The 115,343-nt window shown below is 39.2% G+C and carries 104 protein-coding genes (1 of these 104 running past the window's edge); 53 read left to right on the top strand and 51 right to left on the bottom strand.

Annotated elements, in window-relative coordinates; genetic code table 11:
• The 4 genes from ACXAG7_RS12420 to gcvP form a co-directional block, all read right to left on the bottom strand.
• Positions 1 to 337, bottom strand: the 5' portion of a protein-coding gene (locus tag ACXAG7_RS12420; RefSeq protein WP_476666968.1) for an outer membrane beta-barrel protein. It extends 293 nt beyond the left edge of the window; 337 of the gene's 630 nt are visible here — the first part of the coding sequence; the start codon lies at positions 335 to 337; its stop codon lies off the left edge, out of view.
• A gap of 102 nt (positions 338 to 439) precedes the next feature.
• Positions 440 to 1,369 carry a sterol desaturase family protein gene (locus tag ACXAG7_RS12415; protein ID WP_476666967.1) on the bottom strand — a complete coding sequence of 310 codons (930 nt, stop codon included), beginning with the start codon at positions 1,367 to 1,369 and terminating at the stop codon, positions 440 to 442.
• Between the two features lie 20 nt (positions 1,370 to 1,389).
• Positions 1,390 to 2,304: a sterol desaturase family protein gene (locus ACXAG7_RS12410; RefSeq protein ID WP_476666966.1), complete on the bottom strand. Its 915-nt coding sequence runs from the start codon at positions 2,302 to 2,304 to the stop codon at positions 1,390 to 1,392.
• A 173-nt stretch (positions 2,305 to 2,477) separates the two neighbouring features.
• On the bottom strand, positions 2,478 to 5,333 hold the full coding sequence (gcvP, locus tag ACXAG7_RS12405) for an aminomethyl-transferring glycine dehydrogenase (RefSeq protein ID WP_476666965.1): 2,856 nt from the start codon (positions 5,331 to 5,333) through the stop codon (positions 2,478 to 2,480).
• Positions 5,334 to 5,461: 128 nt separating this feature from the next.
• Here gcvP and ACXAG7_RS12400 point away from each other — a divergent pair, with 128 nt between their 5' ends.
• Both ACXAG7_RS12400 and serA read left to right on the top strand, forming a co-directional pair.
• Complete coding sequence (locus ACXAG7_RS12400; RefSeq protein ID WP_476666964.1) at positions 5,462 to 6,286, top strand: UbiA prenyltransferase family protein; 825 nt, start codon at positions 5,462 to 5,464, stop codon at positions 6,284 to 6,286.
• A 113-nt stretch (positions 6,287 to 6,399) separates the two neighbouring features.
• Positions 6,400 to 8,301, top strand: coding sequence for a phosphoglycerate dehydrogenase (serA, locus tag ACXAG7_RS12395; protein WP_408043025.1), 1,902 nt, complete (start codon positions 6,400 to 6,402; stop codon positions 8,299 to 8,301).
• 41 nt (positions 8,302 to 8,342) lie between these two features.
• Here serA and ACXAG7_RS12390 read toward each other — a convergent pair whose 3' ends face one another.
• The 3 genes from ACXAG7_RS12390 to ACXAG7_RS12380 form a co-directional block, all read right to left on the bottom strand.
• A complete protein-coding gene (locus ACXAG7_RS12390; protein WP_476666963.1) occupies positions 8,343 to 9,344 on the bottom strand; it encodes a hypothetical protein in 1,002 nt (333 codons plus the stop codon).
• 46 nt (positions 9,345 to 9,390) lie between these two features.
• On the bottom strand, positions 9,391 to 10,827 hold the full coding sequence (locus ACXAG7_RS12385; protein WP_476666962.1) for a hypothetical protein: 1,437 nt from the start codon (positions 10,825 to 10,827) through the stop codon (positions 9,391 to 9,393).
• Between the two features lie 165 nt (positions 10,828 to 10,992).
• On the bottom strand, positions 10,993 to 11,772 hold the full coding sequence (locus tag ACXAG7_RS12380) for an IclR family transcriptional regulator (RefSeq protein WP_476666961.1): 780 nt from the start codon (positions 11,770 to 11,772) through the stop codon (positions 10,993 to 10,995).
• Between the two features lie 147 nt (positions 11,773 to 11,919).
• On the opposite strand from ACXAG7_RS12380, the gene kynU reads away from it, so the two are divergent.
• The 13 genes from kynU to ACXAG7_RS12315 all read left to right on the top strand — a co-directional run bounded on the left by kynU (position 11,920) and on the right by ACXAG7_RS12315 (position 24,368).
• Positions 11,920 to 13,179: a kynureninase gene (gene kynU / locus ACXAG7_RS12375; RefSeq protein WP_476666960.1), complete on the top strand. Its 1,260-nt coding sequence runs from the start codon at positions 11,920 to 11,922 to the stop codon at positions 13,177 to 13,179.
• A 21-nt stretch (positions 13,180 to 13,200) separates the two neighbouring features.
• Positions 13,201 to 14,625, top strand: a complete 1,425-nt coding sequence (locus ACXAG7_RS12370) for an FAD-dependent oxidoreductase (RefSeq protein ID WP_408043030.1) — start codon at positions 13,201 to 13,203, stop codon at positions 14,623 to 14,625.
• Positions 14,625 to 15,152, top strand: a complete 528-nt coding sequence (locus ACXAG7_RS12365) for a DUF1697 domain-containing protein (RefSeq protein ID WP_476666959.1) — start codon at positions 14,625 to 14,627, stop codon at positions 15,150 to 15,152. The genes ACXAG7_RS12370 and ACXAG7_RS12365 overlap by 1 nt, the downstream gene beginning before the upstream one ends.
• A gap of 3 nt (positions 15,153 to 15,155) precedes the next feature.
• Positions 15,156 to 15,566: a RidA family protein gene (locus tag ACXAG7_RS12360; RefSeq protein ID WP_408043032.1), complete on the top strand. Its 411-nt coding sequence runs from the start codon at positions 15,156 to 15,158 to the stop codon at positions 15,564 to 15,566.
• A gap of 2 nt (positions 15,567 to 15,568) precedes the next feature.
• Entirely contained in the window at positions 15,569 to 16,261 is a 693-nt protein-coding gene (locus tag ACXAG7_RS12355; protein ID WP_476666958.1) for a phytanoyl-CoA dioxygenase family protein, read from the top strand.
• A gap of 21 nt (positions 16,262 to 16,282) precedes the next feature.
• The gene (locus ACXAG7_RS12350; RefSeq protein ID WP_476666957.1) at positions 16,283 to 17,731 is read left to right on the top strand and encodes an aldehyde dehydrogenase; all 1,449 of its coding nucleotides are present in this window, start codon (positions 16,283 to 16,285) and stop codon (positions 17,729 to 17,731) included.
• A 25-nt stretch (positions 17,732 to 17,756) separates the two neighbouring features.
• Positions 17,757 to 18,533 carry an SDR family oxidoreductase gene (locus ACXAG7_RS12345; protein WP_476666956.1) on the top strand — a complete coding sequence of 259 codons (777 nt, stop codon included), beginning with the start codon at positions 17,757 to 17,759 and terminating at the stop codon, positions 18,531 to 18,533.
• 29 nt (positions 18,534 to 18,562) lie between these two features.
• Positions 18,563 to 19,090, top strand: coding sequence for a 3-hydroxyanthranilate 3,4-dioxygenase (locus tag ACXAG7_RS12340; RefSeq protein ID WP_408043036.1), 528 nt, complete (start codon positions 18,563 to 18,565; stop codon positions 19,088 to 19,090).
• Between the two features lie 7 nt (positions 19,091 to 19,097).
• Complete coding sequence (locus tag ACXAG7_RS12335) at positions 19,098 to 19,499, top strand: PaaI family thioesterase (RefSeq protein ID WP_476666955.1); 402 nt, start codon at positions 19,098 to 19,100, stop codon at positions 19,497 to 19,499.
• 34 nt (positions 19,500 to 19,533) lie between these two features.
• Positions 19,534 to 20,622: an amidohydrolase family protein gene (locus ACXAG7_RS12330; protein ID WP_408043038.1), complete on the top strand. Its 1,089-nt coding sequence runs from the start codon at positions 19,534 to 19,536 to the stop codon at positions 20,620 to 20,622.
• Between the two features lie 86 nt (positions 20,623 to 20,708).
• A complete protein-coding gene (locus ACXAG7_RS12325) occupies positions 20,709 to 21,818 on the top strand; it encodes a hypothetical protein (protein ID WP_476666954.1) in 1,110 nt (369 codons plus the stop codon).
• A gap of 130 nt (positions 21,819 to 21,948) precedes the next feature.
• Entirely contained in the window at positions 21,949 to 23,496 is a 1,548-nt protein-coding gene (locus ACXAG7_RS12320; RefSeq protein WP_476666953.1) for a peptide MFS transporter, read from the top strand.
• Between the two features lie 65 nt (positions 23,497 to 23,561).
• Positions 23,562 to 24,368 (top strand): class I SAM-dependent methyltransferase, encoded by an 807-nt coding sequence (locus tag ACXAG7_RS12315; RefSeq protein ID WP_476666952.1) that lies wholly within the window; start codon positions 23,562 to 23,564, stop codon positions 24,366 to 24,368.
• Between the two features lie 33 nt (positions 24,369 to 24,401).
• Here the strand turns inward: ACXAG7_RS12315 and ACXAG7_RS12310 are convergent, their stop codons facing one another.
• The 6 genes from ACXAG7_RS12310 to rsfS all read right to left on the bottom strand — a co-directional run bounded on the left by ACXAG7_RS12310 (position 24,402) and on the right by rsfS (position 29,152).
• Positions 24,402 to 25,025: a YceI family protein gene (locus tag ACXAG7_RS12310; RefSeq protein WP_476666951.1), complete on the bottom strand. Its 624-nt coding sequence runs from the start codon at positions 25,023 to 25,025 to the stop codon at positions 24,402 to 24,404.
• Positions 25,026 to 25,123: 98 nt separating this feature from the next.
• On the bottom strand, positions 25,124 to 25,393 hold the full coding sequence (locus ACXAG7_RS12305; RefSeq protein WP_408043043.1) for an acyl-CoA-binding protein: 270 nt from the start codon (positions 25,391 to 25,393) through the stop codon (positions 25,124 to 25,126).
• Between the two features lie 27 nt (positions 25,394 to 25,420).
• Complete coding sequence (locus ACXAG7_RS12300; RefSeq protein ID WP_408043044.1) at positions 25,421 to 26,215, bottom strand: phosphatidate cytidylyltransferase; 795 nt, start codon at positions 26,213 to 26,215, stop codon at positions 25,421 to 25,423.
• A 3-nt stretch (positions 26,216 to 26,218) separates the two neighbouring features.
• Positions 26,219 to 26,806, bottom strand: coding sequence for a hypothetical protein (locus ACXAG7_RS12295; protein WP_408043045.1), 588 nt, complete (start codon positions 26,804 to 26,806; stop codon positions 26,219 to 26,221).
• 17 nt (positions 26,807 to 26,823) lie between these two features.
• A complete protein-coding gene (gene ftsH, locus ACXAG7_RS12290; protein WP_476666950.1) occupies positions 26,824 to 28,758 on the bottom strand; it encodes an ATP-dependent zinc metalloprotease FtsH in 1,935 nt (644 codons plus the stop codon).
• A 25-nt stretch (positions 28,759 to 28,783) separates the two neighbouring features.
• A complete protein-coding gene (gene rsfS / locus ACXAG7_RS12285; protein WP_408043047.1) occupies positions 28,784 to 29,152 on the bottom strand; it encodes a ribosome silencing factor in 369 nt (122 codons plus the stop codon).
• Positions 29,153 to 29,238: 86 nt separating this feature from the next.
• On the opposite strand from rsfS, the gene ACXAG7_RS12280 reads away from it, so the two are divergent.
• Positions 29,239 to 29,970: a biotin--[acetyl-CoA-carboxylase] ligase gene (locus ACXAG7_RS12280; protein ID WP_408043048.1), complete on the top strand. Its 732-nt coding sequence runs from the start codon at positions 29,239 to 29,241 to the stop codon at positions 29,968 to 29,970.
• Between the two features lie 10 nt (positions 29,971 to 29,980).
• Here the strand turns inward: ACXAG7_RS12280 and ACXAG7_RS12275 are convergent, their stop codons facing one another.
• The gene (locus ACXAG7_RS12275; protein ID WP_408043049.1) at positions 29,981 to 30,370 is read right to left on the bottom strand and encodes an SRPBCC family protein; all 390 of its coding nucleotides are present in this window, start codon (positions 30,368 to 30,370) and stop codon (positions 29,981 to 29,983) included.
• 17 nt (positions 30,371 to 30,387) lie between these two features.
• Positions 30,388 to 31,035 (bottom strand): orotate phosphoribosyltransferase, encoded by a 648-nt coding sequence (gene pyrE, locus ACXAG7_RS12270; protein ID WP_408043050.1) that lies wholly within the window; start codon positions 31,033 to 31,035, stop codon positions 30,388 to 30,390.
• A 7-nt stretch (positions 31,036 to 31,042) separates the two neighbouring features.
• Between pyrE and ACXAG7_RS12265 the strand changes: the two genes are divergently transcribed.
• From ACXAG7_RS12265 to ACXAG7_RS12235, 7 genes are all read left to right on the top strand, one after another.
• Positions 31,043 to 31,651, top strand: a complete 609-nt coding sequence (locus tag ACXAG7_RS12265; RefSeq protein WP_476666949.1) for an NUDIX hydrolase — start codon at positions 31,043 to 31,045, stop codon at positions 31,649 to 31,651.
• 129 nt (positions 31,652 to 31,780) lie between these two features.
• Complete coding sequence (dnaK, locus tag ACXAG7_RS12260) at positions 31,781 to 33,685, top strand: molecular chaperone DnaK (protein ID WP_408043052.1); 1,905 nt, start codon at positions 31,781 to 31,783, stop codon at positions 33,683 to 33,685.
• A gap of 95 nt (positions 33,686 to 33,780) precedes the next feature.
• Positions 33,781 to 34,338: a hypothetical protein gene (locus tag ACXAG7_RS12255; protein WP_476666948.1), complete on the top strand. Its 558-nt coding sequence runs from the start codon at positions 33,781 to 33,783 to the stop codon at positions 34,336 to 34,338.
• 99 nt (positions 34,339 to 34,437) lie between these two features.
• Entirely contained in the window at positions 34,438 to 37,356 is a 2,919-nt protein-coding gene (locus ACXAG7_RS12250) for a sensor histidine kinase (protein WP_476666947.1), read from the top strand.
• Positions 37,357 to 38,106, top strand: a complete 750-nt coding sequence (locus ACXAG7_RS12245; protein ID WP_408043055.1) for a LytR/AlgR family response regulator transcription factor — start codon at positions 37,357 to 37,359, stop codon at positions 38,104 to 38,106.
• Between the two features lie 287 nt (positions 38,107 to 38,393).
• Positions 38,394 to 39,749, top strand: a complete 1,356-nt coding sequence (locus ACXAG7_RS12240) for a hypothetical protein (protein ID WP_476666946.1) — start codon at positions 38,394 to 38,396, stop codon at positions 39,747 to 39,749.
• Positions 39,750 to 39,765: 16 nt separating this feature from the next.
• Complete coding sequence (locus ACXAG7_RS12235; RefSeq protein ID WP_476666945.1) at positions 39,766 to 40,968, top strand: hypothetical protein; 1,203 nt, start codon at positions 39,766 to 39,768, stop codon at positions 40,966 to 40,968.
• Between the two features lie 56 nt (positions 40,969 to 41,024).
• Here the strand turns inward: ACXAG7_RS12235 and ACXAG7_RS12230 are convergent, their stop codons facing one another.
• The 3 genes from ACXAG7_RS12230 to ACXAG7_RS12220 form a co-directional block, all read right to left on the bottom strand.
• Positions 41,025 to 42,338, bottom strand: coding sequence for an amidohydrolase family protein (locus ACXAG7_RS12230; protein ID WP_408043058.1), 1,314 nt, complete (start codon positions 42,336 to 42,338; stop codon positions 41,025 to 41,027).
• A gap of 4 nt (positions 42,339 to 42,342) precedes the next feature.
• Positions 42,343 to 45,288 carry an amidohydrolase family protein gene (locus ACXAG7_RS12225; protein ID WP_476666944.1) on the bottom strand — a complete coding sequence of 982 codons (2,946 nt, stop codon included), beginning with the start codon at positions 45,286 to 45,288 and terminating at the stop codon, positions 42,343 to 42,345.
• Positions 45,289 to 45,418: 130 nt separating this feature from the next.
• A complete protein-coding gene (locus ACXAG7_RS12220) occupies positions 45,419 to 46,465 on the bottom strand; it encodes a WD40/YVTN/BNR-like repeat-containing protein (protein ID WP_476666943.1) in 1,047 nt (348 codons plus the stop codon).
• Between the two features lie 38 nt (positions 46,466 to 46,503).
• On the opposite strand from ACXAG7_RS12220, the gene ACXAG7_RS12215 reads away from it, so the two are divergent.
• Positions 46,504 to 47,427 carry a patatin-like phospholipase family protein gene (locus tag ACXAG7_RS12215; RefSeq protein WP_476666942.1) on the top strand — a complete coding sequence of 308 codons (924 nt, stop codon included), beginning with the start codon at positions 46,504 to 46,506 and terminating at the stop codon, positions 47,425 to 47,427.
• Positions 47,427 to 48,323: a DUF72 domain-containing protein gene (locus tag ACXAG7_RS12210; protein ID WP_476666941.1), complete on the top strand. Its 897-nt coding sequence runs from the start codon at positions 47,427 to 47,429 to the stop codon at positions 48,321 to 48,323. The genes ACXAG7_RS12215 and ACXAG7_RS12210 overlap by 1 nt, the downstream gene beginning before the upstream one ends.
• A 50-nt stretch (positions 48,324 to 48,373) precedes the next feature.
• Here ACXAG7_RS12210 and ACXAG7_RS12205 read toward each other — a convergent pair whose 3' ends face one another.
• On the bottom strand, positions 48,374 to 49,783 hold the full coding sequence (locus tag ACXAG7_RS12205) for a S41 family peptidase (RefSeq protein ID WP_476666940.1): 1,410 nt from the start codon (positions 49,781 to 49,783) through the stop codon (positions 48,374 to 48,376).
• A 153-nt stretch (positions 49,784 to 49,936) separates the two neighbouring features.
• On the opposite strand from ACXAG7_RS12205, the gene ACXAG7_RS12200 reads away from it, so the two are divergent.
• The 6 genes from ACXAG7_RS12200 to ACXAG7_RS12175 all read left to right on the top strand — a co-directional run bounded on the left by ACXAG7_RS12200 (position 49,937) and on the right by ACXAG7_RS12175 (position 55,975).
• Positions 49,937 to 50,446 (top strand): RNA polymerase sigma factor, encoded by a 510-nt coding sequence (locus tag ACXAG7_RS12200; protein WP_408043064.1) that lies wholly within the window; start codon positions 49,937 to 49,939, stop codon positions 50,444 to 50,446.
• On the top strand, positions 50,433 to 50,912 hold the full coding sequence (locus tag ACXAG7_RS12195) for a hypothetical protein (protein WP_408043065.1): 480 nt from the start codon (positions 50,433 to 50,435) through the stop codon (positions 50,910 to 50,912). Before ACXAG7_RS12200 ends, ACXAG7_RS12195 begins: the two co-directional genes overlap by 14 nt.
• Positions 50,913 to 50,963: 51 nt before the next feature.
• Complete coding sequence (locus ACXAG7_RS12190) at positions 50,964 to 51,458, top strand: DUF4252 domain-containing protein (RefSeq protein WP_408043066.1); 495 nt, start codon at positions 50,964 to 50,966, stop codon at positions 51,456 to 51,458.
• Positions 51,459 to 51,508: 50 nt separating this feature from the next.
• Complete coding sequence (locus ACXAG7_RS12185) at positions 51,509 to 52,045, top strand: DUF4252 domain-containing protein (protein WP_476666939.1); 537 nt, start codon at positions 51,509 to 51,511, stop codon at positions 52,043 to 52,045.
• Between the two features lie 83 nt (positions 52,046 to 52,128).
• Positions 52,129 to 52,551, top strand: coding sequence for a secondary thiamine-phosphate synthase enzyme YjbQ (locus ACXAG7_RS12180; RefSeq protein ID WP_408043068.1), 423 nt, complete (start codon positions 52,129 to 52,131; stop codon positions 52,549 to 52,551).
• Positions 52,552 to 52,726: 175 nt separating this feature from the next.
• Positions 52,727 to 55,975 (top strand): M36 family metallopeptidase, encoded by a 3,249-nt coding sequence (locus ACXAG7_RS12175; protein ID WP_476666938.1) that lies wholly within the window; start codon positions 52,727 to 52,729, stop codon positions 55,973 to 55,975.
• A 35-nt stretch (positions 55,976 to 56,010) separates the two neighbouring features.
• Here the strand turns inward: ACXAG7_RS12175 and ACXAG7_RS12170 are convergent, their stop codons facing one another.
• The 9 genes from ACXAG7_RS12170 to ACXAG7_RS12130 form a co-directional block, all read right to left on the bottom strand.
• A complete protein-coding gene (locus tag ACXAG7_RS12170) occupies positions 56,011 to 56,967 on the bottom strand; it encodes an MBL fold metallo-hydrolase (RefSeq protein ID WP_476666937.1) in 957 nt (318 codons plus the stop codon).
• On the bottom strand, positions 56,964 to 57,476 hold the full coding sequence (locus ACXAG7_RS12165; RefSeq protein WP_476666936.1) for an endonuclease V: 513 nt from the start codon (positions 57,474 to 57,476) through the stop codon (positions 56,964 to 56,966). Before ACXAG7_RS12165 ends, ACXAG7_RS12170 begins: the two co-directional genes overlap by 4 nt.
• Positions 57,477 to 57,516: 40 nt before the next feature.
• Positions 57,517 to 57,732: a TPM domain-containing protein gene (locus ACXAG7_RS12160; RefSeq protein ID WP_476666935.1), complete on the bottom strand. Its 216-nt coding sequence runs from the start codon at positions 57,730 to 57,732 to the stop codon at positions 57,517 to 57,519.
• Positions 57,722 to 58,039 (bottom strand): TPM domain-containing protein, encoded by a 318-nt coding sequence (locus ACXAG7_RS12155; RefSeq protein WP_476666934.1) that lies wholly within the window; start codon positions 58,037 to 58,039, stop codon positions 57,722 to 57,724. Before ACXAG7_RS12155 ends, ACXAG7_RS12160 begins: the two co-directional genes overlap by 11 nt.
• Complete coding sequence (locus ACXAG7_RS12150) at positions 58,036 to 62,892, bottom strand: DNA repair ATPase (protein WP_476666933.1); 4,857 nt, start codon at positions 62,890 to 62,892, stop codon at positions 58,036 to 58,038. Before ACXAG7_RS12150 ends, ACXAG7_RS12155 begins: the two co-directional genes overlap by 4 nt.
• Positions 62,893 to 63,021: 129 nt before the next feature.
• Entirely contained in the window at positions 63,022 to 65,160 is a 2,139-nt protein-coding gene (locus ACXAG7_RS12145) for a flotillin family protein (protein WP_476667093.1), read from the bottom strand.
• Positions 65,161 to 65,188: 28 nt separating this feature from the next.
• Positions 65,189 to 65,911 carry a hypothetical protein gene (locus ACXAG7_RS12140; protein ID WP_476666932.1) on the bottom strand — a complete coding sequence of 241 codons (723 nt, stop codon included), beginning with the start codon at positions 65,909 to 65,911 and terminating at the stop codon, positions 65,189 to 65,191.
• 11 nt (positions 65,912 to 65,922) lie between these two features.
• Positions 65,923 to 66,633, bottom strand: a complete 711-nt coding sequence (locus ACXAG7_RS12135; RefSeq protein WP_476666931.1) for a PspA/IM30 family protein — start codon at positions 66,631 to 66,633, stop codon at positions 65,923 to 65,925.
• Between the two features lie 10 nt (positions 66,634 to 66,643).
• The gene (locus ACXAG7_RS12130; protein ID WP_476666930.1) at positions 66,644 to 67,039 is read right to left on the bottom strand and encodes a type III secretion system chaperone family protein; all 396 of its coding nucleotides are present in this window, start codon (positions 67,037 to 67,039) and stop codon (positions 66,644 to 66,646) included.
• A gap of 227 nt (positions 67,040 to 67,266) precedes the next feature.
• Here ACXAG7_RS12130 and ACXAG7_RS12125 point away from each other — a divergent pair, with 227 nt between their 5' ends.
• The 5 genes from ACXAG7_RS12125 to ACXAG7_RS12105 all read left to right on the top strand — a co-directional run bounded on the left by ACXAG7_RS12125 (position 67,267) and on the right by ACXAG7_RS12105 (position 70,946).
• Complete coding sequence (locus tag ACXAG7_RS12125; RefSeq protein WP_476666929.1) at positions 67,267 to 68,028, top strand: helix-turn-helix domain-containing protein; 762 nt, start codon at positions 67,267 to 67,269, stop codon at positions 68,026 to 68,028.
• A gap of 40 nt (positions 68,029 to 68,068) precedes the next feature.
• Positions 68,069 to 69,373, top strand: coding sequence for an NAD(P)/FAD-dependent oxidoreductase (locus ACXAG7_RS12120; protein ID WP_408043078.1), 1,305 nt, complete (start codon positions 68,069 to 68,071; stop codon positions 69,371 to 69,373).
• A 118-nt stretch (positions 69,374 to 69,491) separates the two neighbouring features.
• Positions 69,492 to 69,677 (top strand): hypothetical protein, encoded by a 186-nt coding sequence (locus ACXAG7_RS12115; RefSeq protein ID WP_476666928.1) that lies wholly within the window; start codon positions 69,492 to 69,494, stop codon positions 69,675 to 69,677.
• Between the two features lie 5 nt (positions 69,678 to 69,682).
• Entirely contained in the window at positions 69,683 to 70,075 is a 393-nt protein-coding gene (locus ACXAG7_RS12110; RefSeq protein WP_476666927.1) for a hypothetical protein, read from the top strand.
• Positions 70,035 to 70,946 carry an AraC family transcriptional regulator gene (locus tag ACXAG7_RS12105; RefSeq protein ID WP_476666926.1) on the top strand — a complete coding sequence of 304 codons (912 nt, stop codon included), beginning with the start codon at positions 70,035 to 70,037 and terminating at the stop codon, positions 70,944 to 70,946. Before ACXAG7_RS12110 ends, ACXAG7_RS12105 begins: the two co-directional genes overlap by 41 nt.
• A 39-nt stretch (positions 70,947 to 70,985) precedes the next feature.
• Here ACXAG7_RS12105 and ACXAG7_RS12100 read toward each other — a convergent pair whose 3' ends face one another.
• The 4 genes from ACXAG7_RS12100 to ACXAG7_RS12085 form a co-directional block, all read right to left on the bottom strand.
• Positions 70,986 to 71,453 (bottom strand): DUF6428 family protein, encoded by a 468-nt coding sequence (locus ACXAG7_RS12100; protein WP_408043082.1) that lies wholly within the window; start codon positions 71,451 to 71,453, stop codon positions 70,986 to 70,988.
• Positions 71,454 to 71,456: 3 nt separating this feature from the next.
• Positions 71,457 to 72,059, bottom strand: a complete 603-nt coding sequence (locus tag ACXAG7_RS12095; RefSeq protein ID WP_408043083.1) for a low molecular weight phosphatase family protein — start codon at positions 72,057 to 72,059, stop codon at positions 71,457 to 71,459.
• A 49-nt stretch (positions 72,060 to 72,108) separates the two neighbouring features.
• Positions 72,109 to 72,438, bottom strand: a complete 330-nt coding sequence (locus ACXAG7_RS12090; protein WP_476666925.1) for an ArsR/SmtB family transcription factor — start codon at positions 72,436 to 72,438, stop codon at positions 72,109 to 72,111.
• A 262-nt stretch (positions 72,439 to 72,700) separates the two neighbouring features.
• Positions 72,701 to 73,210, bottom strand: a complete 510-nt coding sequence (locus tag ACXAG7_RS12085; protein WP_476666924.1) for a flavodoxin family protein — start codon at positions 73,208 to 73,210, stop codon at positions 72,701 to 72,703.
• Positions 73,211 to 73,356: 146 nt separating this feature from the next.
• Here ACXAG7_RS12085 and ACXAG7_RS12080 point away from each other — a divergent pair, with 146 nt between their 5' ends.
• Genes ACXAG7_RS12080 through ACXAG7_RS12065 form a run of 4 tightly spaced genes read left to right on the top strand, consistent with a single transcriptional unit; the run spans position 73,357 to position 78,548 of the window.
• On the top strand, positions 73,357 to 74,211 hold the full coding sequence (locus ACXAG7_RS12080; RefSeq protein ID WP_476666923.1) for a PPK2 family polyphosphate kinase: 855 nt from the start codon (positions 73,357 to 73,359) through the stop codon (positions 74,209 to 74,211).
• Positions 74,212 to 74,252: 41 nt separating this feature from the next.
• Positions 74,253 to 75,080 (top strand): exonuclease domain-containing protein, encoded by an 828-nt coding sequence (locus ACXAG7_RS12075; RefSeq protein WP_408043087.1) that lies wholly within the window; start codon positions 74,253 to 74,255, stop codon positions 75,078 to 75,080.
• A gap of 20 nt (positions 75,081 to 75,100) precedes the next feature.
• Entirely contained in the window at positions 75,101 to 75,586 is a 486-nt protein-coding gene (locus tag ACXAG7_RS12070; protein WP_476666922.1) for an ABC transporter ATPase, read from the top strand.
• A gap of 19 nt (positions 75,587 to 75,605) precedes the next feature.
• Positions 75,606 to 78,548: a glycoside hydrolase family 3 N-terminal domain-containing protein gene (locus tag ACXAG7_RS12065; protein ID WP_476666921.1), complete on the top strand. Its 2,943-nt coding sequence runs from the start codon at positions 75,606 to 75,608 to the stop codon at positions 78,546 to 78,548.
• Here ACXAG7_RS12065 and ACXAG7_RS12060 read toward each other — a convergent pair.
• From ACXAG7_RS12060 to ACXAG7_RS12030, 7 genes are all read right to left on the bottom strand, one after another.
• Positions 78,517 to 79,560, bottom strand: coding sequence for a lysophospholipid acyltransferase family protein (locus tag ACXAG7_RS12060; protein WP_408043090.1), 1,044 nt, complete (start codon positions 79,558 to 79,560; stop codon positions 78,517 to 78,519). The genes ACXAG7_RS12065 and ACXAG7_RS12060 overlap by 32 nt on opposite strands.
• 3 nt (positions 79,561 to 79,563) lie before the next feature.
• A complete protein-coding gene (locus tag ACXAG7_RS12055; protein WP_408043091.1) occupies positions 79,564 to 80,466 on the bottom strand; it encodes a bile acid:sodium symporter family protein in 903 nt (300 codons plus the stop codon).
• Entirely contained in the window at positions 80,450 to 81,091 is a 642-nt protein-coding gene (locus ACXAG7_RS12050; RefSeq protein WP_476666920.1) for a DUF4159 domain-containing protein, read from the bottom strand. The genes ACXAG7_RS12055 and ACXAG7_RS12050 overlap by 17 nt, the downstream gene beginning before the upstream one ends.
• Before the next feature lie 483 nt (positions 81,092 to 81,574).
• Entirely contained in the window at positions 81,575 to 82,765 is a 1,191-nt protein-coding gene (locus ACXAG7_RS12045; protein WP_408043093.1) for a helix-turn-helix domain-containing protein, read from the bottom strand.
• A gap of 43 nt (positions 82,766 to 82,808) precedes the next feature.
• The gene (locus ACXAG7_RS12040; RefSeq protein ID WP_408043094.1) at positions 82,809 to 83,519 is read right to left on the bottom strand and encodes a 16S rRNA (uracil(1498)-N(3))-methyltransferase; all 711 of its coding nucleotides are present in this window, start codon (positions 83,517 to 83,519) and stop codon (positions 82,809 to 82,811) included.
• Positions 83,519 to 84,637 carry a GTP cyclohydrolase gene (locus ACXAG7_RS12035; protein ID WP_408043095.1) on the bottom strand — a complete coding sequence of 373 codons (1,119 nt, stop codon included), beginning with the start codon at positions 84,635 to 84,637 and terminating at the stop codon, positions 83,519 to 83,521. The genes ACXAG7_RS12040 and ACXAG7_RS12035 overlap by 1 nt, the downstream gene beginning before the upstream one ends.
• A 25-nt stretch (positions 84,638 to 84,662) precedes the next feature.
• Positions 84,663 to 86,051 (bottom strand): transporter, encoded by a 1,389-nt coding sequence (locus tag ACXAG7_RS12030; protein WP_476666919.1) that lies wholly within the window; start codon positions 86,049 to 86,051, stop codon positions 84,663 to 84,665.
• Between the two features lie 137 nt (positions 86,052 to 86,188).
• Between ACXAG7_RS12030 and ACXAG7_RS12025 the strand changes: the two genes are divergently transcribed.
• Positions 86,189 to 86,470 carry a DUF4834 family protein gene (locus tag ACXAG7_RS12025; protein WP_408043097.1) on the top strand — a complete coding sequence of 94 codons (282 nt, stop codon included), beginning with the start codon at positions 86,189 to 86,191 and terminating at the stop codon, positions 86,468 to 86,470.
• 2 nt (positions 86,471 to 86,472) lie between these two features.
• On the top strand, positions 86,473 to 88,881 hold the full coding sequence (locus ACXAG7_RS12020) for a YfhO family protein (protein WP_476666918.1): 2,409 nt from the start codon (positions 86,473 to 86,475) through the stop codon (positions 88,879 to 88,881).
• A 293-nt stretch (positions 88,882 to 89,174) separates the two neighbouring features.
• Here the strand turns inward: ACXAG7_RS12020 and ACXAG7_RS12015 are convergent, their stop codons facing one another.
• Together ACXAG7_RS12015 and ACXAG7_RS12010 are read right to left on the bottom strand one after the other, a co-directional pair.
• Positions 89,175 to 90,911 carry a helix-turn-helix domain-containing protein gene (locus tag ACXAG7_RS12015; protein WP_476666917.1) on the bottom strand — a complete coding sequence of 579 codons (1,737 nt, stop codon included), beginning with the start codon at positions 90,909 to 90,911 and terminating at the stop codon, positions 89,175 to 89,177.
• A gap of 13 nt (positions 90,912 to 90,924) precedes the next feature.
• Complete coding sequence (locus tag ACXAG7_RS12010; RefSeq protein ID WP_476666916.1) at positions 90,925 to 92,568, bottom strand: helix-turn-helix domain-containing protein; 1,644 nt, start codon at positions 92,566 to 92,568, stop codon at positions 90,925 to 90,927.
• Between the two features lie 78 nt (positions 92,569 to 92,646).
• Here ACXAG7_RS12010 and ACXAG7_RS12005 point away from each other — a divergent pair, with 78 nt between their 5' ends.
• The 4 genes from ACXAG7_RS12005 to ACXAG7_RS11990 are packed head-to-tail and all read left to right on the top strand — an operon-like array spanning position 92,647 to position 97,137.
• Complete coding sequence (locus tag ACXAG7_RS12005) at positions 92,647 to 93,168, top strand: class I SAM-dependent methyltransferase (RefSeq protein ID WP_476666915.1); 522 nt, start codon at positions 92,647 to 92,649, stop codon at positions 93,166 to 93,168.
• A 3-nt stretch (positions 93,169 to 93,171) separates the two neighbouring features.
• On the top strand, positions 93,172 to 94,353 hold the full coding sequence (locus tag ACXAG7_RS12000) for a glycosyltransferase family 4 protein (protein WP_476666914.1): 1,182 nt from the start codon (positions 93,172 to 93,174) through the stop codon (positions 94,351 to 94,353).
• A complete protein-coding gene (locus ACXAG7_RS11995) occupies positions 94,350 to 95,636 on the top strand; it encodes a glycosyltransferase family 4 protein (protein WP_476666913.1) in 1,287 nt (428 codons plus the stop codon). Before ACXAG7_RS12000 ends, ACXAG7_RS11995 begins: the two co-directional genes overlap by 4 nt.
• Before the next feature lie 10 nt (positions 95,637 to 95,646).
• Complete coding sequence (locus ACXAG7_RS11990) at positions 95,647 to 97,137, top strand: lipopolysaccharide biosynthesis protein (RefSeq protein ID WP_476666912.1); 1,491 nt, start codon at positions 95,647 to 95,649, stop codon at positions 97,135 to 97,137.
• 145 nt (positions 97,138 to 97,282) lie between these two features.
• Here the strand turns inward: ACXAG7_RS11990 and ACXAG7_RS11985 are convergent, their stop codons facing one another.
• From ACXAG7_RS11985 to ACXAG7_RS11955, 7 genes are all read right to left on the bottom strand, one after another.
• Positions 97,283 to 97,864 (bottom strand): Crp/Fnr family transcriptional regulator, encoded by a 582-nt coding sequence (locus ACXAG7_RS11985; RefSeq protein WP_408043105.1) that lies wholly within the window; start codon positions 97,862 to 97,864, stop codon positions 97,283 to 97,285.
• 105 nt (positions 97,865 to 97,969) lie between these two features.
• Positions 97,970 to 98,593, bottom strand: a complete 624-nt coding sequence (locus ACXAG7_RS11980; protein ID WP_408043106.1) for a WbqC family protein — start codon at positions 98,591 to 98,593, stop codon at positions 97,970 to 97,972.
• Positions 98,594 to 98,595: 2 nt separating this feature from the next.
• A complete protein-coding gene (gene lepB / locus ACXAG7_RS11975) occupies positions 98,596 to 100,164 on the bottom strand; it encodes a signal peptidase I (RefSeq protein ID WP_408043107.1) in 1,569 nt (522 codons plus the stop codon).
• Positions 100,165 to 100,228: 64 nt separating this feature from the next.
• A complete protein-coding gene (dapB, locus tag ACXAG7_RS11970; RefSeq protein ID WP_476666911.1) occupies positions 100,229 to 100,930 on the bottom strand; it encodes a 4-hydroxy-tetrahydrodipicolinate reductase in 702 nt (233 codons plus the stop codon).
• 1 nt (position 100,931) lies between these two features.
• Positions 100,932 to 101,504 (bottom strand): DUF5683 domain-containing protein, encoded by a 573-nt coding sequence (locus ACXAG7_RS11965; protein WP_408043109.1) that lies wholly within the window; start codon positions 101,502 to 101,504, stop codon positions 100,932 to 100,934.
• Positions 101,505 to 102,392: a ParB/RepB/Spo0J family partition protein gene (locus ACXAG7_RS11960; protein ID WP_408043110.1), complete on the bottom strand. Its 888-nt coding sequence runs from the start codon at positions 102,390 to 102,392 to the stop codon at positions 101,505 to 101,507.
• 7 nt (positions 102,393 to 102,399) lie between these two features.
• Positions 102,400 to 103,164 carry a ParA family protein gene (locus tag ACXAG7_RS11955; RefSeq protein ID WP_408043111.1) on the bottom strand — a complete coding sequence of 255 codons (765 nt, stop codon included), beginning with the start codon at positions 103,162 to 103,164 and terminating at the stop codon, positions 102,400 to 102,402.
• A 363-nt stretch (positions 103,165 to 103,527) separates the two neighbouring features.
• On the opposite strand from ACXAG7_RS11955, the gene ACXAG7_RS11950 reads away from it, so the two are divergent.
• On the top strand, positions 103,528 to 104,238 hold the full coding sequence (locus ACXAG7_RS11950; protein WP_476666910.1) for a hypothetical protein: 711 nt from the start codon (positions 103,528 to 103,530) through the stop codon (positions 104,236 to 104,238).
• Positions 104,239 to 104,245: 7 nt separating this feature from the next.
• A complete protein-coding gene (locus ACXAG7_RS11945) occupies positions 104,246 to 105,616 on the top strand; it encodes a S8 family peptidase (protein WP_476666909.1) in 1,371 nt (456 codons plus the stop codon).
• A gap of 50 nt (positions 105,617 to 105,666) precedes the next feature.
• Here ACXAG7_RS11945 and dnaN read toward each other — a convergent pair whose 3' ends face one another.
• Both dnaN and ACXAG7_RS11935 read right to left on the bottom strand, forming a co-directional pair.
• Positions 105,667 to 106,785, bottom strand: coding sequence for a DNA polymerase III subunit beta (dnaN, locus tag ACXAG7_RS11940; protein WP_408043114.1), 1,119 nt, complete (start codon positions 106,783 to 106,785; stop codon positions 105,667 to 105,669).
• Between the two features lie 69 nt (positions 106,786 to 106,854).
• Positions 106,855 to 107,802, bottom strand: a complete 948-nt coding sequence (locus ACXAG7_RS11935; protein ID WP_476666908.1) for a lipid A deacylase LpxR family protein — start codon at positions 107,800 to 107,802, stop codon at positions 106,855 to 106,857.
• A gap of 66 nt (positions 107,803 to 107,868) precedes the next feature.
• Between ACXAG7_RS11935 and ppk2 (ACXAG7_RS11930) the strand changes: the two genes are divergently transcribed.
• Positions 107,869 to 108,726: a polyphosphate kinase 2 gene (ppk2, locus tag ACXAG7_RS11930; RefSeq protein ID WP_476666907.1), complete on the top strand. Its 858-nt coding sequence runs from the start codon at positions 107,869 to 107,871 to the stop codon at positions 108,724 to 108,726.
• A gap of 2 nt (positions 108,727 to 108,728) precedes the next feature.
• Positions 108,729 to 109,511 (top strand): polyphosphate kinase 2, encoded by a 783-nt coding sequence (gene ppk2 / locus ACXAG7_RS11925; protein ID WP_408043117.1) that lies wholly within the window; start codon positions 108,729 to 108,731, stop codon positions 109,509 to 109,511.
• Here the strand turns inward: ppk2 (ACXAG7_RS11925) and ACXAG7_RS11920 are convergent.
• Positions 109,508 to 110,161, bottom strand: coding sequence for a low molecular weight phosphatase family protein (locus tag ACXAG7_RS11920; RefSeq protein WP_408043118.1), 654 nt, complete (start codon positions 110,159 to 110,161; stop codon positions 109,508 to 109,510). The genes ppk2 (ACXAG7_RS11925) and ACXAG7_RS11920 overlap by 4 nt on opposite strands.
• Positions 110,162 to 110,243: 82 nt before the next feature.
• Here ACXAG7_RS11920 and ACXAG7_RS11915 point away from each other — a divergent pair, with 82 nt between their 5' ends.
• From ACXAG7_RS11915 to ACXAG7_RS11905, 3 genes are all read left to right on the top strand, one after another.
• Positions 110,244 to 110,789, top strand: coding sequence for a Smr/MutS family protein (locus ACXAG7_RS11915; RefSeq protein WP_476666906.1), 546 nt, complete (start codon positions 110,244 to 110,246; stop codon positions 110,787 to 110,789).
• 14 nt (positions 110,790 to 110,803) lie between these two features.
• Complete coding sequence (locus ACXAG7_RS11910; RefSeq protein ID WP_476666905.1) at positions 110,804 to 111,931, top strand: cysteine desulfurase family protein; 1,128 nt, start codon at positions 110,804 to 110,806, stop codon at positions 111,929 to 111,931.
• Between the two features lie 495 nt (positions 111,932 to 112,426).
• The coding region (locus ACXAG7_RS11905) for a proprotein convertase P-domain-containing protein (protein ID WP_476666904.1) at positions 112,427 to 115,343 on the top strand (2,917 nt) is incomplete at its 3' end.

Raw genomic sequence — 115,343 nt, 5'->3', positions numbered from 1 at the left:
TGAAAACATACTTCTTGATATAGGCGTTAATTGTAAAGTCTCGACGTGTGATTTCATTGGTATTGGTAAGGAGTTTGTTTTTTGTGGTGTTGGTATTGTAACCTGCTCCTAATCCAATTTCAAGGTTTTTGGAAACTGCGTATCCAAACGTGGCGTTTAAACCAAAATTACTGTTGCTTACTTCTGCTTGATTATTTTTTTGATTGGAAGAAAAGAAGTTCAGGTTAGCTTGTGTGTTCCAAGTACCCGATTGGATAGCGGTTGTAGTGGATGATTTTTCTTGAGCTTTTGCACCAATGGCAAAAATAGTCATGGCTATGATAGCTAATTTTTTCATAACAAGATGTTTAACAATTTTTGACTAATTTACGGGTAAAAGCTAAGATAAACCGGTAAAATTTTGTTAAAATTCGACCGGTTTATGAATAGAAGGGCACATCTAATCATTTATTGTTGTGGGGTTTAAACTCCGAGAGTTCCAAGCTTCTGACCTGTATACTTCCGCTAGTTTACCGCCATCTATATGATTCCATCCAGGAGGTTGGATGAGGTAGTTAATTTTATCCTTAAACGTGGGAGCATTTTTGACATCCGTCCAAAGTTCTTTCCAAAGTAAAAATTGAACGTCCCAAATACTCGTGCTATCTAATTGATCATGCATAATTCCGTAATCGATTTTTACATCGGGCAATTGGGTCTGAAAGGTTTTAAAAATGCGGTCCCAAATGCTAAAGGTTTCACCGTAGTTTCTATCGAGGTAAATAGGGTTTTTGGCATGATGCACTCTGTGCACCGAAGGGGTGATGAATAGCTTTTCTAGCCATTTATGCTTACCTACAAAACGTTCACTTAGGTGAGAATAGGTGGCGTATAAACGGGCTACGGGTTCAATACAGAATATCATTAGAGGGTGAAAGCCCAATATGGGGAGCCAGGTAAAGTTATGAGGAGTGAAAAAGAAATCGAATATTGAGCCTCTTGCGACTACGGTCAGGTTCATTTCTTCAGCCGTGTGATGTACACCGTGAATGCACCATAAGAAGCGAACGCGGTGTCCCATATAGTGAATAAAAAAGACCATAAAATCATACACCAGATAGGCGATAACCCAAATATACCAGGCAAAACTGAGATCGAAGATACGGTGACTGTAAAGCCAATACATGGTGCCTACGATCATGAGCTTTGAAAGTAAAAAATACGGAATACTCTGTATGAGATAAGATGCAATACTGACCATACCTTCTTTTTTCTCTTCTACTACATTGATGGCAATAAGTACTATCCATTCCACGATCATAAGTACCAATACCAGTACGCTAGTGTGTTGAGCACTTTCAGCAAAGAACTCTACGGAAGTTAAATTCATGATTAGTTTAAATTAAGGGTTTATTGATTGTTTGATGTTTTTAATTTTTCAAGAGCTTCAGCTCTGAATTCCTCCGCGAATTTACCGCCATCTACATGGTTCCATCCGGGAGGTTTGATAAGGTAATTGAGTTTGTCTTTGAAGCTAGGAGCGGTTTTTACATCATGCCATAGCTCTTTCCACAATATGGTTTGTACCTGCCATAGATTTGTACCGTCAATTTTGTCGTCCATCATACCATAGGTTGGGGGTTCTTGTTCCAGCTCTTTTTGGAAAGTACCAAACAAATGATCCCAAAAGGAAAAGGTTTCTCCGTAATTGCGGTCCAGATACACGTGGTTTTTAGAATGGTGCACACGATGCGCTGAGGGAGTGATAAATAATTTTTCAATCCATCCACCTTTGGCACTGATAAAATGTTCGTTAACGTGCTCAAACAGTCCGTATATTTTCGCAATACCGTCTACAATTAATACCATAAAAGGATCAAAGCCAAGTAGGGGCAGCCATAAGGTGTTGTGGGGAGTTAATAAAAATCCAAAGAAAGAGCCTCGTACAGCAACGGTTAATTTCATTTCTTCTGCGGTGTGATGCACCCCGTGAATACACCAAAAAAAGCGAACGCGATGTCCTAAGTAATGTATGATGTAGAACAACAAGTCGTATAAGAGGTAACAAAGTATCCAGATGTACCAAGCATTGCCTAAATCAAACAGGCGGTAATGGTAAAACCAGACCATCAGACCAAAAAAGAAAACATCCAATACAAAGTATGGAAGTAATTCAACAAAATAGGAGAGGAGGTTAACGAGGCCTCCTTTATTGCTGTTTATTTTGTGATTTATGACAAGGACTAGCCACTCGATGACGACAGAAAAAAGGAAGATGAATGCAAATTTTCCTTGCATTTCTTCAAATAGTAGGGTTAAGTTCATTTTTATTCAGTCTAAATAAATGCAAATATAGATTTATTTGACTACCGAGCTGCGAAATTGTAAGGGATAAACTGTTAAAATTTCTCTGATTATACTAAAGAATTGAAAACGAGAAGCATAAAAAAGCCCCGTTACTAACGGGGCTTCATTGTATTAGTGTTCAACTGTAAACCTTAGGCTTCAGCTTCGATATAATCTTCAATAGGATTACATGAACAAACGAGGTTTCGATCACCAAAGGCATCGTCTACACGGCGCACAGATGGCCAAAACTTGTTGTCAGCAATGTAGTCAAGAGGGAAAGCAGCTTCTTTTCTTGAATACGGTAAATCCCATTCATCTGCAGTTAGCATTTCCTGCGTATGAGGAGCATTTTTCAACATATTGTTAGCGTCGTCTTTGCTTGCGTTATCAATTTCTTTACGAATAGAAATTAAGGCATCACAAAAACGATCAAGCTCGGCTAAGTTTTCACTTTCCGTTGGTTCTATCATAATAGTTCCTGCTACTGGGAAGGAAACTGTAGGAGCGTGGAATCCGTAATCCATGAGTCGCTTAGCGATATCAACTACCTCAATTCCGTTTTGTTTAAAGGCTCTACAATCTACGATCATTTCGTGGGCAGCACGTCCCATTTCTCCGGTATATAGGGTGTCGAAATGTCCTTGTAAACGCTCTTTCATATAATTGGCGTTTAAAATGGCATTTTTGGTAGCATTGGTAAGTCCGTCTGCCCCTAACATAGTAATATATCCATACGAAATTAAGCAGGCTAAGGCAGATCCCCAAGGGGCCGCACTAATAGCTGTGATAGCTTGCTCTCCACCGGTAGTAATTACAGGATTCGTAGGTAAATAAGGTACGAGTTGAGGAGCTACACAGATAGGTCCAACACCTGGTCCACCACCTCCGTGAGGAATCGCAAAAGTTTTGTGCAAGTTCAAGTGACAAACATCTGCTCCAATGGTTGCTGGATTCGTTAGGCCAACCTGAGCATTCATATTGGCACCGTCCATATATACTTGTCCTCCGTTGTCGTGAATAATTTGAGTAATTTCTCTAATCGCCTTTTCGTAAACACCGTGAGTTGATGGGTAGGTTACCATTAAGGCTGCGAGGTTGTCTTTGTGTTGTTCAGCTTTCTGACGAAGATCGGCAACATCGATGTTTCCTTTGTCATCTGTTTTGGTTACAACCACTTTCATTCCGGCCATAACAGCAGAGGCAGGGTTGGTTCCGTGAGCAGATGCAGGGATGATACAGATGTTTCTGTGGTGATCCCCGTTAGCTTGATGATAAGCTCTGATAACCATCAATCCAGCAAACTCTCCTTGAGCTCCCGAGTTGGGTTGTAGTGAAGTACCGGCAAAACCAGTAACCACGTTCAGTTGCTCTTCTAAATTTTTGAGCATTTCTTGATATCCTGCCGCTTGATCAATTGGAGCAAACGGATGGATATTTCCCCATTGTGGGTTGCTCAATGGCAACATCTCTGATGCAGCATTTAATTTCATAGTACATGATCCTAACGAGATCATTGAATGATTTAATGCGAGATCTTTGCGCTCCAATTTTTTAATATAACGCATCATTTCTGTTTCAGAATGATACGTGTTGAAAACCTCGTGGTTTAAGAAATCAGTGGTTCTAACCAATTGACTATCTATTGCGGTAGTGGCCACTAATTCTGTGATTTCGATATCTTGAACGTTAAATGCTTGTTCAAAACAATCTACGATAGCATTTAATTCTTTGAGGCTTACCGTTTCGTTTAATGAAATTGAAACGTGGTTCGCATCGATATAGTTAAAGTTGATGTGCTTACTTTCTGCAACCGTGCGCAATTGCTGTGCTTCTACTTCGATGAGTAAGGTGTCGAAGTAATTTGAGTTTAGCTGTTTAAATCCTAATTTATTTAATGCAGCAGCTAGGGTTACAGCGTGTTGGTGAACGCGGTTAGCGATATAGGTTAATCCGTCTTTACCGTGGTACACGGCATACATTCCTGCCATTACAGCTAATAATACCTGAGCTGTACAGATATTAGAGGTTGCACGTTCTCTTTTAATGTGCTGCTCACGAGTTTGCAAAGCCATTCTAAGAGCTCTTCCACCATCTCTGTCTTTAGTAACCCCGATAATACGACCTGGAATGCTTCGTTTATATGCCTCTTTGGTAGCAAAGTACCCTGCGTGAGGACCTCCGTATCCTAATGGAATACCAAAACGTTGGGTAGTACCTACAACCACATCAACACCGAATTCTCCTGGTGCTTGAAGTGCTACTAACGATAAAATATCCGCGGCAACAGCCACTTTTATTTGCTGTTCGTTTGCTTTACTTACAAAGTCAGCGTAGTCGTGTACTTCTCCGTGCTTTCCTGGGTATTGTAAAATTGCTCCGTAAAAGTCTTCGGCAAAGTCAAAATCCTTGTGGTTTCCAATAACGAGTTCAACGCCAATTGGAATAGCTCGTGTTTTAAGTACCGAAAGGGTTTGTGGTAAAATCTCTTCCGAAACAAAAAACTTATTGGCTTTTGCCTTTTTCTTAGCACGTTCTCTTACATCTAAAAGCAATGCCATTGCCTCTGCAGCAGCAGTCCCTTCATCGAGTAAAGAAGCATTAGCCAATTCCATTCCAGTAAGATCGCAAACCATAGTTTGGTAGTTGAGTAAGGCCTCGAGTCTACCTTGAGCGATTTCTGCCTGGTAAGGTGTGTAAGCAGTATACCATCCTGGGTTTTCCAAGATGTTGCGTTGAATTACACTAGGAAGTATCGCTTCGTGATAACCAAGCCCAATGTAACTTTTAAAAACTTTGTTCTTCGCAGCTAACTCGTTGATATGATTGAGGTATTCGTACTCACTCATAGCTGGAGCTAAATCGAGCTCTTGGTTCAATCGAATATCGTCTGGAATTGTTTCGTAAATTAATTGGTCTAATGTTGTTACCCCCACAGTTTTCAACATCGTTTCGCGGTCTTTTTGATTAGGACCTATATGTCTTAATTGAAATGAATTTGTGTTCATTTGTGCTGTTTGTTTTAAGTGGCTCAAAAATAATCAAAATTGCTGATTTTAAACCTATCTTTTTTACCGTAAATTGTTAATTTATTAACTTAAGTGTGTGGAAAGGATTCTTGTCTTACCTTTGCCTTATGAAGCTTTTATTATGGTTGTTTAATTTTTATATCAATGCGAGTATACACGTTGCATTAGCCGTGTACGCCTTGGTAAGAATTACAGAGAAATACCTCGGGTTACCCTATAATGAACCCGTTGCTTATACCGCTTTTTACGGAACGATTACGGCGTATAACTTTGTGAAATACGCGAGTTTAGCAAAATTCAAACACGCGAGTTTGACCGTGAATCTTCGATATATACAGGTTTTTTCATTGCTGTGCTTTGGCTGTTGGGTGTATTACGTAGGGCAATTGCCAGCGCGTATATTGTGGTGTTTAGTGCCTTTTGGCCTTTTGACTTTGTTGTACACGATCCCTTTTTATAAAGGCTTCAAAAAAAATCTCAGAAGTGAAGGAGTGGTAAAAGTGTTGATTGTCGCTACCGTTTGGGTGGGGGTAACCGTTATGCTTCCGGTATTGCAGTGCGAACAGTATTCGTATACGAATGTCCTAATGCTAGGAGCGCAGCGATTTTTGTTAGTAGTGGTTTGGGTACTACCCTTTGACATTAGAGATATGAATCGTGACGAACTGAGTTTGCGCACCCTTCCCAAACGGTTGGGCGTGGCTCAAACGAAAAAATTAGGAATCTTATTACTGGCAATTTGTCTGATTCTTGAATTTAACATCATGGCACCAGCATTGTATCACCGTGTGTTTTTAGCGCTTTTTGGACTGACCGCCATTTTACTAATGCGAGCTACTCCGCAACAACATCGTTATTATAGTTCTTTCTGGGTCGAAGCACTACCGATATTTTGGTTGATTTTACTAATAGTTTTTGTAAATTTCTTATAAATATGTTTGCAATTTAAACTAAATGGCTTCGGATTTGAAAATGTTATCGTTTTGTGATACTTTTTTAGCAGAAGCTTTGTACTTTGCGACCAACAATACAACAACACAATACAATGAACACAGTTGGTACACAAAAAAGAAATTTTATTTTCGACTTTGATAGTACGCTTACTAAAGTTGAAGCGCTAGACGTACTCGCAGAAATTACGCTGGCAAACAATCCCGATAAAAAAGAAATTATCGAAGGCATTGTTAATATTACGAATTTGGGAATTGATGGAGAAATATCCTTTCCTGAATCATTAGGGAGAAGAATCAAAATGTTACAAGCTAACAAAGCTGATTTGGATGTTTTGATAAAAGAACTAAGACAAAAAGTCTCCCGTTCTATAGAACGTAACAAGGAGTTTTTTGAGAACTTTTCAGAGGACATTTATGTGATATCGGCCGGTTTCAAGGAATTTATTGATCCTATAGTTGCTGATTATAACATCCCTTCAGAACGCGTATTTGCCAATACGTTTGTCTTTGATGAAAATGATGTTATTGTCGGGTTTGACGATCAAAATGTTTTGGCCTCTCACAATGGAAAAATTGCCTGTTTAAAGGCGTTGGACTTGGAGGGAGAAATCCAAGTAATAGGAGATGGTTACAGTGATTACGTGACCAGAGAAGCAGGAGTAGCGGATAAGTTTTTTGCGTATACAGAAAATGTGTCACGCGCAAAAACAGTAGAAAACGCTGATTATATCACTCCGAATTTAGATGAATTTTTATACGTAAACGATTTGCCGAGAAATATATCATACCCAAAGCACAGAATTAAAATACTACTTTTAGAGAACATCCACCCAGATGCTGAAAAAAAATTGTCTGAAGACGGTTTTACAGTCGAAACTGTAAGTAGAAGTTTGTCGGAAGAGGAACTTATTGAGAAGTTAAAAGATGTACATGTCCTCGGAATTCGATCGAAAACTCAGGTGACGAAGAAAGTAGTCGAGGCGGCAGACAAGCTCATGGTAGTGGCAGCCTTTTGTATCGGAACCAAACAAATTGATTTGGATACTTGTAAGGTGCATGGTGTAACCGTATTTAATGCGCCATATAGCAATACGAGATCCGTTGTAGAATTGGCTATCGGTGAAATTATTATGTTGATGCGAAGCGTATTTCAACGAAGTAGTGAATTGCACAATGGTCAATGGAATAAAACTGCTCAAGGATCTCGCGAAGTCCGTGGAAAAAAACTGGGAATTGTCGGATATGGAAATATTGGAAAGCAGTTGTCAGTATTGGCAGAAGCATTGGGAATGGATGTCTATTACTACGATGTAGAAGATAAGTTGGCTCTCGGAAATGCTACCAAAGTAACCACACTAAAGGAACTACTTGGGATTTCAGATGTCATTACTTTACACATTGATGATAATGCTGCCAACAAGAATTTTATCGGAGAAGAAGAAATTAAACAAATGAAAGACGGTGCTTATCTGGTAAATCTTTCACGAGGATTTGTGGTAGATATACAAGCCTTGGTAGCCGGATTAAAGTCTGGTAAAATAGCGGGAGCAGCTGTTGATGTTTATCCGGAAGAGCCTAGAAAGAACGGTGACTTTATCACGGAGTTAAAAGGATTGGATAACGTAATTCTTACCCCGCACGTTGGAGGAAGTACAGAAGAAGCTCAACGAGATATTGCTGATTTTGTGCCCGGTAAAATTATGGATTACATCAATTCAGGAAATACTGTTGACGCAGTGAACTTCCCGAATATTCGATTACCAAAACACCGAAATGCACACCGTTTTTTACATATACATCAAAATGTACCAGGTGTTATGGCTCAAATCAATAAGGTCTTAGCAGAGTTTGAGTTAAATATTACAGGGCAATACTTATCTACAGATGACAAAGTAGGTTACGTAATTACAGATGTTGATAAAGTATACAATCAAGAAGTGATTGCGGCCCTTAAGAAAATTGAAGGAACCACGAAATTTAGAGTGCTGTACTAACAGTTATAGAGCGTGTTGTATACGTATACAGCACGCTTTTTTTAAGAGCTTTGCATACGCGGAGCTAAAGGGATCAATTGGCTCACGTATCCCATTAGGTAAACAGCATTGGCATTGAGTTGTTGTTTATCACCATTAGTCATTAAATTTTCTACAGGGAATTGGGCCACACTAACTTCTTTGTTGGCCTGTAATTGTGAGTGAATGAAATTCGTGTCATTCGCTTTTAAACTTCCAGTAATTTCTATTTGAGTTCCTAGTAAGACACCAGTAATCATCAGCGGGAAAACGCCGTCATTGTTGGTCGTTGAACCAGAACTGTAATAGCCAATAGGTTGCCCGGATAGGTACCAATCATTCATAGTAAATAGTTCAGTATTGAGCCACGATCGCTCAACCTGTACCATGAGGTAACGGAATGAAATAGTTTCGAGGCTACTGTCGGTACTTAATGAAATGTGCTTGCTATCTTGTTGACCGGGAGTTCTGGACTGAAGTTTAACAGCGTTTTTGGAAGGGAGTAAGGTTTGATATTGATCGTCAAAAAGTGTTGGCAGTTTTTGTAAATCGAGGTGTATCTTAGGTAAACTTTTTGGGGTGGTAAGTAGGTCTGTCCAATTGTATGGTATGGCATTGGCCAATTGCCAGGAGGTAGGGCTTTGAGAAAGTCCTGACATTTTGGACACTGAGAATTTTTGTTGTGCCTCGTAAAAAGCCTGCGATACAAATTTAGAATCTTCTACAATACTGGCGCCTTGAATGAGATTTTGATAAGATTGCTCCACGGTATTTGCACTTGTAGTGAAGAATTTTGTCAAATCGGGAATTGCGTTCACCAAATCGCGAAAGCGAAAGGCGTGCAGGTAATTCCCTTCGGGGTTAGCAGGGCTGTAGGCATTATTGTATGCGTCTAAGGCTATTGGAAAAGGAAATTCATTAAGTTGAAAAACAGGTTTTTCAACGGTTGCTTGACTACGGGCCTTGGGGTGGTTTTCTTCAAGGGCATGTGCAACTATTTTTTCGAAGTCTAAAAGTAAGCTCATAATAAAATATGGGGTTTCCCGTTTTGAAAAACCCCGTTATTTAGAATTAATTGGTAGCGAGTCCTGCCTTTTTTGTGGCGTTTTCCTTCACCTCAGGAGCGCTTAATGGCGCAGATGGAGGTGTGATTTCGCTGGCAAAGGCTATGATTTGGATACCCGGTACTTTTATGGTACTACCGTCGAAGGTAGAATGAAATGTGTCTTTTGAGCTACTGTGGGTGTAGGATCCAGAAAGTTTAAAGGGGCCCCAACCTACAGAGGTAGTTCCGGAAATAGATTTTTCAATGTGGGATTTATCTTCAGTACTGAAATCACCCGAAATTTCGATGTCTCTAGCAACGATAAATGATGTCGGAATTAGCGGTAGAAGATTGTCTTGGTTCCCTGCTAGTTTACCATTCGAGATTCCGTGTTTAGGACGTCCATCAATAAACCAATTGTCCATTCTGAATAGGAATTCATGCATCCAAGGTCTAAATACTCTGACAACGCCTATTTTGGCAGAAAGACTAAAGTTTTGAGCCTGCATGTGATAGTTTGTCTCTTCGGTATGTCCGCTGGTACCACCTCCAATACTCCAAAGGCCGAGGTTCCATGATGCGCCACCTTTCCATTCATTGAATGTACTGTTCGTTTCTTTGTCTAAGTATTTGCTCGTTAAACTAAGTTCAGAAAAGTTAATCGCTGCCTCTTTTTGCATCCAATTTGAAGGCATCGCATAGCTCAATAACCAGTTTTGTCCGCCTGGTAAGTTTGAGGCCATTTGATGTTGAGCAGAAACGGCTTCTCTCGCTGCTGCTATGGCATTTTGTACCGATGAGTTGATACTCGAAGCTAAGGCTGCCAATGCTTGTTCTACTTGGTCAGCACCTTGAGCTCTCCAGGTGTCGTACGAAGCGGTAACAGCATTCATTAATAAAGGTTGCCTAGCTTGCCATTCACGCTGGTCGTGAACGTCATCCATGTTGTAACCCAGGTAGGCCGTTCTGTATCCGCTAACAGCGGCAATGTACGCTTGTTGGTTTTGTAAATAGGTTTGGTAAATCGGTGACTTGTTGGTTTGAGTCGTTTCTTTACCCGTAAAATCTTTGATGGTGGTTTCTACATTTAAGTAGTTGTAAGCTTCCTCGTAGATTTTTTTCTGAGCAGGATCCACAACTGAATGTGTTTTCGCACCGTTGACAATGGTTTTGTAAACTTCTGATACTTGATTTGCTGTCGCTTGAAAATCAGCGGCAATGGCAGGTATAGGATCAACAAATAAAGAGAAGGTCTCCGCTGAATTTAGGTTACCCGTTGGATTTGCAGGTGATGCCGCATTTTCAAAATCCGAAGGGTTAATGGCCATATTCTTGGCAAGTTGGATAAAAGTTGTTTGTGGATTAAATGGTGCCTGAGCGCCGCTCTCTGGTGTTACTGTAATTGCTTCGAATAATCGGGTGTACAAAGTACTGAGTACATTCTGTTCCGTTTTTTGGTCCATGATTTTTTAAGTTTTAAGTTATGTTTAGTAGTACGTAGCAAGCTTAGTTGTTATAACTAGCTACTTAAAATTAAAAAGTCAAGGTTATTTTATTAGGGGTTGTGTGTTAAGTGTTTGTAAATCAGTTGTGAGAGTGGGTAAGGAGAGTATGTGTGTAGCTGTGTACTAAAGTTGTTCAAAATGCAATAAATTACGCTCAATATTTGAAACTCCTTTTTTGAGTATGTTGAGGTAATTCGAAACATTTTCCATTTTGAAACGACTGAGAGGGCCGGAGGCACTCAGAGCAGCAATGGTTTTATGGTCTTTATTTTTAACCGGAATAGCTATACATACCAGTCCTGGTTCAAATTCTTCGATGTCCAAAGCGAATCCTTTTTCTTGAATTTCTGAAAATTGCTTCGTTAAACCAGTAGCGGTAGTAATCGTATGCTTGGTGTAGGATTCGAGCGCAGCTTGATTTAAAAAATGCTGCTGTTCTGCTACAGAACTGTAGGCCAATAGCAGTTTTCCTGACGCTGTAGCATGCAGGGGTTGATAAGAGCCGATACTCGTATTGATTTTTAAGCCATGCATACTGTCAGCTTTGTTAATGTGAAAGAGTTGGTCTTCTTTAAGTATGCTTAGTAATACGGTTTCCTGAATTTCTAAAGCAACCATTTTGATGGCGTTGTTGGTTAGGTTTTTCAGCGTTTTGTATATCGAAACGCGATTGCCTAGTTCGAACAATTTGCTTCCCAAGCTGTATTTGTCGTTTTGATTTTGCTGTACCAAATTCATAGAACTCAAGGTGTACAGTAATCGGTACACTGTGCTTTTGTTATAACCCGTTTTTACGGCGAGCTCTCGAACTCCCCAAACAGGGTGGTCGGTGGTGAAGGCCTCTAATAGTGTAAAGGCTTTGATGATGGACTGATTTATTTTTTTATCGTCTAAAAGGGACATAAAGAAGTGTTCTTTTTAAGCTTGTTATTGCTAATATACATAAAAATGTTTAACTTTATAAAACACCGTTTTGAATAGTGAAACGGAACGAAATGAAATAACCAAAAAACGGCAGCGAGTAATGCCGTAAAAATAAAAGGAGCTTTTATGTATTCATCATCATTAGCGTACGCGATTCAGCAAGATAAAGAAGACGCGCTGGCACCTCTGCGTGAAGCGTTTCATATTCCAAAAACTAAGGAAGGAAAAGAGTGGTTGTATTTTACGGGGAATTCTCTGGGATTACAACCCAAGTTGACAGAAAAATACATCCAACAAGAACTCAATGATTGGGCAAACTACGGAGTAGAGGGCCACTTTGAGGGCGATACCCCTTGGTTACCTTACCATGAATTTTTAACCGAAAAGATGGCAGCTATCGTCGGAGCAAAGCCTTTAGAGGTAGTGGTAATGAATACATTGACAACCAATTTACACCTGTTGATGGTGTCGTTTTATCAACCGACAAAGAAGAAGTTTAAAATAGTCATAGAGAGCGATGCGTTCCCTTCCGATAGGTATGCGGTGGAATCACAGTTAAGATTCCACGGTTTTGATTCTGAAGAAGGATTGGTGGAATGGCGCCCGCGAGCAGGAGAAGAATTACTGAGAATAGAAGACTTAGAAAGTATTATGCAAGAACAAGGCGATGAAATTGCGTTGTTGTTGATCGGCGGAGTAAACTACTATACCGGACAGTATTTGAACCTAAAAGCAATTGCAGATATAGGACACCAACACGGTTGTATGGTAGGAATAGATTTGGCGCATGGAGCTGGGAATATCAGTCCCGAGTTGCATGAGAGTGGAGTCGATTTTGCTGCTTGGTGTACTTATAAGTATTTGAACTCAGGCCCAGGAAGTTTAGCGGGGTTGTTTGTGCATGAACGACATGCTCACAACCGTGACTTACCGCGCTTTTCAGGGTGGTGGAATCACAACAAAGCTACTCGATTTAATATGCGACAACCTTTTGATGTTATGCCTGGAGCAGAAGGTTGGCAACTGAGTAATCCTCCTATTTTGTCCATGGCGGCTATTAGAGCTTCATTGGAAGTTTTTGATCAAGTAGGAATGGCTGCATTGCGAGAAAAATCAGAGAAACTTACAGGGTATTTTGAGTATTTGATTAACCAAATAGATACCGACAGAATAAAGATTATTACACCGAGTGATCCCCGACAAAGAGGATGTCAATTGTCAATACAAGTAAAAGATGCAGATAAGAGTTTGCACAATGCCTTAATGGAACATCACGTGATAACCGATTGGAGAGAGCCCGATGTAATTCGCTGTGCTCCGGTACCGTTGTACAACAGTTTTCAAGATGTGTACCATATGGTTGAAATTTTAAGAAAATTACTCTAAGATCTAGAAATACTAAAGAATATGAAGAGTGCTCAAGTACATAAAAAAGAAGTAGTTATTATCGGTGCAGGACTGTGTGGAAGTTTGCTAGCACTGCGATTGGCTCAAAGAGGCTATAAAGTAGACGTCTATGAAAGCCGACCTGACTTAAGGAAAGTGGATATTTCTGCAGGACGTTCTATCAACTTGGCCTTGTCAGACAGAGGGTTTAAGGCCTTGGAAATGGCAGGAGTGGCAACCAAAGCACGTGAAATTTGTATACCGATGTACGGTAGACTTGTACATGATAAACAAGGAAATACCTTCGCGTCAAATTATTCAGGGAGATCCGGAGAGTACATTAATTCGATTTCTCGAGGAGATCTCAATGCTATCTTGTTAGACGAAGCTGAGGCAGCTCCAAATGTAAACTTACATTTTAATGTGAAGTGTACACGTGTCGATATTGAGGCCAAACGAGCATATTTTAGCTCCTATGAAAATGACGACAGTTTTGAAGTGGAAGGAGCCGTGATTTTCGGAGCGGATGGTGCTGGTTCAGTTTTACGTAAGAGTTATTATTTGGAAAAGAAATTTTTGTTCAGTTACAGCCAAGAGTATTTGACACACGGCTATAAAGAACTTGAAATTCCGGCAGATGCCCTTGGGAACCATCAAATCAGTAAAGACCATTTGCATATTTGGCCTAGAGGTGCCTATATGCTAATCGCACTTCCTAATATGGATGGAAGTTTTACTGTAACCCTATTTTTGGGGCATGAAGAAGGAGCATATCATTTTAAAGGACTCGATTCTGAAGCGGCAATTACAGCGTTTTTTAAGGAAGAGTTTCCCGATGCTTTGGCCTTGATTCCAAATATCCTTGAAGAGTTTGAAAACAATCCGACGGGTGCCTTGGGAACCGTGAAGTGCGCACCTTGGTATTACAAAGGGAATACGCTGCTGATTGGTGATGCCGCTCATGCAATTGTGCCGTTCTACGGTCAAGGGATGAATGCTTCTTTTGAAGATGTCTTGGTGTTAGATGAGGTATTGGATACCTGTGAGGGCGATTGGGAACTCGTATTTAAAACCTATCAAAAACGCCGTAAAAAGGATGCAGATGCCATTGGTGATTTGGCAGTTGAGAATTACTACGAAATGAGAGATCACGTAGCAAATCCACTCTTTAAAGAAAAGAGAAGATTGGAAATGCTATTAGAAAAAGAATATCCAGAAGCCTACTTTTCTAAGTATTCTATGGTGACCTTTAATGAGGATATCGGATATCACGAAGCAATGATAAAAGGACGCGCCCAAGATAAAGCCCTGTTAAACATGATTGCTGATGGTACCGTAGCTACAAATTTACCTGACGAAGACTTAGACCTTGCGGCCATTTTTAAGAAAGTTCAGGAGGAAACGCAGGAGGTGATGGACGAAGATAAAATAGCAGGACTCAAGTAATGAATACGCATATAATTATTCTTCGAGGGGTCAATGTTTCCGGAAAGAACAAGCTTCCTATGAAGCCTTTTCAGTCCGAACTCTTGAATAGGGGGTTGCAGAATGTACAAACCTATATACAGAGCGGAAACATCGTTTTACAATCAGAGAAAACGACCTCTGAAATCCAGGAGGTGATCGAGAAGGTGCTCCGTGACAATTTTGAAATAGAAGTTCCGGTGCAGGTATGGAGTGTACGAGCTTGGAAAGAGGTAATTTTTGCAAACCCGTATGCTGAGATGCCCGAAAAACAACAGTATTTTACCTTTCTAAACAGTGAAAGTGAGGTGAAAACTATTGATGTGGATGCCAAAGAAGACGGTTTCGAATTGACTGCGCATTGCGTATATGTAAATGCTGTGGGAGGGTATGGTAAGACTAAATTGACGAATAATTTTTTTGAAAAGAAGTTAAAAGTGCAGGCGACGACAAGAAACTTAAAAACAACAATCACGTTATTGTCGTTAGCTGAAAATCTAACAAAATAATTTATGGATAGTAAAGTAATCAAAGGAAAGGCAACGCCTAGAGGGAAGTTTCCTCATGTAAAACAGGTAGGAGATTTTATTTATGTTTCTGGTACTAGTTCGAGAAGACCAGATAATAGCTTTGAAGGTGTGGAAGTAGATGAGTTTGGTACCACTAACTTAGATATCAGAAAACAAACCCGCGCGGTTATCGAGAATATTCGAGACATTCTTCAGGAAGTAGGAGCTGATTTAAGTGATGTGGTCGACGTGACTTCGTTTTTGGTTAATATGAACGATTTTGGAGGTTATAACGAAGAGTATGCTAAATTCTTTGACTATAATGGACCGACGAGAACGACGGTAGCAGTGCATCAATTACCACATCCACATTTATTGATAGAAATTAAGGTCGTGGCTTATAAAAAACAGTAATCATGCAGTTGACAAAGGATCAAATAAGACAGTTCGAAAAACAGGGGTTTTTAATAATTCCTGAGGTGTTTACCTTGTCTGAAGTTCTAGAGTTAAAGCAAGTTTTGGGTGTGAATTCCGATGTACATGCCGTGCGACAACTCTTTAAAAAGTGTCCTGATGTATGGTTGCGACTGTGCCAGCACAATGCATTTAACGAGTTGTTACAACCCCTGATGAAAGACCGATTTGTTGCAAAGAGTATTTATTTTAACAAACCTAAACAAGCGAACTGGTTTGTGTCGTATCACCAAGATGTAAGTATTGGTGTGGAACAGAAAATAGAAGCCGATGGTTTTGCGCAATGGACTTCCAAACAGGGACAATTGGGAGTTGTACCTCCCAAAGAAATTTTGGAAGAATTGATTACGTGCAGAATTCACTTGGATGATACCGATGAAAATAACGGAGCTTTACGCGTAATTCCGGGTTCACATCAGCACGGAATACTGCGTTTGAACGAGGCATCCACCACAGTGGATTGGTCGAGTGAAGTTTGCTGTACGGTGCCGAAGGGAGGTATCATGTTGATGAAACCTTTGCTCCTTCACGCCTCGAATAAATCCGTTTCATCAGTGGAGAGAGCTGTGGTTCATATAGAATTCGCCGCAAGTGAGATTCCAATGGGGTGGTTAGAAAAGTATAAAATGAATTAAAATAGTGTAAAAAGCTGGGAAATGAGAATACAAAATTACATAGCTGGTGAATTTACAGATCCAATATCAGCGCAATGGCTGGATAACTACAATCCATCAGAGGGAGTAGTGTACGGGCAAATACCGAACTCAAACCAAGCCGATGTCGAAGCAGCGTACAAGGCTGCAGAGCGTGCTTTTCCTAGCTGGTCTAGAAGCGCTTTAGAAGAGAGGAGTCGTATTTTATCGGAAATTTCGCGAGGAATTCAAGAGCGATTAGACGCGTTGGCAACTGCCGAAGCAAAAGATAACGGGAAGCCTTTGACCTTGGCAAAACAAATTGACATTCCTAGGGCTGCGGCTAATTTTCAATTTTTTGCGAATGCAGCCACACAGTTTTCATCAGAGTCACACGAAACGGTAGGACGAAATGCCGTTAATTTTACCTTGAGAAAACCAATAGGGGTAGTGGGCTGTATTTCACCTTGGAACTTACCGTTATACTTGTTTACATGGAAGATTGCTCCGGCTTTGGCGGCTGGAAATTGCGTAGTTGCTAAGCCTAGTGAAGTAACCCCGATGACTGCTTATTTATTAGGAGAAATTTGTAATGAAGCAGGATTGCCTAAAGGAGTATTAAATATCGTTCACGGACTCGGAAGCACCGCAGGGCAGGCGATCATTAGTCACCCCAATATTAAGGCTATTTCCTTTACAGGAGGAACTGCCACTGGTGCTCATATTGCCAGAACGGCGGCACCGATGTTTAAAAAATTGTCGTTGGAGTTGGGGGGCAAAAATCCGAATATCATTTTTGCTGATGCGGATTATGACAAAATGTTAGCAACAACACTGAGGTCTTCCTTTGCGAATCAGGGACAAATTTGTTTATGTGGTAGTCGAATTTTTGTGGAAGCGAGTATTTACGAACGTTTCAAAACTGATTTTATCGCGAAAGTAAAAGAACTCAAAGTAGGAGATCCTTTTAGCGATACTTCAAACTTGGGGGCCTTGGTAAGTGAGGAACACCGTAACAAGGTACTCTCTTATGTAGCTTTAGCTGGGCAAGAGTCAGGGATGAAGCTGTTAACCGGAGGAAATAAAGTAGTCGTTAAAGGAAAAGAAGGAGGCTATTATATGGAGCCTACTGTAATTGAGGTTACATCTAACAAATGTACCTTGAATCAAGAAGAAATTTTTGGACCGGTAGTTACTTTGATGCCATTCACCTCTGAAGAGGAAGTATTGGAAATGGCAAATGATGTACCCTATGGCTTGTCAGCGACTTTGTGGACGAGTAATCTTTCAAGAACTATGCGCATGAGTCAGTACTTACAAGCCGGAATAATTTGGGTAAACACTTGGTTACTTCGGGACTTGCGTACCCCTTTTGGCGGAATGAAAGCTAGTGGTGTGGGACGTGAAGGAGGTTTGGAAGCGCTTCGTTTTTTTACGGAACCAAAAAATGTATGCATACAATACGATGAATAGTGAATTAAAAAAATAAACAGAGATCATGAATTTAGGATTGATAAATAAAAATGCCTTGGTATGTGGTAGTACGCAAGGAATAGGTAAAGCAACTGCGATGCTACTCGCATCAGAAGGAGCTGCTGTGACTTTGATGGCTAGAAATGAAGAAAAATTAAAAGCAGTACTTGAAGAGTTGCCTAATGAAGGTCAAAAGCACAGCTATATAGTTGCGGATTTTTCAAATCCAGCACAGTTAAAAGAGCAATTGGAAGCGAGTCCTTTAACATATCACATTTTGGTAAATAATACAGGAGGACCTGCAGGAGGACCTGTGTTTACAGCGGAAATAGCTGCATTTGAAAAAGCGTTTACCCAACACCTAAAATGCAATCACGTGTTAGCACAAGCTGTAGTTCCGTTTATGAAAGAGGTGGGCTATGGTAGAATTATTAATATCATATCGACTTCAGTAAAGCAACCACTCGACGGATTGGGAGTTTCCAATACGATTCGAGGAGCCGTAGCGAATTGGTCAAAAACACTAGCAAATGAGTTAGGAGCGCATAAAATTACGGTAAATAATGTATTGCCTGGAGCCACAGCTACAGAGCGCTTGACTGAAATTATTAAAAACAAAGCAGCCAAAACAGGAAAGTCACTTGAAGAGGTTGCAGAGATAATGAAAAACGCGTCGCCAGCGAAAAGGTTTGCCGCTCCTGAAGAGGTAGCCAATGCCGTTGTGTTTTTAGCAAGTGAAAAAGCGAGTTTTATCAATGGTATCAACGTACCGGTAGACGGTGGACGTACCAAGAGTTTATAAGTAAACAGCAACCCATAACACACAAAAATATGAGCAAGTTAGTACAACCTTTGAATTTTAAGAAGTGGATTGATGAACATCGTCATTTACTCAAACCACCCGTAGGAAATAAGCAGGTATGGAAAGATGGAGAGTATATCGTAATGGTAGTGGGAGGCCCAAATAACCGTAAGGATTACCACTATAATGAAACTCCTGAGTTCTTTTATCAAGTAGAGGGAGATATGGTATTGAAAATCATTGATGATTCCGGAAAAATGATCGATGTAGAAATCAAGGAAGGGGATATTTATCTCTTGCCTGGAAAAGTACCACATTCACCACAGAGGAAAGCGGATACCGTAGGTTTGGTAATTGAGTATCCACGTGCCGAGGGAATGATGGATGCCCTGGAGTGGTATTGTGAAAATTGCGGGCATCAATTGTACCGAGAGGAGTTTGCTCTGGATAATATAGAAACGGATATGCCGATCATTTTTGATAGGTATTATTCGGATAAGCAAAAGTGTACTTGTGATAATTGTGGTACCGTGATGGAAGCACCGAACAAAGCCTAGGTTAGGTATGGAAGAGCGCGTAAAAAGTAGCTTTGAGCAACAACAGTTTATGACCACGCTCGGCGCAAAATTGGCTTTAGTAACGGAGGGACAGGTAGTAATAACCTGTCAAAAGCGACCTGAGTTAACACAACAAAACGGTTTTGTCCACGCTGGGGTCCTAACTAGTTTGATGGATGTGGCCTGTGGATATGCTGCATTGACCGTTATGCCAGCGGATGCCGACGTACTTTCGGTGGAGTTTAAAACTAATTTATTGCGCCCCGCGGTAGCTAGCGAGCTAAAGGCGATAGGAACCGTGGTAAAAGCTGGAAAAACGCTCGTTTTTTGTGAAGCTAAACTCATAGGGAATGACGATGCGTTGATTGCGACCATGCAAGCGACCATGTTTTGTGTCAAAAATGAATAAACAAATTAATCAGAAATAGTTATTGATAACTCTTATGGAAAAAAGGAAACTTCGAATTAATGGACATTCGCATTTACTGCCTTATCCAGAAGAAATCCCGAGCTTTATGAAGGACAAAGGGATTTTCTGGGTAGATAAGGACAAAAAGTTTATGCTGCAAAAGAACTGGAAGCGTCCTGTGACGGATTCGAGCTTCTTTTTAAATGAAAAGCTCGCGTGGATGGAGCATTTTAAAATCGATCACGCAGTGGTATTAAATTTGTCGCAGTTGTACGGGAATGGTTTGCGTTTGGAAGAAATGAAACAGGCCTTGCGATTCCAAAATGACTTCAATGCAAAAGTACAACAGGACCACCCCGATAAGTTTACCTGTGGCTTTGTTGTGCATCCCGGTTTTGTAAGAGGCGCCTGCTGGGAAATTGAGCGCTGTGTAGAGCAGTTGGGAATGCGCTTGTTGTGTTTGCCTACTCACTACATGGATACTATAGGAACTTGGAGGTGTATTTTTGACGAAGAAAATGAACCTATTTTTGAACTGGCGAACAAGTATAATTTAGCGGTAGAAATACATCCCTATGACGGCGAAAAATTTATCAAATTAGAAAATACTAGTTGGCGTTTTCACCTTATTTGGATGCTGGCCCAATGTGCCGATGCCTATCATTTTTTGAGTTTAAACGGCTATTATGATAAATATCCTAACATGCGTATCTGTTTTGCTCACGGTGGACAGTTGGCACAGATGAATTTAGGAAGGCGTATACAGGGCTTTGATGGAAGACCCGATTTGTTTGAAGGGAAACAACATCCGCGTAAAGCCGTAGGGCATAAAAATATCTTTTTTGATACCCTGGTTCACGATACGGGGTCACTTGATTTATTGATAAAGAATCAAGGAGCCCAACAAGTACTTATTGGATTAGATGACCCTTATCCGCTCGGTGAGATGGAAAGCGATAAGCAATCTTCTTATCCTGGGAAAATTCTGGACTTAGCGATCGATCGCGAAATTATTACCGAAACCCAACGCGATGACATGTGGGAAAACAATGTGTTGCAATGGTTGTATGGCGATGATCAGCAAGCCAAGGATGACTTGGTAAAACGTATTCTACAAAATTAAAAAACCGTATTAAATTGGATTTGCAGAGAATAACCTAGGGATTATCCTTATTTTTAAACCGAAAAAATTGTAAATCCAAGGTTTTTATGTCAGAAGTAACACAGTTCCATAATTTATCTCATATTTTTATTTCATTGATTGGGGCAGTGTTGCTTTTGGCAATTTACTACAATATTAGAAAGCGCTTTCGAGTTGTACTCGAAGAAGGGAACTCGTTTAAACGCGTTGATAGAGGCTTACTTTTTTTCAGTTGTGGTATGCTCGTTTGGGTACTTTCCGGACTTTGGGCATTTACCGCCTATACTTTCGGATTTGAGCGTGGCTTAGGCTATCAATTTGGTGTAAACCTGCTCTCGACACTTAATAATCTATTTTGGTTGCTCGCACTGTACTACGTATATGATGCTCCACATTTTATTTATCGAAATGAAAAGAATGTCCGAATTATAAGTTTGATTATTGTCGCTGTAGCTTCGTTGACAGGAATACTTTCCATCTTCTTAGGCAATACGGTCTATGCGGGAGTCAAACTCATGGCCATTCCCGATTTTCTGTTAACCAGTTTTTTGTGTTATTTAATGGGTGTTTCTTTTTTTAACACCTTTATGCATCGCGATTTGAAGTTGGTGGCAGGTATTTCCGTGCTGGTGGTCGTTCTTCTGTTTGTTTCACAGTGGTCTGATGTGTTTGTTTGGATGCACAATGATTTTGTGAATCACCTAATTCGAATAGTGACCAAAACCTCTTTAGTAGCGGTGTTTTTAGTCTTGGCGACCAGTTGGGTTATTCAGTTGGCCAATACACCTAAGCCCGATGAAATGAAAATTCGTTTTCTCGATTGGTCTTTAATCGAATTGACTATCCCTTCCAAAGGAATTGTAGGAAGAAAGGTAGATTTTGGAGCCAAAACTACCCAGTACAAAAACCTGTTGCTTTTCGGTATTAGGAGGTTGAAGTCGGCTCCAGAAGAACAATGTATCGAAGTCCGATATGGAGGCGAAATCAACAGTCAAACCTATGTTACGCGAATTATTGATAATATCAATGCAATATTACAGCTGTCGGGGGAAGATAAATTGGAAAGAAAGGACCTTATTACTTTTATAGGAGAAAGTAAATATAGACTGCGAATTTTACCAGAAAATATTTTTATTGACAAGGCTTTGAAATTGGAATTCTCTGAGGAGAGGTCTTAATTTGTTTTTAGGGTTAACTGTATGATTAATAGGGTTACAAATAAATACAGAGACTTATTTTTGCTCACAATTAGCTACAACATTTTTGCTTAGATGAGGTGAAAGATACTTTCGTGAAAACTAATTTTTTATGAAGAATTTCACATCGACAACGGATGTTATGGGACATCCTCGAGGATTATTGTACTTATTTTTTGCAGAATTGTGGGAGCGCTTTTCTTTTTATGGAATGCGTGCCTTACTGGTACTTTACATGACCAAGCACTTGCTGTACAGCGACCGTATGGCCTTTGGGGTTTATGCGGCATACATGTCTTTGGTTTACGTTACTCCTATGATTGGCGGGGTACTTGCTGATCGAATCTTGGGATTTAGAAAAGCAATCATACTAGGAGGTGTTTTAATGGCATTAGGACACTTTTTCTTAACTTTTGAATATGATGTGTTCTTTTATGGCTCTTTGGCCTTAATCATCGTTGGAAATGGTTTTTTTAAGCCAAATATATCTTCTTTGGTAGGATCTTTATACGAATCAGGGGATTCTCGTCGTGATTCTGGCTTTACCATTTTTTATATGGGAGTTAATATCGGAGGTGCTGTCGCGCCACTACTCTGTGCTTGGTTGGCTGAACACTACGGATGGCATGTGGGCTTTGTGTTAGCAGGAATTGGTATGCTCATAGGCTTGATCGTATTTCGAGGCGGTTTGGTACGCAACGTGTTTGACGATCGAGGGAAAGTTCCGAATGTTTCACGTTATAACGAGAAATTTCTGGGCATAGCCAATGGTAACTGGGTAGTAATTACAGCGTTTTTATCAGTACCTATTTTTGCAGCAATCGTATACTTTTATGAGTTTGAGCACTATTTAGTTTGGTTGGTGTCTGCGTGTTTATTGGTCTTTATAATGTCGGTATTGCAAAAAATAGACAAGCCCGCTCGAAAAAAACTCTTAGTAGCGGTTTATTTTACGGTTTTGTATACACTGTTTTCGGCCATTTTTGAGCAGGCAGGCAGTTCGTTGACCTTGTTTGCTGATAGAAATGTGAACTTGATAGCTATGAATGCGGCGCAGACCAACAGTATTAATTCGGGCTTTATCATACTATTAGCAATTCCTTTTTCTGTGCTGTGGACCTATCTGCACAGGTTGAAAATGAATCCGAATTCTGTGGTGAAATTTGGTTTGGGGTTATTTTTCCTAGGCTTGGGATTTGTCATTTTTGGGATGTCTGCCAGAGCGGTTAATGAATGGGCACAAACTCCGATGAGCTATTTACTTATTGGGTATTTGGTGTTGACCATGGGGGAGTTGTTTTTATCACCTATTGGCTTGTCTAAAATTACAGAGTTGTCTCCTGTGAAATACACCGCTTTTATTATGGGAGTATGGTTCTCAGCTAATTTTTTTGGACATTATTTCGCGGGGAAAATAGCTGAGCTTACAACGGTAGCAACCGGTGATTTGGGGGTGTTTTCAAAAGGTGTTTTGGGGTCACTAACTGAGCTCATAACAGGAATGTCAGTTTCAGAGACCTTAGCAAGTGCCGAGAATTTGCAACAGTTGTATTCCTACGTGAGCGTATATGCTTGTTTTGGTGTACTGGCCATGAGTATTGGGGTATTGGTCATTGTCAGTTTTAGGTTCGTAAAAAAGGCGATGGGGTCGGTTCACTAACGGAGAGCCCAGAGGTGGTTTACTTTGGTATAAATGTAGTATCTTGTTCAAAAGAAAATCGTGATATGGAAACTAATGAACACTATTTTAAGGTCAATAAAGAAACCTGGAATAAAAAAGTAGCTGTACATGCAGGGAGTGATATGTATGCTATGGAAGCTTTTAAAGCAGGAGCTTGCTCACTACAGCACTACGAAGTGGAAGCTCTTGGAGATGTAACAGGAAAATCCTTACTGCATTTGCAATGTCATTTCGGACAAGATACCTTGAGTTGGAGTAGAAGAGGAGCGAAGTGTACGGGTATTGATTTATCAGATGAGGGAATTGCCTTAGCGCAAACGCTGAATGCAGAATTGAATTTAGATGCAGCATTTGTATGCTGTAATGTTTATGATGTACCTAAGGTGGTATCAGAAACATTTGATATCGTGTTCACGAGTTATGGAACCATCGGTTGGTTACCTGATTTAGATCGTTGGGCAGCAGTCATAGCAGCGAAATTAAAGTGCGGTGGTGTATTTTACATGGCGGAGTTTCACCCGATAGTTTGGATGTTTGATTATCAAAAACAACCGGCGAGTATGGTGTATGGCTACAATCAATCAGAAGTTATTTACGAAGAGTACAGCGGTACCTATGCTGATGAATCTGATGCGATTGTAAGTAAAGAATACGGTTGGAATCACGGTTTAGGAGCTGTGGTTACGGCCTTAACTAAGCAAGGACTGCACATAGAGTATTTGGAGGAATACGACGAATCGCCGTATAATGTGTTTCCCGACTTGATAGCTACTGGTGAGGGGACTTACGTAACCAAAGACCGACTCTATCCATTGATTTTTACCCTAAAAGCAACAAAGCCTGAGTACTAGTACTCAGGCTTTGATTTTGTATTTGTGTAGCGATTAAAATTGTGTATTAATTTCAATGGCAACTTCATCCCATGTTTTTGAAACTCCGTCTGCACCTTTGTGCAAATCGTGACACACTTTGTTTAAAGAATCGAGTGCTGATTCTGCTTTCCACGCTGCTAACTTCATCGTTCCTTTTAATTGGAAATTTTTGTCGTTTAACGTATAAGTAAAAGGAAGTTTTTTAGTAACTCCATTCATGGTAATATCACTGTATCCTGTAGAATCGGTTTCAATAACAAGCTTACCTGAAAGTAAGTTCGTATTATCCATGACACCGAAAAAGAACTTCTTAATTTTGAAATCTCTTCCAGAATCTGCGGTAAAAATACTTGAAACAGGAATGGCAAAGGCAGCATTATTGATAGCTTCCTTAGCAGTGTTTCCTTCTCCACCAGCAGTGATATTTACTTTTTTAAATTGTCCTTTTACAGGTACTTTGTCAGTGGTCTTATAAGCAACCCACTTAATTTCATTTTTTGCGTTTTGAAGCGAGAAAGCGGCTTGTTTTTTAACTTCCTCAGTTGGGGTAGTGGTTTCCTTTTTTACTTCTTTCTTGCAAGCTGTCATACTGATAAGAGCTAAGCAGAGTACTAAGGAGTAGCGTAGTTTTTTCATAAGAGTATATTTACGTCTGTTAAAGATTTTACGAGTGATGTAGATCACAGTGTAAAGGTACACAGCGAAAATCAATTTTCAAATGGAAAATGATTGTTTTAATCTATTAGGCTATGTACGAGTTTTATGTATTCGGTTTTGGCGACATCAGCAGTCATCCCTCTTAATTGTAACCAAGCATTGAGCTTAAAGGCACTGCGAAGCCCTTTGGCTTGCGGATATGCATTGATGGCAAACTGATCTCCTTTGACTGCCTGTTTGTAATAGGCATAAAGCTTTAGCATGGTATCTGGAGGGAGTTTCTTCTCCATTTTTGAAGCTAATTCAAAGGCCTCCTGAAACCGTATGTCGAGGTCACGCATAGTCATGGTGGTAAGAATAAGTTAAGCGAAGGCTTACATCACAAAATGTATGTACAAATATACGAAAGGAGCGAGAAAAAATAAACTGTCTAATCTGTCTAATAAACCTCCGTGTCCAGGCATAATGGTACCGCTGTCTTTTACATTGGCTTGGCGTTTAAATTTAGACTCCACTAAATCTCCTACCGTTCCGAAAATACCTACGATGACAGCAATAATTAACCAGTGTACCAACGAAAATAAATTGCTGAAATACGAAATGGTAACCGCGGCAATACAAGCAAATACGACTCCTCCTACAAATCCTTCAATGGTTTTCTTGGGAGAGACGCTCTCAAAGAGTTTGTTTTTTCCTAGGTTTTTACCCACGATGTAGGCAAAACTATCATTGGTCCATATTAGAATTACGATATAGAGTAAAATCCATGGATGGTAACTGTTATTGATGACTGGTAAGAGCATCAAAAAACAGAAAGGAAATATGATATAGCGTAAATTCAGGTCTAATTTATCGGTAAAAGAATTCGGATAAGCACTTCCTTTGGCATACAAGTGAAATATTAATCGCACTGAGCACAGTAAGGTAATTACCAAGGCAAACAACGATACGTTGTAGGTAATAAAGTGTTTTGAATAATATACGGCTACTGGAAGTATGAGAAAGGGTATATAACTATCGAACTTGATAATTTTATTAAATTCCCATAAACACACTGCGGCAAAAACAGCCATTAAAACAGTATAGCTAGCTTCTGAATACAGGGTAGCCGAAATAAATAGTACTGCGTAGATGAGGGCTGAAATGCTCCTTTTAAGTAAGTTTTGCATAGCTTAAAGATCTTCGAAGAGCAACAAATATAAATTTTTAGAATTACAGTTTCCGTAATTCAGAAAATCATCGCTGTTTCTCTCAGTGGTGTAATTGGTGACTGAACTTATGTTAGTAGGTATATTACCGCTAAAATGCGTCTTGATACCTGTAAGTCCTTCACTGGTGTTTTTTACCAATTGACTGGTTGTTGCATAGACGATAAAAAAATCGGGGAGAGCCGCTATTTTTTGGCTGCCCAATTGGTTGGATGAAAACAAGATGTCTCCTTTATCGGCTATCAAGTGCTCACAAGTTGTAAAAAACGGTATGTTTTTATCAAACACTTGTTGTGAGGTCAACGGTAGTTGTTGTGTAATTTTAAGCAGGTTAAAGTCGGTACAGGTCAGTGTTGACCACTTGTTCTCTTTGATAATATTTTCGAGGTTAATAATGACCTCGTTGATACTCGTACAATATAAAAACTTACCGCCTTTATTGATAAAATTGTGTACAAACAAATCATCTAAAGATAAGTCAACCGGTTGGCGATTGATCTCCTCTTTAGATGATTCAGTATTTGAGTTAAATAATTTTTTAAAAAAATTCATTCAAATTAAAACTAAACTTATTCTTCTGTTATTGTATTGTTTTCGTTGTTAGTTTCTTTTTTGTCAAATGGTCTTTCGCCAAAGATTTTAATCAGATCGTCTTTAAAGATTACTTCTTTTTCCAACAAACGATCGGCTAACATACTCAATTTATCTTTGTGTAAATTGAGGATTTCTATAGCTCTTTGGTATTGTCCTTCTATAATTTTAGAAATTTCTTCATCTATGGTTTTCGCTGTAGAATCACTGTAAGGTTTAACGAAAGCGTCATTTCCTGTTGAATCGTAATAAGTAACGTTTCCTACTTTGTCATTCAAACCATACACGGTAACCATAGCACGTGCTTGTTTCGTAACTTTTTCCAAGTCGCTTAACGCTCCGGTAGAAATTTTATCAAAAATGAGCTTTTCTGCAGCACGTCCACCCATAGTAGCACACATTTCGTCAAGCATTTGTTCTGTTTGTACGATTTTGCGTTCTTCTGGTAGGTACCAAGCAGCTCCTAACGATTGTCCACGTGGAACGATAGTTACTTTAACGAGTGGCGCCGCGTACTTTAACATCCAGCTTACGGTGGCGTGTCCGGCCTCGTGGAAAGCGATTACTTCTTTCTCTTTTGGAGTGATTACCTTATTCTTTTTCTCTAAACCTCCAACGATACGATCAACGGCATCTAGGAAATCTTGATGGTGAATGGCGTTTTTACTGTTTCTTGCAGCGATTAATGCAGCTTCATTACACAAGTTAGCAATATCTGCTCCAGAGAATCCTGGTGTTTGCTGTGCTAAAAACTCTAAGTTCACATCTTCTGCTAAACGAAGCGGTTTGATATGTACCTCAAAAATTTCTCTACGCTCGTGTAAATCAGGAAGGTCAACGTAAATCTGACGATCAAAACGACCAGCACGCATCAATGCTTTATCCAAAACATCGGCACGGTTGGTAGCCGCCAATACAATTACATTGGTATCTGTACCAAAACCATCCATTTCTGTCAATAATTGGTTCAGGGTATTTTCGCGTTCATCGTTACCACCTGTCATACTGTTTTTACCACGAGCTCTACCGATGGCATCAATCTCATCGATAAAAATAATCGAAGGTGACTTTTGTTGTGCTTGCTTAAACAAATCGCGAACACGAGAAGCACCTACTCCTACAAACATCTCCACAAAATCAGAACCTGATAAAGAGAAAAACGGCACGCCAGCTTCTCCAGCAACAGCTTTCGCTAACAAGGTTTTTCCGGTTCCTGGAGGACCAACTAAAAGGGCTCCTTTAGGAATTTTACCTCCGAGTTTCGTGTATTTTTCAGGGCTCTTTAAGAAGTCTACAATTTCTTGAACTTCTTCCTTAGCACCTTCTAAACCAGCCACGTTTTTAAAGGTCGTTTTAACCTTGGTATCTTGATCAAATAACTTCGCTTTTGATTTACCGATATTAAAGATTTGTCCTCCACTACCAGCGCCACCTCCGGCTCCTGACATTCTTCTCATAAAGAACAACCAAATAACAATCAATAAAATAAAAGGTAAAAAGTTAAAAATACCATCTAAAATACTAGTGCGAGGTTCGTTTCTGGTATCAAAATCAAGTTGATATTTAGTTTTAGCCTCGCGAATGGTCTCTTCAAAATTTTGAAGATCCCCAAAGTTATAGGTGTACAATGGAGCGCCTTGTCTGTAAAAAGGTGAAGAAGTCAACTTCTTGTGTGGGTCTTTTTCAGTAGCGCTTTTTTTCAAAAAAATCTCAGCATATGATTTGTTGAGGATGAGTATTTTGGCAATATCATTCTCTCTTAAAATTTGGCTGAATTCATTTTCTGATAATTTTTTTTGCCCCATACTCCCGCCGTTGAATAAACTAACTCCTATAATCACTGCGATTATAGGAATGTAAATCCACATGGAGTTAAAACTCAGTTTGGGCGTGTTTTTTTTCTTATCACTCATGATTTTGTCTCAAGTTGTTTGTTTGTTACACGGGATTGATTTGGGTGATTTTAGCATCTCCCCACAGACCTTCAATATCGTAAAAGTCCCTTACTTGTTTTTGAAAAATATGTACAACAACGTTCACGTAGTCCATTAAAACCCATTCAGCATTACCCTGTCCTTCAATATGCCAAGGTTTGTCTCTAAGTTCTTTACTTACGACCTTCTGAATAGATCCTGAAATAGCGTTTACTTGCGTATTTGAGTTACCCGAGCAAATTACGAAATAATCGCATACGGTGTTGTCAATTTCTCTTAAATCAAGTAGTTGGATGTTTTCACCTTTAACGTCATCAATCCCTTTTATAATTACAGCTAATAAATCGTCTGTACTTGCTTGCTTTTTTGTCATCAAAAAAAATTAAATTTTAGCAAAGTTATTATTTTTTTGCGAGTAAATTACGTATTATTGATACTAGTTTACTTACCTAAAGTTACATGAAATTAATCAAACTTAGTGCCATTGACTCGACGAATCTTTTTTTGAAGAATTTGGCAGAGAACACCTTGCTAGAAAATTCAACGGTGGTGATGGCTGAAAATCAAACTGCTGGACGAGGACAAATGCACACGGTTTGGAAGTCGGAGCCTGGTAAGAACCTTACATTCAGTGTTTTTGAGCGTCTTGATCAATTGTCGGTTGCGGAACAGCGCTATTTGAATTACGCTGCAGCATTGAGTGTTTGGGAATGCTTAGAAGAGCTCGGAGTGGCAAATGTTCAGATAAAATGGCCTAACGACATTATGGCAGGGCATGCCAAAATATGTGGTTTGTTAGTCGAAAATACTTTGAAGGGAACGGACGTGGTTGCAACAGTGATAGGAATCGGGCTAAATGTCAACCAAAGTTTTAAGGAAATTACCTCCTTTAAAGCAACCTCGCTTGTGGATGTTTTGGAACAAGAGTTTCCGCTTGAAATGGTTTTGCGAACTTGGTATACGAGTTTTGAAAAGTATATGGCGTATTTAAATAATCGCGATTACGATTTGTTGGAATCTAGATACCTAAAGGTCTTGTACAAAAAAAACGTTCCCAGCATGTTTAAAACTGCTGAGAACGAATTATTTTTAGGTAAAATTGTCGGTGTTTCCACGGCCGGCAAACTTCGCGTAGAACTTGCAGACGAAACACATCGAGATTTTGGAATTAAGGAAATATCCTTTGCCTAAAATACTCGAATTACAATTTTGCTATATTTTCAGTTAAGGTGTCAATAAACTTGGTCAAAGGTTTTTTAACCATCATTGCCATCATAGGATTAAAATCTCCAGCGAATTTCAAGCTTACTTCACATTGGTCAGCTGCGATTTCTTTAATATCAGAAGCAAGTGTAAATGGAAGTTTACTACTCGCTGCACCAAGGGTTACATTCGTGAATTCTGTTTTGTCTTTTAACACTAAACGAATTTCAGGCATTCCTTTTAATCCAAAAATAAAGCTCTCACCATCAACTTCAAACTTTTCCGTGTTTTCTGGCATGAGTTGTTGGTAGTTTTCTAATTTGGTGAAAAAATCAAAAACTTCGTTCGCTGCTTTGTTTACAGTAACTGTATTTCCTTCGATATTCATAAGGTTCTTTTTACGTATTATTTATTTGGGTTCCAGGTGCTCGGTGACAGGCGCCAGTCTTCTAGTAAGCGCAATTCTTCATTGGTGATATAAGAACTGTCTAAAGCCTGTTCTAACAAGCACTCATAGTTGCTTAGGGTAGTGAGTTCAACGTGATCTTGGGCAAAGTTTTCGGTAGCGATTTCGAATCCATAAGAAAAAATAGCCACCATTCCTTTTACAGTAGCATTGGCTTCTTTCAGGGCTTTTACCGCGTTTAAACTACTCTTACCTGTACTGATTAAGTCTTCGATAACAACTACGTTTTGTCCGCTTTCTAAGTGTCCTTCAATTTGGTTTTTTCGACCGTGTTTTTTAGGCTCAGGACGTACGTATACAAAAGGGACTCCTAATTCTTGTGCAACGAGTACACCAATGGCAATTGCTCCTGTAGCAACTCCAGCAATAACGTCTGGTTTTCCGTGCTTATCTTCAACGATTTTGGCGATTTTTTCTTTCAAAAAATTTCTAACCGATGGGTATGACAATGTGATGCGGTTATCACAATAGATAGGAGAGTTCCAGCCAGAAGCCCATTTGAATGGGTCTTGCGGGCTCAATTTGATTGCTTTTATTTGTAATAGCAGTTCGGCAGTTTTTTTTGCCGTATCTTTGTTAAAATCCATGTCACAAATGTATAAAGTTTTTGTTAATGATAAACCAATAATATTAACAACTTCTAATTCAAAAGAAGAAAATTATCCCGTGTATATCTTCAAAAATATTGTTTTCGAAGAGCTAATTTATAAGTTAAAGAACGATATTTTATCAGGAGTTTACCTGTTTTCAACCGATTTAGAGGCCGATTGGGAAGCCATTCGAACCATGTACAGACCTATAGTAGCAGGAGGAGGCTTGGTGACCAACCCAGCAGGAGAGTACTTATTTATCTATCGAGGGAACAAATGGGATTTGCCCAAAGGAAGAATTGAAGAAGGTGAGTCAATAAAAGAAACTGCTATCCGAGAGGTTGAAGAGGAATGTGGCATTACAGGACTTGAACTCGGTCCGTTTTTATTAAATACGTATCATTTATTTGTACAAGACGGTGAGAAATGCTTAAAAGAAACGTATTGGTATGCCATGACTACCGAATATGACGGTCCCTTGAAGCCTCAACTTGAAGAAGGCATTACCGAAGTGGGGTTTAAGTCGAAAGCGGAAGTGTCAGTAGCACTCCAAAATACCTACGCTAATATCATCTTAGTGTACGATACCTATCAAAAAATGTCAAAAAAATGACACTCTGTCACAATAAACAGCCTCATTTTTATGCAAAACTGCCAAAACTAGGGTAAAAATCCTCTGGCATACAGTTTGACTATTGTTCTGACGTAAGATTGAATTAAAATTTAAACTGTAAATAAAATTATGAGTAAAATTATAGGTATAGATTTAGGTACTACCAATTCGTGTGTATCTGTAATGGAAGGAAACGAACCCGTAGTAATTCCTAATGCAGAAGGAAAAAGAACCACGCCATCAGTTGTTGCATTTGTTGAAGGAGGTGAGCGTAAAGTTGGGGATCCAGCAAAACGTCAAGCGGTGACGAACCCAACAAAAACAGTTTATTCTATTAAGCGTTTTATGGGGAATAAATTTTCTGAGTCTAGAAAAGAAGCAGAGAGAGTTCCTTATGAAGTGGTAAGTGGAGATAACGATACTCCTCGTGTAAAAATTGATGACCGTTTGTATACACCGCAAGAAATTTCTGCGATGGTATTACAAAAAATGAAGAAAACTGCTGAAGACTACTTAGGTCAAGGTGTTTCTGAAGCTGTAATTACGGTACCAGCATACTTTAACGATGCACAACGTCAAGCGACTAAAGAAGCAGGTGAGATTGCAGGATTGAAAGTTCGTCGTATTATCAACGAACCTACAGCAGCGGCTTTAGCTTATGGTTTAGACAAAGCAAATGACGATAAGAAAATTGTAGTATTTGACTTCGGTGGAGGTACGCATGATGTTTCTATCCTCGAATTAGGAGATGGAGTATTTGAAGTATTAGCTACTGATGGAGATACGCACTTAGGAGGAGATGACGTAGATGAAAAAATCATCAACTGGTTAGCAGAAGAGTTTAAAGCTGAGGAAAATATGGACTTACGTCAAGATCCTATGGCTTTACAACGTTTGAAAGAAGCAGCTGAAAAAGCAAAAATCGAGTTGTCGAGTACGACTTCTACAGAAATTAACTTACCGTATATCACGGCGACAGCTTCAGGACCTAAGCACTTGGTAAGAAACTTGACCAGAGCTAAGTTTGAGCAGTTAATCGACGATTTAGTAAAACGTACTATCGCTCCATGTCAAACAGCACTTAAGAACGCTGACTTATCTACATCTGAAATTGATGAGATTATCTTAGTAGGAGGATCTACTCGTATTCCTGCAATTCAAGAGGCTGTAGAGAAGTTCTTCGGTAAAGCACCAAGTAAAGGAGTAAACCCAGATGAGGTTGTATCATTAGGAGCAGCAATTCAAGGAGGAGTATTGACAGGAGATGTAAAAGACGTATTGTTATTAGACGTAACTCCATTGTCATTAGGTATTGAAACTATGGGGAATGTATTCACCAAGTTAATCGATGCAAATACGACTATTCCAACAAAAAAATCACAGGTATTCTCAACGGCTGTTGACAATCAACCTTCTGTAGATATTCACGTATTACAAGGAGAGCGTGCAATGGCAGCGGATAACAAGACAATCGGTAGATTCCAATTGACCGATATTCCACCAGCACCAAGAGGAGTTCCTCAAATTGAAGTAACTTTCGATATTGATGCGAATGGTATTATCAATGTATCTGCAGCAGATAAAGCTACAGGAAAATCTCAGAATATTCGTATCGAAGCTTCTTCAGGATTGACTGACGAAGAAATCCAAAAGATGAAAGCTGATGCAGAGGCAAATGCTGAAGCAGATAAGCAAGCAAAAGAAACTGCTGAAAAAATCAATGGTGCAGATGCCATGATTTTCCAAACTGAGAAGCAATTATCTGAATTTGGAGACAAGTTGTCTGCTGATAAAAAGCAACCAATTGAAGCAGCATTAGAAGAATTGAAAAAAGCACACGAGTCAAAAGACTTAGCGCAAATCGATGCTGCTATGGAGAAAATCAACGAAGCGTGGAAAGCGGCTTCTGAAGAAATGTACGCTGCACAGCAACAAGCTGGAGGAGCAGATGCAGGGGCTCAGCAAGCACAACCTAACGGAAACGACGCACAAGGCGATAATGTTGAAGACGTTGATTTCGAAGAAGTAAAATAAACGTGTAAAACACCTTTTTTTAGAAAACCCGATGAGTATTCATCGGGTTTTTTTGTTTTTGTGCTATCTTTAAGTAGCACAATACTCGCCAAACCATGAAACTAACCACCAATGCCATAGGATATAGCTGCTTTTTTCTCGGACAGCTTTTGTTTGGAATCACCGGAGCCATGGGGCAAGCACATACTCAGGAGTTAAGCTCGACTTCACCGGATACTTTACGGTTTTTAAAAACGGTCTTTGTCGATGATGTTTCGTACCCTAAATCAGATGTCTATACATTTATTGAAGGATTGCGCAAACTCGAATTCGTGTTTGATGACCCTATCGATAGTACCACTTCGTCATATCTTTATCGCTACCGCCTTATTGATAAAGAGAAAAATATAGAATGGACAGCGGTTCCCGTAGCACACAAACGGGTTGTTTTTCACAGTCTGTCCGCAGGAAAGTACGTTTTTCAATTCCAAAAACAACCGCGATTTCTTCCAAAACCCGGGGCATTTTACGAATGTGAAATCAGTATTCGACTTCCTTGGTATCAGAAAATAATGATCGTTAGTATTACTGTATTGTCACTGTTATTGGGGATAGTGTTGTACAGAAAGAGAAGGCGCATCTACGGCTTTTTAAAAACTCAGTTGGGCGATTGATAGTGCAGAGTGTCTTTTAAGAAAGCAATACTGTAATTTCAGAAGCTTTGTGTTGATTTCATTGGAGATAATTTTATATTTGAAGTTAAACCCCATTTTTTGAAAACACTACTTTTATATTCGGCGTTTTTTTTATGGACCTTTCAATTGTTCGCACAGCACCCTGTAGCCATTCAATTGACTGACAAGGACGGGCTACCAGATATTGAATTTTACGATATTTTGGAAGACCGACAAGGAATTATTTGGTTGGCCGCAGACAAAGGCTTATACAGTTACGACGGTAAGGAGTTTAAGCATTTTACACATAAAAATAAACGAGGCTTGTCTGTATTCGGACTTAGTATGGATGCCGCAGGAAGAGTTTGGTGTAACAATATTACAGGACAGTATTTTTATATAGAAAACAATAAACTCCAGCTGTTTGTAGACATGAAAGCCTACACTAGGGGGCAATTGGCAGAGTATTCATTTTACGACGGAGAATTATTAGTAAATTGTGGAGGTCGCTCCTTTAGAGTAGACCTACAGTCCAAGAAAGTGAGGAGTGCTCTTGAAGATCACGGTGGACATGTATCGAGTTTTATCCGTAATGATACGCTTTTTTACGTTCAGGGAAACGCTTTTCGATATCGTGTTAACGGGAATCCGAAGCCTAAGCTAATCAGTAGTTTTGAGATTCCTAAGAAATTGCGTCATGTAGTAGTGAGAACGAAACCCTTCTACAATACGGTATTGCTTACGGTACAGGATAATACGATTTTTAAAAGAAAGCTGTACCTCTTGAAAGGAAAGCAGTTTGTTCCGATTTCTAAAGAAATTTTAGATTTAGAGGAGCCCATTATTAATTTATATCTTATAAATGATACTGTTTGGATAGCTACTCCGAAAGGTTTGCGCATTTATACCTATAAAGACGGACAATTTACTTTAAAGCATCATTATTTCCAAGGAAAGTTTATCACTGCCGTAGTCAAAGATAAAAATGAAAACTACTGGATTGGAACCCTGCGTGAAGGCGTGTATATCATTCCGAATATCGAAATAGAAAAAGTAGAACTTAAAGAAGGAGCGGAATTTGTAAATGAATTGTGTAAGCTTGATGATACCAGATTATTGATTGGAGATATAGAGGGAAATGTGAACGTACTTAACCGGGCACTTAATACGCAAGAGCTCATCTATCGAAATCCAGGAATAAAGGTGAGTAAATTAGGCTGTGATATTTCGTCGAAAATCTATCTCAGTTTCGGGAATTCGGGAGTTGCTTTGGACAAGCACAGTTATCAAGTATTAGACTATCCTATGCTACGAGGTAAAGGTAATGCCAAAGGAATCTCTTCCATTAACGATTACAGTTTTGTATACGGAGCCTTTGGGTATGCGGAAATCGTTGATTTGAAACACAAAACGACTAAAAGGATCGGAGATCGACGTACCTATGCTACCCATTATAACGGTTTGACCAACGAGATTTTCGTGGCTTATGTGGATGGACTGCAGTATTACCAAGCCGATTTACAACCGAGGAAAATCACCTTTAACGAGGCACCTATATTTGTAGTAGATATAGCGAATACGCAAGATGGCACTGTTTGGGTTTCGACTTTTAAAGACGGAATTCTAGGAATCAGAAATGGTAAAGTAACCTGTAATTATACAGCGGCAAATGGCCTGTTGTCGAATAGGGCTTCAGGTATTTTTGCGGATGGAAATTTTTTATGGGTGGTTTCTGATAAAGGAATCCAATGTTTGGATAATATTACTGGCAATATTCGAAATTTAACCGTTAAGGAAGGTCTAGGATCCTTCAATATAGCAGATATCGTTGTGCTAGGAGAACAGGTGTATTTTGCCACGAATAAAGGCCTGTTTCGCTTTGATAAAGAACGTGTATTTAAAAAATTCGGAGCTCCTGAATTTTATATTAGAAACGTACTGGTTGATACAGTTGAAAAACCAGTGAAAACAGCATATGACCTGGAAAGTGATGTCAAAAAAATTGTCATAGGTTTTCATGCAAATGGTCATTTATCGGAAGAGAACACCGATTATTATTACCGCTTGTTAGGAGCTAGTGATACGTGGACTACCGTATCCAAAGGAGCCAGTGAATTGGTGTTTGACGGGTTGTCGCCAGGAGCCTATACTGTTGAACTTAAAGCGGTGGAACGATTTGGACTAATGGAGTCAAAAATTAGTAAGATATCGGTAAATATCGCTTGGCCTTGGTATCAAAAGTGGTGGTTTATAGCCTTGATGCTGCTGTTATTGACCTGTGTAATTACGTATTACTTTAAGCAGCGATTACGCACTCAAAAGGCAGAGCAACTACGTCAGTTGAATCAGGTAGAACGCGAAAAGGAAATGGTATTTCTAAAACTGGAAAACTTGAGGTCACAGATGAATCCTCATTTTATTTTTAACGCCTTGAACTCTATTCAAGATTATATCTTGTTAAATCAAAAGAATTTGGCGGGAGATTACTTGGGGAAATTCGCCGACCTTATCCGAATGTATTTGAATCACAGTGCCAAGGGGTACATTAGCTTGGAAGAAGAGATCGAAGCTATTGATCGGTATTTGGAACTGGAAAAACTCCGATTCGAAGATGCCTTGGATTATGAAATAAGTTGCAACAGTGCTATTGATCCAAGTAGTATAGCTATTCCTACCATGTTGATACAACCGTATGTAGAAAACTCATTGAAACACGGATTACTCCACAAAAAAGATCAAGGAATATTGAAGATATTGTTTGAATTTGATGGAACTTCTGGGTATCTTCAGTGTACAGTAGAAGATAATGGAATTGGTAGGGCACGTGCGCAGTTACTCAATGAAAAAAAGAACAGAAGGCATAAATCGTTCGCTACCAAAGCCACTCAAGATAGATTGGAGTTACTGAATTTTGGAAGAACCGACAAGATTGGCGTAAGCATCAATGATTTGGTAGCACCGGATGGTAAGGCCTCAGGAACACAAGTGATAATTCGCATACCATATAAGCAAGTATAAATGAAAGCAATAGTAATTGACGATGAACCAAAAGCGAGGAATGTCTTGCAAATTTTAATTCAAGAGAACTGTCCCAAAATCACTGAGATTTTTGAAGCGGAAGATTTGATTTCAGGAGTTGAATTGATCAAGAAAGAACAGCCTAAAATAGTTTTTTTGGATATTGAAATGCCCGAGTATTCCGGACTTGAAATTGTCGACTTTTTAGACAAGGACACCCATAATTTTGAAATAATCTTCGTGACAGCTTATAGCGAATACGCAATTCAAGCCCTTCAGTTATCGGCCATTGACTATTTATTAAAGCCCGCCCGCCCAACCCAGGTAAAAGAAGCCGTAGACAAAGCCTTGGAGCGCATTGGTAAAGGTATATTGAGCGAGCAGTTGGTCGAGTTAAAGAACAGCTTTCAGAACTTGCAATTTAAAAAAATAGCACTGCCGTTTTCCGACGGTATTAAGTTTGTCAATTTTGACGAGATAGTTTTGTTGGAGGCCGACGGTATGTATACCAAAATTTATATGAAAACGGCAGAAGAAATCTTGGTGAGTAAACCATTAAAGCATTTCGTAGAACTGTTGCATAAACAAATGATGTTTTATAAACCCCATCGTTCTTTTCTTATTAATATCTTGTTTATCAAAGAATACATCAAGAAAGATGGCGGGTATATTATCATGGATAACGACAAAGTTGTGTCCATTTCTAAAGATAAAAAGCAAGAATTTTTAAATATCGTAAACTGCATATAACACCTTTAGCAACTCATATTTTGATTTCAGCAATTGGTTGATTTTTAACTGGTTGGTTTTTGTGATTTTTGTATGGGATGAAACAAAAGGGGATTTTTATACACTGTTTTGAAGCCTGGGACGCTACACTAGCATTCCTGAATAACTGCGAGTCGAACTCGTATAAGGCGGCTATAAACAAGTGCAATACAGCGAGAAGTCTGTAGAGAAATTCGTGTCTCTACAGACTTTTTTGTCGTTTAAAATCACCGAGTAGTTGTCATCACATGAACTAATTAACTAAAGATATGAGAGCCATTGCACTAATTTTTTCATTATTGATAACTGTTGTACTCAAAGCTCAGCAGCATCAAAATCAAATTTTACAAAATGTTGAGTCTGGAAACTACAAGGTATTTAAGGTAAAGCAAAAGTCACATCGAAAGTACCAGTGGGTCCCCGTAAAAAAATCTTGGCCGTTGCAAATTACCAAAAATGCAGCCGGAGCAATTTCTGAAGTAATGGTAAAACGCGCTGGTATATTGGACGAGAAATTTGTTCCAGATGTTCCTGGCTACCCAGCGTACTTTTCGTTTGCCGCTTATCGATTGAGCTATTTGGATGGTTTGTGGGTGTATTACTCATGGAACGGTAAAGAAGAGGCCACGGCAAAATACGTGTTTACCAAAAAAAGCGATGTCGGTTTAGGGGTGCAAGCACTGAATTCAAAAGTCGCGGCTTATGCAAAAGCGGTGTTTAAAAAACAGACGCAGGCAAGGGCAGTAGTCAAAGAAGAAAAGATGCGTGCGGCTGAGGAAGAACGAAAATTACATTCTATAGAAAATAGAAAAGTAAAAGCACTACGCATCAAATTTATCGGAAATGTGGGGAAGGTTGCTCATTATGCGGAAGCCATAGCTTATGGTGTTGAGGCCGAATTAGCAGACGGAACAGTCCTGTCCACAGCGAATCTAGGTGGGAGCTTGCCTTGGAGCGATTTCGAACTTCATCATCAAGGAGTTAGTAATACTACCGAGGAAGTGCGTGTTGACGAAGATGCCACTTCTTTAAAAAATGATCAAATAGTGGTTGAGTTGCGATCGAAATTTCACACTCATCTCAAAGCAAGGAGAAGTTTACCGACGACGAACGACATTCCGATTCGAGTAACCCAAAATGGTTTTTGGGGCTATAACCGGCATAAGCACATGGCTGTAATTCAGGGAAAAGATGGTCAGCACGCCGGTAGAGGAGATCATTTAACGGTTAAAATTAAAACTGTTAAACACCGTCAAACGGGGAGGCTACTCAATAAAATTGAAATCTTCAATACTACTAAAAATAAGCTGGTGGCACGCTACAAATTGCTCCCTACTACCAAGCTGAGTATCCATGCCAATGGCGGTGGGGGTATGAATGGCTTTGAAGGCAGTGATCGCAGTCCCAACGGTGGTAACGGAGGATATGGAGGTGCTGGGGGTGTTATCACACTGATCAAAGATCCGTCGGTAAAACAGGCTACTTTGGAACTTCAAGTGAATGGAGGGAAAGGAGGTAGAGGAGGGGCTCCTAAGTACGCGAGTGCGAGTAGAGGCCAGCGAGGAAGAGCAGGTGACCCCGGTAAAATAATTAGAAAAACACAAAAAGTAACATTCAAATTTTAACTAAAATACACATAGCATGCAAACGAGAATCATTACTGTAGTAGCGTTGTGGATGGCCCTGTTTTTGGGAACAACGCATGAATCTAACGCACAGTTCAATCGCTTATTGAAAAAAGTAACCAAAAAGAAAACGACCAAATCTGGGGGAGGTTCCGGAGCTTTTACTCACCTAAACTCAGAGAATGACGAGTTCGGACTCAGCGGACAATACTACAGTTTGCAAGATGGCAAGGTAGTGGGGTTTCAATTTGTAAAAGAAGATGGTGGAAAAGTGGTAAATGAATTGCGATATTGGGAAAAGAAGGGGGGAGATCCACAAATTAAACTGCAACTAAAAGAAAGCTTTTTAAGAAAGAAGAACATCAAAATGTTTTTTGTTTGGATGTCGAGTTATGCCAAATCATATATAGAAGTTTTTGAAGTTGCTCCTGGGGTCTTAGCACAAACGCAGCAAACCGAGCGTTCTATCAATAGTTATGACGAGTCGGTGCCACTCGATACAAAAAGATCGGTGGTTGAAGTAATGGCGAAAAATAAAGGGGATTTGGATACTTGGGATCTTGAAACAGCGCAGGCCAAAGTAGATATGATGGTTGCCGAGTTAAAAGCAGCGCAAAACAGCAAGGTGAAGAGAAAACTCATGCGCTTCGAAACCTACAAGAAATACCACGGAAAAATTGCTTTTGCAAAAAGCACAAATGCCTTGCGTAGTTCTAAGAGCAATCAGCCAGTAGAGAAATCGGCTAATTTTATAACCAAGCAAGTGCTTGGTGAAACGGTGGCCTTCAAGCCCTATTTTGATCAGCCATTATCAGTAGCACATCCGGGAACTTGGTTTAACATTACTTACGAGATGGCAGGAATCACGACTGACAGAGAAAAGTTGAGAAAATCGAGTACCAAGTTTTCTAAGAATATACCTCAATTGGATAAATACAAAAACGACTTTTATTTTTTCTATCCTAAAGTAACCAACAATCGCTCAAACAATGTTGCGGATTACGCTTTTTTAGAATTATTACGCCAGGCACAAGACAAACTAAAAAAAGGAGATGTATACGATTTAAAAGTTACCGTTTGGGCCTTTAAAGACGGTGAAAACATTGCCCCAATGGCAACAGGAACCATACAATTATCATACAATGAAAATACTGAAAATTTATTATTCGATCCAGTAAAAGGTTGGATTATGGTATTGGAAGATTACCTAGATGAATAAGCCTAGTGCTTGTGTTAAAAAAGAAAGCTCCTTCAATGAAGGAGCTTTTTTGGTTTTTATTGATTTTTGTATTTGTTGGAATAGCGTTTCCACAGTTTCGTTTGGTGAGTGTCTAAGCTCAACGCTCGTCCTTGAATATAAGCTTTCGTTAGGATGTTGGTACGCATGTCTAATGCGTCTCCTTCTGATATAAACAAGGTAGCATCTTTACCTACCTCTAAGGTTCCCATCTGTTTATCGATTCCTAGAATCTTGGCATTGTTGCCTGTAATCAGTTGCACAGCCTTTTCTTTACCGAGTCCGTAAGCTCCATAGGTTCCTGCGTAGAACGGTAGGTTACGCGTACTCATACGCTCCATATCTCCACTCATTCCAACACCTACTAAAATACCGGCATCTGTTAAAATTTTGGCTGAACGAAAGGGTAAATCGTAATCTTCATCCTCTTTCGTCGGTAATCTGTGTGCGCGCTTTAAAACTACTGGAATGTTGTTGGTACTCAATAAACTTGCCACCTGTTCTGCCTCGTGTCCACCAACAATGACTACAGAGTTGATACCTAGTTTTTTAAAGAAATGTATGGCATCACTGATGCTCTTCTTACCGTTGACATGAACAAAAACTTTTTTGCGCCCTTTGAATACTTGCTCCAAGGCTTCATAAGGCAGGTTAACAGCGGTTCTATCACCTTGCAAATACAGTTTCGCACGTTGAAAAAAGTCTTTGAGTTGGTTTACGGCCACAGGGTATTGCTTGTTTGGTTTTAGGTCACTAACTTCTCCTAACCACCAACGACCTCTAGTAAAAATTGAAGGCCAGTTGATATGGATGGCATCGTCTAATTTTACTGAAGCATCTTCCCAGTTCCAAGCATCTAACTGTACTACAGACGAGGTTCCGGAAATTCGTCCTCCTCTCGGAGTTACCTGAGCGATGAACACTCCATTCGGACGCATAGTTTCAACAACTCTACTTTCTGTATTGTAGGCGATAATACTGCGTATGTGCGGAAGCATGGTTCCCACTTCGTCGAAATCTCTTGTTGCTCTTACGGCATCGATTTCTGCTAGTCCTAAAGAAGTATTGGCGGCAATAAATCCAGGATATACGTGTTTCCCAGTTGCTTTGATGATTTCTCCTTGACGGGCAATTCTGGCATTGGCACTTCCAACGAAGGTAATCTTTCCTTTGTCAAACATGATCAAAGAGTTTTCGATCACTTGCCCATTTCCGAGGTGAGCCGTGGCTCCCTCGATACTAATGGCTCGGGTTTGTTTTGGAGCAGGAGTCTGCTGAGCAACAGCGTCTGTCAACAAAAGTCCGGTTGCCAATAGGGATCCTACGATAGTTTTTATAAATTTTTTCGTCATGATGTTATTCGGTATCACAGTGGAATAATTTTTTAGTCTTTTTTACCGGAGCTTGAGTTTTTGCTCCTTTAATTTTGGCAGAAAGCATCATCGTGATGAGCTTGTTGCGCTCTTGCTTAATGGCGTTTCGCTTGGCCAAATCATCTTGTATATCAAAGTATACAGCACCGTCTATAATGGTGTTTTCTGCCTTGGTGTACACGGATAGTGGATTGCCACTCCAAACGACGATATCCGCGTCTTTCCCTACTTTTATACTTCCTGTGCGCTTGTCTAAATGCAGTAATTTGGCAGGGTTAATCGTAACCGTACTCCACGCTTCTTGCTCTGTTAAATTACCGTATTTCATGGTTTTTGCAGCTTCTTGATTAAGGCGTCTCGACATTTCAGCATCGTCTGAATTAATGGCTACGGTAATCCCTTGACGATGCATAATGGCAGCGTTGTAAGGAATAGCATCGTTCACCTCGTATTTATAGGCCCACCAATCAGAGAAGGTAGAACCACCAACACCGTGCTTTTTCATTTTATCGGCTACTTTGTAACCTTCCAGAATATGGGTGAAAGTGTTGATGTTGAAATTGAACTGTTCAGCAACTTTCATCAGCATATTGATTTCTGACTGTACATAAGAGTGACAAGAAATAAAGCGTTTTTTATTAATGATTTCGGCTAAGGTTTCAAGTTCGATATCCTTGCGATATGGTTTTCCACTCTTTTTAAGAGCAGCGTATTCTTTGGCGCGTTGAAAATAATCGATATAGACTTGTTCAACTCCCATTCGCGTTTGAGGGAATCGAATGGTATTTTGATCTCCCCAGTTCGATTGTTTGACATTTTCACCCAAGGCGAACTTGATAAACTTCGGACTGTTTGTGTATATCAAGTCCTCAGCATTTTCACCCCATTTTAGTTTGATGATAGCTGATTGTCCACCGATTGGATTTGCAGACCCGTGTAAAATTTGTATCGAAGTGACTCCACCGGCAATATTTCTGTAAATATTCACATCATTGGGGTTTACCACATCTTCTATGGTTACCTCCGCCGAAGAGTTTTGTCCGGCCTCATTGACCGCCGAAGTTGCAATATGCGAATGCTCATCGATGATTCCAGCAGTGACATATTTTCCGGTAGCATCGATAACTCGTGCATTTTTAGCTTTTAAGTTTTTACCAATTTTTGCGATTTTTCCTTTTTTAATTAAAAGGTCCGTATTCGTTAAGACAGCTTGGTTTTCAGAAGTCCAGATTGTCGCATTTTTGATTAAAATGGTTTCTTGGCGCACTTTCTGACGATGCCCTAGTCCAATATTTGGATAACTCACCGGTAAAATTTCGGGAGCTTTAGTTACGGCAGGTGTTTTTACCGCAGTTTTTTCGCTTGTAGCTTCCTTTGTAGCCGTCCAAGAAATTGCAGTACCGTTGGCATTGGTTCCATTTCCTGATATCGTCCCTGTACCGTCTGTATAGGCTTCAAGGCGAGTAATTTTTCCAGCATCATTAAAGCTTAATTGTATCCAGTTATTCGTAAAACTAAATTTGCTAGTAACTTTTTTACCTTCTTTTTTTAGGCTTGCTTTTTGTTTTCCTGGAGTGCCTTTGATACTGAGTTCATAGGTAGTTCCATTCGCAGTTAGCTTGTAGTTTCCGGCGAGGTCAGTGATATTTCTATCGTTTAAAATAGTTTGTTCACCCTGTATCCAATGTTCGTAATAGGTAGTTTTAGCATCGAAGGCATCACCTGAGGTGATTAAAAAGTTAGCAAAACTTCCCGGAGCTAAATTTCCGATACGCGAATTCTTTAAAATGCTAGCCGGAACCGTTGTAAGTGCTTGTAGTGCCGTTGTTTTATCTAGTCCGTAGGTGATGGCTTTGCGCAAATTCGGCAAAAATTCTTTGGTAGATTTAAGTTGATAAGTAGTCAAAGCGAAAGGGACTTTATGAGTAGCCAAGACCATTGGATTACTTGGCTCTTGGTTCCAACGGCGCATATCGTGTAAGGATATGTGCTTGGTAAGTTCCATATTGCTTACATCGTAAGGTTTACGGAAATTGATGGGAATGATAAATTTCGCATTGGTTTTTTTGATAGCTTCAATGCGTTCGTATTCGTCACCACCACCTACCAGTGTATATTGTATGTTAAATTCATCACCTAATTTATCGGCGCGCAAATCGTTCAAAGCATCACCTGCACGGAAAATTTGTGGTAAATCGCGTTGTTTGTTAATTGCGGTTAACGACAGATCGGTATTTTTCGCGTGCCCCTCTTTATACCAAGCAGCATCGAGATAGGCCTGTCGTATTAAAGCCATAGCTCCCATTCTCGACGTAGGATAGGATTGGCGTGACAATTTACTTTTAGAAAAGGATAAAAAATTACCCGATTCATTGTCTAGTATGCGATAGGCATCTGTCGATTTTGGGTTGAGCGCAACGAGTATTCCCGTTCCTTGCATAATACCGTCGTTACTATGGCTATTGACTACTCCAAATCCTGATGCTAATAGTTCTTTAGCCTTTTTAGTATCGAAGTGAAAGCTTTTAAAACTTTGCGTTTCAGGTCGGATATGGTCGTTCCAATAATATCCTTTTCTAGATGCGTCGTACTGAGGACGTCTGCTGCCTCCCGATTTTCTTTTAGGAGTTTTTATTCCAAAAGTACTGTAGGCATCAATAAAAGAAGGGTAGATACTGGTGTTGGTAGCATCGACAATTTTGGCCTGCTTCGGAATGTTTACTGATTTGCCAACGGCAACTACTTTGCCGTCTTTAATGAGTAGCGTTCCTCGATCAATTATTTGGGTTGGGTTTACGTAGATTTTTGCATTTTTAAATGCAATGAGTGTGTGTTTTGTAGTTTTTACCCCTGTGTTTGTAGGAAAGTATTCTTGCGCAGAAAGCTGAGAATAACACAAAAAGAGTAGCACTATGAATAGTCTCTTCATTATGATATAGTTGAATTAGAATTTAAAAATATCGAATTCTTAAAATTTGAGTCTTTTGTTTAACAAAAAATTAAGAATATTTTAAGAGCATATTCTAGTGCTAAGCAGTGCTTTACAAGCCTTGTATGGGTTAAAAGCTCAATTGTATGCGTGCTATTCGGTTGGCTCCGGCTACCCAAGCAGTAGTTTTCGAAACAAATTGAAGTGTATAAAACGCTTCGTTGCTGATTGACTTCCAATGAGCACCCCCGTCATTTGAATAGGAGATTCCTGTTTTACCGATAGCGATTAATTCCAATCCATCACTTCCTGGAAGGTACTGTACGCAACTTTTATAATTGGGATGTTGCTTATCTGCGACGAGTTTCCAGGTTTGTCCGCCATCATCAGTTATGGCCTTATTTGCAGTATTCGCGTCAGGCTTGCTGTAATCTCCCCCGATAATGCAACCGTGGAGAGCATCGTAAAAATCGATGCTATAAATACCTTGCGGTCCGTTACCTTGAATAATAGGAGTGGTCATTATTGACCATGTGTTACCGCGATCTATCGATCGTAATACGCGCGCTTTTTTTCCTCCTGAAGCAATCCAAACGGTATCGCCTACAATCTTAATATTTGTATTGCTAGCCGCGAAAAAAGCTTCACCTTCTTCAAAGGTAGGCAATGCTTCGCATGGGGTTTTCGACCATGTTACTCCTCCGTCGTGGGTTATTAGTAATGAAGGGCAGGTAGTTGTAGGGTCTCCTACCGCGATACCGTCTTTACCATTACTAAAAAACTTCATAGAATCGTAAAACACCTTGGGGTGTTCTTCCTTGTAAACCAGTTGTACACTGTCGTTTTCTACTTTGTAAAGCAACGCAGGGTTAGCAACGGAGAGTGCGAAAACTTTATGATCGACAACAGCGATACTTCGAAAGTGAGGATTGATACTATCGTTGTATCGGATTTGTTGGCGTTGCCATGTTTTACCACCATCTGTCGTCTTCCCGATGTAGCCCTTAGAGTCTGCGTAATACACTGTTTTACTATCCACGGCGTGAATGGCGCGTATACTAGATTGCGTGCTGTCGGCCTGTTCAATAATCACCGTAGGAACCTTAGAAGATTTCTTGTTTTTTTGACAGGATACTAGGAAAATAACGACTAAAAAAATAGCTAGGAATCGATTCATTTTTTGATATTTTTACGAAACTAAAATAGTTAAATTCAATGAAAAAAGCATTGGTAATTTCAGGAGGAGGAAGCAAAGGAGCATTTGCGGGTGGTGTTGCCGAGTATCTGATGAAAGAAAAAGGGAAATCTTACGATATGTTCTTAGGGACTTCTACGGGAAGTCTAATGGTTTCTCATTTGGCGCTCGGACGCGTGGAAGCGCTGAAGCAGTTGTATACCAATGTTACACAACAGTCAATTTTTAGCAACAGCCCGTTTAAAATAAAAACGGTACACGGAGAAAAAGTTGTTTCCATACGACATAGAAACACGCTTTGGAACTTCTTAAACGGACGCAAAACTTTTGGAGAGAGTAAAAACTTGAGAAAGTTGATTAAAAAGAACATCACGGAAGCTATGTACCATGAGATTCGCGAAGAAGCGAAAGAGGTAGTGGTAACGGTATCCAATTTGACCAGAAATAAAATAGAGTACAAATCAATTTTAGATTGCAGTTATGACGATTTCTGTGATTGGATCTGGGGTTCTTGTAATTACGTTCCCTTTATGAGTTTATTGGAAAAAGATTATTGTCAGTATGCTGATGGAGGTTTTGGCTGTTTGGTACCGATACGTGAAGCTATTCTTCGTGGGGCTAAGGAAATTGATGCCATTATTTTAGAAACAGAAGTCACACAAATTAACAGATTGCCGGCTAAAAACCCATTTTCGTTAATGCTCGATGTTTTTGGTTTTATGCTGGAGCACGTAGAAAAGCACAATGTGACCATCGGGAAATTGTCGGCGAAACACAACGATGTGCAACTCAACCTATACTATACGCCTACAGTGTTAACTACCAATTCATTGGTTTTTGACAAAGCAAAAATGAAAAGCTGGTGGAAGCAGGGCTTTGAACACGCTCGCTTTAAGGACGATGCGACAATGAATGATTACAGAACAGAATTGGTAGATAAATAATGAAGTTTGGAAAGGTAGCAAGACCAGATTTAGTCGATTTTAGTTTGCCCGAAACGGCAAAGGGCACTGTACAAAGTTTAGGCATGATATCGCCTCGGCAACAAGAGCTGCGCGTAGCTGTTGGCTGTGCTCAGTGGAATAGGAACGAGTTAAAAGGGTTTTATCCGAGAGGAACGAAAGACGAGTTGCGATACTATAGCAAGCGGTTTAATTCAGTGGAATTGAACGCGACATTTTACAAACAGTATCCCAGAGAGCAATTTGAAATTTGGAGGGAAAAAACACCAGAAGGGTTTCTTTTTTTTCCAAAGTTAACACAAGAAATAAGTCATTGGAAACAATTGAGTAAGGTTTCGGATGAGGTGAATGTTTTCCTCGATGCCATTGGAGGGTTAGGAGATAGATTGGGGACTGTATTTTTGCAATTACACCCGAGTTTTTCACCAGATGATTACGTTCATCTAGCGCAATTTATTACGGGATGGCCTCAGGGTATCCCCTTAGCAGTAGAACTTAGAAATGAACGGTGGTATACAGACGAAGGAGAAAAAACGGGGTATCGGTCACACTTCCGTAATTTTGGAATAGGAAATATTTTGGTAGATACGGCAGGTAGAAGAGATATGTTACACATGGAATTGACGAATAAAGAGGCTTTTATTCGCTTTGTAGGCGCTAACCATCCATCTGACTATGATCGTTTAGATGCCTGGGTACAGCGAATCCTAGCATGGAGTGATGCTGGGCTTGAGAAATTAGATTTTTTTATACATCAAAATGTGGAGGAGGAAGTGCCGATGTTGGCAAATCACTTTATAGAAAAGCTCAACCAAGTGCTACACCTACAATTGACGATTCCTAAAGAAACTGAGCAACAGCAATTAAGTTTGTTTTAGCAATATGAACTATATAAAAAAAGCCAGCATGTCGGTGCTGGCTTTTTTTATTATTCTGTATCTACGTACATATTGTTAAATGTCGGACTGTTTGCTTTTGAATTGCTGATGGGGTGTACGCTAAATGCGCTGCGAGGTCTGCTGCTCTTTCTCCCGGTGGTAATTAACTCGATGGTTCGTTTTAACAGCGGTTCATTAGGGTCTCCTAACACTCCTAAATTACCAAAATCTTCATCAAGGTCTACGGTAGGGTCTATACCGTCTTTGTCATTTTTTCCTTCTTTATTCACTATTTCAAGAACTATGGGTTGCATAGCCCAGTTGTGATTGGGGTTGATACCCGATTTTGACGTGAATGTTGGAGAATCGTACATAGTAATGGAACCTGCGTATTTTCCGTGCGTTCGGTTTCCTACTGATCGCACTGTAATATAGGGCGCTAAACTGTTCATCACGAGTTCAGATGCCGAAGCAGAGTCACCAGTAGTGATAAAATAAACACGTGTAAGGTTTAAGCTATTAATTGCCGTTCCGTTACTAAGTGTATTCACAAATCTATTCACTAACGATTCTGTAGTGGTCGCGCTCATAATTTTTGAATTCCACATTTGTTGCGCAAATATTTCTCCGTTAAATTGCCCGGTTATCATACTTCCTAAACGAGTTGCAGTACTTACAGCACCACCGCCATTGTAACGTAAATCTACAATTAAGTCGGTAACGTTGTCTGCTTTAAACTGACCGAAGGCAGTATTCAGTTGTGCATCGAAATTAGAAGTGAAGCCATTGTACATCAGGTAGCCAATTTTTCTACCAGAAACATCGAGGGTTTTCGCTACGTGTACTGGGTTTTCAGTGGTATTTCCTTTGTTGAGGCTCAAAGAATTTGCATTTCTCACCGGATTTCCTGTATTGTAATCGGCGAGCCCTATGGTATAACTCGTTGCATCGGAAAACAATAAGCTTCTGTAATTTTGTCGTGTTAATTGCGTTCCATTAACTTCTGTAAAAAGCATTCCTCTAGTTACTCCTTTGGTCGCTGCATCTGTACCGGGAACCACGTAACGCACATAGCCGTAAACATTATTGGGTTGGCTTCTGTAAGGAGCGATACCAAATTCCATACCGGTAGTTTGTGAAGTTCCTTGAAGCGCTTGTTCTAAAGCGATATAATCATCAACTATCCACGACCATTTGTCTACAGTACCACGCTGGTACAATAGGCTTTCAAATAAATTTTTAGGATCACTATAGCCGTTGAGGTAGTTGTACAATTGCTGTTCCGACGAAAATCGTCTGTCTGATAGATCAGAAATATTCCCCTGCCACAAATAATAGGCATTCAGGCCTTTCCAAACGAAATTTTGGACTTGAATATTTTCAGGAGTCTCGTCTTTTTTACTGCAGGCAGTAAAAACAAAGGCGATTATAAAGAATAATAATACTTTTGTGGTTCTCATACTGTAACTATTAGCTATATAATTCAACGCAATTTAGCGAATATTATTATTTTTTTTTAGAATTCGTGTAACAAAGCATTTTATGAGTCGTCGTAGAGATGTAAACCTGACAAATTAAAAGCAAATCAGGGATACCTAATCAATTAACTAACAATGAAACAGTCGGATTTTTTAAAAGTTGTTTTACCCTTTAAAGACAAGGTCTTTCGTTTAGCAAAAAGACTGCTCGTTTCAACAGAAGAAGCGGAGGATGCTACACAAGAGTTGTTTTTAAAGTTGTGGAAGAACAAAGGGAAACTGACGGAGTATAAAAATGTGGAAGCCTTTGCGATGACCATGACAAAAAATTACTGTTTTGATCGATTGAAATCGAAACAAGCAGGAAACTTGACCTTGGTACACAGCAATTACAAAGAAAAAGATACCTCGTTAGAGAAAAAAGTAGAAAATAATGATGCGATAAGTCACGTTCACAAACTCATCGAACGATTACCAGAACAACAACGTGTAATCATTCAATTAAGAGATATCGAGCAATACGACTTTGATGAAATATGTAAGGTGGTGGATATGAAACCGACCGCCGTAAGAGTAGCGCTATCGAGAGCGCGTAAAACAATAAGACAAGAATTAATAAAACAACATAACTATGGAGTTAGCTAACATAGAACGCTTATTAGAGAAATACCTCGATGCTGAGACGACCTTACAGGAAGAGCAAGTACTTCAAGATTACTTTTGCTCGGATGACGTAGCACCTCATTTACAGGAGTACAGCGCGATGTTTACCTTTTTTAAGCAAAGTAAAGACGAGACCTACACTAAAACCATACAGTTAACACCTGAGCAATCATCCAAGAAGAACTGGAATTGGTTATCAGTGGCAGCGTCGGCAGTCTTGTTGTTAAGTACTTCTTATATAGGCTATCAAACCTATCAGCAGCAATTACGAGCGAAACAATTTGCCCAAGTAAAAGAGGCTTTAAAATTAGTTTCATCTAATCTAAACAAAGGAAACGAGGCGTTGTATGCCGTTTCAACAAATTTAAACAAAGGGAAAGCTGCTTTAAGTCATTTGAATACCTATAAGGAAACCGTTAACAAAGCAATTAAAACCGTAAACTATTAGTTAAAATCAATCAAAACCAAGTAAAACCAAGTAGATTAAAATTAGATTACCATGAAAAAAATAGTATTTGTACTCGCACTTATATTGTCAGCCACCGCAAGTTTTGCACAATCGACATTTGATAAATTAGAATCCTTAGACGAAGTTTCTTCTGTAGTGATTACCAAGGACGCCTTTGAGTTGATCAGACAGTTTCCGGACGCCAAATCAGAGGATATGGAAATTTTTAATACCGCTAAAGGCCTCAATGAACTTAAGGTTTTTTCAACTGAAGATGCCAAGATCGCAGCCAAAATGGAGGCTATGGTGAACACAGCCATCAAAAATGCGAAGTTGACGCAGTTAATGCGTGTTAAAGACAAAGATTCAAAAGTGAGAATCTACGTTAAAACAACCAAAAACAAAGATTTAGTAAGCGAAGTATTGATGTTTGTAAGAAACAAGAATAAAGGCGATAAGTCAGAGTCAATTATTGTGACCCTAACAGGAGAGATTGACGTGAATAAACTGTCGAAAATAGCAGAGAAGTATTCAGACAAAGAATAACGAGATTCCTGACCCCTCAATCTTATTAGTAACCGATAAAATCAATTCCAATGAAAAAAATATATTTCTTAGCAGCCCTTTGTATATCCTTAATCAGTGTTTCTTGTAACGACGATTCTTTACAGTCATACCTCGTAAAGAGTCAGGATAAACAAGGATTTGTAACGCTAGATATTCCGGCAAGCGTGGTCGAATTAAACACGGCAAATGCCACTGATGAAGAAAAGGCCGCCTATGAGAGCATTCGTAAAATTAACATTACTGGTTTGCCGTATGCCAATACCGACGAAGCTACCTACGAAGCAGAGAAAGCTCAACTGTTAAAAATCTTAAAGAAGTCGAAGTACAAAAGACTGATGAATATGAAAAAAGACGGTGTAAGTGCAAGTATTTATTACACAGGTGAGGCAAAGGCTATTAATGAAATTATTGCCTTTGGTTACGGAAAAGAATTTGGAGTGGGAGTTGCTAGAATTCTAGGGAAGAACATGAATCCAGCAAAGATTATGGACATGATGAAAAAGGCAAAAGTAGATGTAGATGGCGTAGACTTTAAACAACTGCAGGCTGTTTTAAATAATAAATAGTCCATTTATAATAGATCAGTTTTTAAGAGGTTCCTCCGGGAACCTCTTTTTTTGTATCACCAAATTTTAGCTACTTTTGGGGTATGCATATACACCAAAAAGAGATGACCGTTGGGCCTTTTAAAAGAGGCTATCATTTGATTACTCATGACATCCTTTCAAACTTTGAAGAACTAAAGACGATTAAGCAAGGAATACTTCAAGTGTTTATCAAACATACCTCCGCAAGTTTGACCATTAACGAAAATGCCGATCCTACAGTGCGTGAAGATTTTGAATCCCATATCAATAAAATGGTTCCAGAGGAGCAACCGTATTATAAACACACGTATGAAGGTCCTGATGACATGCCTGCACATATTAAAAGCTCGCTCATGGGGAGTCAAGTGCAAATACCCGTAACTCAAGGGCGGCTAAATTTAGGTACTTGGCAAGGAATTTACTTGGGTGAGCATCGAAATTTTGGTGGAAAAAGAAAACTTGTCTTGACAGTTTTTGGTATATAAAATACTGAAAATAAATAAGTTGTAAAAGATGATTTTTGTTTTTAATTAATCTAAATTGTGTTTTTTTTATGGTATTTAACTGGATTAGTTAAAAACTTAACATTTTGCAATATGTTGGTTTTGAGCGAATGATTTTTAGTAATTTAGATTCACTAAACCCTTCAAAATCAATAAAATGAAAAAACATTATTTGTTTTTCATAGTAGTTTTACTATGGCAAACACCTTTTGCGCAAACCCAAAATCCTAATGACTTAGGTAGTATCCAACAACATTTTAACACACTACAAAAAAAAGGCAAAAATGCCTCTTTGGATTATGCAGAGTGGAAGATTACCAGTACGGCTTCTTCTTTGCGGAAAGGATTGGTACATTATTATTTAGGACAGTATTACAAAGGAATCCCCATTGTCAATGCTACGTATAATATGTCAATTTTAAATGGAAAAGTAAATTACGCGAAAAATCAATTTTTTGACAACCTCGAAGACAAAGCACGTGATTTAAATAGGGCCACTATTAACGAGGAAGCCGCGGTAAGAGCTTTGGTTCGCGAACATCAATTAGCTTCTCCAACCCGATTGCAGCGGTCAACAGCTCAAAAAGGAGGAGATCCTATTATCGTATTTGAGAATTCTGGTATAACACAAGATAATGAACCAATTACCGTTAAAAAAGTGTATTTGGTACGAGAGGGAAAATTGCGTTTGTGTTGGAATGTGAACTTATACGAACAAGGTGGAGAAAATTGGTGGAATAGCTATGTAGACGCCACCAGTGGAGCCGTACTTGAAGAAGACAATTGGGTGATTAAATGTAATTTTGGTGACACCCCTCACAGTCATACGGCTGCTGATACCCAGCACAAGCACAACAGCCTAGGAGTGGCTAGTGCTACTCCTTATGCTAAAACGAATAGTTTTTTGGCACCAGACTCATACAACGTATACGCTATGCCATTAATTAATCCAGATGATGGTGCAAGAAGTGTGGTTAGTAATCCAGCCAATACGACAGCCTCTCCTTATGGTTGGCACGATACGAATGGTGCTGCTGGGGCCGAATTTACCATTACAAGAGGAAATAACGTTTGGGCTCAGGAAGATGCAAATGGAAATAACGGTACCGGTGACTCTCCAGATGCAGGAAGTAGTTTGGATTTCAACTATCCTGTTAACTTGAGTCAGGCACCTAGTACCTACAGAGATGCCTCTACAACCAATTTATTTTATTGGAATAACATCATGCACGACGTGTATTATCAGTACGGATTTGATGAAGCTTCGGGTAACTTTCAAGAGAATAATTACGGAAAAGGAGGTACCGGAGGTGATTCAGTAAATGCTGATTCGCAAGATGGTAGAGGAACGAATAACGCCAATTTTGCAACTCCAACAGACGGTGGAAACCCGAGAATGCAAATGTATTTATGGAACAGAACAAGCCCTGGTAGAGACGGTTCTTTTGATAATATGATTATTGCGCATGAATATGGACACGGAATCTCTATTCGTTTGGTGGGAGGAAGAAATGCCAACGTATTGGGTGGTTACGAGCAAATGGGAGAAGGTTGGTCTGACTGGTTTGGGCTAATGCTTACCATGAAAGCGGGTGACAAAGGAACGGATAAAAGAGGAGTAGGAACCTATGTGTTAGGTCAAGGATTAAACGGAGTAGGTATTCGTCCTACGGTGTACTCTACGGACAAGTCAATTAACGGAACAGACTACGCCGATATTAGTGGATTGGCAGTGCCCCATGGTGTTGGGTATAGCTTTGCGAGTATACTTTGGGATATGACGTGGTTGATTATTGACCAAGAAGGATTCGATCCTAATTTCTACACAGGTACCGGAGGAAATAATATTGCGATGGCCCTTGTGATTGAAGGTTTGAAAAATACAGCGAGTAATCCAGGTTTTGTTTCTGGTAGAGACGGAATTTTGCAAGCCGATCAAGATTTGTACAACGGTAAGTACAAGTGTTTAATTTGGAAGGCTTTTGCTGGTAGAGGTGTAGGTCAGGGTGCCGTAGAGAATAATAACGGAGGTACCAACTCGAACAATGATCAAACAGTTTCTTATGTCAATCCTTGTGATGGTGGAAATCCAACGCCAGGAAATTGTAGTGGTGATGTCGCTTCATTTCCCTACAGTGAAAGTTTTGAAACCAACTTAGGACTTTGGAAAGATGCAACTACAGGTGATGATCTTAACTTTACTCGTCAATCAGGGGGTACTCCTTCTAATGCTACAGGGCCTTCAGCGGCAGCTGATGGATCATATTACCTCTATGTAGAAGCCTCAGGAAACGGAACTGGATATCCTAACAAGCGCGCCATTTTAAATTCTCCTTGTTTGAATTTTAGCTCTTTGACTAAACCGTCACTGGCATTTAAATATCACATGTACGGAAGTGCTATTGCTTCGTTGACCGTAGAAGCTCGCAAGGACAATACAGGAACTTGGACGTCGGTATTTTCAAAATCTGGTGATCAAGGGAATAGTTGGCAAACAGCTACGGTCGATTTAACTTCGTTCGCTGGTCAGGCAAGCGTACAGCTCCGATTTAATGTACTTACCGGATCGGGGAATAGTGGTTGGCAAAGTGATATCGCCATCGATGCGGTAGGAATATCAAACGGCGACGGAGGAGGTACTCCTGGTGGATGTACGGCTTTAAACTTCAACGATTATACGATTTCTCCGTTTTCTAATCAAGATGCTAGTGGAAACTTTAGTATAGGTAGCGGAGGCGCTTCCTTGGTTTTGACAAATAACACCTGGAAGTATATAACCATGAATTACAACGTAACAGCAAATACCGTTATAGAGTTTGAGTTTAGCAGTACTTCGGAAGGGGAAATTCACGCTGTCGGGTTTGAAAATGACAACTCGTTGACGTCAACCCGTTATTTTAAAGTTCACGGGACACAAAATTATGGAATTACCAATTATGACAATTATGCAGGAGGTACTAAAAAATACGTTATTCCGGTAGGTAGTTCGTACACAGGAGCAATGGATCGCTTAGTATTCATCAATGATAATGATGCTGGCTCAGGGAATAACTCAACCTTTAGTAATGTTAAAATTTACGAAGGAAGTTGTGCCGTATCAGGTGTGGTGCTGAGTGATTTGGGAACTCGTAACGACATACTCGGAGATGAAGATGAAGGTGCGTTTACGAGCATAGCGATTGCACCAAACCCTGTAAGGAAAGGGAATGTAATTCGCTTGCAAGGACCTGCTCGCAGTTTGGAAAATGCCACGTATAGCATTAGCAATTTACTCGGGCAAGTACTAGAATCAGGGAAATTGTCTGGACGACAAATACAAACGAATTCGTTAGAAGTTGGCGTGTACATTTTAAGTATTTCCAACGAGAAAACGAAGACGAATAAACGCTTTGTGATTGAAAAATAAATGTATAATTTATTTAAACGGAACCCCTTGAGTTATCAAGGGGTTTTTTGTTGTAAATACTGTTGAAATTCGTTTTTTAGAGCGGTTATTTCAGCAGCGTTGTACTTTCTTGAAAAGTGAACGGGAATTGCAGTATGAATACCACAAGTATTCATAATACTGGCAGAGGCCTTGGTGTAACTGTGGTAATTTTTTTCTGCCAAATCGCGATCTTGTTCGAGGTAAAAAGATTCGATATAGACTTTGGTAGTTCCAGTAAAAACTTCTGCTATTTTACGGTGATTCGCTGCACTGGAAGCATGGTCCATAATAACCCCTAAGCTCATACCTTCCTTAATGGTTAATAAGTTGTACAGTTCAAAGGCTTTATAGCTGCGACCGTTGACTTGAATTGGAGTGTTAGGAAGATTGGCAACAAAGGCTTCTTTAAGCGTTTTTATCCAAGGGCCACCGCGAAATTCAGATTTCTCTAAGTGTATTTGTACACTGTCTTTTTCTTTGAATTTATAGGCCATGGATGGAGTTTTATGATCTAATAAAACGGCAGCAACCTCAAATTTATCCGTTTCGTAGAGTGGCGTCCCTATTTCTTCGGAAAGTGCTTCCAGTTCCCAAAAAGGAGGGAGGAGTCGGTATCTTTTAATCCGATGGTTTTCGTGAACTTCCCGTACTTCGTAATGGATGGCATCAGCGCTGACCAAATTCCAAGTATAGGCTTTTAATTTGGCCTGTACTTGTTTGGCGAGTTCAGGAGGTCCGGCTATAACGACGTGGTTTTGCGTTCCTATTTGATGTCGTAGTACGGAGTCAAAGTTGATAAAATGATCGATATGTGTATGGCTGATAAAGATGGCCTTACACTGTTGGATTTCCTTAACGCTCAGTTTACTTGCCTGGCCACATTCGCAAAGATACTGATACGGATGGTTATCAAAGGATACCAAAATAGCAATGTCTTCGTCTACTAAATTTTTAATTTCACTGTAAATCATAACGTCGTAGTTTTTCTTCCAAGTGCATCGACGAGCTTTAGTAAGGTTGGAAAACGAAAGTTTCCGTGCATTTCCCGGATATGATTGGCAGCACGAGCCAAGTCAATTCCCATACTTGTTATATGAAGGGCTTTGTTACTGCTGCTTCTGAAAACTGCTTCTTGCAGGGTTTGAATACCAGAAAATTTGTTTTTAGCAACACCGATAACGGGTATTTTACCATTGAGAGCGTCGTAGAGGTGTGCGCCCAATCCTTTGCTACCAGTATCGTCGAGTTGTACATAACCATCGACAATGATAGCTTCACAATTAGCGTAATCAATTTGTTGAAGTAGGCTTAGTATGCAAGGAAGTTCTCTTTTGTAAAATTGTCCCGGGATGTACTCGTCTACACCATTTAAGGTTTCTTCATATACATTCAGGGGTGTTTCGGCTTGCCAATGGTCAAAAGCGATTGCAACTGTAGTTGCTGTATGTTCTTTGTAAAAAGTATCAAATGCTAAAATCATAGCGAAAATTTTTGCGATGTCAACGCAGTAAGGCGCGTTTTTACTCCCAAACCTTCACGAGGGCATCTATGGCATTGTTAAGTCCTTTAGCGTAGTGTCCATTTTTAAAATGAGGGAGCATTTTGGTGTTTATAATTTGTTGTGCTATACTATCCGTAATGCTTTTTTGGGTTTCCTTTCCAGTAGCAATGACGGTTGTATCTAAGTTTTTCGAAAGGAACAGGCAAAGGCTGTTATTTTGTATTTTATTGTCCAACACCCCAGTGGGTTGTCAGTGCCAGGGTATAGGATTTCGGGGTGGTATATGGATCGATATTCGCAATCGAAACCACGGCAATAGCTCTGGATGTTTTTTGATAGTAGCGATCAATTTTATCACTGAGCACAGCACGTTCCATTGGAGTGAGTAGTCTTTCGTAATCGTTGACCCAACCTTGTGGACTTGGAAAAGTTACGGAGATTTTGGCCTCGGGGTGATCACTTTTATTCGTGTTATTAATGAGATTCTGACAGCTCAGCGTTCCCATTAATAACACTATACATATTAAGAGTTTATTTTTCATTTATCTTGTAATCCTTGTTGTAAAACAGCTTTAATACCCTCTAAGTTATCCGCAAACGTCATCATTTGTTGAAGAATTTGCGCCATTTCATTCTTAGAACCCAAACCTTTTAGTTTATTGTTCTTAGTGAATATTTGCTTAATGTTTGTCCATCGTTCTTGATCCTCTTCCGATAACTGTTTGCGAAGTTCCTTGTACTTCAGTAAGTTGGCTTCCGCGGCAGAGGTCAAGGTTTGCGATTCACTTTCGTAATGAGAAAGTAACAACCTGTCCAGTTCTTGCGAATTCATAATGGGAACGATTTTAGCCACCAATTTATTCATATCACGATAAGAACCTTGTAGTTTGAATGAAGGCTCTGTACGGTAATCGTCTTCCATAGCTGCTGATTGTATATACGCTTGATTTACTTGCATAATGGCAGTTCGTACGGCGATGACCTTTTCGAGTACTGAGGTGTAATCTTGAATTTCCTGTTTGGTATGATTTCCTTTGAGAGTTACTTCCTTTTGGTTGTTTTCAACCTTATCGATAAGGGCGTAAACATCCTCAAAATACTTGCTGCTCAACTGGTGTAATACGGGGTTAGAAGTCAGTGAGTTTTCTATCAAACTCAATTTGAACAAATGTTCCGTATCACCAATAATATCCCCTAGATTGTATATGTCAGCACGGTTGGCTAACATGTCGGGGATTTGAAATTTATCACCGCTTTCAGTATAGGGGTTTCCAGCCATAATGACACAGAATTTTTTACCTCTGAGGTCATAGGTTTTTGATTTGCCATTGTGAACACCTTCAATTTTTCTGGTTCCGTCAGAAAGTGAAATGAACTTTTGCAGAAACTCAGGGTTACAGTGTTGTATATCGTCTAAGTAAAGCATTACATTGTCACCCATTTCAAAGGCTAAATTTAGCTTTTTAAGCTCTTCTCGAGCCGCTGAATTGTTTGCTGACATGGGATCAACAGAGGTTACTTCATGACCGATGGCTGGTCCGTTAATTTTCATAAATATGAGCCCAAGACGGTTAGCTACGTATTCCATGAGGGTTGTTTTACCGTATCCAGGAGGGGAGATGAGTAACAACATTCCCATACGGTCTGTTCGCTTGCTGTCGCCCACGGTACCTAATTGTTTGGCTAGGTTGTCACCGATAAGTGGAAAATACACCTGATCGATGAGTTTATTTCTAACAAATGAAGACAATACCCTTGGCTTGAATTCTGTTAATTTAAGCTCCTCTTTACGATCTTCAATCAGTTGGTGTTTTTCCGATCGATATTGTTGGAATCTAGGAACTTCGACTCGTTGGAACTGTTCCATGACTTCTACAAACTGATGGTAGTTAAAATGCCATGTTCCGTCTTTAATACTGGCATGTGTACCTTTGAGGTTCCCAACTTCGCTATACGGGTGTACTGCGAGTACATCCGAATTAGAGGCTTGCTGAAATACAATTAAACACACAATTTCGTGCAAGTAATCGAGAGACACATCCATGTTTTCAAGATACGATTGTACCCATTGGATGGCGAGTTGAAGCTTAGCAACGTACTGTTCTGTTTTTTCCAAGCCCGATTTTAAGTGATGCTCAGCCTGTTGGCTTTTCAAGGTTTTGACAAAACTTTCTTTCAAATGAACTGCATCGGAACTTATTTTAAAGGTATTGTTGTCTTTGAGTTCTTGAAACAAATACAACGCGATGTCTCTACTTAGCTCAGGATCAAAAAGGCGGCTGCTCTCAGCGAAGGCAAGTACGTTTTTTGTCAATTGTTGGATGCTGAAATCGAAGCTAGTGCTCTTAGGAAAAACTTTTAGTACATCCCCGGCATTTTTAATACCAGCGTTGAGCTCTTCTTGTAATTCAGGTGCCAGTCCATGCCAAAAGTATTGGGCATATGCTCGGATGGCAGGTTGATACTTAAGTAGTCCTAATTCGTGGTGTTTGTGGACCAATACATACAATATCGTTGCGGCATCTCGATCGTGAACACCTTTTACATAGCCTTCTGAATAGAGGTTGGCGCTCTTTTTCTGAACCACAGCGAGAAGGTTTTCTTCATTGCTGTTAAGAAGTGCGTCAGCATCAGTGGTTTTGAAAATTTGATAGGCCAAATAGGCGGCGCGGTACACGGTGTCATTTTCTGAAACCAATTCTTGATTCCAGTATTTCTGTGAGGTGTACATCGTTTCGTTTTCGATTTCCTCAAAGTAATCCGTACCGATGAGGTGGTAGTATAGTTGCTCGTTTTTATAAACGATGGTAAGGTCTAGTGCCTGTCGGTTAACCCCGAATTTATGCTGACCGAGTTTGATGATATTCTCACCATCTTCGTAGAGTTCTTGTTTGTCTTTTAATTTTCTTAAGGCGTCTTCTTTCGCAACTTTCAGTTGTGTTTCTATGGCTTCGGCTTTCCCGATATCGTCGAGTTCTTTGAGCTGTTCAACGATATCACGTACTTTATTGATCATTAAATCAGCGGCAAAGTACCCGTTGATGTCTTGAATAGAATCAAAACTCAATGATTTTTTTCGAACACCTTTTAAAATACGCTCCGTAGCTGTTTGCAGTGCTACCGTTTTTTTGTTGCGTTTCTCTAAGAGATTGCTCTTTCTGCTGTCAAAAGCGTTGTGAATTTCCTCGCGCTTTTCAATAACCAACGTAATGAATTCTTCGAAATCAGCAAATTTTCCCTCTAACTCCTCTAATTGAATGGCCGTTTTGGTTAAAAACTCATCGCATTTTTCAGGGGTATCCGCCATGTCGATATAGTTGATGATACTCTGATCGATCAGTTTTAACTGAGCTGTAAAATCGGCCTGTGCTTCCGTACTACCTAGGGAGCTAATTTTATTCTTTATAGCCGCTTTTAGCTGATTTAAATTGGCAAATATCAATGAGATATTGTCGATTATCTTGGTCGATTGTGATGTGTCTTCAATAGCTAAATTCGAAACGATCTCTATCAGGAGTTCTAAGTCAGCAGTAATTTGATTGACTTCACCTTCCAAAGCCTTGGCGTCTATTGCTTTCTTGATGGCTTCTAAGTCAGCTTCTTTGGCACTCACGCGTTCGTGATAGGGACTCAGCGCTTTGTCGTCTAATAAAAACTGAACGCAGCGCTTAGAGATAAGAAGGTTTTGCTCATTGACCTTGGTTTCTAGCGCAGCCAAATGGTTTTTATCGATGTAACGGATGTCTGCTAAACTGATTACTTCCCCGCGAAGCGTGCGCAGTTGACTTAACAAAACGACAAAATCGTCAATGCTCTTAAACGAGGTACTCTTGATTTTTCCGAAGAGTGCTTCTGAGTTTTCGTCAATAGCAGTGGTGGCAGCAGCGGCTTGTTTTTTTAAGGCGACTACCTTTTCAAATTCCTCGATGGCTGCATTGGCGGCCTCGTTGATCTGTTGTATGGGAAGGTTGAGTTCGAAAGTGTCTTTTTCCGGTAACCAATAATAGGTATCGTTGATGTCTTTTGACATTTTCACCAAATCGTCGTACAAGCCGTTGTAGTTGTCTTCCTTGTTAAGTAAGGTAATCAAGGCGTGGCATTCGGCCATGGCTTTCACGATGTCTTTGTTACCAATTTTATACAGTAAGCTATCCTCGTGCTGCGAAGGCATAAAGTCACCTTTTAGATAAGGCGTTTGCCAAATTTGCACTACGTGGTGTTTGGTTTGCTCATTTTCCGTTTTAAAATAGCAGAGTTCTCCATTTTCCAGCACGGTAAATCCGTTACATATAATGGGAGTTTTAACAGCTTGTTCAATAATGTTATACGACATTAAAATGTACAAACCGCGAATGCTAGCATAAAAGACATACAAGTAGTCTTCACCATTAGGAGATATAATTTTTTCTTGGAACTTAACCTCTTTGGCATCGTTTTCAAAAAGTTTGTACTCTCCTGTTTGTAAATAGTAACCGTTTGGAAATATGAGTCCGTGGTCGTCTGGAAGTTGAACAGCGGTATCCTTAATGCTGTCAATTTTTTGTACTTCACGCAATTTGTGATTGTACACAAAGTAACGAGCTTCTTCCTGGAATGGTTTTACTTCAAGTGGGATGAGATTCCCGAGATCTGCGAAGCGAAACTGACCGTCGTCCAAGGTTTGGTCTACGTGGAGAACGGGTTCGGAAAGTATCCCTTGCCCTTCATCTGTATTGTCTTCAATTTTAATGGTTAGGTCGCCACCGATAGTTTCGACAAAAACCTTATCTAAGATCGATATATGTGAATGTTCCCCGTAACGGTGCATGTCTCTGTTAACTTCCTGCCACTTAAACTCGTGCTGGGTAGGAAATTTGTATTCATGCTCGCTTCGGTTGTCTACATACACGAGTGTATCGTCTTTGATCAACCATTTAAAAGCTTTGATGTCTGTTTTGTTTTCGCTCAGTTGGAAAATCATGTATAGGTAGTTTCCAAGGATAGCGAATTTTGAAAATATTGTATTTCTGTAGTACTTGTACAGATTGGTAAAGTCGTCTAAAAAAATAGGATCTTGTAACAGCGATAAGTCTTGCAATTGAAAGCGCTGTTCTTTGAACTCATACACACTAAATACATCCGATAAGGTGATGTCGGTACGGAGTCCAAAATGCACATTGTATCCAAAAATAGAAGTATTCCCGATTGAAACGATATCTCTGGCAATACAATTGTTTTCGGTGTTGATTCTATCGTTAGCAATTAATTTTGTTTCTATGGTTCCAAAAACGTGTTTACGAGCATCGTTTAATTGCTGTAAACGATCTTGTAAGTCTAGTTTTTGTTTTTGTAGTCTACCTTGAATAATCTCATAGGTACCTCCATCGAGTTGTTGAGAATTTTCTTGATTTTCCATATAATTTAACAAGTGAGGTAGTTTGTATCAACAGCAGTTCGTAGCTTAGTACTGCGTGGCTGGTTGATATGAATTGTGTTCTCAGAAAGAAAACAAGAGTCTGTTTAGAGACTCTTGTTTATGGTTTTTTTAGGATAGCTTTTTGTCAGCTAAGCCCATACCTTTAGCGAGGTTAAACAAATTGCTAAAGAGGTTTTTATCATCTGTTGAGGTCGCTTTGCCTTGCAAGTCTGTCAATAAGCTTGCTACGCTAAGGTTTTTGATGTCTTCGCTAGAAATTCCGTATTTGGTTGCAAAATCTTTGATTCTGTCTAATAGGTTTCCTTGTACGTCATCACTGCCTAAAATAGCATCTTTTACATCTTGAATGTTATCACTGTGCTTCACCAATCGGTCAACACCTTTAGCTTTGGTAATTTGTCCGATAATTTGATCGAAGAACATAGTTTCACCACCCACGATGTCAATATTAGCAGCGCGTAATGCATCACCAATAACTTGGGCTTGAGCATCGGCAATATCTTTTTGGATGTTGATATGTGCCAAGTCAACTTTCAATTCTTTTTCTAAGCGTAACTTGAATTCTTCGTGCTCTTTTCCAACACCGTCAAGCTTCTTCATCGCTTCTGCTTTTTCTTCGATACCTACTGCTTCTGCTAAAGCAATTTCTTTGTCACCTGCAGCTTTTGCTAAGGCTTTTTCTTTGATAACTTCTGCTTCTGCAATTCCTTCTTCTTTCAAGGCTTCTGCCTTGGCTAGGATACCAGCAGCTTCTGCTTTGGCTTTTTTCTCGATAATGGTTGCCTCCACTAAGCCTTGACGTTCGTTAGCATCCGCTTTTGCGTGCATTACTTGTGCTTCAGATAATCCTACAGTAGCTTCTTCTTTGGCAGTAGCTTCAGCGATGGTTTTACGAGCCTCAGCTTCTTTTTCACTCGCTTCTTTTTGTGCTTGAGCTTCGATATTGATTTCTTCTGCTTTTTGCTTAGCGGCTTCTTTTTGCGCCTCTGCATTTTTTACGGTACGAATCAGTTGCTCTTCAGCAAAGGCTTCCGCTACGGTAATTTTTACCTGCTTTTCACGATCCGCAGTTTTGAAGGCCTCGATATCTTTCATGTTTTCTTGCTCTTCAACTACGCCTTTTTCTAACATTACTCGGTCTCGAATAACGTCTTGGATATTCTTCTTTTCTACCTCTACAACCTTTTCTTTTTCAATTTGAGCTAAGGTTACGATGCGTTCTCTTTCCGTTACTTCAAGCATGCGATCTTTTTCTACGCGTTCTGCTTCAACGGCATCAGTACGGAGTTTATTTTTCTCAGCTACGATTACCTGGCGTTGTTTGTTCTCCTCAGCTACTTGAACTTTCTCTTCTGTAGCGATACGAGCTGTTTCTGATTTTAAACGCTCTTCCTCGGCAACTTTTAAGGTTTCCGCTTCTTCACGTGCTTTGATGTTGGCAATTTCTCTTTTTTGTTGTTCTTCTTTTTCTGCCAATTGCTTGTCTAACTCCAAAATAGCCTCGCGAGCTTCTACATCTTGTTTGCGAATAACTTTTTCTTCATCGCGTTTAATCAAGTTTGATTTGATGTTTTGAGCAGCTGTTAATTCTGTAATTTTCTTGATACCCTCAGCATCTAAGATATTATCAGCTTTTAAAAAGCTTACAGGAGTTTGCTCTAAATAGTCAATAGCACAATCTTCCAAAGTATATCCGTTCAAATCGCGTCCGATTTCATTGATGATTTCATCTCTAAATTCACTTCGCGATTCGTACAACTGTACAAAATCGAACTTTTTACCCACAGTTTTAAGTGCTTCCGAAAACTTAGCTTCGAAGAGCTCTTCCAAGGTAGCTATGTGAGATGCGCGCTCACAACCAATGGTTTGGGCCACTTCGATAATAGCATCTTTTGACTTGTTTACTCGAACGAAAAATGCTACTTTGATGTCCGCTCTCATATTGTCTTTACAAATTAAGCCATCAGTACCTAAACGATCGATTTCAATTTTCTTTACCGAGATGTCCATAATTTCCACACGGTGTAATACTGGAATTACGTACATACCCTTGTCAAAAGCAACTGCGGTACCTCCAAAACCTGTTTTTACCAAGGCCTGTCCTTGAGGTATTTTTTTGTAAAATAGCGCGATAATGATGATGAAAAGAAGGACTACTCCCACAATTCCACCGATTACTATGCTAGCGATTCCGCCCGCAATTGATTCTTCGCTAGTTGTGACGTAATCTTGCAGTGCAACGAGCATTAATAATGAATTCATAGTTTAATTTTAGTTATTGATATGATTGAATGTAATAGTATTTTTTATCTGTTGACTCTTTGATGATTAAAATTTCAGTTCCAGAGGCAATTTTTTCTCCGTTGAGTGCTTTGGCATATACGTTAATCGGATCGCTTTCAACAAAGAGTTTGATACTTCCTAGTTTGTCACCTTGAAGATTTGATAGCAAGGTGCCTCTTCTTCCTATGAGGTCTAATGATTCCACTCCTTTTCGTTCGAGCTTTTTGAAAAAAGCTTTGAAAGGCGTCGTGAAAATTTTATTCACGAGTAAGGAGGGGATGATAGCACCAAAGAAAAAAACGAGTCCGAATACAGTATTGTAACTGTTGGTGTAATAGGTTCCTAAAACGGTAAACATCCACCAAAAAAAGGTCCATGAAGTAAAGGTAAACAGAAAAGGCAATTCAACAAAGTTGAAATACAATAATAGTATTTGCCACCATTTTAAGGGTTTAGGTCGTTTACCTACTACAGCTTCCTTTTTTACTTCTAAATTGGAAACATCTTCAAGGTCTAATCCAGTTGAATCAAATCCAGGGCCTCCGTCAATATCGAAATCTGTATCCACGTCGACGTCCACATCGATGTCGATATCCATGTCAAAATCCAAATCCAACCCAAACAGTAAGGTGACTAATCGATAGGCTGCCAATACGATTAATAAAATCGTCAACGGTGCATTTATTTCTGAAAAGATTAGATCGGTTAATGTCATAGTAAATAGGTTTATGCGTTATCGTTAAATCCCAACTGTTTTTTTAGCTGAGCTAAATCGTCTTCCGCTGTAGTTTCTCGGGTATCGATTGCTTTATTGAGTTCTTCGTCAATGGTTTTTGATGAATTGGCCAAGTCGCCATAAGCTTCAGCGAGTGCTTCTTCTTGGTTCACCTTATCTTTCATGCGTTCTAGCATAGCAACGGTGCTGCTACTGTCCATCTCAGCCATTTGCTTATTGAGGTTTTTGGTCGCTTTGGAAACTTTTACACGTGCTTTTAGTGTTTTTAATTCACTTTCCCACTTGTTGATATTGCTTTTAATTTCCTGTACACTCTTTTCGAGTTGGGCAACAGAAGTATCGAATTTTTCGGCTTCGGCTTTAGTTCTCGAAATGTCCTGTATGGCTTCTTCTTTTTTGATAAGGGCTTGTTTAGCCAAACGATCGGCTTCTTGAACCTCTAGGTCACCCTTTTGTGCTTTTTGTAAAATAAGCATGGCTTTCTGTTGATAGTCTTCGGCCTTGTGGGTAAATTGTTCTATATCGTTCTTAGCTCTAATAGCCAGTGCTTTGATTTGAGCTAAGGATTCTAAACTAGTCTCTAAATCTGAACGCAGATCTCTAATTCCTTGTTCAGTCATTTTGATAGGGTCTTCCATTTTTTCAATGGCAGAATTGGCTTCTGCTTGACCTATCTTGAATAAACGTCTAAATATGTTCATGATAATTTTTTTAATATTTTGAAAATGCAATGATTTGATCAGAATACTCACTGAGCAACAGGCTCAAGGAGTTTAAACTTGCTTCTAGCTCGTTTAGGTCAAGGTTTTCCAACTGCAAGGTATCTCTAAAGATTACGCGTTCACCGCTGTCGTCGAGTACGAACGCGCCGTGGACAATGTCTCTGTTTTTCTTGAGAAGCTCTTTGAATATGGTTTCGTTAGATTGGTTTATTTTAAAAATAAACTGTTCCAAGATAACGATAGGTGAGGCGACCCCCACGATTAAATTTTTTATTCCAAAACTTTCTTTTTCAATAACAAAAATCCCATCATTTTCGTCTTCTTTAACGATGTTTACCTTCAGTTCGTGTAAAAAATTCTTCGTTTTTAAATAGTGATTGTTCATTAGCAATTAAATGGTTGATTGTATAGTTTTTCTTTAGCGGCGTAAACTTACAAAAAAGTTCCTAAAACAGCGCTTGTTAAGCATAAGGTTGCGAGTATCATAGTTGATTAATTTTAAATGGTTGTTAATTTGTACTAATTTTCTTAGCAGTTTTCAATTTTATTAGCTAATATTGTTAGTGTAAAGATAGGTAAAAAAATCTATTTTGCAAATAAAATTAGCACAAAATGTCATTTATTGGTAAAAATATAAAAAAGATACGAGGTGTAAAAGGATTAAGTCAGCAGGCTTTTGCAGAGCTATTTGATTTAAAAAGAGCAACCTTAGGAGCTTATGAGGAGGGTAGAAGTGAGCCTAGGATAGATACGATAATTAAGATTGCTAATTATTTTAGCATCCCTATAGACGATTTGCTAACGGCAGAGCTCACAGTAAATGCCTTGTTACAGTTTAGGGCAGACCTCACTTTGGAGATTGAAGTCATGGAAAAAGAGCAGTTTCCTCATATTCCGATTATTACCGCAAAAAATACGATAGATTATATTAAGTTTCACGACAAAGAAAAGTTTATTAAAGATTTGCCAGTACTGCAATTGCCCATTGCTGTGGAAGGAAAATTGCGAGCGTATACAGTACAAAATTTGGAGATGACGCAGTACGAGAAGGGCTTGTATCCCGGTGATGTTGTTATTGGAAGACAAAGGCTTTTGACAGAGCTTACGGCTGCTGGTACTAATGACGGCGTTTTGGTCTTGGCATTGATAGGTAATGAACTCGTGTTGCGAAGAATGTACGAAGTTGGAGAGCAGCTGGTGTTTAAGGCAGATCACAAAAATATAGCCGATAAGACCTTTCCGAAAACAAGTTTAAAGGAACTGTGGGAAATTTCTAGTGTCTATTTTAATAGGTTACCTGAGCTAGGGAATCCCTTAGAAGATAAAATGGAATTTTTAGAAAGAGAATTTAGGAAGTTGAAAGACAAAATGTAAGAAGTTTTGTAAATTTGTATACCTAAATAAAGTAAACAAAATGAATATACCTCAAACCAGTTTCCCACGGGTGGTTATCGTGGGTGGGGGATTTGCAGGATTGGCTGTTGCTAAGGGATTAGAAAACCAAAAACTACAAGTTGTCTTAATCGATAAACACAATTACCACACGTTTCAACCATTGCTATATCAAGTTGCCACAGGTGGCCTTGAACCCGACAGTATTGCCTTTCCACTACGCAAACGCTTTAACGACGTCGAAAATTTTTTCTTTCGTTTGGCAGAAGTACAAGGAATAGATGCAGATAAAAATACCATTGAAACTTCAATCGGTTGCTTAGAATACGATAAGCTCATTATTGCTACGGGCTCTACAACCAATTTCTTTGGGAGTGAGAGCATCAAGGCAAATGCGATGGAGATGAAATCAGTTCCGCAAGCACTCAATATCCGAAGTCTCGTTTTAGAGAATTTTGAAGAGGCTTTGTTAGAAAGTAATCTCGAAAAAAGGTTGGCCTTGATGAACTTCGTCATTGTAGGAGGCGGGCCTACAGGAGTTGAGTTGGCGGGCGCTTTAGCCGAAATGAAGAAAGGGATTTTACCCAAAGATTATCCGGATTTAGACATACGTCAAATGAAAATTCACCTTATCCAAGGATCGGATCGATTGTTGCAAGGGATGAGTGAAAAAGCTTCCAAAAAATCTGAAGATTTCTTACGAGAACTCGGTGTAGATATCTGGAAAAACCTGCGAGTACTGAATTACGATGGTACTACCGTAACTACGAGTGGTGAAGAAGCCTTTGAAGCGCAAACAGTTATTTGGGCTGCCGGAGTTCAGGGAGATGCTGTACCCGGTTTAGCAGAGGAGAGTTTGGTGGAGCGAGCAAATCGATTTAAGGTAAATGAGTTTAGCAAAATAGAAGGCTATGAACATGTTTATGCTATTGGAGATGTTGCTTGTATGAAAACCAAAGGTTATGATCACGGACATCCGATGATGGCACAACCCGCTATCCAGCAAGGGAAGTTGTTAGCTAAAAACATCATAGCGGAGCTCAAAGGAAAAAAGAGGAAAGCTTTTGTTTACAACGACAAAGGCTCGATGGCAACCATAGGAAGAAATAAGGCGGTCGTAGATTTGCCAAAGTGGAAGTTTCAAGGAGTGTTTGCCTGGTTTGTATGGATGTTTGTACATCTGTTTTCACTTATAGGTTTTAGAAATAAGGTCATCGTGTTTATGAATTGGGTCTATAACTACGTGCGTTTTGATAGAGAAACACGCTTAATTATACGTCCTTACAAGAAGAAGAACAAGTATTCATTTGACAAGGAGCATGCATAAAACCAGTTCAAATATTCGTTGTTCGGATTGTGGGGTATTTACTGAAAATAGTGATTATTGTAAACAGTGTGGTGCTGTCATATCTTTCCGAAAAAAACGAGAATTAAAAATAGCACAGGTGCAACAAGAAGAAGTGCACGCTTACGAAGACGCTTTGGCAAATCCGAATTTGCCAAAGCGTCTTATGCGTCATAAAAACGCGTTGATGCGAATGTTCGGATACTTGTTGCAATCGGTGTACTTTGTAGGGAGTTTAATTGGAGCCTTATTGGCTTGGTTTGTGGCCATGGTAGCCGCAGGATAATGTTTATGAATTACCTACTATCCTATGTTTTGGTGGTATTGTTGTGCTTAGGAAGCGTGGTGTATGGTTTTCAGCACATGGGGTGGTGGCTACCGAGATGGGTGGCTTGGTATCTCAATGATTTCTTAATTGTTCCCATTAATTTATTGCTGATACTGATCGTAATGCGATACCTAAAGCAGCAACCAGGGTATTTGTTGTCACCTCTATTTATCACCTGTATTTGTATAGGCTACGCTTGGTTTTTTGAATACTATTTACCGCCTATTTCAAATAGGTATACTGCAGATATATGGGATGTTTGTTTGTATTGTGTAGGGGGATTTGTATTTTTCTTGCTTCAAAAACTATCCATACGTGAACACTATAAACAAAGACATCGTCAGCCGAATAAATAAAGCGCTACTCTATATCGACGCACATATTCATGAAAAATTGAAACTCGAAGATATTGCGGTACAAGCGCATTTTTCTGCTTATCATTTTCATCGGTTGTTTTCAGCTGTAGTAGGAGAAACTTTAGCGAATTTTATTAATAGGACGCGTTTGGAAAAAGCGGTCGATCGAATTTTACACCATCCTGAAATGGGGATGACAGAAATTGCTGAATCGCTCGGATTTTCTAGTGTTTCTTCCTTTTCTAGGAGTTTTAAAAAGTATTACGGGGAAAGCCCCAGTACAGTGAAGGGAAAGGTAGTAAGTAAATTTAGCAAGATTTGTATAAGAGATAGCAAAGAAGGACAAAAGGAGGTCGTTTTAGAGGAGTACATTAGCAATGTGAACAAGTATCTAAAATTTATTGAGATGAAAGCAAGTATTGAAGTTCGAGAGCTCGAGCCTATCCAAGTGGGTTATTTGACGCATATCGGAAATCCTGAAGGTGTTGGAGGAGTTTTTGAAGAATTGATTCGATGGGCATTTCCTAGGGGGTTGATGAATGAAACGACTCGAATGATGACCGTATACCACAACAGTCCTAAAATTACTCCAGAAGATAAGTTGAGAATGAGTGCGTGTATTGTGTTAGATAGGCCTGTGGCCATGTCAAATGGTGTTGGTTTGCGCACAGTACCGGGAGGGAAACACGTGGTGGCCCAGTACGAAATTGGGTTGGAAGATTTTCAACGAGCTTGGGAGGCTAACTTTGTATGGCTGTCTGAAAAAGGGTTTAAGGTACGCGGCCAAGAGCCTTTTGAAATTTATTACAACGACTACCGCGAACATCCTGAGAAAAAATGTAGGGTCGATATGTGTATCCCAGTAGAATAAAAAAACAAAAACCGAACGTACAGCGTTCGGTTTTTTAAATTAACAGCATCCAGATGTCGGGTCACAGCTCGAAGAGTTGATTTCCGACAGTCGAATTTTTTGTTTTTGTGGAGGGGTAATTCCACATTGATCTTCGGCCAAACACGCTGTTGCTTTGTTGGTCAGAAGGAAATGAGTTCCGTTAAAATCTAATCCGTATTTACCGATGGTGTCCCCTTGATATTCCACTTCGATAGGTAAATCTTCCAGAGCTAGTGTCTTTTCTGAAAGAGCAATGATGTGCAGTAGTTTCTCGGGGTGCAAACGGTGATCGTAGTCATCCTTGTTCCACAATTGAAAATTAATGACCTGTTCTCTGCGGACGGTACCTCCACAGTCAATAAAGTGTTTTTGAACCAGTCCGACTTCTGTGACGTGAAAATGGGCGGGCACCAAACTGCCGTCAGGTAGTTTAAATCCAATGGTGTTCAGCGTATTGAGATGGTGTTTTATTTCTGATAATTTCATGAGTTATAGGTGGGTTAGTACATAATTGAGTTCTGTAGCAATTTGAAGGCTGCGTTCTGCATAGGTAGCTGCTTCCTCCTGACTGCCGTCTGAATGCTTTGGGTCCTGATAGGTTAGGGGGATCCTGTGTGTTGCACCCGCTATAAAAGGACAACCTTCATCCGCTTCTGAGCAGGTCATGATGGCAATAAAGTTGCCTGAAGGATTCATGGGGTGATCGTAGGTTTTAGATAAAGCAATTACAGGTGCTGAGTCCTTTTGGTATTTGATGCTGTATACTGGATTGCTGCCCTCTGACAACGCATGGATATCGAAACCTTGTGCACTAAGTGTTTTGATAATTTGAGGCGCTACAGCAGTCGCTTCGGTGCCTCCCGAATACGCCGTAAATTGTTGCTTTTTATGAACCTGCGCGAGGGTTTGTAGCCAAACCTGCCCGAGGTGACTCCTTCTAGAATTATGTGTGCAAATAAAATTAAGGCGTACGCTCTCGTGTACCGAGGCTGCTCGTATTGCAGTGATGAGCTCTTGCAAGTGTATTTTTCTGTCCTCCGGGATAGGTCTTGATGCTATTTGTGTAAGCGTGCTTTGTAAACGTGGATTCATAGGTAATTACGTTGTTTGTTGTGCTCTGTAAGGTGAATAGAACTGAATATTAACAGCATTGGTCTTTTGGGGTTAGTTGGCCAAACAGCGCATTAAAACGTTGTTGGATATAGCCCCATTTTTCTGGATTGATGCAATAGCAAATACTTGTACCTTCAATGCTTCCTTGTATGATGCCAATTTTTTTCAATTCTTTGAGGTGTTGTGAAATAGTGGGTTGGGCCAATCCGATTTCGTTCACCAAATCACCACAAATACAGCTTTGGCTTTCTAATAAATATTCAAGGATGGCGATGCGTGCAGGGTGACCTAGCACCTTGGCAATGGTTGCTAGTTCATTTTGAGCGTCGTTAAACATTTCAGATTTGGTAATTCCCATAGTTGTATTATTATATTGCAATATTACGATGAAGTTGGTGTTTGTGCAAGAAAAGTGTAAATTATTTTGAGATTGTTGGCGTTGAGAAGGAGGGGATGAGTTGGTGAGGAAGCGCAGAACGATACGTAGTAGGGTATCGTATCTGAATGGTGTTGGGGGCTAACTACTTATTTAAAGACGGAACTTAATGGTTTTTATAATCTTAGCTCCGAGAATGATCTTACTAGAAAAACACCCTCATTTGAGGGTGAGAAGGAGCCTACTAAAGGCTTTGTTTAAAAGTTTGCAGCTGTTCATTTGCGGCGGTGGCAATGGTTTGTCCGTCTTTGTCAAACCAAACATGTACATCTCCCAAATAATGCATGCCCAGGTAAGCGGCACTCGCTTCAAAAGGCATCGTAAAACCGGGTCTTCGGTCGTTATCGCCCGAATTACTGAGGACGGCGAGCGATTTACCGCGTAACTGTCGTCCTAAATCTTTGCGATAATGCAACAAATCGGAAAGTCTGTCCATAAATACTTTAAGTATACCGCTCATGGTATACCAGTATATTGGTGTGGCGAGTACGATGTTGTCGTATTGCGAAAGTAGGTTTTCCATGAGAGGGATAAAGTCGTCTTCTGCATTTTTCATATCGTAGTCAAAATGCCCTATATTTTTGGTGCTGAGGTCGATAATGTCAAAGCTATTATCTTCGTTGAGTACTTCGAGTATGTGATGGGTGTTTCCCATACTTTTTGAACTCGCTTGTAGGATTACAGTTTTTTTCATGAATTGATTTTTTTTCAAGGATAAAATTGACCAATAAAACTAGAAATCGCTGCGAATTTGTATTGAAATATTTGATAAATACCCAGAAAAAATCAATCGCTTTCCGTTTTAAATTTCTTACTTTTATAGTACTATTACGGATTTTTATGAAGGTATCGGATTACAAGGTCACAGGAAAGGTGGAATTGGCGAAAAGCAATACATCTGTAGTGCGAAAAGACGCTAAAAAAGAATTAAAAAAACTTAGAAAAGAACTCAGTGAGTTGCAAGATGCCATGTATGCAGAAGGCAAGTACAACGTGTTGGTTTGCTTGCAAGGAATGGACACGGCGGGAAAGGACAGTTTAATTCGTGAGGTGTTCAAGGATGTCAATGCACGAGGAGTGGTAGTTCACAGTTTTAAGGTACCGACTTCAAAAGAGTTAAAACACGATTTTTTATGGCGCCACTATATCGCCTTGCCAGAGCGCGGTAAAATTGGAGTTTTCAATCGAACGCATTATGAAAATGTTCTGGTAACCAGAGTCCATCCGGAATATGTTTTGGGGGAACATTTACCCCATATCAAAAGCCTCGATCAGGTAAATGATGCATTTTTTTACGACCGCATGGAACGAATCAACAATTTTGAGAGAAATTTAACGGCGAGTGGAACCATAATTTTGAAGTTTTTTTTAAACTTGTCTAAAGAGGAGCAAAAACATCGGTTGTTACGACGCTTAAATTTACCTGAGAAGAACTGGAAATTTTCAAAAGCGGATTTGGAAGAACGCAAACTTTGGGACAGCTATCAAAAGTGTTACGAAGACCTGTTGAACAGAACCTCGACACCAGAGGCACCTTGGTATATGATTCCGGCAGATGACAAACCTACAGCTCGGACTGTAGTGGCAGCAATTATTGTCGACGAATTGCAAAAATACCAATTTAAAAAACCGACATTGCCAGCAGCACTACTCGAGCAGTTGGAAAATTTTAAGAATCAATTAAATAATGAATAAACTGAGATTTTAATTAGTAATAAAATCTCTTTACGTAACAAATGGAATTAAATTTAAAGAAACCAATCGTATTTTTCGATTTAGAAACAACGGGAATTAGCATTGCATCAGATAGAATTGTGGAGATTTCCATATTGAAGGTATTTCCTAATGGAAATAAAGAGAGCAAAACATGGCTCGTAAACCCTGAGATTGAAATTCCTGCGGAATCTACGGCGGTCCACGGTATTACGAATGAGAAAGTAGTGAACGAACCTACTTTTAAAGAGTTGGCTCCACAAGTAAGCGCGTTGATTGCAGATGCTGATTTGGCTGGGTTTAATTCAAATCGATTTGATATCCCACTATTGGCTGAAGAGCTATTACGTGCTGGAATCGATTTTGATATGAATGACAAAAAGGCGATTGACGTACAAGTAATTTTCCACAAGAAAGAGCAACGTACGTTGAGTGCAGGGTATAAGTTTTACTGCGATAAGGATCTAGATAATGCTCACTCGGCGGAGGCTGATACAATGGCAACGTATGAAATTTTGAAAGCGCAATTAGATCGATATGAGGATATAGAGAACTCTGTAGAGGCCTTAAGTGAGTATTCATCGCATAGCCAACGTGCCGATTTTGCTGGATTTATTTTGTTCAATGAAGAAGGACAAGAGACCTTTTCCTTTGGGAAGTACAAAGGACGATTGGTAGAAGATGTGCTCAAGGAAAATCCGGGGTATAATTCATGGATGCAAAACGCCGATTTCCCGCTTTATACCAAAAAGGTGTTGCGTCAGATCAAAGAACGTATGACAGCGCCAAAAAAAGTGTTATCAGACGATGAAAAGCTAAAAGCTTTACAAGACAAGTTTAATGCGAGATAATTAGAAAAACAAGGTGAACCATGTATACAGAATATAAGAATTTACCCGACAGCGCTCGTGTGTGGATTTATCAATCAGATAGAGAGTTTACGCGAGAAGAGCAGGAGAAAATTAGCGAAAAAGCAATTGCTTTTATTGAAAATTGGACCCGTCATGGATCGGATTTAAAAGGGAGTTTTACCATTAAGTACGGGCAATTCATCACGCTAGGAGTTGATGAGAACTTCAATGGAGTCTCAGGCTGTTCTATCGATGCTTCAGTCCGTTTTATCAAGGAAGTAGAGGCTGAGTTTGGAGTGGATTTAATGGATAAAATGAACGTGTCATTCAAAGATGGCGAACGAATTAATATCGTGAAGCTACCAGAATTTAGAGCTTTTGCCAGTCAGCAAAAAATTACTGAAGAAACGGTAGTGTTTAATAATATGGTAGCTACCAAAGGTGATTTTGAGACGAACTGGGAGGTTCCTGCTGGCGAAAGTTGGCACAAGAGATTTTTGGTATAACTATTGACAGTGTAAGTATATGATACAAAGGAAAGAGATATTTTTTATAGCACTCGTAATGTGTGTTTCTTGGGTAACAGGGCAACAAAAAGACCCCTTGAAAGCCAAAAACGCCGCACAGCAAGAGCAATGGGTTGATAGCGTTATGGTGTCCATGACGTTAGAAGAAAAGTTAGGACAGCTGTTTATGGTGCAAGCCTACTCTAATAGAGATGCAAAACACGTTCGCTTCATTTCTGATTTGATAGCGGATTACCATATCGGTAATTTGATTTTTATGCAAGGAACTCCTGAAAAACAGGTGAAACTTACCAATTTGTATCAAAGTCAAAGTCGCATTCCTTTAATGATTGGTTTTGACGGGGAGTGGGGCTTGGATATGCGATTAAAAAATACCTATAAGTTTCCTTGGAATATGAGCTTAGGAGCGGTTACTGATACCACCTTACTCACAGATTTAGGGCAACAAATAGGAGCTCATTGTAAACGAGTTGGTATTCATATGAACTTCGCACCTGTGGTCGATATCAATACCAACCCAGACAATCCCATTATTGGAAATCGTTCGTATGGAGAGCTCAAGGAAAATGTTGCCGCCAAAGCAGTGGCCTTTACCTTGGGGATGCAAGGGCAAGGTGTGCTAGCCAGTGCAAAGCACTTTCCAGGACATGGAGATACAGCTACAGATTCGCACAAAACACTTCCGACTGTTGATTTTTCAGAACAGAGACTCGATTCGATAGAGTTGTATCCGTATCGAAAAATGTTTGAAGCAGGAGTAGCGAGTGTTATGGTAGCGCATTTGAGTTTACCGCAGGTAGAGTCAAATCCGGAACTGCCTTCGTCACTGTCTAAAGCGGTTGTGACCGGATTGTTAAAAGAGAAAATGGGCTATGAAGGATTGGTGATTACCGACGGATTGAATATGAAAGGTGCAGCGAATTACAGCAGTGCTGCTGAAATTAATTTGGCCTGTTTGTTAGCTGGGAATGATTTGTTACTCATACCACAAGAAATACCGCAAACGGTAGCGCTCTTTAAGAAAGCCTTGCAGGATGGTCGTTTAACGGAAGACCGTATCGATACCTCGGTAAGAAAAATTTTGAAGGCGAAGTACCTTGTCGGTTTGCACCGCTATCAACCTCTCGATGAAACTGGGATTCAAAAAGATTTGCATACCGTAGCCAATGATGTACTGTACCGCAAACTGATGAAAAATGCGCTTACTTTGGTGAAAAATCAAGATTCCATTGTACCTATAGCCCAACTTGAAAAAGAAAAGATTGCCTACGTAGCTCTAGGAGATGGTAGCTCTAGTTCTTTTTTAGGGATGCTTAAAAACTATGCGAAGATCGATAAGGTGAGTGCAAAACACTTGAGTACCTTGCAAAAAAGACTCAAAAAATACAGTACGGTGATAGTAGGTTTTCACAAATCGAACAGGCATCCTTGGAAAAGCTATAAGTTTAGTAACAAAGAGCTCGTTTGGCTTCAAGAAATTGCTCGAAATCACAAAGTAATATTGGCGGTGTTTACCAGCCCTTACAGTTTGAATCAGTTAAAGTCATTTACTAATATTGAGGGAGTTGTCGTCGGATATCAAAACAGCAAGGTAGCACAAGAATTAACGGCTCAAGCCTTGTTTGGAGCCAATGCTATCCACGGAAAGTTACCCGTGAGTATTGGAGAGGAATTTCCGGCAGGAACGGGACTCACTACCAAAGGGCTATCAGTGTTGTCGTATACCATACCTGAAATGGTGGGGGTATCTTCGGATAGCTTGAAAATTATAGATCGTCGTATAGATACTATTTTACAACAGCGCATGGCTCCTGGAGGTCAGGTGTTGATAGCGCGACATGGGAAGGTGTTTTACAATAAAACCTTTGGGTATCACACGACTGCAAAACGCAGGAAAGTAAAAGCTTCCGATGTATACGATTTGGCCTCGTTGACGAAAATTTTAGCTTCCTTACCGGTGTTAATGAAAGCCGAAGAGGAGCGTAAGGTGAGTTTATTTTCGAGTTTAGGAGATGTGTTGCCTCGATATCACGAATCGAACAAAGATACGTTGATGCTCAAAGAAATATTGTCACACTACGCCCGACTGCGATCGTGGATTCCGTTTTATAAAGATACGCAAGATGAGGATACAGGAAAAAATTCGACAGCGTATTACCGAAATAAGTGGTCAAAGAAATACAGTATTAAAGTAGCGAACAAATTGTACTTGGCTAAGAGTTATAAAGACAGTATTTACAAACATATCGTGGATTCGGAACTCCGTGAACGACCAGGGTATAAATACAGTGATTTGGGCTATTATATGATCAAGGAAATAGTAGAGAAAAAATATAAGTTGCCTTTGAATAAACTAGCCGATCAATTGTTTTATAAAAGCTTAGGAGCCTATAGAACTTCGTATTTACCATTGCAAAAATTCCGTAAAAGTGAAATCGTGCCTACTGAGAGAGATTCTTATTTTAGAAACCAATTGGTACACGGTTATGTGCACGATATGGGAGCTGCCATGTTAGGGGGAGTAGGAGGTCATGCTGGTTTGTTTGCCAATGCAAATGACGTGGCAAAAATTATGCAAATGTTCCTTCAAAAGGGCTATTACGGCGGAAAACAATACTTGTCAGCAGAAACTATAGCGAAATTTAACAAGCGTTATTATGCAGATAAAAAGGTACGCCGTGGTTTAGGTTTTGATAAGCCTCAAATTCGACCACAAGAAAAGCCTACCTGTGGATGTGTTTCCGAACACAGTTTTGGTCACAGTGGTTTTACCGGCACCTATGCATGGGCAGATCCTGACTCAGGTATCGTATACGTGTTTTTATCAAATAGGGTGTATCCTACGATGAGAAATAGAGGTTTAGTGCGAAGTAACATGCGCACTAAGATACAAAGCGATATACAAAATGCTATTGTGGAAGAGTTCTCGCACAGCGAGTAAATAGCGCAATGCTTCCGCAGCTCAAACAAAAATACAACACTCCCAATAGGGGAGTAAAGAAGTAGCCTATAAGGGTACTTTGAATACTGTAAAACAAAGGAAATAAGAGGAGGTTGATACTAAATCGAAAGGTGTCGACAAACTCTATTTCCTTTATTTTTTTGTACACTTTTCTCCAGAGTAGGTACGGTAAAATACTGTTGATAACAATCAGGTACCACAACGGAGTTTCCCAAGCAAAACGCTTTTTGGCTACTGCGGGGAATTTTCGTGTTGCAATGATTTTGTTTACGTCAGTAACCGCCGTAAAGTCAGTTTGAGCGGCTACCAGAGATGCAACCGCGCTGTCGTAATGCTCATCATTCGGAATATGTACGCTCAAGGTTTTTAATTGTTCTGAAACTTCTCGTTTTAGCGCTTGAATGTTTGCGTTGGAAATCTCGGCATTGTAGTAGGTGTTGGCTACTATGGGAGTGCCGAAATGTACCGCTGATTTGGAAGGGAACGCAGCCGATTGTTGATAGGTAATTCCTACCGGAACTACATAGATTTTTTTAGTTGGATTTTTTTCTAATGCTCGAAACAAAATTCGGGTAAATCCCTTGCTCAAAGTTCGCACTGTTCTATTGCGGTGATGACTGCCTTCAGGAAAGATTAAAATGGCTCCACGATTAGCCAAAATTTCTTCGCATTGTTCAAATATCGCTTCGTTTTTGGCCAAAGACTTTAACCCATCTCGTATTCGGAAAATAGGCATCATTCCCAAATAACTCAAGTATCTGGCAATCCGAGGGTTTTTAAACACGCCTGCTTGTACTAAAAAATGTAGCGGCATGGGTACCCGAGTAGCAATGAGCAACGGGTCTAACAGGCCATTTGGATGGTTTGCTGTAAACAAAATAGCACCGTCTTTCGGTAAGGGCGCTTTGAAATGAACGGTGATTTTTTTACTGTAGAAAAAAAGCCCCGTTTTAACTATTGATTTTACGATGGTGTAAAGCTTCGTTTTCATGGCTTATCTTTTTCGTCCCCATAGTGTGGCTAGGCTCATTCCTGAAAAGATGTCCCATACTCCCCAAAATGCCGCAAGTAGGGCCATTCCTCCTAGGCCGTCAAAAAAGCTAAAGATGAGTAAGAGGCCTAAGCCTCCGTTCTGAATGCCCGTTTCTATGGTAATGGTTTTGGTATCGGTGTCATTGAGTTTAGCGATTTTTGCAGTGCTATAGCCAATGAGGTAGGCAAGGATATTGTGGAATACAACTAAGAATAAAACGTGATGTATGTGGTTTTTAAAAATTGCAGCATTGTCGTAGAGCGCAATTACAATTAAAATAATAAAGAAAATCACCGAAAAAGGACGTAATACGGTGTTAATTTTCGCTGCCATTTCTGGATGGTAGTGTTTTATAAACATACCAAAAAGCAGCGGTAGGCCTAAAATAAGGACCACTAATTTTACCAATTCATAAGGGTTCAGTGCTACGGTCTGTAATATTTTTTCTGTGGGAGGATACAAGCTAGCCCACAACTGTAAATTAAAGGGGGTTAATACGATACAAACTACCGTTGCAAAGGCTGTTAAACTGATAGATAATGCACTGTTTCCTCCTGCCATTTTACTAAAAAAGTTTGAAACATTGCCTCCCGGACAAGCTGCGATGAGTATCATACCCAAGGCAAAACTGGGGTGCGGTTGTATGATGTATACCGCTAAAAAAGTGAGTGCGGGTAGGATGATGAACTGGGCAGCTACCCCCGTTAGTAAGATTTTCGGATGTTGCAAAAGTCGTTTAAAGTCACTTATAGTAATATCCAGGGAGACACCAAACATAATAATCGCAAGCGCTATGTTTAACATCCACAGCGCATCGGTATCAAAATTTATACGTATTTGGTCAATATTAGTGTTTAAAAGCATATTCAATGATGTTAGCACCCATTTTTAGCGCTTTCATACGTACTTCTTCAGGATCGTTGTGTACTGCAGGGTCTTCCCAACCATCACTTAAATCACATTCAAAATCGTATAGTATTACTAAGCGCCCTTCATAAAAAACACCGAGGGCTTCGGGTCTCTTTTTATCGTGTTCATGAATTTTAGGTAATCCTTGTGGGAAGTTAAAAGTCTGGTGAAAAATAGGGTGGTCGTTAGGCAATTCAGTCAGTGGGTGGTTCGGAAACAATTCAGTGATTAGCGGACGAATATAGCGGTCCATTCCGTAATTGTCTGAAATATGAAGAAAGCCTCCGGACTTTAAATAGGTTTTTAATTTGGTTATTTCATCGTCGGTAAAACTCACATGTCCATGTCCTGTCATAAACAAAACTGGGTAATTGAAAATAGCCTGATCTGTAGGTGAAACTACTTGTACGTCGGTATCGAGTGCCGTTTTGACATGGGCGTTGGTAAATTTTACTAAGTTGGGTACTGCAGTCGGGTTGGCGTACCAATCGCCTCCTCCAGAATATTTGAGTACGGCAACTTGTTGCGCGAACGCATGACAAGTTAGGAAACACAAAATTATTTTAACGATTGCTTTCACGAAGATTGAATTTACGGACAATATACTAAACTTCATAAAAAAAACACCAACTATGAGTTGGTGTTTCCTTTTTTCCCCTTATAGAATTAATAGATTGAAAAAATCTTATACTTTACGTAAGTCAGATTGTTTGTACTAATTCCATTACAATTCTACGAGATTTTTTCAGTTATCGAGTTCGAAAACGTCCAAAAGACGTGAATTCGAACCAGTTGCTAAGATTATTATTCATGCATTTTATAAAAAAAACATCAACTAGCGAGTTGATGTCTTTTAGAAATAGCCTTTCCTTTTTCATTATTGTTTTTGTAGGTAAAACAACAAGTTATGTTAACTATATAGTATACTTAAATTAAAAACCCCTTCACAAATTTTTAATTTGAATACACATTCAAATTGTTAGTCAAATATATAGGATACGTAGGATACAAGGGTTTTAATTCGTCCATTTTGGACGTTTTCGGACTGATCTATTGTCAAAAATTAATTCGCTAAAACTTGATTTCGATAATTAACAGGGGTGAGTCCGGTGTGTTTTTTAAAAACGGTGTAAAAAGTAGATTTTGAGTTAAACCCCGATTCTAAACCAATAGAGGTAATAGTGTAGTTTTCGTAATCACTATCCGTTAACAATGTTTTGGCTTGGTCGACACGCATTTCATTAAGGTAGTCAATAAAGCTTTTTCGAGCGATGGTATTGATGATTACGGAAAGCGTACTCGAGCTGTACTCACAATCCATTGCCAAATTTTGCAGCGTATATTTAGTGAGCAAATATTTTTTTTCTTTGCGAATGAACTGATCTAATTCTTTAAAATACTCTTGGTACTTTTCCAATTGTTCTTTGGAGTGTATGGCTGTCGAATTTTCTTCTTTTGGTTTTAGGTTTTCTTCGGGCTTTGTCGGTTTATCTGTTCGCTCAGCCGTTTCGTTGAGGTTTTTTCTCAGTGTTTGGCGTTCTTTTAATATGCGAACCTGTCGTAACCCTTGGTATCCCAGCCAATATATAAGTATGGTTGTGTAAATGCGCAGGGGATAATACGAAAACAAAAAGCCTTGAAAGTTTAAACTAAATTTGATGATTAAGGCAGCAATCCACAAGAGGTACCCTAAAGAAGAGAGAATAAAAAAGTTATGAATCCACCTTAGGTTGTCATAGGTCAGTAGTTGGGAAAAGAATTTTTCTTTTTTGTACAACAAATAATACGAATACAAAAACAAACTGATGGAAATAGCAAAGCTAACAGACTCTTCAATAGATGTATATCGCTCAAATGCTAGGTCTTGAATGCTCCTGTCAGACGTAGGGTCATAATTGTATACAAAACTCACTTGAGCAATGACGGCTACTAGAAATAACGGTATCGCCACCTTGAGTAAATTGTAGGTTTTTGAGGTGATATCTAGGTAGTGAATCAAAAACATATACAAGAATGGCATGGCCAAAAAGTGCCATGGAATTTGCAGGTATTGGAGCGCAAATTTGTGTTGAAACAATCCCATTGCCAAAGCCCATGACTGTATATTGTTTAAAGATATCGAGAGTATGAGTAAATTCAGATACCGCATGCTTTTTTCACCTCCATTCTTGGAAGCAAAAAGCAAGGCACTAAAGCCGAAGCCATGCAGTGCACTTACGAGCAAAAACAAGTTAAAAATATCCGCGGTGTTCAAAGGACTCTCAATTTATCAGAGAGTTAAATATACAAAAAATGAATTATTCGTGAATAAAATTGATTCTTTGTACAGCATTTAATCCTGCGGTCTCTGTTCGGAGTCGAGTATTTCCTAAACTGATGGGTTGATATCCTTGGGTGATTGCAGCGTGAATCTCATCCGTAGAAAAGTCTCCTTCTGGTCCAATAAGTACGGTATACGATTGCTCGGGCTGTACAAGTTGTCTCAGTAATTGCTTTGGTTTATCGTCTTCGCAATGTGCTATAAATAGCTGGTCGTTGTTATGGGTAGCAATAAAATCAGCCAGTTTGGTTGCTTCGTTTAAAATGGGGAGTTTGTATTGCAGGGACTGTTTCATAGCACCTTGAATAATTTTATTCATGCGTTCTATTTTTACAATCTTGCGTTCAGAGTTCTTACAAATAATTGGAGTTATGCTGTCGATTCCAATTTCTGTTGCTTTCTCCAAAAACCACTCAAAGCGGTCATTGTTTTTGGTGGGGGCAATGGCTACGTGTAAGGAATAGGAGCGTTTTGCTGGCATTGCTTGGCCTTCGATAACGGTTGCCGTACATTTTTTATCACTCGCTATGATAATAGCGACTTTGAACAAGAAGTTCTTTCCATTGGTGATGAGAAGCTGATCGCCTTCTTTTTTCCTTAAAACACGTACAATATGTCTCGATTCTTCCTTGTCAAATACGAGTTGTTCAGTGTTTTCGTCAATGGTTGGATTGTAAAATAGCTGCATTAAATATCCTTTCTATAAGTTCTACGTCTTTTGTGCGTTTGCGGGTCAAAATCTTTCCATATGTTTTTAATCGCAATGTTATCCTCTAACTCTGGAGTACGAATACAATTTTCGATTCCTTTGGCTTTAAAACTCTTTACGTACTCTCTAAAAATAACCGCTGTGGCTCCTTTGTTTTGGTAATCGGGGTGTACACCTATCAAATAGAATATAACATCCTTAGCATTTTTACGCGCGTTTAGCATATGAAAGAGACCGAACGGGAACAGTTTTCCTCGAGCCTTTTGCAATGCTTTAGAAAACGAAGGCATTACGATGGCAAAGGCGATGAGTTTGTCATCTTTATCAAATACAAATTTGATGTATTCTGGATTGATAAAGCTGATGTATTTTTCCTTAAAGTATGTGATTTGTGAGTCAGAAATAGGAACGTAGGTCGATAACTTTGAATACGATTTGCTAAACAAATCAAACATTTCCTCTACATAAGGCATGATTTCTTTAGAATTGGTAAAATTTCTAGCTTTCAGTTGAAAGCGTTTTTCGATGAGGTTTCCTGCTTTAGTGTATTTGGCTTCGCTCACATTTTTAAACAGAAACTTGTTCTCTAAGTATTCTTTTTCTTTGACGAAACCGAGTGTTTCCAGGTGTTTTTGCTGATGGGGAAGGTGATACCAAGTAATCATAGTTCCGATGTGGTCAAACCCATCAATAAGAACCCCCGTCTTGTCCAGATTATTAAAACCTACCGGACCTTCCATGTAGGATAAGCCTTTTTCTTGTCCGAGTTCTTGGACTTTGTTTAATAGGGCTTCACTCACGGCTATATCATCGATAACATCGTACCAACCGAAGCGCATTTTCTTCAATTGTTGTTGTTCAATTTCATAGCTATTGGTGATTGCTGCAATTCGTCCTACGGGCGTACTCCCTTTATAGGCGATGAAATAGCGCGCCTGCGCGTGTTCAAATACCGGGTTTTTTTCAGGGTTAAAGGTTTCGAGTTCATCCTTGATAATAGGAGGTACCCAATAGGGATTGTCTTTATAAAGTGAAAAAGGAAATTTAACAAATTGTTTCATTTCCTTTTTAGTTATGGCTTCTTTAATATGGATCATAGTAATTGTATAATACTACAAGTAATTAATTATCTTCTTCGTTTTCTTTTTCTTTCTCCTTTTTTTTCTTCTCTTTTTCCTCTTCTTTCTTAATTTCTTCTTCTAGTTCTTTAATCTCTTTTTCTAGTTTGAGACGAGCTTTTTCTTTTTCCTTAGCAGCCTTTTCTTTTTCTTTCGCTTCTCTCTCCTTTTCTTTTTCAAGTCTTTTGCGCTCTTTCTCTTTTTCTTTTTCTGCACGGCGCTTTTCTTTGGCTGCTTGTTTTGCAGCTTTTTTCTCTGCTTTTTTAGCAGCTTTCGCCGTTTTTTTCTTTTGTTTAGCGTCTTCTTTTGAAATGATGTCAATGAGCGATTCTTCGCGCTGTCTTCGAGGCTTTTCTACTCGTAAAGGAGCACTGTCATCTGCAGGACTCATATCGAGGTTCACTTTTTGTTCCCTTTTGTCTTTCTTTTTAAACAGACGTCCAATTTTACTGAATAAGCGACCGAAGAAACTTCTATTCTCGTCGTATTTTATAGGTTTGTCTTCTTCGATTTTATTTCCGAATTCATCGATTTCTACAAAGCTATCGACATGTCGATCCAAACGGTACGATACTCCAATTGCCGCAGTCATTCCTACCGTGTTTCGTTCAAAATTGGCTCTTACAGATGCGTTAAACTGCATGTTTTCACTCCATAAATAGGCAGCACCCCCACCGATACTAGAGGTTTGTTCATATTTTGCAAAAATACCCTGCATTTCTGCAAACCCCGACCAGTAGTCATTGAAATTATAGGTTCCGGTTACTACGTATGAATATTCTCTGAAATCACTACCTATATTGTTGTAGTATAGGTTTGTTACTACATTGAGCTTGTCTGAGAATTCATTTTGGAGTAAAACGCCCACCTTTGGGGTAATTCCGCCCTGGTTGTGGTAGTCGTTTAAAAAGCTTCCGAAGTTCAGGCCTGCATAAACTCCAACATGAGGAATCCATCGCTTCCAATCAAAGGAATGCCTGGCTTTCCAGCTTCGAATTTCTTTTGATTTATCGGTATAAGTAGGTGCGTACACTAAGTACTTTGCGCCTAAGGTAAATTTACTCAACCCAGTGTTGTAATACGAAGAGGTAAAGATGTTTTTAAACGCGATTTGGTTATTAGAAAGTGCCGTGTTTAAATTAAATTCAAGTTTTTCATGCAAAAAACTCGTTCTAAAAAGTAAATCCAAACCAATGGATTGTGGATTGCTAAAAGTTTCACTAATCGGAACTTTTCTGAAAAATAACGACGATTCTAATTGGTATACTCCCGATCCAACACTGTAAGGTGATTCTGATAGTCCTGGTCTGTTTGAGTTTATAACACTAGTGTATTGTGCTTGAGCACAAAGACTTGTGAATAATAAAGTAAACGCTAAGAGTTTTCTTACCATGTTATAATACCAATTTAAAGGAGTGATACAAACATACAGTAAAAATATGAAATACCGTACATTTGAAGATTTGTAAAGTCTTAACGTAACCTTTTACTTCAAATTGTTATTTTTGATTAAATTTTTAAGTTTTTTTAATGAATATACAGGTAGCCGGCCCAATCGCCTTTTTAAAAACGCTCTTAATTTTGGCCTTAATATATTATGTGTTAAAGTTTTTAGCACGTACGTTTGGTCCTTACATTTTGAAAAAGGCTGTTGACAAAGCTCAAAAGCAAGCGGCACAGCAACGAGCACAGTACGAACAACGTGACACCACCGTGGATGTAGGTAAAACGGTAATAGATAGAAAGCCCAACAACACGAAACAAAGTAACGACTCCGTTGGGGAGTACGTTGATTTTGAAGAAATCGAATAACTATGAATTTAAAAAAGTTTATCCCTTATGCCATTGCAATTGCGAGTTTTGCAGTGGTTTCTCTTTTGTATTTTAATCCTGTACTTAGTGGCAAACAAATTAAACAAGGTGATATTGCCCAGTTTATTGGTATGGCTCGACAGGCCAAAGAGCACCGAGTAAGTACCGGTGAAGAATCGTATTGGTTAAATAATGCGTTTAGCGGAATGCCTACCTATCAGGTCGGCGCGTATTTTCCGAATGATTTTATTCGCTATGTCGATAAAGCAATTCGCTTTTTACCCCGCCCAGCAGACTACTTATTTTTGTACTTTTTTAGCTTCTTTATATTACTTACCGCTCTAAAGGTAGATTGGAAATTAGCTATTTTAGGAAGTCTGTCCTTTGGTTTTTCTACGTACATGATTATCATTTTTGGGGCAGGACACAATGCCAAGGCGCATGCAATTGGATATATGCCTCTCGTATTGGCAGGGGTGGTTTACCTCTATCAAAACAAGCTGTTGTTAGGGTTTGCGCTGACCTCGTTGGCCATGGGATTGGAAATTAGTACCAATCACCCACAAATGACCTATTATTTAGGGTTTTGCTTGTTGATACTAGGGGTTACAGAACTAGTAGTTGCTTACAAAAAACAACGATTGGCGCTCTTTGCAAAGCAGAGTGGCTTGGTGATCCTCGCAGCCGTCTTAGGACTCACTGTAAACGCGACGCGATTGATGGCGACCAAAGAATACGCTGACTATAGTACCCGTGGAAAATCGAGTTTGACCATCACGCCAGAAGGAACCCCTAAAAAGGCGTCAACGGGATTAGATACTTCTTATATTACGGAGTACAGTTATGGAATTGCCGAAACTTTTAACCTGATGATTCCGAGATTTATGGGAGGAGGGACTATTGAAGCCCTTGGAAATGATTCCAGCTTTTATGAAACGATAAAATTGAACGCAGGACCGAGAGTGGCCGATGAGTATTCAAAACAAGTGTATACGTATTGGGGAGATCAACCTATTGTGGAAGCTCCTGCGTATATCGGCGCCGTAGTATTTCTGTTGTTTTTCCTAGGAGTATTTCTCGTTCGTGACAAATTAAAATACTGGTTAGTTGCCGCTACTATCTTTTCGATAATGATGAGTTGGGGGAAAAACTTTGCTGGATTGACGAATTTCTTTATTGATTATATACCGCTTTATAACAAATTCAGAGCAGTTTCTTCCATCCAAGTAATAGCGGAACTTTGTGTACCATTGTTAGGTGTTTTGGCACTAAGAGATTTCTTTAATGCAGAGATTTCGAAGGAAGAAAAATGGGATGCCCTGAAAAAATCCTTTATGGTCATGGGAGGAATTTCTTTAGTATTCCTGCTGTTTGGAGGGAGTTTGTTCCATTTTGAAGGATTGCGCGACGGAAGTTATCAGCAATTACCCGAATTACAAGGAGCATTGATACGTGATCGTAAGGATATGTTGTTTAATGACAGCTTGCGAACACTTATACTCGTAAGTATAACAGCAGGTGCGCTATGGGCATTTTTACAAGACAAACTTAAATTAGTACCGGTACTGTTGGTTTTAGGAGGACTCGTCGTCTTTGATTTGGTTAGTGTAGATATCAAGTACGTTAATAAGGAAGATTTTACGAGCAAGCGTAAAGTAATGAATCCTTTTAAAGCAAATCAGGCAGATAAAGAAATTCTAAAAGATGCATCGTATTACCGCGTGGCTAATTTTACAGGAAATGTGTTGAATGAAGCACGTACATCGTACTTTCACAATTCTATTGGAGGGTATCACGCGGCAAAAATGAAGCGATATCAAGAACTTTTTGAATATCAATTAGCAAAAAAGAATACTGAAATTCTCAATATGTTGAATACGAAGTATATGATTGTTGGAGAGAATAAGGTACAGGAGAATCCGGATGCCAATGGTCCGGCCTGGTTTGTGAATGAGTTGTTATTGGTAAGGTCAGCAAATGAAGAAATACAAGGTTTAGACAGCTTGAATACGAAGCGTACGGCATTGTTAAATGTTGAAGATTTTAAGGAATTTTCGGGAAGCCAGAAAAGCGTACTATTTCCTAAAGATAGCACGGCCAGGATTACTATGACCGCTTTTAAGCCTAATGCGATTACTTATACCACGAGTACCCAAGAAGAACAATATGCTGTCTTTTCGGAAATGTATTACGGCAAAGGATGGAATGCCTATGTCGATGATGTATTGACTCCACACCAACGCGTCGATTATGTTTTACGTGGAATGAAAGTTCCGGCCGGAAAGCATACAATAGTATTTAAGTTTGAGCCTTCTGTAATTCAGCGTGGATCCATGGTGTCATTGCTAGGGTATATATTCATGATTTTACTGCCAGTTGGAGGGTATTTTTACCAGCGAAAAAAATCTTAATTTATCAAGAGAAACGGATAGATTAACGTTTAAATAAATGACTCAAAAAGGGTGTTGTTACAGTTGTAATGGCATCCTTTTTTAGTTAAAGTGCTTTGGGGTTAAGTTGTTGTTTGTTAGGGGTTTGGGTGTTACATTTTATAAAATGATTCCACTAGTTTTAGGAAAATAGGTAGGGTCTCGGTATCTTTGTTAAGCAAACGAGAAGCATACAAAATATACATTAACGCATATTAAAAAAGGAGAAGTATTATTGCTTATTGCTATGAGAATTTTAAAAGAGAGTTTAGTTGCTATGAACTCTCTTTTTTTTGTTTTAATTCGGTTATGTAGGCAGATGGAGTTTGCCCTATTTGTTTTTTAAATGCCCTAGTAAAAGAGGAGGCATTTTTATAACCGGCCTCTTCCGCCAATGCTTGAACAGTAAACATTCTGAATGTAGGATTATCCTTCAATTGGGCTACGATATAGTTGATTTTTTGTTGTGCGTAGTAATTGGTGAAACTCATGTGTTTATGTTCGTTAAAAACATAGGAAATATAGGTCGTATTGGTTTCTAAAGCAGCTGCTAAATACTGAATGGAAAAATCTGGCTTTAAAAACTGTCGCTGTTTGTCTACCTCTTCTAAATAAGAAAGTATGTGTCGCTCGAGTTCTGGGTCGATATTATAGGTCTTTTTTTCGGAAACAGCACTTTTTTCTTTTCCTTTTTGGTCGACAACAGTTTCTCGGATTTCTTCAGGTGGCTGTGCGGCTCCAGTTCGTTTTCTCCATACTAACAAGAGTAATGCCAGTAGTACTGTTAGTAGTGCTAGCCCCCATAAAAAAATAGCTTTTTGTTGCTTGTTTGTTTTCTTTTCGATGGCCTGTTGTAAAGCCTCGGCTTTTGAACGATTGTGATCTAGAAAAAGGTGATAGGTATTGTATTTGTGCTTACCTGCCAGTTCAATTTGACTCAACGTGAGGTCCGAATACTTAGAGGCACTATCTGTTTGATTTAGTCTAAAGTAGCTCGTAGAGAGTACTTTGTAAATTTCGATGAGTTTACTGCTTGTTTTGTTTGGGTATTTAAGAAACTTTTCTGCGAAAAAGATAGCAGAGTCAGTTTGTTGTAAGTGGTAATAGCACAGGGCCTTCTGATAGCTTAACGGTTTTTTGTAAGGGTAGCCAGCACTGATGCTTTTATAGGTTTTGACCAAGCTTAAGGCTTGCTTGTAGTCTTCTTGCGCAATGAGTACTTTTACTTTGTTGAGCATGTGTATTATTGGCGTGTCTTTATGAGGAGGATCTAAAGCAAGTGCTTTAGCATAGCCCTTGTTGTATTGAACCAAAGCACTGTCGAGATACCTTTTGTCTCCAGTTAAAATACCGGATTGATAGTAGCTGTTTCCCAATACGTTTTGAAGGTTGGCTGTAGCCAACAAATACCCTTTATGTTGCTCGAGGTCATTCGGTAGATTTGTGGTCTCTTGAAGTGCTTTTTTAATTATTTCGATGGCTTCAAGGGGTAGGTTGAGTTTGTTTTTAATAACCGATTTATTAATAGTTAATCCGATGGTATTTATGTGATAACTATTGGTTTTGTCATAGTAAGAAAGAAATTTTTCGGCCTGAAGTAGGTGTTTAAAGGCTTCCTCATACAGTTCCAGGTTCTTGTAAGTCCAAAAATAGCGGTTGTGCATACCGAGTCCGGCTTCATAAGCAGCTGGGGAAATTTGTGCATCAGGAGTGTTTCGAAGGTAATTTGTTAGTTTGTGATTGCAGCTATCAAGGAGTTTTAACGTATGGTCAAACTCTCTTTTTCGATAGTATTGGTAAGCTGTATTTAAGTCGGCTTTTACACTGAATTCCAATATACCGAGTGCTTTTAGTTTGGCAACATAAAATTGAACGCTATCGGCATTACTATTTTTAAAATGCTTTAATTTTTTTTCGTAAGTATTGGCCAATTCGGATGGGGTCTGTGCATGAGTAGGCCGGACGAGTACTAAACTCCAAAAGAGTAAAAAAACAGCATGGAATAACTTCATAAGTAAAGGTCTTTTAATGGCTGTGACAGTTGTTTTTTTCTTGCAGTAAAGCCATGAACTGACTCGGACTTTGCCCCGTAGCTTTTTTAAAAGCTCTACTAAAAGCTGCAGCATTGCTATAGCCTGCCTTATGAGCTAGTTGACTCACAGTATAGGATGCTTTCGGATCAGCTTCTAACAAGGCAACAATATAGTTTATTTTCTGCAGTGTGAAATACGAAGTGAAGGATTGTTTTTTGTATTTGTTAAAAACAAAGGAAACATAAGTGGTATTGGTTTGAAGAGCTTCGGCGATAGCGCTAATATTGAAATTAGGAGCTAGAAAAGCGTGTTTTTCTTCAGCGTCATTAATTTTTTCGATGATCTGACGTTCTAACACCGGTGATATTTTGTAGTTGGTTTTTTCTTCTTGCTGTGCTGAAGGCTCACCTTGCAACGGTTGCATGGATGTTTCCAAACTCGCTGTTATCGCTGAGGGAGCTGGCTTTTGCGTTTGGTATAGGAGGTAAATACCGACGGCTGTGATACCTAATAACAATCCCCATAAGAGACTGTGAATGGTTTGGTTAAAGAGACCGTTATTTTCAATTTTTTTAGTGAGTATTTCTTGCGATTCGCGATTTGTCTTGTGAAGGTACAGTAAGGCTTGTTCCTTGTTTTGAGCGATGTTTAGGTACGCCTTTTTGGCGAGCTCCGAGTATTTGTACATACTGTCATTACTCCCTTTTAGGCTGTATTGACGCGCCAGTATTTGGTAGGTGGTTAGTTTTCTGTGTACCTGCATGTGCTCTGGAGTGCCTTTTAAAAACTTATAAGCGTAGTACAGGGTAGAGTCCCTATGTTCTGCTGTTTCGAAGAAATTGGCTTTTTCGAAATAGTACCGTATTTTATTCGCTTTATTTTCGGTGTGTTGTACTTCGTTAAGAAGGTTTATCGAGGATTGACAGTCTTTAAAACGCAAATAGAATTTTGCAGTGTTAATTTTTAAATCTCCGTAGTTTTCAGCATTGGTAGTGCAGCATTTGGGTAATGATGCGGCCGCTTTTTTTAGGTAGAAGGCTACAGAATCAATACTGGAAGTATCGTTGTTTTTAATGTGGCGTAAATCATAACACTTTGCAAGGCTACTGTAACTTCGGTATTGCAATGCCTGTAACTGGTGGGTTAGAAGTTTGTTGGAGCTTGCTACACTCAGGTGTTTGCGTAAGTTTTTACAAAGTGATTGGTTTTGACGAATGGCTTTTGTTAAGAAATCAAGTTGCCTGTATAATAAAATTTCATCCAGCTGGAAATGCAAAATATAAAGTTGCTGTTCAACGGTTGCGTTTTTTATAGTTTTGAATAGCTTTTTTCGCTGGCTCAAGTTCACTAATGCCTCTTTGTACAATGCTTGATTGTAAAATAAACAAAACTGCTTTTTTAGGTTTTGAAGCGTCTTGTCAGTAGGGGGGAGCTGCGTAGTACGCTCCAAAGCTAACGACGGAGCGCCTTGTTGTAACCTCACTTCTGGGGTGATAGAACCAGATTTTTGGGTACTCCTATAGGCTTCATTCTCCAAAATAGTGGCTGTTACAGAGGGAATTCCTTTGTTTTCGCAGGCTGGGGAAGAAGAATTACTTAGAAAAATACTTGCTATTAGAACAAATAGGTAGTTCATTATTACAAATTAAGTAATATTAATCCAAATAAGGAATATTTATTTTAGATTTGTCTACCTTATAAATTAGCGTCATTTATGTACGAAAAGTTACCAAAACGCAGGTATGAACAGACTTTAAAATTTCTTCAAAAAGAAGTTCCGCAACCAACAACGATATTGGATTTAGGAGTTCGCAATCCGTTTACGGAAATTATGGAGGAACACGGATATACAGTGTTTAATACGCAGGGAGAGGATTTGGATGTAGTGCCGGAAATAGTAAAAGAATACGATATCGAAGTAGTTACCGCATTTGAGATTTTTGAACACCTCTTAGCGCCATTTAATGTTTTACGAGAAATTCAAGCGAAGAAACTAATCGCCACGGTTCCATTAAAACTTTGGTTTGCGAATGCTTATCGAAGTAAAACAGATATGTGGGACAGACATTACCACGAGTTTGAAGATTGGCAGTTTGACTGGCTTTTGGAAAAGTCGGGATGGGATATACAAGCAAGAGAAAAATGGGTGCACCCGGTAAACAAGCTTGGAATTCGCCCGATATTGCGAAATTTTACACCGAGGTATTATGCGGTGAGTGCTCAGAAAATTGACTAGCTCATGAAAATAGGAATGATCCTCGATAATGTGTATCCACCAGATCCCCGAGTCGAAAATGAAGCTTTGGAGTTATTGAAAGAAGGCCACGAGGTGTATTTGTTTTGTTTGGGATATGGAACATTTGTAGCAGAAGAAGTCCACAAAGGAATACAAGTGCGACGCTATTCTTCGAATGTTTTGGAATACAAATTATCGGCATTGGCTTATACGTTGCCTTTGTACACATGGCTATTAGCTCGAAAAATAAAAGTTTTTGTTAAAGAAACTGGAGTTTCTGCACTTCATATTCACGATATGAGAGTGGCAGAGGCGACGTTTTTAGCAAATAAACGAACTGCCTTACCTACGGTTTTGGACCTGCATGAAAACCGTCCTGAAATCATGCGTTTTTACCCGCATTTACAAAAATGGTACGGGAAATTATTAATTTCGATCAATCGTTGGAAACGAAAAGAAGAGGAATTTGTGAGATTGGCAACGAATACCATTGTGGTTACAGAAGAGGCCAAAGAAGAACTCGTGAGTAGAACAGGAGTACCCGCTGAGCGTGTAAAGGTTGTGCCGAATACTGTGAGGAGGGCTTTTTTTGAAGATGAACAACAAGTCGAAATTGCACATGTTAAAGGGACTGATGAATTCACTGTTTTATATTTGGGTGACACTGGTAAACGAAGAGGATTGTTAACGGTGGTCGAAGCATTGGCGAGGATCCAACGGACGCATCCCGATATACATTTGGTGATCGTTGGTAAAACCAGTTCGTATTTGGAAAAGCGCATCGCAGAATTGAAGCTTTCCAATTCAATTAGTTTGATGGGATGGCAGCTAGATACCTGTTTTCCTAGTTATATAAAAATGGCAGATGTATGTATTTCTCCACTACACAGAAATATCCATCACGACACCACCTATGCCAATAAGGTATTTCAATACATGAGCATGGGAAAACCCGTACTGGTGAGCGATGCCATTGCCCAGGAACGAATCGTAAAAATGGCTGGTGGCGGCTTGGTACATAGGGCAGAAGATGTTGGCGATTTTACGGATAAATTGCTTACCTTGTATCGTGAAAAATCGCTTAGAAAAGAGTTGGGAAGTAGTGGTAAATCTTTTGTTAAAGAACAGTTTACCTGGGATAAAACTTCTGAAGAATTAAAAAATATATACAGAGAATTAGCTTGAAAGTACTTATAGTTACCTATTATTGGCCTCCAGCCGGCGGACCTGGCGTGCAAAGGTGGTTGAAATTTGTAAAATACCTTAGAGATTTTGGTATCGAACCCGTTGTGTTTACGGCAGAAAACCCGAGTTATCCTATTTTGGATGCCTCGTTGAGTGTAGATGTTCCGGAGGGAATAGAAGTACTTAAATGCCCCATTTTTGAACCTAACGGAATACTGTCCAAACTCAAAAAGGACAACGGTCAAAAGAGTATGGGGTTCTTAAATCCCAATCCAGGACCTGTCGATAAATTGCTCAGGTATATCCGTGCCAATTATTTTATTCCAGATGCCAGAAAATTTTGGATAAAGCCAGCTGTTAAAATGTTGAAGGAATACCTCAAAGAGCATCCAGTCGATGTTTTGATAACTACAGGACCTCCCTACAGTGTCCATTTGATAGGACAACAGGTAAAGGAAGCGATCCATTGTAAATGGATAGCGGATTTTAGAGATCCTTGGACCAGTGTTGATTATTTTCACTTATTACCCCTTACTAAAGCTTCTTTGGCGAAACACGAAGCACTGGAGCAAGCGGTAGTGCGTTCGGCAGATGCCGTATTGATGGTGAGTGAGCACGCAAAGAAAAAATACGAAAAAGAAGCGAAGTTTATTGATTATATCACCAATGGCTTTGATGTAGATACTGTATTGGAGCACAGTGACGTGACTTTAGATACTAAGTTTACAATTACCCATATTGGTATGATGAATTCAGAGCGAAATCCATCAATTTTATGGGAAGTCCTCGCAGAGCTCTCTGACGAAATAGACGGTTTTAAAGAGGATATGATATTGAGGTTTGTCGGGAAAATCGATACGACGATAGAACGTGAAATTCAAGATCTTGGGATCCAAAACTTGGAGCAAATTAGTTATGTGCCCCACCATGAAGCAAAATTATATCAGCGTCAAACTCAGGTACTGCTCATCGTTGTCAACGACTATCCGAGCGCGAAAGAAATGATTCCTGGAAAGACTTTTGAATACCTACAGGCGAGGCGTCCAGTAATTGGTATGGCTCCCGAAGATGGTGATTTGGCGCGTGTGATTAAGTCGACCAATGCAGGGGAGGTATTTGATTATAGCAATAAAAAGGCATTAAAACGCTTTGTAGCCAGCTTGTATCAGCGGTTTAAAGAAGAAGGTATTCCAGCCTTGCAAAATGATATAAGTAAGTACCACAGAAGGAATTTAACAGGCGATTTGAGTGCGTTCATTCAAAAAGTAATTCAAAAACATTAACAGCAGGAAAGTGGGAATCATATTTAGACAATCATTCCGAAATACTCTTATTATTTATTTAGGATTCTTGATAGGAGGAATTAATACGATATTTTTATATACTCGATTTTTAAAAGATGAATATTACGGTCTTGTGGCTTACGTATTGTCTTCGTCGAACTTAATAATGCCACTAACGGCATTTGGTATTCACTTTACGATAGTAAAGTTCTATTCATCGTATCAAGAGCGTGACCAACGGGATAAATTTTTGAGTTCAGTGATGGTCTTACCAATGGTTATAGCACTGGTCATCGGAACCTTTTGGAGCCATTTTCACGAATGGATCATGCATTTCGTATCAGAGGAGAATAGAATAGTTGAGAATTATACAATTTACATCTATATCGTTGCAGTGAGCTGTGCGTATTTTGAGGTCTTCTATTCATGGGCCAAGGTACAAATGCAATCTGTTTTCGGAAATATGCTGAAAGAGCTGTACAACCGAGCAGCTGTCATGGTGTTGTTATTCGCCGTATTTTTTGAATGGATAGGAAAAGAAGATTTTATTCGTGTATTAGCCTACGCCTACGTGCTTAGAACGGTGTTGATGATGGGCTATGCCTTACGTTTATATCGACCTAAATTGTATTGGAATCTTCCGGATAATTATCGAGAAGTACTCAAGTATACCTTTTATATTATTCTGGCAGGGAGCGCAAGTGCTATTATTTTAGACATTGATAAGTTTATGATTGCTGGTAAAGATACCTTTAACAAAGCAGCATATTACAGTGTAGCGGTATTTATAGGGTCTTTTATAGAGGCTCCGAGTAGAGCAATGACTCAAATTTTACAGCCCTTAACATCAAAGTCACTGAATAATAATGAAGATGAAGAAGTTCGCAATTTATATGTAAAGAGTTCGATTAATCTCTTGTTGATAGGAGGGCTCTTTTTTATTTTGGTGAATTGCAATGTTACAGAACTCTTTAAAATAATGCCTGCTGGTTATGCCGGTGGGGAATGGGTGGTACTGATGATTTCCGGGGCTAAATTATTTAATATGTCGCTAGGGAATAATGGAGCCATTATTAATAATTCAAAGTTTTACAGAATTACCTTGTTTACAGGATCTGCCATGGCTTTACTCGTTTGGTATTTGAACAAGTATTTCTATTATACGCTCGACTTCGAAACGGAAGGCTTGGCACTTTCTACCTTGATGGCTTTTTTGATTTTCGGGGTCTTTAAAGTGTGGTATGTACGTCGCAAGTTGAATTTGTATCCCTATACCAAACAAACAATAGTGATGGTGTTGATCATAGCACCACTGTATTTTTTGTTTAACAGTTGGAATTTTGATCTCCCTGGAGTAAGCATTTACGGAGTGTCTATTGCTCCTGTGTTTAACATCGCGCTGAAATCCCTTATCATAGTACCGATCTATGTGTTGGTCGTTTTTAAATTAAAAGTGTCTGTGCAGTTTAATGCTTTGATAAGCAAACTGTTGAAAGTATAAAATAAAAAAGGTTTGTGCATAGTGACAAACCTTTTTTAGTTAAGGGGAAACTAAATTTAAGGGATGGGGAATCCCAATTAAATATTTTAGACGAGACAAATATATGCTTATTAGTTATAGCCTATATTTACATATGTTAATAATTTTACGTGGAATATAATTTCTTTCGAATCCTACTTAATTGCACCGGAGTTATGTTTAAAAATGACGCAATATGATATTGAGGGATGAGGTTATTGATTTCAGGAATCTCTGTTTTTAATTTGAGATAACGCTCTGTGGCGCTCAATAGGGCAAGCTCATCTACTCTTTTTTCAGTTCTTATAAAAAGACTTTCCAATACCCTGTTGTAGAATAACGCGAGTTCATGATTGGTCTTGGTCAATTCGATAAAGGCTTGAAAGTTCCCTACAAAAAACTCGCAAGGAGTTAAACAGTCATAAGTCGCATTAGAATCGTTTTTTTGAATTAAAGCAGAGAGTGATCCAAAAGTACTCAAAGTGGTGTAGAGGGTACGGATATGCTCTTTTTCCTCGTTGTTTTTAATAAAGCTTCTGGCAACACCACTTTTAAGGATATAAAAATTTTGTGGTTTTTGACCTTGTTTTAAAACGACCTTACCTTTGGCAAAGGATTTTAAACTTACAATTTCGTTGAATTGTTCAATGGATTCATCAGAGATATTCGGCATAAAATACCTCATGAATTGTTCTATAATGTTGTGCATAAGTTACTTATTAATGTACAGTTCACTTCTAAGAACAGTTGCTCTTGCACCAACCGTTTTCAGTGAGTAAACTTCAAAAAAATACATTGGGGGACAAATAAGTGTCTAGTCCAAAACTAGTGAAATTTTCTCTAAATAACTAATACTATTGGCACCTTCCATAAAAAGTAAATCGAGCATTGAAAGGTTGGGTATAAAGCCGTGTTTGTCATCAAACATTTGCACGTAACTGTCCATAGTAATGGCCACGCCATTTTTAGCTATGGCAAGATTTCGGTAATCTGCTTGAGTGGGAGTGAGCTCGTACTCGGTCGTTTTCGCAAATTGTGAATCCAGTTCCAGTGCATCGGTAATAAACAGATGGGTGTCAATATTGACGTCCTGTAAAAACTTGTAAGGCTTCGAAAATATTTTCTGTAAATCTTCCTCGAAAAACTCAAAAAAAGGAGAGGAACGATAGGCAGATTGTAGTGATTTAAAGTGTTGTTGTTGCCACGGAAAATCGTTTTCTACAAGCGTGTCCTTTGTTTTCTTTCTTCCCGCAGAAGCTAGATGCTTTACGGGAATACTCAATGCTAGTTTACCATTTGCACCGTAAATAGCACAGCGGTTTCTATAGGTCTGCTTCTGGAAGTTGTCTTCCATCTCAAAAGAAATTGCCTCCTTAGCTTGATACATTGCTGCATACTGAGCAATGGGAGCAAAATAGGTTGGAATGTATAGCGCCATGGTTATTTTTTCTTTTTATTATTGTAAACGGTATAGGCGATATAGCCTCCTAATAATAAAACAACCAACCATAAATACGATACGGGTTTACCACTACCTCCTACGGTTGTAAACATGCGATCCCAACGAATTGATCCCGTTTGTTTGTCATAGCTAAACCAAATCATTACTGGTTTACCTACTACGTGATCGAAAGGCACATATCCCCAGTTTCTAGCATCTAATGAGTTTTGACGGTTATCCCCCATCATCCAGTAATAATCTTGCTTAAATGTATAACTAGTCGCTTTTTTACCGTTGATATAAATATCGTTTCCGAAAATGGTTAAATCATTATTCTCGTATCTTCTTATAATCTGCTCGTAAAATGGAATACTGTTCTCATCTAAAGCGACAGTAACTCCTTTTTTAGGAATGTAAATGGGGCCGTAGTTGTCTTGAGACCAAGCGTATTTCGGATTGTGTGGGAAAAAGCTCTTATTGTAATACCCTTTAGGTTGAATTTGCTTGGTTACCTTTTTTACTATAGGATTTTTAGCTATTCGAGCAGCTTCTTCGTCTGTTAAATTCAGTAAATACTTACCGTTTCGCGTTCCGAATTCACGGATATTGTAGCGCTTTGCTGCACCAGGACCAAAGTTCTGACCATCGGTGTCTACTTCAAAAATCCATTGTGGTTTTGCGCGATCTGGTAATTGATTTTTCTTTCCGTTGATGTATACATAGCCACCTCTAACTTCAAGACTATCACCAGGAACACCTACACAGCGCTTGACGTAATTGGTGCGTTTGTCAACAGGTTTAAAGGTTTGTTTACCTGAAGTATCTCCCCACATAGTTTTGGTGGTGTCTGCAGGCCAGTTGAATACGACAATATCATTGCGTTTAATAGACTGAACTCCAGGTAAGCGCAAATAGGGTAAACTCAATTTGTTTTTCCAACTGTTGCTGTGCTCTGGATTGTCGTCTGATAAGAATGACTTTACTTTTAGTACGGGTACTGTATCGTGCGCCATAGGAGTAGAAATTGCAGTCATTGGCAATCGTGCTCCATAGTGGAATTTACTTACAAAAAGGTAATCACCTACGTAGAGAGATTTCTCTAATGAAGAGGTAGGGATGGTGTAAGGCTGCATAAAATACGTGTGTACTAGTGTCGCTGCAATAATGGCGAATGCAATAGAACTCAGCCACTCATCAACTCCTGATGGTGGTTTGATATCTCTGTTTTGGCGGTAGGTTAACTTTTCGAAATAATTGATGTAGTAAATGTAGAAACCTAAGGTGAAAATCGCCAGTAAGGTGTCTTTACCCTTATTAAATCCAAAACTTCTGCAAGTTTCAACCCATATAATTGGGAACATTAATAAGTTAACAATCGGAACAAAAAATAAGAAAATCCACCAAACAGATTTTTTTCTATTGATGATTTTCATCAAAACAACCGCATTGTAAATAGGCACTGCAGCTTCCCATGCTTGTCGTCCAGCAGCTTTGTAAAGTTTCCAAGTTCCTAAAAAGTGTATGACTTGGATGATCAGTATGAATATGAATAATTCAGAAAAATTCATGATTTATTTTTTTTGTAAAAGTCTTCGTTTGTTAGTGAGCTTCCGAGGGGTATTGTTACCTTTTTTAACCTAGGTTTAACACATCTTTCATTGAGTACACCCCTTCTTTATCAACCAACCATTCAGCGGCTACAACAGCTCCTAAGGCAAATCCTTGACGGTTGTGTGCCGTGTGGTTAATAGCGATACTATCAATAGTGGAATCGTAATTTACGGTATGTGTTCCTGGTACATCAGGGGTTCTTATGGCTTTGATAGGGATGGAAGTACCACTAGGAGTTCCATCGAGTTCCCATTCTTGTTTAGAACTCTGGTCAATAATACCTTCTGCGAGCGTAATTGCTGTACCGCTTGGAGCATCGAGTTTTTTCGTATGGTGGATTTCTTCAATAGCCACATTGTACTCATTGAGTTGCTCCATCATTTTTGCCAATTGTTTGTTTAGCTCAAAAAATATATTAACCCCTAAACTGAAATTAGAAGCATAAATAAAGGCTCCTTTTTGGGCTTCACACAGGGCAACAATATCGTTATAACGCTCGAGCCAACCTGTGGTTCCAGAAACAACAGGGACACCATTTTCTAGGCAATTAGCAATGTTGTCATAAGCTGCATTGGGCAAACTAAAGTCGATGGCAACGTCGGCATCATTGATGTTATAGGATTCTTTTCCCGCGTATTTAATCACGATTTCGTGACCGCGTTGTAAAGCAATTTTCTCTATTTCTTTACCCATTCTTCCGTATCCAAGTAAAGCTATTTTCATTTTAAAAAGAATATTTTAAGGTTAATCCAACCTTTGGTGCTTCGATGAGCATTGGATCCGTGGCCAAACTAGGTCTGACAGATAAATTATCACTGGTATCAAATTGTAAGAGGTGTGCATTGACACTGGCCTCAACAATTTGAAGTACGTACAGTAGTACTCCTGTTAAGAGTGATAAATCACGATTTTTTCGCAATACTTTTTGAGCGTTTTCTAAACCTGCGGTTGAAATATTGGGATTTCCATTTAATCCGTTAAATTCGTCAGGCAATCCTTGTTGTCTGAGTCGAAAAGCGGTTCTAAACCTATCGTATTCATTACTGTTGTCTAAGTAGTAATAAACACTTGCACCGATAGCTGCCCATACTATGGGAGCTTTCCAGTACTTTTTGTTATAGATTTGTCCTCCTCCAGGAAAAATTGCTGAATAAAAAGCAGCTTTGGAGGGAGATAATGGGTTGTAAACGGGGGCGATTTGGCTTTGTTGAACTTTTACATCAACACCGTTTTGCCCTACTAGTTGTTGCAAAGACAGGCAACAACCAATGATAAATATGAATGATTTAAATGACAATTATTGTAAAAGGTTTTTAATACGATTAAAATCTTCTTCAGAGTTAAAAGCGATAGAAATCTTACCCTTACCTTTACTGTTAACCGTTACGTTTACTTTGCTTCCGATAACAGTCGTCATTTCTTTTGCTCCTTCTGAAATGTATTTAGGGAGCGCTTTTTTCTTAGCAGCTTTGGCGATAGTGCCAGCTTTTAAATTTTTCACTAACTCCTCAGTTTGACGCACAGACAACTTATCACGAAGTATTTTTTCGTAAATAGTAAGCTGATCTGTTGTACTATCCACATTGATGAGTGCTCTTCCGTGTCCCATAGAAATGAAACCGTCTCGCATACCTGTTTGGATAATAGGATCTAATTTAAGCAAACGGAGGTAATTGGTAACGGTTGAACGTTTTTTTCCTACACGCGTACTTAGTTCTTCTTGAGTTAGTTGAATTTCGTCAATTAAACGTTGATAAGACAATGCTACTTCAATTGGATCGAGATTTTTACGCTGGATGTTTTCTACCAACGCCATCTCTAGCATTTCTTGGTCGTTTGCTAAACGAATATAAGCGGGAATGGTTTTATTTCCGATGAGTTTTGATGCGCGAAATCTGCGTTCACCAGAAACTAATTGGAATTTGTTCCCCGTTGTTTTTCTTACAGTAATGGGTTGGATAACACCGAGTTCTCGAATAGAGCTCGCTAATTCACGTAAGGCCTCTTCATCAAAATAAGTTCTCGGCTGGAATGGGTTAACATCAATTGAATTAATATCAATTTCAATAATATTTCCCACCAACTTATCGGCATTTTTGTCAGCTGCTGAGCTAACGTCAGCAGTTTCTTTTAAAAGTGCAGATAATCCTCTACCTAGAGCTTGTTTTTTTGTCGCTTTTGCCATTACTGTGTTATCCGTTTTTATTTAAGATTTCGTTCGCCAAATTTAAGTAATTTACCGCACCTTTACTCGTCGCATCGTAAGAAATTATACTTTCTCCATAACTGGGGGCTTCACTTAAGCGAATATTTCGGTGAACTACGGTTTCAAATACCATAGAACTGAAGTGTTTGCGCACTTCTTCAACTACTTGATTTGAGAGGCGTAATCGAGCGTCAAACATGGTGAGTAGTAGTCCTTCAATATCTAAACTAGGATTGTGAATTTGTTGTACACTTTTAATGGTGTTTAACAATTTTCCGAGCCCTTCCAAAGCAAAGTATTCACATTGGATAGGAATGATAACTGAATCAGCGGCAACCAAAGAGTTTAAGGTAATCAACCCTAGTGAAGGAGCACAGTCGATGAGTATGTAGTCGTAATCGTCTTTGATACTCGCCATGGCTTTGTTTAACATGTACTCGCGTTCTGCCTTGTCTACCAATTCTATTTCAATAGCGACAAGGTCAATATGTGCCGGAATAAGGTCAACATTGGGAGAATCGGTTTGTAGTACAGCGTCTTTTGGATTTACAGTATGTTCTAATACCTGATAAGTTCCCACTTCAATACTTTCTACATCTAAACCAAGTCCAGAAGTAGCATTCGCCTGGGGATCAGCATCTATTAATAATACTTTTTTTTCTAAAACTCCTAGAGCCGCAGCTAAGTTGACAGTAGTTGTTGTTTTACCAACTCCACCTTTCTGATTTGCAATTGCAATAATTCTACCCATGGTATTTCGTCTAGTTTAAGAGAGGTAAATTTACAATTATTTATGGTTTTTAAAAGCGAAAGATGTTAACATTAGTTAACTATCTGTTTTACAGGTTGTTCTGTTGTTTTTTGCTGGTGCTCTCCCCTTTACTTAAGAGGAATTTCCTATGTTTTTTTTCGAGTTATTTTCCTGATTTTATACCGTTTTATTCATGGGAATCCCCGCTGTTTCTCGGCCTAAATTTGCATCGACAGCTTTGATTACTAGTTGGTAAGTTGTTAGTGAAGCGATCTGATCAGTCGCGATGAATATTGTTAAAATTTAGTAAAAACGCGGAAGCCGAAAAGCGTATGAGTAGGCGAATTTTAAATTAATCAAACCATGAATAATACAAATCTATTGAAAATGACTTTCCTCATCTTGTTAACTGTAATGACTCCATTGTTTACCTCGTGTAGCGATGAAAAATTAGAGACACCGAAAGAGGATCCTGTGAAGGAAGAACTCGGTAAATACACGAAGCAAATTTTAGTGTACGATGCAACTAAAAGTAATTCTATTGAGTTACTCGTTGGTTCTGATGATCCTTCAGTGTTAAAGTTGTGGAATAGTAGCAGTTTTAGTTTAGAGAAAAAGGAAAAAGGCCAGAAATTGGCAACCATGAATTGGGAGCTATTTCAAAACCAATCGAAAACGAGTGATAGTGACGATGATGAGATGGTAGCTGCAGAAATAGCCTATACCGTAATTGCTAAACACTATGAAAATCCAACCGATGTATTTGTGCTTGTCGAAAATCCGCCGTACCAAGCTGCTTCGAGAGGGTGGTTGTATTCTACGTTTTACAGTCATGCCATAGAAGACCAAACGGTTACTGTGAATGTGTATGGAAGAAATTTTTGGAAAAAAGGATTTTACAGTGTGAGTTATAAAAAGAATAGTGGATCGTCTTGGAGTAGCATTGTTGGTGAGTGGACGCGCATTAAAAACAACGAAGAGAAAAATTACACTAGAACTCCTTGTTATGTGATGAAGGCAAGAAGAAAGTACAAAGGAACTAATAATTCGGTGGTGATCGAATTCGAATACTAAGAGTGACGTGTTGTTAAGGAAGTTGTACAAGCAGGCAAGATATTATTGCCTGCTTTGTGTGGTATATGGATTTGTAATTACTGCCAATGGACAAAATTACGAACAGATTCAATGGAGGGAAGCTGTTGCTGTTTTAAAGAATGTTCGATTGGATACGGCAACTCCAGTTATTGCTGTGATAGATGAGGCCGTAAACTGGTCTGTAGTTCCTAAGCGTTTATTTTGGGAGAATTCCAGAGAAATCCCAGATAGCGGTTTGGATGATGATGGGAATGGTTATGTCGATGATGTGCGAGGTTGGGATTTTTATCACAATGATTCTGATATCACGAATGATGGATTAGGGAGTTGGCATGGAACACCGGTTTATAGTATGCTCACAGAAATGCTATATGATGAATTGCAGTTGGATTTTAAGTTTTTGGGAATTGAAGGCGGGCATTCGATAACCGAAATTAAACGTTCTTTGGAGTACGTGATTGCATTAAAACGCTTGTTTGTAATCAGTAAAGGAGCTGCTGGAGCTAACATCTTGGTGCTGAATTGTTCGTGGGGAAAAGAAGGTTTGTGGGCTGAAGATTTTCCGGAGTGGTGTGCGCTTTACAATACGTTGCAGGCTTTGGGGGTACTGGTGGTAGGAGCGGTACCAAATGCCGAGGTCAATGTGAGTGAAGTAGGAGATATGCCTACGTTGTGCTCGGCTAAAAATTACCTTGCAGTAACAAATGAAAATGAAAACGGTTACTTGGAAACGGCGGCTTACAGTGTTCTAGATGTTGATATAGCAGCTCCAGGAGCTGGTTCTGTAACCCTGCTAAACAGTGGTAAAAGAGGGGTTTTTGATGGGACTTCTGCTGCGACACCCTATGTGAGTGCAGTTTGTTTTGCTATTTATGTTTACAGTCAGCAATTTTTAACCAATGAAAGTGGTAGCATGCCTAGTTCAGAGTGGCCTCTTTTGGTGAGCGATTTTGTGGAAAGAGGAGCGTTTCGAAAGTTGAGTTTACAAGATAAGGTTAAGGGAGGGAGAAGTTTAAACGCGCTGGGAGCTGTCCGATGCATGCTCGAACATTTCATGAAGTCAGAGTTGCTATCTGGTACCCGCAAAGAAGTGGAATTGAAATCATACTATCCGAACCCAGTACGAAAGGACTTGGTGTTTCGTTTAACTTCGGGAGAAGCTTGTCAAATAAGGGTAGTAGTTTATGGAATGTCTGGAGCAACTATTTATAGTGAAAATGAAAATGTTCGGTTAGGGGTAAATGATTTAAGTATAGACTTTGAGGAATTGGAAGTGGAGCGAGGGGTGTATTTGTTGACTATAGAAGTTCCTGGAGGAAAGGTGCTTCGTGCCAAAATAGCTTATCTAGGGAAATAAAAAAAACTCTAAGCCTAAGCTTAGAGTTTTGTATGATGTGTAAAAGGTTGTTAGTTGTTGAGCATAACTGGCATTACCAGCATCGTCACTAATTCTCCTTCTTCTGTTCCGTCAATAGGGGTAAGGATTCCAGCTCTATTTGGTAAACTCATCTCGATAAGTACATCGTTTGAGTTTAAGTTGTTTAACATTTCACTTAAGAAACGAGAGTTAAATCCAATTTGCATATCATCACCTTGATAGTCACATGACAAGCGTTCATCAGCCTTGTTAGCGTAATCGATATCTTCAGCAGAAATGTTTAATTCAGTTCCAGCCATTTTCAATCGAATTTGGTGAGTAGTTTTACTAGAGAAAATAGAAACTCTTCGAACTGAGTTTAAGAAAGTAGCTCTGTCAACAGTAAGTTTATTTGGGTTTTCTTTTGGAATTACCGCTTCGTAGTTCGGGTATTTACCGTCAATTAAACGACAAATAAGTACGACGTTGTCAAAAGTAAATTTGGCATTGGTGTCGTTGTACTCTATAGTTACAGAGTCTTCTGATCCTCCTAAAATACCTTTTAATAAGTTTAAAGGTTTTTTAGGCATGATAAACTCAGCTGTTTTATCAGCGGTAACGTCTGTTCTTGTATACTTTACTAATTTGTGAGCATCCGTAGCAACAAAAGTAAGTTCTTTTGAATTAAACTGGAAGAATACTCCACTCATTACTGGTCGTAAATCATCATTACCGGCAGCGAAAATCGTTTTGGTAATGGCAGTAGCTAAAATATGTGATGGGATTTCAGTACTGCTAGGTGATGGTAACTCCACAGCTTTAGGGAATTCGTCCCCGTTAAAATAAGCCATGTCGTACTTTCCTTGCTCAGAGATGATTTCAATCGTGCTATCTCCTTCAGTTTTAAAAGTTAAAGGTTGGTCAGGGAAAGTTTTTAATGTATCCAGTAACAATCGAGCATTAATAGCGATGGCACCTGTGTCAGTACTTTCAACCTCTACCACAGCACTCATGGTGGTTTCTAAATCTGAAGATGATATCTTTAATTCATTTTCAGCTAATTCAAATAAGAAGTTGTCCAGAATAGGCAGCGTATTGTTGCTGTTTATCACTCCTCCTAAAACTTGTAATTGTTTTAACAATTGAGAGCTAGATACGATAAATTTCATTGATTAAATTTCTAATGATTAGACCTACAAATATATTTTAATTTGATGATATTTAAAATTTATTTTTCATTAATTCCACAAGTATCGTAATGTAATGTTTCCGTAGAAGTTAGATTCCGGAACTCGGACACTTTGTAGTTTTTTACTGTGGTAAAAGATACTGTAACCAAAGTTGAAACGATTACTGGTGAACATAATTCCCAACTCAGCGTTGAAAACAAGCGGGTTTATTGGAAATGTAATAGGGTTGTCAGTTCTGAAAATACTACCTTCGATGGTGGCGTCGTGAAATACGTATTGGACGCTGGGTTTGAATACGAGGAAAAACTCAGATTTGTTTTGAGAAATCTCAGCATTGCCGTTAAGATTACTGCCAAAGGCCAAACTGTTGGTGCTCGATTGAAGTGTGTAGAATCCCCATCGACTGAGAACCCCAGTAGAAATATCAGTAAAAACAGTTCCAAGGCTTCCTGAATTTAACCAGTGAATATCCAATTTGTTGTTGATGCTAGTCCAAAGCGGACGGGTGTATTGAGCTTTGATATTGATGGCGAAGGCATTTTTTATTTGATATTGCCATCCGGTCGCTTTTCTAAATCCGTAAATATCATGGATAAAGTCTTGTAGCTCTCTTCCCATAGCAGCAGGCCCAATGATACCCAATTCAGCGTCAACAGCGAGCGTTTTTCCCTGTTTAAAATAATGAGCAATACCGCCGCTCAAATACAAATAGCTGGCAAAAGGGCGGTCGTGAAGTTCCGGAGAACTCACGGTGGCCTTAAATGGTGTATACATTTTATGTCCGAGACGAAATTGGTATATTTTTTTTGCACTAATTTGAGTACTGTCGGCCAAATAACGATAACCAAAGGTCATCCCGTTGGTATAATACCTATCCTGACTTGTTGAAATATAGAGATCGTTGTCGTTTGAGAAACTGAACTCGTGGTCGTAGGCTCGTTGCGAATGAGCTATAGAAAAGCTAAGAAGTAATAAAAATGTTGTAATTCTTTTCATAGTCGCAAATATCCTCTTATTTTAGCAATACTACAGAAAGAATTTTAAAATTATTGCAACGCAGCTATGTCGGAACACAACAAATTGACCATTCAGGATTTTCAAAGTGTGACCTCTAAGGAGCAACTTCGCGATTTGATTCATGAAAAGGGGATCGATATCGATAAGGTTGAAGTGAAAATTAATTACGAACGGGAATTAAAAAAACTCCAAATTGAATTGGTGAAACTTCAGCAGTGGGTAGCTAAAAATAATAAGCGAGTAGCAGTCATTTTTGAAGGTAGAGATGCCGCGGGAAAAGGTGGAAGCATACGTCGTTTTATGGAGCATTTGAATCCGCGTTCCACACGGCTCGTAGCGCTGAACAAACCGACAGAAGTTGAAAAAGGGCAATGGTATTTTCAACGTTATATAAAAGAATTACCGAACCCCGGTGAAATTGTCTTTTTCGATAGGAGTTGGTACAACCGTGCAGTCGTAGAGCCAGTAATGGGGTTTTGCTCAGAAAATCAGTATAAAGAATTTCTGGTTCAGGTTCCCGAGTTTGAGCATATGCTGTACGAAGACGGTGTGATCATTATCAAATTTTGGTTATCCATTTCTAAAAGCGAACAATTGAGGCGTTTTAATTCGAGAAACAACAACCCCTTAAAGCGATGGAAGTTTAGTCCTGTAGATAAAAGAGGTCAGGAATTGTGGGATAAATACACCTACTATAAAGATGAGATGTTTAGTAAAACCCATACCACCTATAGCCCGTGGATTGTGGTAAAAACGAATAATAAAAAAGAAGCACGTGTAGAGTGTATTCGATATGTGTTGTCGCAGTTTGATTATGAGGGGAAAGAGCTAGCGCAAACGAAGCTAAATCCGGATCCCAATATAGTAATGCGTTATTACAGATCAGTAAGTCAATTAGATTAATTATGGAGAAGTTAACTCAGAAAGACGTAAATAAATTAAATTCTGCTAGAGGGTTTAAGGCATTGTTATCAAGCGAACAATACAATCTTGAAAAGGCGTTGCGCTATGTCAATTACGAACGCAAATTGAAGAAACTTCAAGTCGAGCTAATACGATTGCAAACTTGGGCCATAGAGCAAGATGAACGCATCATTATTTTGTTTGAAGGTAGGGATGCTGCTGGTAAGGGGGGCGCTATTCGAAGAATTACAGAGCGTATTAACCCGCGTCATATGAGGATTGTGGCACTGCCAAAACCAAACGAAGATGAAAAAACGCAATGGTATTTTCAGCGCTATGTAGAACAGTTTCCGAAAGCTGGTGAAATGGTTTTTTTTGACAGAAGTTGGTATAACCGAGCTGTAGTGGAACCGGTAAACGGATTTTGTACACAGGAAGAGTACGAGGTCTTTATGAATCAGGTAAACGATTTTGAACGGATGATACTCGAATCTGGGATTCGTTTGGTGAAAATTTACATGTCGATTACTAAAAAAGAACAGGCAAAGCGTTTTATGGATATTAAAAATAATCCTCTGAAACAATGGAAAATGACTCCTGTAGATGAGCGAGCACAAGAATTGTGGGATGATTATACTAGCTACAAGCGAACCATGTTTTCTAAAACGAATACCCTTATTTCACCCTGGAAAGTGATTCGAGCAAACCGTAAAACAATGGCCAGAGTTAATGTAATCAATCACATACTAAAGAGCATTCCGTACGATAAGAATACGCCTGTTTAAGCTTCTTGACTTGCTTGAATAAGTTGCTTTTTAACTTCTTCGAATAGAATGTAGAGCTCTCCAGCTATTTGGTTGCAGCACGCTAAATATACTTCCTTTGTGTCGTCGTTGTCATCCGAACGTTTGGGGTCTTCAAAGCCCAAGTGAAAGCGTTCGAGTGCATCGGGAATAAATGGACAGTTTTCGTCGGCACTGTCACAGGTGGTGATCGCTATATACGGATAGGTATTATGAGGATCGTCAAATGTTTTTGAAAATCCAGTAAGCGGTTGCTCTGCGCCTTCAAAACTTATGAGGTATCTAGGATTTTGGTGTGAGAAATTTTCTACGTGAAATTCAAATCCTGACTGTTGTAACGCTCGAACCGTATTTCTGTGAAATGCGGTAGCTTCTGTACCTCCCGAAAGTGATTGTATATTGGGGATATCAAAATAGTGAACAGCATAAAAAGCCCATACCTGAGCAAATTGACTTCTCCTAGAATTGTGTGTGCAGATAAAATTTAGATTTAATTTTTCTCTATCTAGATATTCGTCAGTAATAGCATCTGCGATTTCAAATAAAAGTTGTTCACGTGTTTCACTTAGTGTTAAGCTTCTCTTGGCTTCTTCGAAGAAAATTTTTGTACTCGTGTTTTTAGTGTTAATCATTTATTTGCTGTTCTTTTGTATTTTAAAATTATCTGCAAAAATAATTTGTTAAGCGAGTTAATAAATTAAATAATAGTTAAGTATGTGTTTTGAAATTGGTAATAAAGTAGCAGTTATTGATGATGTTATCAAAGGTGTTGTTATTGAGGTAGATGGGGCAGAAGTAGTCGTCAGAGATGAAGACGGGATGGTGTATCGATTTGATGCAAAAGAATTGGTGAGGTTACATGTTGAGCAGCGAGAGTTAAGCAGGTATAGTGATATCAATAATTCTATGTTACGACAAAAAACTTCAGAACCGGTGAGGAAAAAGAGTGGTTTTGTGAAAACGAAAAATGAAGTAATTCTTGAAGTTGATCTGCATATAGAGAAATTGGTAAAATCGACAAAGGGAATGGATACTTATGATATCTTGAGTTATCAATTGGAGGTTGCTAGACGGAAAGTTGAATATTGTATTCAGAAAAAGATTTCTAAAATTGTCTTTATTCACGGAGTAGGTGAAGGGGTGTTGAAATCTGAATTAAATTATCTGTTAAATCGGTATCCAGTGAAGTATTATGATGCTTCCTATAAAAAATACGGATTGGGGGCAACTGAAGTTTATGTGTATCAAAATTCTAATTAGTTTATCTTTGTTCCATGAAAAGAATTTATCTGGATAATGCCGCTACGACACCTATGTTACCAGAGGTGGTAGAATGTATGGCGGAGTCGATGCTGCAAAATTTTGGAAACCCTTCCTCTACACATCAATTTGGGAGAACAGCGAAGTCTGCTGTTGAAACAACACGAAAACAAATAGCGAAGTATTTTAATGTACATTCTAGCGAAATAGTGTTTACTTCCGGAGGAACAGAAGGTGATAATATAGTGCTTCAAAATGCAGTCATAAACCTGGGGGTTACTAGAATTGTGACTACAAAACTGGAACATCATGCGGTATTGCATACCGTAGATTTTTTGGAAGAAAAATACGGAGTCGAAGTAGTTTATTTAGAGGTCGACCAAAAGGGATGTTATCAAATAGAGGCATTAGAAGAGGTTTTAAATGCCAGTGACAAAAAAACCTTGGTGACTTTAATGTGGGTGAATAATGAGCTCGGAAATATTGCACCGGTAAAAGAGATTGCTGAGGTTTGTCAGCGACATGCGGCGCTATTTCATTCAGATTCTGTGCAGGCAATAGGTCACGTTCCCATAGATTTACAGGAAGTTAAGGTTGATTTTATGGTAGCGAGTGCACATAAATTTCACGGTCCAAAAGGGGTTGGCTTTTTATATGTAAGAAAAGGGCATGTGGTAAAACCGATGTTGCATGGTGGTGATCAAGAACGAGGAGTTCGCTCAAGTACTGAAAATGTACACGGTATTATTGGTATGGGAAGAGCTCTTGAGATTTCTCTAAATGTATTGAATGAAGAAATGGCTCGTTTGAATGAATTAAAAAGTTATTTTATTTCAAGCCTTAAAACTAAAGTTCCTGGAGTATTGTTTAACGGTGAGTCTGAGAATTTACGCAACAGTAGTCCTACCATTGTAAGTGTTCGTTTTCCTCTTGAAAATCCGATGATGTTGTTTAATTTAGATATTAAAGGCATAGCTGTTTCAGGAGGTAGTGCATGTCAAAGTGGAAGTTCCAAAGGATCTCACGTGTTACAAGCTTGTTTGCCAGATGTGGAAGCAGCCAAAACATCGATAAGGTTTTCGTTTAGTAAACTGACAACAAAAGACGATGTTGAAACGGCTTTAGAGGCTGTTGTAGGATAAAAAATACTTTTTTTTGATTTAATTGATGTTTAAGCCCTTTTTGAAGGGCTTTTCTTATGATGTGTTTAGCAGAAATAGAACTGTTGTAAAAAGGCTTTTTAAATGTTTATTTCTTATAGCTCTATGTTATGGTTTTTTATTTTCGTATTTATTTTTCTTATAATTAATAAAAGGGACTTCAAAACTGAGTAAAAAAAATGTAACTATAAGTATCAATTTAGAATAAAATTAATTTATATTTGCCACGTTTATTAGATGTCCCCCCAAATTATAATTATCGTTAGCACGGTTAATTAAAATTTTGGGGGGACATTTTTTTAAATCCCTCCCATATAATTTTTTGATAATCAGATAAATGCCCGATTTGTTTTGGGTGTAATGTACCTTTATAAATTATTCTATATGGTGAAGTATTACTCTTTTGTTTCAACAGAGTGGCTTAAGTCAAGGGAGATACTAAAAAACAACTTTTTCAGCTCATTGAGAATTTTGTTAATGTTAGTTGTTCTTATTTTTTCTACCCGTGGGGTGGCACAAACTACTTGTGTGTCCGAAACATGGAATGGAAATGCTTTTTTTAGTAATAGTACTGGGATTTCGAGGGTTGTAAATATTTCAGCTACACGCCCAATCACTGACGTTAACGTGACCGTGGATATAGACCATAATTATGTCGCGGATGTCGAAATTTCGTTAATTAGTCCAAATGGTACAACAATAGATTTGTCAAGTAGTAATGGTGGGGCCGGTGATAATTATCAAAATACTGTTTTTGATGATGCTGCAGCTACAGCTATTACGTCAGGTTCAGCTCCGTTTATAGGTTCCTACCGACCAGAAGTCGCTTTAAGCGCTTTTAATGGAGAGAACCCTAATGGAAACTGGACATTGGTAGTGACAGATAATTATGCGATTGCTGATAATGGAAGATTGAGGAGTTTTACTGTACAAGTTTGTTATTTAGATCCTTGTGGCGCAGGTGCTACTGCAGGAGTAGTGACAGCTAATGATCCGGATGCAGATGGAATTAATAATGTTTGTGACGCAGATGATGATAATGATGGAATTTTAGATGTCGACGAAATGGGAACCTGCGCCAGTAATTCTACATTGAACTGGGATGCAAATTATATTGAAGGTGGAGCAGGGAGTGTAACACTAGGTCAAGACCCTGTGATAACCAACCCGAACTTAACTATCAATGGTACAGGAGTAACGTTGTCGAGAAGTTCAAATGTGGTAGGTACTCAAGAGTATAGAATTAATGACTATGGTACTACGGCATCCTCCTATACTTTGTATCAAAAGGCTGAAAATAATGGAGAATCAATCCATGTATTTGACTTCAACCAGCCAGTATATAATCTAGGTTTTACCATTTATGATGTCGATAGAGGAACAGGAGCTACATCGTTTAGAGATGAGGTAGAGTTGATTATTACAAGAACTGATGGAACTTTACATACACTAACTTCGGCTGAGTACGATGCAGATAATCAAGCTGTAGTAGGGAATGCTTTTAGAGGAACTAATGCCAGTACCGATAGGAATGTTGTTATTTTGGGGATTCAGGCGTGGATTAGTAAATTAGAAATTCGATATAAAAACTTAACGGGGTCACCATCATCGACACAGTTTCAGATGACGGCACTTGGGAATTTTACTTTCTGTAATACCCCTAGAGATACAGATGGAGATGGTACTCCTGATTATTTAGATACCGATTCTGATAATGATGGATGTTTTGATGCACTGGAAGCGGCAGGGAGTTATAATTACACCCAGCTTACTAATGGTGCGTTTTCAGGAGGAGTGACGAGTAACGGAGTGCCTTCAACTGTGGGATCGGGAGGTCAGGCCATCACTGCGGCAGTGACAGATGCTTCTGATAGTACCGTTTGTTGTTCTGTAGCGGTATCTGGATTTCCAGATAATGATTCTGATAATATCGCAGATACTTGTGATTTGGATGATGATAATGATGGGATTTTGGATACTGTTGAAAATAACTGTCCTGGTTTTGTGTCATATGAGTTTTTTGATGTAGTACCATCTGGATTTACGGTAGATAATATACCTACTACAGGAGCAACGGCAACAGGAAGGGTTACGAGCTTTTCAACGGGAGCTTTAATGTCGAGTGTTTCAGGTACTCCAGAAACTTTTAGCGTTCGTTATAAAAGTTTAATAACAATTGCTACACCAGGGACTTATACCTTTTTCACTTATTCTGATGATGGTTCTAAATTATTAATAGATGGGGTTGAGGTGGTTAATAATGACGGATTGCATCCTGGACGCGAAAGAAGTGGGACGATTTCTTTAAGTGCAGGAACGCATTATCTGGAAGTAACATTTTTTGAGAATACAGGATTTGAAAGTTTAAATGTTCAGTACCAAGGACCTTCAATAGCCAAGCAAGATGTTCCTTTTTCAATTTTGTCATGTTTGGTAGATACGGATAAAGATGGTACGCCTGATTATTGGGATACAGATTCAGATAATGATAATTGTACTGATGCTAACGAATCAGGAGGTGTAGATAGTGATAATAATGGTACTTTAGATGGTACTGGAGTTGGTCCTACAGGGCTAGTATTAGGAGGGTCAGGAGGATATAATGGATTAACAGGAGCAGAAAAGGCTAGTGATGTCATAAACTCTGTAGTCATTAGCCCCAAACCGGTGAATACCTGTGTAGGAGAAAATGTCGTGTTAACGGCTACGGCTGCTGGGATTCGTGTTACTGACTTCGGAAATACTGGAGCTACTTCTGATGATACCACAATAGCTATTCCTACAGGAGATTATGTGTATCGCTGGTATCTCGGAACGAGTACAACTCCATTAACAAATACAGGACCTTATTCAGGAGCCACCACAGCATCTTTGACGATTACAAATGTTCCTATTGGGTTTAACGGAAATACGTATAGAGTAGAGGTAACTACCAATAATAATTCTTGTCCAGAACAAGATTCGGTATCCATTGCAGTTGGTGTTGCACCAAATGCCGGAACTAACGGAACACTCACCATCTGTGCAGGAAGCACGGTAACATCAGCACAGTTATTTGCAGCCTTAGGCGGAAGTCCAGCTACAGGCGGAACTTGGTCACCAGCATTAGCAGGCGCAAATACCTATACGTATACAGTAGCCGCAACGGCACCATGTACCACAGCAGCAACGGCTCAGGTAGTGGTAAACGAGCAGGCTTTACCAAATGCGGGAACTAACGGAACACTCACCATCTGTGCAGGAAGCACGGTAACATCAGGGCAGTTATTTGCAGCCTTAGGCGGAAGCCCTGCTACCGGCGGAACTTGGTCACCAGCATTAGCAGGCGCAAATACCTATACGTATACAGTAGCAGCAACCGCACCATGTACCACAGCAGCAACGGCTCAGGTAG

It is taken from the genome of Tenacibaculum sp. AWR4_210 (genome assembly GCF_056160945.1).
Note: the sequence above shows the minus strand (reverse complement) of the source record. Positions and strands in the feature narration are given on the sequence as shown.

Coding starts and splice junctions, on each gene's coding strand:
- ACXAG7_RS12215 (WP_476666942.1), top strand. CDS start 46,504: ATGAAAAAAGCATTGGTAATTTCAGGAGGAGGAAGCAAAGGAGCATTT.
- dapB (WP_476666911.1), bottom strand. CDS start 100,930: ATGAAAATAGCTTTACTTGGATACGGAAGAATGGGTAAAGAAATAGAG.
- rsfS (WP_408043047.1), bottom strand. CDS start 29,152: ATGACAAAAAAGCAAGCAAGTACAGACGATTTATTAGCTGTAATTATA.
- ACXAG7_RS12210 (WP_476666941.1), top strand. CDS start 47,427: ATGAAGTTTGGAAAGGTAGCAAGACCAGATTTAGTCGATTTTAGTTTG.
- ACXAG7_RS12175 (WP_476666938.1), top strand. CDS start 52,727: ATGAAAAAACATTATTTGTTTTTCATAGTAGTTTTACTATGGCAAACA.
- ACXAG7_RS12240 (WP_476666946.1), top strand. CDS start 38,394: ATGAGAGCCATTGCACTAATTTTTTCATTATTGATAACTGTTGTACTC.
- ACXAG7_RS12410 (WP_476666966.1), bottom strand. CDS start 2,304: ATGAACTTAACCCTACTATTTGAAGAAATGCAAGGAAAATTTGCATTC.
- pyrE (WP_408043050.1), bottom strand. CDS start 31,035: ATGGATTTTAACAAAGATACGGCAAAAAAAACTGCCGAACTGCTATTA.
- lepB (WP_408043107.1), bottom strand. CDS start 100,164: ATGAATTTTTCTGAATTATTCATATTCATACTGATCATCCAAGTCATA.
- ACXAG7_RS11955 (WP_408043111.1), bottom strand. CDS start 103,164: ATGGGTAGAATTATTGCAATTGCAAATCAGAAAGGTGGAGTTGGTAAA.
- ACXAG7_RS12080 (WP_476666923.1), top strand. CDS start 73,357: ATGAAGGTATCGGATTACAAGGTCACAGGAAAGGTGGAATTGGCGAAA.
- ACXAG7_RS11980 (WP_408043106.1), bottom strand. CDS start 98,593: ATGGCGCTATACATTCCAACCTATTTTGCTCCCATTGCTCAGTATGCA.
- ACXAG7_RS12205 (WP_476666940.1), bottom strand. CDS start 49,783: ATGAGAACCACAAAAGTATTATTATTCTTTATAATCGCCTTTGTTTTT.
- ACXAG7_RS11920 (WP_408043118.1), bottom strand. CDS start 110,161: ATGATTAACACTAAAAACACGAGTACAAAAATTTTCTTCGAAGAAGCC.
- gcvP (WP_476666965.1), bottom strand. CDS start 5,333: ATGAACACAAATTCATTTCAATTAAGACATATAGGTCCTAATCAAAAA.
- dnaK (WP_408043052.1), top strand. CDS start 31,781: ATGAGTAAAATTATAGGTATAGATTTAGGTACTACCAATTCGTGTGTA.
- ACXAG7_RS11985 (WP_408043105.1), bottom strand. CDS start 97,864: ATGCACAACATTATAGAACAATTCATGAGGTATTTTATGCCGAATATC.
- ACXAG7_RS12200 (WP_408043064.1), top strand. CDS start 49,937: ATGAAACAGTCGGATTTTTTAAAAGTTGTTTTACCCTTTAAAGACAAG.
- ACXAG7_RS12150 (WP_476666933.1), bottom strand. CDS start 62,892: ATGGAAAATCAAGAAAATTCTCAACAACTCGATGGAGGTACCTATGAG.
- ACXAG7_RS12040 (WP_408043094.1), bottom strand. CDS start 83,519: ATGCAGCTATTTTACAATCCAACCATTGACGAAAACACTGAACAACTC.
- ACXAG7_RS12000 (WP_476666914.1), top strand. CDS start 93,172: ATGAAAATAGGAATGATCCTCGATAATGTGTATCCACCAGATCCCCGA.
- ACXAG7_RS12170 (WP_476666937.1), bottom strand. CDS start 56,967: ATGATTTACAGTGAAATTAAAAATTTAGTAGACGAAGACATTGCTATT.
- ACXAG7_RS12370 (WP_408043030.1), top strand. CDS start 13,201: ATGAAGAGTGCTCAAGTACATAAAAAAGAAGTAGTTATTATCGGTGCA.
- ACXAG7_RS12220 (WP_476666943.1), bottom strand. CDS start 46,465: ATGAATCGATTCCTAGCTATTTTTTTAGTCGTTATTTTCCTAGTATCC.
- ACXAG7_RS12350 (WP_476666957.1), top strand. CDS start 16,283: ATGAGAATACAAAATTACATAGCTGGTGAATTTACAGATCCAATATCA.
- ACXAG7_RS12320 (WP_476666953.1), top strand. CDS start 21,949: ATGAAGAATTTCACATCGACAACGGATGTTATGGGACATCCTCGAGGA.
- serA (WP_408043025.1), top strand. CDS start 6,400: ATGAACACAGTTGGTACACAAAAAAGAAATTTTATTTTCGACTTTGAT.
- ACXAG7_RS12400 (WP_476666964.1), top strand. CDS start 5,462: ATGAAGCTTTTATTATGGTTGTTTAATTTTTATATCAATGCGAGTATA.
- ACXAG7_RS12100 (WP_408043082.1), bottom strand. CDS start 71,453: ATGAAATTATCAGAAATAAAACACCATCTCAATACGCTGAACACCATT.
- ACXAG7_RS12280 (WP_408043048.1), top strand. CDS start 29,239: ATGAAATTAATCAAACTTAGTGCCATTGACTCGACGAATCTTTTTTTG.
- kynU (WP_476666960.1), top strand. CDS start 11,920: ATGTATTCATCATCATTAGCGTACGCGATTCAGCAAGATAAAGAAGAC.
- ACXAG7_RS12225 (WP_476666944.1), bottom strand. CDS start 45,288: ATGAAGAGACTATTCATAGTGCTACTCTTTTTGTGTTATTCTCAGCTT.
- ACXAG7_RS12390 (WP_476666963.1), bottom strand. CDS start 9,344: ATGAGCTTACTTTTAGACTTCGAAAAAATAGTTGCACATGCCCTTGAA.
- ACXAG7_RS12325 (WP_476666954.1), top strand. CDS start 20,709: ATGTCAGAAGTAACACAGTTCCATAATTTATCTCATATTTTTATTTCA.
- ACXAG7_RS12070 (WP_476666922.1), top strand. CDS start 75,101: ATGTATACAGAATATAAGAATTTACCCGACAGCGCTCGTGTGTGGATT.
- ACXAG7_RS12365 (WP_476666959.1), top strand. CDS start 14,625: ATGAATACGCATATAATTATTCTTCGAGGGGTCAATGTTTCCGGAAAG.
- ACXAG7_RS12230 (WP_408043058.1), bottom strand. CDS start 42,338: ATGACGAAAAAATTTATAAAAACTATCGTAGGATCCCTATTGGCAACC.
- ACXAG7_RS12315 (WP_476666952.1), top strand. CDS start 23,562: ATGGAAACTAATGAACACTATTTTAAGGTCAATAAAGAAACCTGGAAT.
- ACXAG7_RS12060 (WP_408043090.1), bottom strand. CDS start 79,560: ATGAAAACGAAGCTTTACACCATCGTAAAATCAATAGTTAAAACGGGG.
- ACXAG7_RS11935 (WP_476666908.1), bottom strand. CDS start 107,802: ATGAAAAGAATTACAACATTTTTATTACTTCTTAGCTTTTCTATAGCT.
- ACXAG7_RS11915 (WP_476666906.1), top strand. CDS start 110,244: ATGTGTTTTGAAATTGGTAATAAAGTAGCAGTTATTGATGATGTTATC.
- ACXAG7_RS12245 (WP_408043055.1), top strand. CDS start 37,357: ATGAAAGCAATAGTAATTGACGATGAACCAAAAGCGAGGAATGTCTTG.
- ACXAG7_RS12090 (WP_476666925.1), bottom strand. CDS start 72,438: ATGGGAATTACCAAATCTGAAATGTTTAACGACGCTCAAAATGAACTA.
- ACXAG7_RS12235 (WP_476666945.1), top strand. CDS start 39,766: ATGCAAACGAGAATCATTACTGTAGTAGCGTTGTGGATGGCCCTGTTT.
- ACXAG7_RS12335 (WP_476666955.1), top strand. CDS start 19,098: ATGGAAGAGCGCGTAAAAAGTAGCTTTGAGCAACAACAGTTTATGACC.
- ACXAG7_RS12360 (WP_408043032.1), top strand. CDS start 15,156: ATGGATAGTAAAGTAATCAAAGGAAAGGCAACGCCTAGAGGGAAGTTT.
- ACXAG7_RS12095 (WP_408043083.1), bottom strand. CDS start 72,059: ATGAATCCACGTTTACAAAGCACGCTTACACAAATAGCATCAAGACCT.
- ACXAG7_RS12010 (WP_476666916.1), bottom strand. CDS start 92,568: ATGAACTACCTATTTGTTCTAATAGCAAGTATTTTTCTAAGTAATTCT.
- ACXAG7_RS12135 (WP_476666931.1), bottom strand. CDS start 66,633: ATGAACATATTTAGACGTTTATTCAAGATAGGTCAAGCAGAAGCCAAT.
- ACXAG7_RS12155 (WP_476666934.1), bottom strand. CDS start 58,039: ATGAAAAATAAACTCTTAATATGTATAGTGTTATTAATGGGAACGCTG.
- ACXAG7_RS12180 (WP_408043068.1), top strand. CDS start 52,129: ATGCATATACACCAAAAAGAGATGACCGTTGGGCCTTTTAAAAGAGGC.
- ACXAG7_RS12185 (WP_476666939.1), top strand. CDS start 51,509: ATGAAAAAAATATATTTCTTAGCAGCCCTTTGTATATCCTTAATCAGT.
- ACXAG7_RS12415 (WP_476666967.1), bottom strand. CDS start 1,369: ATGAATTTAACTTCCGTAGAGTTCTTTGCTGAAAGTGCTCAACACACT.
- ACXAG7_RS12275 (WP_408043049.1), bottom strand. CDS start 30,370: ATGAATATCGAAGGAAATACAGTTACTGTAAACAAAGCAGCGAACGAA.
- ACXAG7_RS12120 (WP_408043078.1), top strand. CDS start 68,069: ATGAATATACCTCAAACCAGTTTCCCACGGGTGGTTATCGTGGGTGGG.
- ACXAG7_RS12140 (WP_476666932.1), bottom strand. CDS start 65,911: ATGACATTAACCGATCTAATCTTTTCAGAAATAAATGCACCGTTGACG.
- ACXAG7_RS12130 (WP_476666930.1), bottom strand. CDS start 67,039: ATGAACAATCACTATTTAAAAACGAAGAATTTTTTACACGAACTGAAG.
- ACXAG7_RS12305 (WP_408043043.1), bottom strand. CDS start 25,393: ATGACTATGCGTGACCTCGACATACGGTTTCAGGAGGCCTTTGAATTA.
- ACXAG7_RS12035 (WP_408043095.1), bottom strand. CDS start 84,637: ATGATCCATATTAAAGAAGCCATAACTAAAAAGGAAATGAAACAATTT.
- ACXAG7_RS12125 (WP_476666929.1), top strand. CDS start 67,267: ATGTCATTTATTGGTAAAAATATAAAAAAGATACGAGGTGTAAAAGGA.
- ACXAG7_RS12055 (WP_408043091.1), bottom strand. CDS start 80,466: ATGCTTTTAAACACTAATATTGACCAAATACGTATAAATTTTGATACC.
- ACXAG7_RS12195 (WP_408043065.1), top strand. CDS start 50,433: ATGGAGTTAGCTAACATAGAACGCTTATTAGAGAAATACCTCGATGCT.
- ppk2 (WP_408043117.1), top strand. CDS start 108,729: ATGGAGAAGTTAACTCAGAAAGACGTAAATAAATTAAATTCTGCTAGA.
- ppk2 (WP_476666907.1), top strand. CDS start 107,869: ATGTCGGAACACAACAAATTGACCATTCAGGATTTTCAAAGTGTGACC.
- ACXAG7_RS12345 (WP_476666956.1), top strand. CDS start 17,757: ATGAATTTAGGATTGATAAATAAAAATGCCTTGGTATGTGGTAGTACG.
- ACXAG7_RS11960 (WP_408043110.1), bottom strand. CDS start 102,392: ATGGCAAAAGCGACAAAAAAACAAGCTCTAGGTAGAGGATTATCTGCA.
- ACXAG7_RS12005 (WP_476666915.1), top strand. CDS start 92,647: ATGTACGAAAAGTTACCAAAACGCAGGTATGAACAGACTTTAAAATTT.
- ACXAG7_RS11910 (WP_476666905.1), top strand. CDS start 110,804: ATGAAAAGAATTTATCTGGATAATGCCGCTACGACACCTATGTTACCA.
- ACXAG7_RS12380 (WP_476666961.1), bottom strand. CDS start 11,772: ATGTCCCTTTTAGACGATAAAAAAATAAATCAGTCCATCATCAAAGCC.
- ACXAG7_RS12190 (WP_408043066.1), top strand. CDS start 50,964: ATGAAAAAAATAGTATTTGTACTCGCACTTATATTGTCAGCCACCGCA.
- ACXAG7_RS12065 (WP_476666921.1), top strand. CDS start 75,606: ATGATACAAAGGAAAGAGATATTTTTTATAGCACTCGTAATGTGTGTT.
- ACXAG7_RS12295 (WP_408043045.1), bottom strand. CDS start 26,806: ATGAATTTTTTTAAAAAATTATTTAACTCAAATACTGAATCATCTAAA.
- ACXAG7_RS12385 (WP_476666962.1), bottom strand. CDS start 10,827: ATGGACCAAAAAACGGAACAGAATGTACTCAGTACTTTGTACACCCGA.
- ACXAG7_RS12340 (WP_408043036.1), top strand. CDS start 18,563: ATGAGCAAGTTAGTACAACCTTTGAATTTTAAGAAGTGGATTGATGAA.
- ACXAG7_RS12355 (WP_476666958.1), top strand. CDS start 15,569: ATGCAGTTGACAAAGGATCAAATAAGACAGTTCGAAAAACAGGGGTTT.
- ACXAG7_RS12110 (WP_476666927.1), top strand. CDS start 69,683: ATGAATTACCTACTATCCTATGTTTTGGTGGTATTGTTGTGCTTAGGA.
- ACXAG7_RS12265 (WP_476666949.1), top strand. CDS start 31,043: ATGTATAAAGTTTTTGTTAATGATAAACCAATAATATTAACAACTTCT.
- ACXAG7_RS12255 (WP_476666948.1), top strand. CDS start 33,781: ATGAAACTAACCACCAATGCCATAGGATATAGCTGCTTTTTTCTCGGA.
- ACXAG7_RS12025 (WP_408043097.1), top strand. CDS start 86,189: ATGAATATACAGGTAGCCGGCCCAATCGCCTTTTTAAAAACGCTCTTA.
- ACXAG7_RS12085 (WP_476666924.1), bottom strand. CDS start 73,210: ATGAAAAAAACTGTAATCCTACAAGCGAGTTCAAAAAGTATGGGAAAC.
- ACXAG7_RS12310 (WP_476666951.1), bottom strand. CDS start 25,025: ATGAAAAAACTACGCTACTCCTTAGTACTCTGCTTAGCTCTTATCAGT.
- ACXAG7_RS12300 (WP_408043044.1), bottom strand. CDS start 26,215: ATGCAAAACTTACTTAAAAGGAGCATTTCAGCCCTCATCTACGCAGTA.
- ACXAG7_RS12015 (WP_476666917.1), bottom strand. CDS start 90,911: ATGAAGTTATTCCATGCTGTTTTTTTACTCTTTTGGAGTTTAGTACTC.
- ACXAG7_RS12030 (WP_476666919.1), bottom strand. CDS start 86,051: ATGGTAAGAAAACTCTTAGCGTTTACTTTATTATTCACAAGTCTTTGT.
- dnaN (WP_408043114.1), bottom strand. CDS start 106,785: ATGAAATTTATCGTATCTAGCTCTCAATTGTTAAAACAATTACAAGTT.
- ACXAG7_RS12165 (WP_476666936.1), bottom strand. CDS start 57,476: ATGATTTTAGCATTTGATACTTTTTACAAAGAACATACAGCAACTACA.
- ACXAG7_RS12020 (WP_476666918.1), top strand. CDS start 86,473: ATGAATTTAAAAAAGTTTATCCCTTATGCCATTGCAATTGCGAGTTTT.
- ACXAG7_RS11950 (WP_476666910.1), top strand. CDS start 103,528: ATGAATAATACAAATCTATTGAAAATGACTTTCCTCATCTTGTTAACT.
- ACXAG7_RS12075 (WP_408043087.1), top strand. CDS start 74,253: ATGGAATTAAATTTAAAGAAACCAATCGTATTTTTCGATTTAGAAACA.
- ACXAG7_RS12330 (WP_408043038.1), top strand. CDS start 19,534: ATGGAAAAAAGGAAACTTCGAATTAATGGACATTCGCATTTACTGCCT.
- ACXAG7_RS12145 (WP_476667093.1), bottom strand. CDS start 65,160: ATGCTCGTTGCACTGCAAGATTACGTCACAACTAGCGAAGAATCAATT.
- ftsH (WP_476666950.1), bottom strand. CDS start 28,758: ATGAGTGATAAGAAAAAAAACACGCCCAAACTGAGTTTTAACTCCATG.